The following is a 102,911-nucleotide window of genomic DNA, read 5'->3' on the forward strand; positions in this document are numbered from 1 at the left end:
TTAATTTTATTAATGGAAGCTGGAAAGAAGCTTTGAATGGAAACACTATTGAAAGTAGAAATCCGGCTGCCCCATTAGAAGCAGTTGGAAACTTTCAAAGCTCTTCAAAAGAAGATCTTTCAGAAGCGATAATAGCTGCAGATCAATCTTTTGAAGCATGGTCTTCTTTATCTTATATAGAGAGAGGCAGCTATTTATACAGAGCAGCTGAAGAAATGGAGAAAATGGTTGAAGAAATTGCCGAGACAGCTACTAAAGAAATGGGTAAAACATTTATTGAAACAAAAGGAGAAGTGAAAAGAAGCATAGCTATTCTGAAATATTATGCCGGAGAAGGCATGCAGCAAATAGGAGAGGTTATTCCATCAGCGGATAGTGAAACTATGCTTTACACGAAAAGAGTTCCTCTAGGAGCGGTAGGAATAATAGCTCCATGGAATTTTCCTATTGCTATACCAATATGGAAAATAGCGCCTGCTTTAATTTATGGAAATACAGTTGTCTTCAAACCGGCTTCGGAATCAGCGATTACTGGATTAAAAATTGTGGAAGTGTTCGAAAAAGCAGGCCTGCCAGCTGGTGTATTAAATGCTGTAACAGGAAAAGGCTCCATTATAGGAGAGGGTTTAGTCGAAAACGATCATATCAAGGGAATTTCTTTTACAGGATCTAATCCAACAGGGAAAAGAATTGCGATAGGAGCAGTTGAAAGAGGAATTAAATATCAACTGGAAATGGGCGGGAAAAACCCCTCAGTTATATTGGAAGATGCTGATTTAGATCAAGCTTCAAAAATGACAGTAGATGCAGCGATGAAACATACAGGTCAAAAATGCACTGCCACTAGTCGTGTGTATATTCAAGAATCAATTTATGAAAAAACAAAAGAAAAAATAATTAAACACATTGAAGCGATAAAAGTAGGAAATGGAATGGATGAGGACACATACATGGGTCCGGTCGCTACAAAAAGTCAATATGATTCCGTTCTTGCCTATATTGAAAAAGGAAAAAAAGAAGGGGCGAAATTAATATATGAAGGAAAATCTTTAACTAATGAATTACGAGAAGAAGGATTTTATATCGAGCCAACTTTTTGAAGATGGAAAAGAAGGTATGGCAATTGTTGAAGAGGAGATTTTTGGACCGGTAATTGTACTAATGAAAACATCTGGATTACAAGACGCAATCACTAAGGCTAAAGTTCACGATTTGGATTGAGTGCAGCAGTGTTTACAAATAATATTAAAAATTCAGTTATTTTTTCTGATAAAGTAGATGCTGGAATGATAAAAGTAAATGGTGAAACAACAGGATCTGAACCTCATGTTCCGTTTGGAGGAATGAAAGACTCCAGTTCCCATTCAAGAGAGCAGGGGAAAGCAGCGAAAGAATTTTTTACTTCAATTAAAACTATTTCTACTACAATATAACTAGAAATTAATTGCTGAATTTGCTGAATAATGTGATAAACTTGTCATACAACATGACAAGTTTATTTCATTTTAAAAGAAAGGAAGGTACCCAATGGATTCCATTATCGATCGCAAAAAGGTATCCAGCCAAGTGCTGGAGCGGATTAAAGACAACATCAAAAGCGGAGAATTTCCGGCAGGGGAAAAGCTGCCGTCCGAAATGGAGCTTGCCCGCCAATTCGGTGTGAGCCGGGCGCCGATCCGGGAGGCTCTAAGTATTTTGTCAGCAAGCGGTATTGTCGAATCAAGACAGGGCGGCGGGAGCCGCGTGAATGCCGTGCCGCTCGTTGATATGCTTGAGCAGATTCCGTATGACGTCGTAAAAGTTGAAGAAGTCCATGATCTTCTGGAAATGCGGAGCGTCATTGAAGTGGAGGCAGCGGCTTTTGCTGCTGTCCGCCACACGTCGGCAGAAGAAGAAGAGCTGAAAGAGGCGCTTGAGGAATTTTCCAAAACGGTAGCCGATCAGAAGGAAGTAGGAGCACAGGCCGACTTTTCCTTTCACCGCGTGATCTTAAAAGCGGCCCGCAATCCGTTTTTGGAACAGACGATGAACAACGTCAGCGGCCTTCTGCAGAAGGCGCTCGACTATTCGCTTTCGCAGAACGTTGGCAGGCAGGAGAAACGCGAGGAAGTATACGAAGAGCATCAGGTTATTTATGAGGCGTTCTGCAGGCGCGATCCGGAAGCGGCCCGCACGGCGATGCGGACCCATCTTGAGAATGCCCGGCGCAAACTGGGAGACACGAGAGTAGACCATTAAAGGAGGAAACAGTATGGCAGATTATATTATTATCGGCGGAGGCATTGTCGGATTATCGACCGCCTACGCGTTAACGAAGCAGAAACCGGAAGCCTCGATCATTATTTTGGAAAAGGAGCAGCAGGTCGCCTCGCACCAGACCGGAAATAACAGCGGGGTGATTCACTCCGGCATCTACTACAAGCCGGGCAGTTTAAAAGCAAGGCTCGCTAAATCGGGTAATGAATCGATGCGTATCTTCGCTGAAGAGCACGGTATTGATGTCGATATCTGCGGCAAAGTCATCGTCGCATCGGAAGAAAAGGAGCTGCCGTTCCTAAACGATCTATACGAGCGCGGCCTCGAAAACGGACTGAATATCAGCAGACTTAATAAGGAAGAGCTTCATGAAAAAGAACCCCACGTCAACGGGATTGCCGCCATTCACGTGCCGACCGCCGGTATCATTAACTACAAGCAGGTATCAAACAAGCTTGCGGAACTCGTTCAGGCAGCAGGAGCCGAAGTGAAAAGCGGAACGGCGGTAACGGGAATCAAGGAGCATGATGCAGGCGTTACCGTTGATACTGACAAAGGGCGGGTCGAAGGGAAGTACTTAATCAACTGCGCCGGCCTGCAGAGCGACCGTATGGCTAAGCTTGCGGGCTATCATCTGGATGTGAAAATTGTGCCGTTCCGCGGAGAGTACTACAAGTTTGTGGAATCGAGCCGCCATCTGGTGCGCAATTTGATCTACCCGGTGCCTAATCCGGATTTTCCATTTCTGGGAGCTCACTTTACCCGCATGATTGACGGCAATGTTGATGCCGGACCGAACGCGGTGCTCGGATTTAAGCGTGAGGGCTACAAGAAAAGCGACATTAACTGGAAGGACTTGTCCGAAGTACTGCTCTATAAAGGCTTCTGGAAGCTGGCGCGTCCGTATTTGAAAGAAGGGACCGGAGAAATGATCCGTTCGGTGAACAAGAAGAGATTTGTGAAGAACCTGCAGAAGCTTCTGCCCGAAGTACGGGCCGAGGATTTAGTGCCGGGGCCAAGAGGAGTCCGTGCACAGGCGTTGAGCGTAGACGGAAAAATGGTCGATGATTTCTACATTGTGCCGGGCCGCAACAGTCTGCACGTCTGCAACGCCCCGTCGCCGGCCGCAACCGCAAGTCTGGAAATTGGTAAAGAAATCGTGAGACGACTTGACGAAGAACGAAGGAGGACAGGCTATGGAAGCGCAATGGATCACAGCGCTGCAGCAGCGGATTGATAAGAATCGTGTTCAGACCGGCACGGCCGATCGGCACAGCTACAGCTACGACGGTTCGTTCGGGGAATTTCTGCCGGAGGCGGTCGTACAGGTACGCAGTACCGAAGAAGTAGTCGCGGTTTTGGAGACGGCGAATTCGTATCGTGTCCCGGTCACGCCGCGCGGACAGGGAACGTGTCTGAGCGGCGGGCCGCTTCCGGTAAAGGGAGGCATTGTGCTTGATATGAGCCAGTGGCCGTCTTCTGTCGAAGTGACACCTGGCGACCTAACGGCCCGTGTCTCGCCGGGAACCCTTACCTCGGCTATTCATGCGGCAGCTGAAAAACACGGGCTGATGTATCCCCCTGATCCAAGCAGTGCGCATGTCTCCACGATCGGCGGCAACCTGGCCGAGAATTCAGGAGGTCCGCGCGGCTTGAAGTACGGGGTAACAAAAGATTATGTTATTGGGCTCGAAGTCGTGACCCCGGAAGGGAAAGTCATGCAGACCGGCGGCAGTACGATCAAAAATGTCACCGGTTTTGACCTGACTAAGCTGATTGTCGGATCGGAAGGTCTGCTCGGGGTGATTACAGCAGCAACGCTTAAGCTGATTCCAAAGCCGCCGGCCGTACAGACAATTATGGCATCGTTTGCCTCAATGGAAACGGCCGGAGAAGCGATCTCCAAAACGCTCACCTCCGGCATTCTGCCTGCAAAAATGGAATTTATCGATCAGGCCTGTGCGCAGGCGGTGGAAGCCTATCAGCCGTCCGGTCTGCCGACAGATGCAGCGGCGATTGTCATGATTGAGCTGGACGGAAATGAGCCTTCTATTCAGGTGGAAGCCAGGCAGGTGAGTGCGATTATGAAAGAGCTTGATGCCCTGCAGGTGATTGAGCCGGAAACTCCGGCCGCTGCGGCCGCCATCTGGAAAGCAAGAAAAATGGTGTCGCCGGCGATTGCCAAAATTAAGCCGACGAAAGTATCGGAGGATGCAACGGTCCCAAGAAGCCGGATCCCCGAAATGACCGCGCGTCTTGCCGAAATCAAGGAGAAATATAACGTGTCGCTCGTCGTCTTCGGTCATGCCGGTGACGGCAACCTGCATCCGAATATTCTCTGTGATAAACGTGATCAGGAAGAAATGAAGCGGGTGGAGCAGGCGGTCGGGGAGATTTTCGAAGCGGCGATAGCTCTCGGGGGGACGCTCTCCGGGGAGCATGGCATCGGCACGATGAAATCTTCGTTTATGGAACAAGAGCTCGGGGCGGTCGGTGTTGACATGATGCGGCGCATTAAAGACGCCTGGGATCCGAACGGGATTATGAATCCGGGCAAAATATTCGCCGAACCCGGGCAGAGGCTGGTGTTAACGGATGAGTAACCCAGGTACGCTGAAAGAGAGAATGAACTACGAGAAGTCCTTTGACTGCGTGCAGTGCGGCTACTGCCTGCCTGCGTGTCCGACGTACGAAACGATGGAAACGGAAAAGCATTCGCCGCGCGGCCGGATCCAGCTCATGAAGCTGGCGGCAGAAGGGAAGATCGGTCTCGAGGAGCTCGAGGAACCGGTCGGCAAGTGCCTCGGCTGTATGGCGTGCATGCCCGTCTGCCCGACCAACGTGCAGTATGACCAGATGCTGGAAGGCGCAAAACGGGTGATTGAAGACAATAAACAAAAGCCCGTGCTGCAGCGGACACTGGAGCATTCTCTGCTCGATACGCTGATCCCTTCAACAGGCGGAATGAATACAGTTGGCAACCTGACCTGGCTGTACCAGAAAACCGGTCTGCAGAAGGCAGCGCAGAAGCTGCGGCTCTCCACGCTGGCGCCGCTTGCGATGGGAGAATTTGAAAAGGTACTGCCGCCCCAGCCGTCTCCGAAAGAGCGCAGCGCGCGTCCGGTTTACCGTCCGGCGCAGCAGCCCGAAAAAGCACGGGTTGCGTTTTTTACCGGCTGTGTAATGGACAGCATGTTCTTTACCATCAACGAGCAGTCGATGGAGCTGCTGGCGATAGCCGGAGCCGGTGTTGTCGTGCCGGAAGAGCAGACGTGCTGCGGTGCGCTCCATGCGCATTCAGGCAGGCATGATAAAGCGGTGGAACTGGCGAAACAGAACATTCAAATGCTTGAGGAGCTGGAGGTAGATTACATTGTAAACAACGCCGGCGGCTGCGGCGCACAGATGGTCCGCTACGATCATCTCTTTGAAGAGGGAACCGTATGGCATGAACGTGCCACAGCATTCAAGGAAAAGGTAAAAGACATTACCCAGGTGCTGGCGGAGCTCGACAGCCTTCGTTTTACGAAACCGGTAGAAGAACGTGTGACCTACCAGCCGTCCTGCCATATGACGAACGTGCAGCGTGTCACCGCCGCGCCGCGTTCGCTCATGCAGGCGATTCCCGGCGTTGAGCTGGAGGAGATGAACGATCCCAACTTCTGCTGCGGATCGGCAGGTGTCTATAATCTTGTGCAGCATGAATCATCCATGAAGATTCTTGACATGAAAATGAAAGATGCCGGCAGCACAAAGACGTCCACGATTGTCACGACCAATCCCGGCTGCCTGCTGCAGATGAAGTACGGAGCCGAGCGGGCAGGCACGACAGCGGGCTGTGCATTTAGTGGAACTTCTCATGGAAGCCGGACCGGTGCCAAAAGACGCCTAATGGCTGGATTGGATCCAATGTGTGATTTAAAAAAGAAAGAGTATTCAAATTCAATTGACATGTAAAGCTGTATTGACTATCATTATAACTATTAAAGATGATTATGGATTGTTAAGTTTCGACTCGCTTCTTTTGCCGGAAGTGAATCTCGGATCCAAACGCCAGTCCGCTCTGTCTTCCTGCACGATTTTTCTGCATGGAGTAACCAGGAGAGGACCGGCGTTTTCTTTTTACCTAAAATATGTAAGCGCTTTACTAATACGATTACGGGGAGCGATTTGATGGATTTTAACTACTCAGACGAACAGGTAATGGTAAACATGCTTCGGGATATTTTGTCTATATCCAGCAGTGGGATGAAAAAGGGGAATTCCAGCCGGCAATTCTGGAAAAGCTTTCCGGACTCGGGATGATGGGCATCTGCATCCCGGAAAAATACGGCGGCAGCGGCATGGACTACAATACGCTTGCCATTGCCTGTGAAGAGCTGGAACGCGGAGATACCGCCTATCGGACCGCTGTTTCTGTGCATACCGGATTAAACAGCATGACCCTTCTCCAATGGGGAACAGAAGAACAAAAGGAACGAATACTTACACCGCAGGCCAAAGGCGAAAAAATCGCAGCATTCGGCTTAACGGAACCCAATGCCGGCTCAGACGTAGCGGCGATGAACTCCACTGCCGTGAAAGACGGCGATTCCTACATTTTAAACGGATCGAAAACATGGATTTCTTTATGTGATTACGCCGATCATTTTCTCGTATTTGCCTACACGGATAAGAGCGCCGGCCACAAAGGATTATCGGCATTTGTTATCGATCGGAACATGGATGGTTTTTCTTCCAAAGCGATTAAAGGAAAGCTCGGTATCCGTGCCGGAAACACCGGTGAAATATTCTTTGAGGATATTAAAGTACCGAAAGAAAACCTGATCGGAGAAGAAGGCGAAGGATTCAAAATAGCGATGAGCGCTCTCGACAACGGCCGATTCACTGTAGCGGCAGGTGCATGCGGTCTTCTTATGGCGTCACTTGAAGCAAGCGTAAACTACTGCCATGAACGAAAAACGTTCGGCAAAGAAATCGGAAAACATCAGCTCGTTCAGCAGATGATTGCGAATATGGAAGCCGGCCTGCAGATGAGCCGCGCACTCGTATTTAAAGCAGGCAGCCTGAAAAACGAAGGGAAGCGGAATACAAGGGAAACCTCGATGGCCAAATGGCAGTCCTGTAATTTTGCCAACGAAGCCGCAAATGACGCGGTTCAGATTTTCGGAGCCTACGGCTATTCCAACGAATATCCGGTGGAGCGGTACCTGCGGAATTCCAAAGCTCCTGTGATTTATGAAGGTACACGGGAAATTCATACAGTGATGCAGGCACGCTACGCCTTAGGGTACAACGAAGACAAACCGTTACGTAAAACACTGCCCGCATGGCCGTTCGAATAAAATAAATCACAATCGAAAGGGGGACATGAACATGAGTGATAAAAGTACAGCAGCAATGGAAGAGGAGCAGCATAAGCAGAAGGAAATTCTGGATGAAGAAGGCAAGATGAGAAGCTATACCGGCTTTATGAAGTGGGTGATTACCGCCATTTGTATCGCCTGGGCATTCATGCTCGTATATTTCAACAGCTTCGGAGCCATGGAGGCTCTTATTCTTAGAGCCTATACGCTTGGCTTTCTTTTCCTAATGGCTTTTCTGCTGTTTCCCGCCTCAAAGAAAAGCAGGGGAGCGCGAAGGCTGCCCACGGTCTGGGACTTCATTTGTATTATTGGTTCTGTAACCGCCGTCATTTATTTCGTCTCTATTTATGAAACGTTTGCCAGAGAATGGGGAGGCTTCCACCGGACAGACTGGAACTTTATTATGGGAGCCGTTGGAACACTGTTTCTATTCGAAGCCAGCAGACGTGTTGTTGGAAACACGCTCTCCATCATCGCAGCGGTTTTCCTCACATATATCTTCGCAGGACCGTACATGCCGGGGACATTCAGCCACGGCGGCTTTACGATCACAAGAACAATTGACACCATGTTCTGGGGCGCCCAGGGAATCTTCGGTATTGCACTCGGCGTGTTCACCACCTTTGTGTTTATGTTCGTACTGTTTGGAGCCTTTTTGAAAAACAGCGGCTTTACCGATTTCGTTAACAATCTGGCCCTTACTATAGCGGGGAGTACCGCCGGCGGCCCGGCAAAAGTAGCCGTCCTCGGAAGCGGTCTGATGGGCATGGTAAACGGAAGTGCGATTGGAAACGTCGTAACGACCGGTACCGTCACCATTCCGCTGATGAAAAAAACAGGCTACAAAAAACATTTCGCCGGCGCGGTGGAAGCTGTTGCTTCCACCGGTGGATTGTTCGCACCGCCTGTTATGGGGGCAGCCGGCTTTATTATGGCAGAGTTTATTGGTGTACCTTATACAACGATTATGCTCGCCGCTGTCATTCCGGCCCTGCTGTATTTCGTCACCGTATTTATGGTCGTTCACTTTGAAGCGAAAAACCTGGGATTGTCCGGGATAAGCAAAGAAAATATTCCTTCCGCCATAGGCGTATTGAAAAGCAAAGGACACTTAATTGTACCGCTGGCTGTTTTAGTCTACTTACTGGTTATTGGTACAACGCCAACGTATGCCGCGGTATTTGCACTGTTTGCCACTGTTCTGGTCAGTGCGTTTAGAAAATCGACCAGAATGAGTTTTAAATTAATTATCCAATCGATTGAAGATGGCTGTAAGGCGGCTGTAGCAGTAGGTGTCGCAACGGCGATTGTTGGTATTATTGTAGGAACGGTAACTCTTACAAGTCTCGGCCTGGTGGTTGGAAATAACATACTGAATCTCGCAGGAGACAGCCTGTTGATCGCCGGTATTTTCACGATGGTGATCAGCATTATTATGGGAATGGGCGTGCCCGCCACAGCGGCGTACATTATCGTAGCGACCGTGTCAGCACCGCTTCTTGTGGAACTGGGTGCTTCGGTACTTGTTGCGCATATGTTTGCTTTCTTCTTCGCAGCATTATCAAATATCACACCGCCTGTGGCGCTTGCTTCCTATGCGGCTGCAGGTATAGCCAACGCTTCACCGAACAAAGTATCGCTCACGGCAGTCAGAATCGGAATAACCGGCTTTATCATTCCGTTCTTCTTCCTATTCAATCCGGTGCTGCTGTTTGACGGCGCCAGCTACTCGGCAAGTATTCTCGCCGCAGTTACAGCAACGATTGGTGTTATCGCTTTGGCGGCAGGCCTGCAGGGCTGGTTGCTGACCAGAGCTGGTGTCATACAGCGTCTCATTCTTTTTGTCAGCGCTTTCCTTCTTGTGGAGCCAACGTTTATATGGGACCTGGTAGGTATTGCCCTGCTTATTGGTATTATGGTTTGGCAGAAAGTGAAGCCGATCCAGGCGAAACAGCCGAAAGAGTCAGCAGATCCTGTGTCAGGCAGTGAAAGAGTAAATCTTTAAGTTTCACAACATTATAAAGAAAAAGGGGAGTTTTATGATGAAAAAGATGTCTACGAAGAGAGTATTTCCAGCAGTAACCATGGCAGTAGGACTGGCGTTAATAGCAGGCTGCGGAGGCGGCGGAGGAGAAGAGTCCGGCAACGGCGGCGGGGAAGAAGAAGCGGGCGGAAACGACGCGTCCGGTGAAGGCGGTCTCGATGGCGGAGACGGGGAAGCAAACAATGAAGGCGAAGAAGGAGATACGCACATCAACCTGGCGACAGCCAGTGAGACCGGTCTGTATTACCCGCTTGGAGCAACGCTTGCTAATTTCTGGTCCAATGAAGTGGACGGCGTATCCTCATCGTCACAGTCTTCCAATGGAAGCGTGCAGAATATGATTTTTATGGCGCAGGGGGAAGCAGATGCCGGATTTGTAATGGGTAACATCCTCCAGGATGCCTATGAGGGCGAAAATGGATTTGAAGGAGAGCAGTACGAAGATGTACGCATTCTTGCCGGTGTCTACCCGAACTACAATCATGTCGTAATGCGTGAAAATGCAGGGATTGAATCGATCGCTGATATTGAAGGCGAAAACTTTGCACCGGGAGCAACAGGCAGTGGAACGGAAATTGCGTCCCAGCATATTCTCGGGGCGTATGATCTGACGTTTGATGATATTAATGCCAACTTCGGTGCGTTCCCGGAAGCCACGGATTTGATGAGAAACAATCAGGTGGTCGGGGCTAACATTAACGGTGGTGTGCCGACTTCGGCTGTAAGCGAAATGATCAGCACAGCTAACGGTGTGTTGACAAGCATTGACGATGAACAGCGTCAGGAAATGCTGGATGAGTATGACTTCTATATTGATGAAACCATTCCAGCCGGAACCTATGAAGGCCAGGAAGAAGACGTGCATACCACAGCGATGCAGAACTTTATTGTAGCGGATGCTTCCATGTCCGATGAAGTAGCCTACGATATTACGAAAGCTATGTGGGAAAACATTGAAGACCTGCATTCCAGCCACGAGACGTTCCAGCAGTTTGAAATAGAAAATTTTGACGAAGGATCCGGGGACATTCCATTCCATCCGGGTGCAGAACAATATTATGAGGAAGAAGGTCTTCTTGACTAATACAGGACATTTGTTCCAATGAAGTGAAGGCTGTTGCTGCTGACAGCCTTTTCCTTTTTTTATACGGCAGAAAGGATGAAGCTCGTCATGTATTGGGAAGATTTTCTGAACGTACCCTCAACAATAGTTGAAAATAAGGTGTCTAATGAAAAAGTAGAACAATTTAAGCAGGCCCTTGGTTTTTACGACAAAGCAGCAGGTCATGTCCCGCCGACATTTGTGCGTTCGTTTTTCATTTGGGGAAATTCAGGGGCTGACCTGGCCGGATGCCGGCATGATTCACGCCGAGCAGGAATACGAATACCGCAGGCCGCTCGCAGTGGACGAAATACTGCAGTGTTCGCAGCAAATAGAAAAGGTCGTCCGTAAAAATGGAAAAAGCGGGAAAATGGCATTCATTTACCTGACACAGATCGGGAAAGACAGCGCCGCTGATACCGTGTTTATTTCAAAACGTGTCCTCGTCTGGAAAACAGCCGGGCGTCACGTGGAAGGAGTGCCGGAATGAATAGTACGAGCATCGATGAGCATTGTATGAAAGTGCCCGGCTTTACTAAGAAACAGGTACAGGCCTATGCCCGGGCTTCCGGTGATTTAAATGGAATCCACATAGATGAGGAGCAGGCCAGAGCAAACGGCCTGCCCGGCGTCATCGTGCATGGTCTCCTGACGATGGCGTGCACGTCTATTCCTTTTATTCCGCTCCTGGAGAACGGCTGGCACGTGTCGTATTTTCAAACGCGGTTCACCGGCAAAGTATTCCTTGAGGAAGCATTATTTATAGAATGGATGCCGGCAGAAACAGAAGAAGAGAAATTATTTACGTTGAAAGTATCGAAGGAAGACGGAACGAAGGTAACCGAAGGAATCATCGAGCTGTCACGCAGCAAGTCAATGTAACAGAGAGGATGCACGCTTATGGCAAAAGACAGAAAACAAACCGCTTCATATGGAGATGAAGGATTCAGCGTATTTCTAAGGCAGGCGTTCGCCCGCCATATGGGCCATACGAAAAAAGACTGGGAAAAGCCGACGATCGGCATCTGCAACACACAGAGCGAGGTGAATCGATGCCATACCCATTTTGGTCCCATTATCGAAGCCGTAAAGCGGGGAGTATTGATGGGCGGCGGCATTCCGCTGGAGTTTCCAACGATCTCGCTTGGCGAGAGCTTTACGAGTCCGACTACGATGATGTTTCGGAACCTGGCTGCGATGGACACAGAGGAAATGATCAGCGCCCAGCCGTTGGACGGTGTCATATTAATCGGAGGCTGCGACAAAATGACGCCCGCCCAGCTGATGGGAGCGGCAAGTGCTGATATCCCTTCCATTATGATTACCGGCGGCGGAATGGATAACGGAGAATACGAAGGAAAGACGCTCGGCGCCTGTTCGGACTGCCGTTATTTCTGGCAGGAGTATCGAAGCGGAAGCGTCTCGGAAGAAGAGCTCGATGACATTAATCAGGCACTGGCTCCTTCCGCCGGTCACTGTATGGTAATGGGAAGTGCGAGTACGATGGCAGTCGTCTCCGAAGCGCTCGGCATGATGCTGCCCGGCGGCGCGGCGACGCTTGCAACCGACAATAGAAAGCTGGCGGAGGCGCAGGAAGCGGGTAAGCAGATCGTGAAACTGGTAGAAGAGGATATTGTCCCATCCGACATTATGACGGAAAAAGCGTTCGACAACGCAATTCGGATGATTATGGCCGTCGGCGGGTCGACAAATGCAGTGATCCATCTGACTGCGATTGCCGGCAGGCTCGGCATCAAACTGCCGCTCTCCCGGTTTGATACACTTGGAAAAGATACGCCGTTTATCGCGAACCTCCGTCCGGCAGGCGAATACCAGATGAAGGAATTCAGCCACGCCGGCGGTGCCCGGGCGGTGATGAAAGAGCTGGAAACCTATCTGCATACGGATGTGCTCACGGTTACCGGCCGGACGCTGAAGGAAAACCTTGCAGATATAACGGTATCTCCGAATTACCGCCACGTAATAAGCCCGCTCTCCGATCCTCTTCATGAAGGAGATGGAATCGCTGTGCTGACGGGAAATATTGCCCCTAACGGCGCGCTGATCAAGCCCAAAGCCGCTTCGGCATCGCTTTTCAAGCATGAAGGCCGGGCGGTTGTATTTGAATCGACGGCGGATATGGAACAGAAAGTAAATGATCCAGATCTGGATGTTGAAGCAGAAGATATTCTCGTATTGAAAAATACCGGTCCGCGCGGAGCCCCGGGCATGCCGGAAGCGGGCATGCTGCCAATTCCGAAAAAGCTGCTTGAGCAGGGCGTGCGGGACATGGTCCGCATCTCGGACTGCCGGATGAGCGGAACTGCCTTTGGAACGATTGTACTGCATGTGTCACCGGAATCAGCCGTCGGCGGTCCATTTGCGCTCGTAGAAAACGGTGATACGATCCGGCTTGATGTGGAAGCGCGCGAGCTTGAGCTTCTCGTAGACGAAGCCGAGCTGAGCCGGAGACGTGAGCAGTTCGTCCCTCCGCAGGTCGGGGCAGAGCGGGGCTACAAAAAGCTGTTTCAGGAGCACGTGCTCCAGGCCGATCAAGGCTGCGACTTTGATTTTTTAATGCCTCCGGCCCTGCGTTCCACGGCTGAAACCGAGAATGGCAGAGTCATACAGGAGGAGAAAACGAGGGGAGGCTGATGGAAACAGTAAACAAGTGGCCGGCACGGGTATCGATTTCCAGAGGATATCTGCTGCTGACGCTGACTATACTTTTTATTGTTTTCAGCTTCACCGGCTGGCCGGGAGAACAGGTGCTGATGATTTTGACCGGAGGGCTGATCCTTTATTCACTGCCCTTTATGGCATTTTTTCCTAAAATCATGACGAGCATTCTGCTTATCACGGGCCACATTGTATTTTTCGCTCAGGATCTCGGATTCACGTACTGGCGGGAATCGCTGATCGAGAATCTGCCGTTGGTGGCGCTGTTTGTATCTGTGCCTTTATTTGCCTATCCGTTAAAAAACGGCGGCTATGTAGAATACATTTCGCTTATCGTTCATCGGTTTTTAAAAACGCCGGTGAAAATATTTTCGAACATTGTTATTTTAACAAGCGTGCTTTCCTCTTTTATGAATCTGGGCTCGGTGCGTATCTCCTTCGAATTGTTTCACAGTGAAATTGAAAAGGATCCTAAATTTTATACAAAAGCGGTATCGCAGGGATTTACGCTTGCGATGTGCTGGTCGCCTTACTTTGCCGGCGTGGCCATCGTGCTGAGCATGCTCGGGCTGCCTATCTTTCCCTTTATTTTCTGGGGGCTGCTGCTTGTATTCATTGGTACCGCCGTTTCGATTTTGATGATTATCAAACAGCCGCCGAAACCGGAAGAAACGGCGGCAGCGGTGGACAAAGAACTCGAAGCCAAGGCCTATCCGGTTACCGCCGGTAAAGGGCTGGAGCTTTTAGTTGTATTCGCCGGAATGTTTGCCGGTATTTTCATTCTCGAGCGGCTGCTGGATATTAATCTGGTCGTTTTGATCAGCGTGATTGCGATTGCGTACCCGATCATGTGGTCTATATGCATTAACAGAGTAAAAGCATTCGGCCATTCGCTGCAGCATTATAAAAACACGATACTTCCGAATATTCATAATGAAGCGGTGCTCTTCATCGCGGCGGCTTTTTTCGCCAAAATGGTGGAAACCACGCCGGTCTCGCCGTTTATCGCATCATTTTTTGCGTCACTCAACCAGCTGTCTCCGCTGCTCGTCATTGTCGTGACGATTGGAGTGATTGTGCTGCTCGGTGCGGGCGGTATTCACCAGATTCTGACCGTTTCCTTAATCGGAGCCAGCGTGTCGACGGCTGATCTGATGATAAGCGTAGAAGCCTTTGCGCTCGCTTTAATGGCCGGCTGGTCATTATCAACCGTTGTATCGCCGGTGGCAGCGCTGAATTTAACGCTTGGCACGCTGCTGCACCGCTCACCGTTCAAAGTCGGGATGTGGAACGCGCCTTATGTACTCGTCACCGGCGCACTCGTCTCCGTTGTTATTTATGGAATCAGCTATCTGACTATGTAACCGAAAGGGGGGTGCCCCATGAAAGTCGTATGCGTGCATGCGCTGAAATCGTCGCTGCAGCCTATTGAAGACGCCTTTCAGGCAGTGCCGGAGGAAGTGGAGCTTCATCATATGATGGATACAACATTGTTATCACTGTTAAAAAAACAGCAGACGCTCTCTTCTTCTATTTTGTTCCGGTTTGTGGAGTTCTGCCGCCGCGCGGAAGAAGAAGAGGCGGATGTGATTCTGCTGACGTGCTCGGCGTTTAACGAAGCACGCGACCTGATTCAGCCGCTTACTACGGTTCCGGTGCTGCGCTCTGATGAGGGCGTCATGAAACAGGCGGCAGCGTACCCGCGGGTAGGATTAATTTCCACCGTCGCAGAAACACCGCCGCCGCTGGAACGTTACTTAAAAAGCCTCGCTCCGGACGTGGTGATTCACACAAAGCTTGATACCGAAGCGATGGACTGTCTCGCCCGCGGAGACAAGGCAGGACATGACGCGCGCATTTATCAAATGGTGCAGGATGTGCAGGGAGAGGTCGATGTGATCGTTCTTTCTCAATACAGCATGACGCATACTGCCCGGCACATACCTGCCGGAAATACGCCGGTGCTGACGGCAGCGGATGCGAGCGTTCAGCATATTCTCGGGCTGCAGGCAGAAAGGGAGGCGGCAGGCTATGGAACTAATTGAAATCACCCAGCAGTTTCCGGAGCAGCGCCTCGAGGATATCGAAGCAGCTGTAAAAGAAGAAGTCGGCGTTCACCTGCAGGAACAGCAGTTTCCGGCCGGAAGCCGGATTGCTATTACGGCGGGAAGCCGGGGGATATATGGAATCGACCGAATGCTGGCGTACACGGTTGAAACAGTAAAGCAGTTTGGCTGTGTGCCGTTTCTGGTGCCGGCGATGGGAAGCCACGGCGGCGCCACCGCGGAAGGGCAGCGGAGCGTGCTCGAGCATTTAGGCATCACCGAAGAAACGTCCGGCGCGGAGATTCTCTCTTCAATGGAAGTGGCACATGTGGCGGATACCGCAAACGGCATTCCCGCCTATATGGACAAAAACGCCTATCAGGCTGATGGCATTATTGCTATCAACCGAATTAAGGCCCACACCGCGTTCCGCGGCAGCGTGGAAAGCGGACTAAGCAAAATGGTGGCCATCGGCCTGGGGAAAATAAAAGGGGCTGCCTTTATCCACAGCCACGGCTCTCTGCAGATGGAAGGAAATATAAAAGATATCTGCCGGACATGCCTGGAGAAGGCGCCGCCGATCATGGGCATCGGCATTGTGGAAAATGCGTTTGACCAGACAGCCATCATTGAAGCGGTGCGAAAGGAACAGTGGTTTGAGGAAGAAGCGGAGCTGCTGAAACTGTCGAAACAGCTGATGCCTTCGCTTCCGGTCAAAGAGCTGGACGTGCTGATCGTGGAGGAAATGGGCAAAAACTACAGCGGTACCGGAATGGATCCCAATATTATCGGACGCTGGCGGATTGATGGAGTACCGGAACCGGTATCGCCTGTTATCAGGCGGATCGCCGCGCTCGAGCTTTCAAAGGAATCCTTCGGCAACGCCCAGGGCGTCGGACTCGTCGATTTTATTACTCAGGCGCTGTTTGACACGATCGACCGGCACACCACCTACACGAACGCATTGACGAGCACCTATCTGCGCCGGGCGATGATTCCATTTATTTATGAGACGGAACAGAAAGCCGTTGAAACCGCCCTGAACAGCCTGAGCGCAGAAGATACCGATACACTAAAATACATTCAAGTCCCGAATACGCTTCACCTGCACCGGCTGTATGTCAGCCCGGCCGTGCTTCAGGAAATGGAGAGCCAGCGGTTAAGCTTTGATACAGGAGAGCACTTTACGCTTAGTTTTACAGACGAAGGCAGGCTCTCCCGCCGCCTGCTTCGGCCATAAGGAAATGAGAAAGGACGTGACCGCTGTAATGAGAACCGCTTCGATTCGCGAAAATGATACCGACAAAGGCGTTATCGTATTAAAAGAAGGCAAGCAGGTCAAAATAGAGGACATTAACGAGACACACCAGACGTTCTTTCCAACCAGGGTGGAAGATCTGATTGTTTCCGAAAAAATGACGGAACTCCGCGACTGGGTGCAGTCGAATCCACAGGAGCTGGAGGCATTAGCGCAGCCGGCGTCCGATACGTACAGCCCGCTGCTCCGAACACCCGGTAAAATCTGGGGCATTGGCCTGAACTATCAGGACCACGCCGCGGATTTAAAAGAAAAAGCCCCGAGCACGGAGCCGGCAAGCTTTATGAAGCCGATCACCTCAATTATCGGTCCGGGCGACACGATAGAAATCCCGCATCAGTCCGAACGGACGACCGCGGAATCAGAGCTCGGCATCGTTATAGGAAAGACGTGCAAAGACGTATCCGAAGCCGAGGCGATCGATTACGTAGCCGGCTATACGATGATTATTGATATGACGGCAGAAGACATTCTGGAGAAAAACCCGCGCTACTTAACCCGCTCCAAAAGCTTTGATACGTTTTTCAGCGTTGGACCGGAGCTGGTGACGGTCGATGAAGTGGACAACGTCGACGACCTGAAAGTAGCAACCGTTATTAACGGCAGCGTTCACCGTGAGAACGTCGTCTCCAACATGACGTTTACCCCCTGGAATCTGGTGTCATTTCATTCCAAAGTCATGACACTCAAGCCGGGCGACATTATTTCCACCGGTACACCCGGAGCGATTCATATTCAGGACGGCGATGAAGTGGAGTGCCGGATCGAAGGATTTACGTCGCTTACGAATAAAGTTAAAGATTTAAAAAAACAGTAATCATCATACTAGAGGAGAGATGTTTCTATGGATCTGCATTTACAAAACAAATCAGTTGTTGTTACCGCTTCAAGCAAAGGGCTCGGCAAAGCATCGGCATTGGAATTCGCGCGCGAAGGCGCAAACGTACTGATATCAAGCCGGAATGAAGAACAGCTTCAGAAAGCGGTCGAAGAAATCAAAAAGGAAACAAATAACCAGAACGTTCATTATCAGGTGTGCGATATTACCGATGCCGCTTCGATTAAAGCACTCGTAGAAAAAGCAGTGGAGCTGCATGGCACGGTGGACGTACTTGTGAACAATGCAGGCGGGCCGCCGGCCGGCACGTTTGAAGCATTCGAAGATGAGGCGTGGGAGGCGGCTTTTCATTTAAATCTGCTGAGCTTTGTCCGCCTGATCCGCGAAGTACTGCCGCATATGCGCAGCCAGAAGAGCGGCCGGATTATTAATTTTGCCTCCTCCTCCATTAAACAGACGCTCGACAATCTCGTTCTCTCCAACACGTTCCGCGCCGGTATTGTCGGTCTGGCGAAGAGCCTGTCTCAGGAAGTAGCGGACGATAATATTCTCATTAATACCATCGGTCCGGGACGTATCGACACTGAGCGCGTAGCGCAGCTTGATACTATCCGTGCGGACAAGCAGGGAAAAACGTACGATGACGTACGCAAAGCGACGGAAAAGTCGATTCCGATCGGACGCTACGGGCAGCCGGAAGAATTCGCCAAGCAGGTGGTCTTCCTCTGCTCCGGCGCGAATACGTATGTTACCGGCCAGACCTTCGTCGTCGATGGCGGACTCGTAAAGGCACTATAGTCTATTTTAGTGGAGTGATGCGGAAATGAATAAGCCATTGAAAGGTATAAAAGTTCTCGATTTATCGAGGGTGCTGGCAGGTCCTTTAGGTTCCATGCAGCTTGCTGACCTGGGTGCGGAAGTCATTCGGGTCGAAGCACCGAACGGGTCGGATGACATCAGGCACTGGTGGCCGTTTATCGAAGAGGAAAGCACGTATTATCTGGCGGCCAACCGTAATAAGAAATCAATGACGATTGATTTAAAAAATACAGAAGGCGTCGCGCTTTTCAAGCAGCTCGTGAAAGAGTCGGACGTCGTAATCGAGAATTTCAAAACGGGGACGCTCGAGCGCCTCGGCCTCGACTACGAAACGCTGAAAAGCGTGAAAGAGGATATTATACTATGCTCGGTCACCGGCTACGGCCAGACGGGCCCTTATAAGGATCTGCCCGGCTATGATCCGGTCATTCAGGCCGTCGGTGGTTTAATGGATATCACCGGGCATCCCGGCGCAGAGGCAACGAGAGTCGGAACGCCGGTCGTAGATATTATGACGTCCCACTATGTAGCGATCGGGGTGCTGGCTGCGCTCCGCCACCGCGATAACGAAGGAGAAGGCGAGCACATTGATCTGTCTCTGCTGGACGTACAGGTAAGCTCGCTCGGCAACATTGCAAGCAGCTATCTGTTGAATGAACACGTCTCCGAGCGGGTCGGCAACGCGCACGGTAACATTACTCCGTACGAAACGTTCCCATGCAAAGACAAGCCAATTATGGTAGCGGCGGGCAATGACCGTCTGTTTTACCGGATGGCTGACGCAATGGGACATCCGGAATGGAAAGACAATGCCAAATTTGCCACTAACGGGGACCGGGTTGCCAACCGGGCAGAGCTCCGCGGCCTTCTCGAAGATGTATTTACCGAAAAGGGAGCGGACGAATGGGAGGAGCTGTTGTCCTCGCATGCGATTCCCTGCGGCCCGGTAAATAACGTCGAGCAGGTCTTTGACCATCCGCAGGTAAAGGCCCGGGAAATGACGCAGGAAGCGGATCATCCTGTTGTCGGGCGGATGAAGGTCGTCCGCAACCCGATTAAATACAAGAACATTAATGTGAAGATGGAAACCGCACCGCCGCAGCTGGGAGAGCACACCTCGGAAGTGCTGCAGGATTATGGACTCTCAGAAAAGGAAATTACGGCACTGCGTGACATAGGAGCCATTTAACAAAATTTACGCTGAAGAGGGATACAATGACAAACGTGAAAAATATTTACTGCGTCGGACGCAATTATACCGAGCACGTGTCCGAATTAAATAATGCAATGCCGGAAGCACCAATGCTTTTCCTGAAGCCGACGCATTCCTGGGTGGAAGCGGACGGCCGGGAGATTCAGCTGCCGGGAAACCAAGGAGCCGTGCATTTTGAAGCGGAGCTGGTGATTCGCATCGGCAGAACCTACGAAAAAGGTATGAGTGCCGACGAGCTGATTGACGGACTTGGGCTCGGGCTCGACTTTACGCTGCGCGACGTCCAGTCCACCTTGAAAGAAAAGGCCATCCGTGGCTGCGGGCGAAAGGATTTCCTGCGTCCGCTCCCGTGACTCCTTTTATTGACTTTCCCGGAGTAGAAGCATTGAAAGATATGGAATTTACGCTGATTAAAAATGGGACGGAAGTCCAGCGCGGCAGCAGCCGGCAGATGATATTTGATCTGCAGCATATTATCGACTACACGGCAGCTTCCTTCGGACTCGGAGAAGGAGATTTGATTTTTACAGGCACGCCAAAAGGCGTTGGTCCTGTCGCTGACGGGGATACATTTTCCCTGCGTCTCGCAGACGAGGTGCTGGGCGGCTGCCGCACCATATTGAAATAAAACAGAACGAAAAGAGGAGGAGTAAAGATGGCGGATTTTACACTGCAGGGGGTTATTCCTCCGGTTATTACCCCGTTTAAAGAAAACGGAGACGTGGATCTGGAAAGCTACCGGGAGAATATTCAAAAATGGAACGAAGACAATCTGTCCGGGTACCTGGCACTCGGCTCCAACAGTGAAACGATTTATCTGACGGAAGACGAAAAGCTGGCGCTCATTAAAGAAACCGTCGAGCACGCCAAACCGGGACGTACGGTATTGGCCGGCACCGGTATGGAATCCACGCGCGAGACGATCGCGCTTACGAACAAAGCCGCGAAAATCGGTGCCCACGCCGCGCTGATCCTGACACCGTTCTACTATGGAAAAGCAATGTCAGACGAAGCGCTGGCCGCCTATTTCACCGAAGTAGCCGACCAAAGCGAGATTCCGATTCTCGTGTACAACGTACCGAAGTTTACGCATATAAACGTCAGCGTGTCGCTGCTGAAGCGATTAAGCAGTCATCCGAACATTATCGGCATGAAAGACAGCAGCGGGAATGTGCCGCAGTTAGCCACGTTCAAGCGCGAGCTGCCGGAGGATTTCACGATCATGGTCGGCACCGCCTCTGCTTTGTTTCCAGCGCTTGCGCTTGGCATTGATACAGCCATAATGGCGCTTGCGAACAGCCATCCGAACGAATGCACGCGGATCATTACTTTATTTAAAGAAGGACGGGTGGAGGAAGCGCGCGACCTGTACCAGGCCGTATTCCCAATCAATACAGCGGTAACGGACACGTATGGAATTGCGGGACTGAAGCATACAACCACCCTGCAGGGCTACAAAGGCGGATATGTACGCAGGCCGCTCCTCGACAGCACGAAGCAGCAGAAGCAGGAAATCGAGGATCTGTTGAAGAAGCAGAGTCTGCCGGTGCATTAACGCAGGCAGAGAGGCTTATCTCGAGGGAAAAAACATAACCGGTCGTACGCTTTCGGCAGGCCATGCCTGAGTCAACGTCCGGTTATTTTCATGCCTTCATCCGTACTCTGTACTAAAAATAACCTCGTCTGTTTTGTACAAAACAGACGAGGTTATTTATTGCTTTTATAAAAGTAAAACAAGATGATGTGATTGGAGCGCAGGGCAGCGACTCTAGTGGGAATAGCGTCAGTTGAAGATCACAGGGTGATTTCCCCTGGGAGCTGAGGCGGCGCCCACAGAAAGCGCCTGCCCGAAGCGAATATTGAGAACAGCCCCGGACAGCTGAGCTTAGACGCTGGTGCTCATGGCGTGCTCGATCGTTGCTTCATCCACGAGATATTCACGGATCGCTTCTTCGTTCCATTCGATGCCAAGGCCGTCGCCTTCCGGCGGTACGAGCGTGCCGTGCGGCGTCACTTCTCTCGGGTTGTTAATAATGAGGTCGAAGTTTTTCACGTTCGTGCCGATAAACTTCTCGAGAATCGTTACTTCTCTAGTTGCGCAGGCGAGATGAATGTGAATATCCCAGTGATAGTGGGGCGCAATCGATGCGCCCTGTGCGCCGGCGAGAGCTGCAATTTTCAGCCATTCCGATACGCCGCCGCACTGGGTGGCATCCGGCTGTACATAATCAAGCGTCCCGCGGCGCATGAACTCCTGGAACTCCCAGCGGGTGGCGCCGACTTCGCCGGAGGCGAGCGGAATTGAGGTCTGGCGCTTTAAGCGGGCAAAGCCTTCCATCATATCGATCGGAAGCGGTTCTTCAAAGAAAGCAATGTCGTACTGCTCCACCTTGCGGCAGAAGCTCAGGCATTCATTCACATCAAGAAACGAGGCGTTGGCGTCAATCATCAGCTTTACGTCCGGACCGATAATGTTACGGACGACCTTCACCCGTTCGGCTTCTTCCTCAGAGGAGAGACGGCCGACTTTCATTTTCATCGCTTTAAATCCCTGCTTCACGTAGCCGCGGACTTCCTCTTCGAGCTTAGAGAAGACCTCAAGCCCATCGTAGTAGTAGCCGCCGGAAGCATAGCACGGCACTTCTTCGCGGTAGGCCCCAAGCAGCTTGTACAGCGGCATGCCGGCAAGCTTGGCCTGGTGATCCCAGAGCGCAATGTCTACAGCTGACAGGGCATGCATGAGGCTGCCCCGTCGTCCGGCGCGCACCGTCTGCCAGTACAGCTTTTCCCAGATTTTAGCGATATCACGGGGATCCTCGCCGATAATCATTGGTGCCAGCAGCTCATCAACCGCGGCTTTGGCGGCTTTTCCGCTTACATCCTGCAGGCAGAAACCGATTCCCTCCACGCCGGCATCGGAATGAACGCGGACGAGCAGGTGGTCGCGGTGCGTCAGCGTTTTGATGGAAAAGCCTACCGGACGTTCGAGTGGAATTTGTACCCATTGTGTCACGACTTTTGTTATTTTCATTTGTTCTCTCCTTTTTGATAGCGCTATCATTTTTAAGTAAAAAAATAGGGATTTCGGATCGGACGCTGCTTTTCATTCACCTCCTGGATTTAATCAAGTGGTTCGACACCAAGTTCTAGTGCCAGTTCTTTCAGCTCGTCAGCGAGAGCGGGAGAAAGCTCAACGCCTTCTGCTCTATGTCTCTGCAGCTTGGCGTACTCGAGTTCGCCGGGGAGAAGCACGCGCTCAATGCCTTCCTGAGTGGAAACGTTCTGGACTTCGGAAGCGAGCTGGTCCATGCGGGCGTGGAACACGTCCATATCCTCAAAAAGGTCGGGACGGAACGCCAGAAAGAAGTGGCCGTTGTTCTGTTTTTTCTCAAAATCATGGTACAGGTCGCCCATATGCGGGCCGGTGGCAGCACCGCTCAGCGCCGTAGAGAGCATCTCCACAAGAAACGCGATGCCGTATCCTTTCGGGCCTCCAACCGGAAGCAGCAGTCCGTCCAGCGCTTCGGAAGGATCCGTAGTCGGTTCTCCGTCTTTTGCGATCGCCCAGCCGAGCGGGATGGATTCGCCGTTGTTTTTGGCAGCGATAATTTTGCCCTTGGCTACTGCGCTTGTGGCCATATCAAAGACAATGTTCGGTTTGTCTTTACGGGGGACGGCATAGGAAAATGGATTGGTGCCGAAATATTTCTCCAGCCCGCCCCACGGCGCAACGGCGGAAGGGGAGTTTGTAAAGGCAAGAGCAATAGAGCCCTGATCGGCGGCGTAGTTCGTATAATCTGCCAGCATCCCGCAGTGATTGGAGTTTGTGACAGCTACCATGCCGACGCCGGACTGCTTCGCTTTTTGTACGGCAAGTTCAATGCTTGCAGAGGCAATAGGAATGCCTAAGCCGTTTTCTCCGTTCACGGTGGCGCTCACGGGTGTTTCCCTTTCTATCGTAAATCCGGCTTTTTTCTCGACGACGCCCTCAAGTAAGCGCTTAATATAAATGCCGGTGCGAATCACACCATGGGACGTAACGCCCCGCATCTGTGCGGTAACCAAATGACGGGATACGAGGGATGCAGATTCTGCCTCAACCCCGGCAGAAGTGAACAGCTGCTGCAGAAATGGCTGGAGCTGCTGCTCGGTATAGCGGACCTGTACGGTTTCCAATATGATCGGCTCCTTCCTGATTTACAGCTGGATGTTGGCAATAAGGTCATTCTTATTTCGTTCAATATGGTACTCTACTATTTTTTTGAGAAGCGTAACTTCACCGGAACGGGCGGCGGCCAGAATCTGGCGGTGTTCCATCTTTGCTTTGTCGGTGTAGCGGGTCAAAATCATCGGACTTTTGATGGCCAGGTAGTGATTCCGCAGTATTTCCGTGTTGTGCAGCACCCGCTTCCACGGGCATTTCTCCATCAGCTTCTTGTGAAACAGCTGGTTGAGGGAAGAATAATGATCAAACGACTCTTTTGTTAAAGCCATGTCCTCCATTTCCGTAAGAATATCCTCCATAGCATCGAAGTCCTCATCTGTCAGATAAGGAAGGGCTTTTTCCACCGCCAGGCTCTCATTCATCGAGCGCAGAGCGTAAATCTCTTCAATGTCGTTAATGGAGATAGGATACACGATCGCACCGCGCCGGGGTTCGTTTTTGACGAGCCCTTCAAACTCGAGACGCTTTAATGCTTCGCGGATCGGCATCCGGCTTACCTGCAGACGGTTGGCCCAGTCTTCCTGAACGATCCGGTCGCCGCGCTGAAATTCCCCGTCCAGAATTGCAGCACGAAGTGTTTCGGTTACCAGATCTTCACTCGTCTTGTTCGCATTTTTCATGTCAGTTCGTTCCATAGCTTCCTCTTCTTTCTCTAAAAAATCTGTAAATAGGATCCAATATATGATTGTATAATATCACAAAATAATCCAATTAGTAAGTATAATATTGATAAATAAAGTATTTTTTCTGTTTTGCATGAATGAACTTTGTTATAATTTGTTTGTATTGGATCCAAAATAACGAAAGAGCTCGATTTTTGAAAAAATACATTGCCCTGCCGCTGGAATAGACATACGATAAAAAAGAACACCTTAGACTGGCACAGCCAGCCTAAATAACAGCTGGAAGGATGAAACATATGAACGGACAAAACATTATCTTTATCGCAGGACACTCCAGACTTCCGGAGGGAATGGCCGCCCAGAGCATGTTCCAGACGCTGACCGTTACCGCTGAAATTGACAGGCAGTACGGCGTGATTCTGCAGTGCTCCTGCACGCTTGCCACCGAGCACGGAAGAGCGTTTATTAACCAGCTGTTCCGGGGCTACAGCTTAAAGAACGGGATCGAAGAGCCGATTAAAGCCATTCAGTACAGCTATTCGGGCAAAGCCAAAAATGCGATTATCGCTGCGTTAAAAGATTTATATACCCAGTTCAATGAGTTTCAGAAAAGAGAAGCCAAGTAACGATCAACGACACCGAGTTGACAGAAAACCAAATATCATATATATTATTGGTAACGCTTACCTTGCTTCGGAGCAATCCTCTGCAAATCGTAAGTGCACGATGAAAACCAATAATGCTGTTTAATAAGGCGTGGACTCCTCCTTTAAGGGAAGAGCCGGTCCGCCTGTTAGAGCCAGCCGTTCACATGAGCTTCTTTACGTGTGCACCGGCTGGCTTTTTGTGTGTTTTGGAACATGTCAGGCTTGTATCACCCAATTTAAAGGAGGAATTTATAATGAGTATTACCGAAAAGAACGTTGTCGATTTTTCACAGGAAACGAAGCACCTGAGTATTAAGAAGCATCCCCAGAATGACCGGATGTATCATATTGATATTAAAGAAGAAGCCCTGGATGCGTTCTTTGATAAAGTGAAGCAGGTGGAAGTGCAGGAGCTCGAATACGTACCTTACATGCGTTTCATCGCTGCCAATGCTCTGCAGGAAGTGCTCGGCGAAGCGTTCACGAAAACGGTGCAGTCGATTCTGATGGATCGCAGAACGGGTGGATTTACAATCGGATTGAACGAAGAACGTAAGAATACGGATGAGTTTGTACTGTTCTCGACAGCGCTCACGCATCTGGTCGGAGAGTGCAACTTCGATGCGATGTCCGGTAAATACTATGCCCGCTTCACCGTGAAGCATACCGATGCGAGTGACTCCTATCTGCGTCAAGCCTACCGCCTGTTTACCATGCATACGGACGGCACGTTTGTCGGAGATCAGACCGACTGGCTGCTGATGATGAAGATGCATGAAGAAAATGCCGTCGGCGGCGAATCCCGTCTGCTTCACCTCGACGACTGGGCAGAGCTGGATCATTACGCGAATCACCCGTTCGCTCAAAAAGAGATTCTCTACAAATCACCAGCCAGCAAAAACGTGAGCGAGGAAATTAACCGCAAGACGTTCTTCCTGCATAACGGCGAGCCGTGCATCTGCTTTATTGATCAGTTTGCCAATCCGGCTTCGATCGCAGAAGCCCAATATCTGCGCGACATGTCTGCTTCCCTTGAAGCGGATAAAAGCGTAACCGAGCTGAACCTGCCGGTCGGCCATCTGGTGATGGTGAACAACCTGTTCTGGCTGCATGGACGCGCCGCGTTTGAAGAAAACAAAGACCTTGACCGTGAGCTTCTCCGCCAGAGAGGAAGATTTCAGGAGTAACAGCTGTCGGAGTCGCCGTCTGATAGTTTATTAAAATGGAATCACAAACGCAAAAAGCCGTTCCCAAGGGAGCGGCTTTTGTGTTGTTCGATTATCTGTACACTGCCGGCACCTCGTCCGGCATCTGATAATGCTGGACAGCATCTTTGAGTGCATCAGCGGGTAAAGGGCGGGAGAAATAATAACCCTGGTAATACGTGCAGTTGAGCTCTTTAAGTATGTGTACCTGCTCGAGCGTTTCGACTCCCTCTGCGAGCACCTCAAGGCCCGTCTGGTCGGCCAGGTAAATAATCGTATTAACGATGTTAAGGGCAGAAGGGCTGACGGCAATATCATCAATAAATGACTTATCGATTTTCAGGCGGTCAAGCGGCAGAGAGTACAGCCGGCTTAAAGAGGAATAGCCGGTGCCGAAATCATCAAGGGCAATAGTGACACCGATTTTCTGCAGCTTCTTCAGCACACCGGCAAGGCGGTGGCTTTCCTGCATAACGGATTCGGTGAGCTCAAGCTCAAGGCAGCCTGCATCCACTTGATACTGATGCAGAAGAGCTTTGAGATGATCCGGGAAATCCGTATGCTTCAGCTGAACAAGCGAAACGTTCACTGCAATCAGCTGGAGAGGCGTTCCTGCTTGCTTGAGTTCATTGAACTGCCGGAGAACTTCCTCAATCACCCACCAGCCAATCGGCACAATGGCTTCTGATTCTTCTGCAATAGGGATGAACTCGATCGGTGATACCGGTCCAAGTGTGGGATGATTCCAGCGGAGAAGAGCCTCCGCACTGACAATTTTCCGATCTGTCAGATTGATCTGCGGCTGATAATGGATTTCCAGTTCCTTTTTCTTCATAGCGAGAGGCAGGTCGGCCTCCAATTTAAATAACCGTTCAATCTGACTCATCATCGTTGCGTCGAAATAGGATACGGATGTGTCTTTTATCCGCTGTGCCTGGCGCTTTGCTACATAGGCATGCTGTAGAAGCGTTCCCGTGCTTTCGCCATCCGCCGGGGAGAAACAGACCCCGATAGAAAGGGGCGCGAAGAGCTGCAGGCCCTGCAGCGAAAAAGGCTGCTGCAGCTTTCGTCGCAGCTGGTCCCAAATGCTGGATAGATTCGTATCCTGTTCCGGCAGAACCAAAATAAAATCACAGTCGTTCCAGCGTGCAAGAAAGCCGCCGGCTGGGATGACGGTCAGAAGGCGGTTCATCATATCAACAAGAAGCGTTTCGGACGGTTTCTGCCCGAGCGCTGCGGTAAGGCGGGGAAACGAATCGATCGATAGATAAGAAACAGAAAAAGAGAAGCCGGCAGCTGTCTGCTTTTCAAGGTAAGTAAGAAGTGCGGTTCGATTGGGCAGACCGGTAAGGGCATCTTTATCTTCCGGCTGGACTACTGTTGTGGAAATCGATGCCGTGTGATCCTGCCGGAGGATAACGGTATAGAAATGCTCCCGCGGCTGAAGGGAAATGAGTATATCAATCAGGCGGCCGTCCTTGTGCCTGGCCTGCAGAGGAAGCAGCGTCTCCTGTTTAAATGCTGTTAAAGCATTCGAAATAACGCGCCGGTTCCCGGGGACAATTAAAGCGGCATTCTGATGAAGCGCTTCTTCTTTAGAATATCCAAAAAGCGCTTCCGCAGCCCGGTTCCACGTAATAATCGTACCATTTCGATTAAGTACTGCGGCCGCATCCGACGTCCAGTCCAGTGACTGTTCGTACAGATCGTGAAACGACACCAGCCATTTTTTATGGCGTTCCTGAAACCATTCCCGGCTGAGCAGGATGGTCATGGTAATGATTAAAGCAGTCAGGAAGAGTACAACTGCAAGAGACAGCCATGGTCGCGTCAGCACCTGCTGCATCATTCCTGTTCCTGTAGAATACACCCATTCCATTGTCATATGCTTCGCCCCATATCCTATACGTCAAATAAATCTTATTTAATTATATCGACAAAAATGATCGGAATTCTAGTCTGGATAATTATTCCTTTTGTTATAAAAAGAGGAGTCTACATATTTCCAAACTAGTTTCTTCTATTATATAGCGCGTTATTTTAGAAAGCGCTCTCTTGCCGGGTGCCCTATTCGTCCAGTATAGTACAGGGGGAAATAGGGGAGGGAGCTCATGAAACGAACGATAGAACGCACGCTTATTATTATAGCTATAGTTCTGCACGGACTGGCCGTGCTTTCCTTAGGCTTTCAATGGATGCTGGCGGAGGTGGAGGCAGACCTTCCGGAGGAGCTTACGTTTGGCCCGCAGATGATAGTGGCGCTTGCCGCCAACATTGTCGCCATACTGCTGGCAGTGATGGTGCTTACCATGCTCGGTTCCGGTGCAAAAAAATCCGGTTACTGGCTCATCGGTATGGCTGCTGGGCTTCTGCTCGCTACATTAGGCGGATCAATCATTGCCTCCGTGCTTTATGTAATAGCCGGAATCATGTGTCTTAAACGCCGTCCCGACGCTTAACAGAGGGCTCATTCGGGTACTGATACAAAAACAGGAAAAAAGGAGAATGCCATTTATGCAGACCATGGAAACAAACGATGTTCAGGCGATTCTGGATGCGCAGCAGGCTTACTTTTACACAGGGGAAACGAAAAGCACCGCGTTCCGCCTGAAGCAGCTTAATCGTCTCGAACAGGCGATCCACGCCTATGAGGACCAGATCATTGAGGCAATGAAAGCAGATCTTGGCAAGCCTGCATTTGAGGCATACCTGACCGAAATCGGCGTGCTGTTGATGAGCTTAAAAGACATGAAGAAGAAAATGCCAAAATGGGCGGAGCCAAAAAAGGTAAAGGGGACGATTATGCAGACCGGCTCGAAAAGCATGATCTATCCGGAGCCGTACGGTACCGTACTCGTGATTGGTCCGTTTAACTATCCATTTCAGCTGCTGATCGAGCCTCTTCTCGGCGCGATGGCCGCCGGCAACACTGCCGTGCTGAAGCCGTCTGAGTTTACGCCGCACGTAGCCGAAGTTGTTAGAAAGATGATCGCCGAATATTTCGACCCGGCGTACATTACCGTGGTGGAAGGCGAGAAAGAGACGACCTCTGCGCTGATCCACGCGCCGTTTGACTATATGTTCTTTACCGGAAGCACCCCGGTCGGCAAAATTATCATGGAAGCCGCTGCAAAAAATCTCACGCCGGTAACACTTGAGCTCGGCGGCAAGAGTCCGGCCATTGTCGATGAAGACGCGGACTTAAATAAAGCAGCCGAGAAAATTATCTGGGGCAAATGCATGAACAACGGTCAGACGTGTATCGCGCCGGACTACGTTCTCGTCTCCGAAGAGATGCAGACCGCGCTCGTTGCCCGTCTTAAATCGAAGATCCGCGATTTCTATGGAGAGAACCCGCAGGCAAGCCCGGACCTGGGACGTGTCGTTAATGACAAGCACTGGCAGCGCCTCGAGAAGCTGCTGGATCCAGAGAAGGTCGTGTACGGCGGACGCAGCGATCAAACGGATCTATATATCGAGCCGACGCTCATGACCGGCGTAACAATGGATGACGCGGTCATGCAGGAGGAAGTGTTCGGTCCGATTTTGCCGATCATCACATACCGCAACCTTCATGACGCGGTGAATATTGTCCGCTCCTTCGATAAGCCGCTTGCGCTGTATTTGTTTACGAACAATCCGACCGTAGAGGAGCATATTCTACACACGCTCTCCTTTGGCGGCGGCAGCGTAAACGATACGATTCTGCACCTGGCGAATCCTAACCTCCCGTTCGGGGGCGTAGGAAACTCCGGCATCGGTGCCTACCACGGCAAAGCAAGCTTTGATACGTTTACCCACTATAAGAGCATACTGAAAAACAAAAGCTCGTTTTCTCCTTCGGTCATGTACCCGCCTTATAAAGAAAGTAGACTGAATGCCGTAAGGAAATGGTTTTCGAAATAAGAGTTCCACCGCCTTTTTAAAAGGCGGTTTTTCTTATCCAATAATCCTTATCCATCGGGACATAGGGCACTTCATTTCTGAATATTCTATTATATTTGTGAAAAAAAAGAAGGTATTAAGTAACTGGTATTCGTGATAAAAAGTTACTGGATAGTGCAAGAGACACTTCAAAATAGGTAAAAAGTAGACTATAGTGAATAGTAAGCATTTTTCATGCATATTATAAAACATAGATACAGAACGTAATCGGACACGATCATCATGACATAGCACATCTATACTATACTTTAGAGGGGGTCATACGCATGATTGATATTCACACACACGTACTGGCCGGGCTGGATAATGGACCGGAGACGATCGAAGAGAGTGTGGCACTGATTCAGCAGGCAGAAGCGTCAGGTATTCATACAATCATAGCGACCCCTCACCACAACGACGGAAGAAGCTACCATACTGGCGACGAAATTAAACAGCAGGTGAAAGAGCTGAACCGGCGCCTGAAGCAGGAGAATATTCACGTGGACGTTAAAGCCGGCCATGAAATCCGTCTAAACGGAGACACGATGGCGGAACTGTCGGAAAGCAACGCTATTCCGTTATGCGATAGCCGCTATGTGCTTTTGGAATTTCCGGAGCATTCCGTACCGCTGCTTAGTAAAAATGTGTTCTATGACCTGCAGGTGAAGGGATTTCGTCCAATCATTGCCAATCCGGAGAAAGTCGTGGAGTTTATCAGCGATCCGGAACAGCTGTACACGCTTGCGACCAAGGGAGCGCTCATTCAGCTGAATGCAGGGTCCGTTACAGGTGAACATGGGAAAGTCGTCCAGCAGTTCTGCTTTTCATTACTGCAGGCAAACCTGGTCCACTTCATTGCGACAAGTGCGAGCCACATCCAAAACAATCCATTCGTGCTTAAAGAAGCATATGATATGATAGAAGAAGAATTCGGCCGCAGTGCGGTAGATACGTTTAAAGCTAACGCCGGAGCCGTGATTGAAAACGAAACGGTTCTTGTTGATAAGCCGGAACACGTCGGCAGGAAGAAGCGCAGAAGATTCGGCCTGATTTAATAAAAAGACGCAGCCTGGACAGGAGAACAGTTCGTTCTATCCTGACCGGGTTGTCTCTGCGTGAAAAAGTCCAGCCTATTTTCATATACGTCTTGAATAAATAGGAAGTAAATGGGACAATAGCTTGGTGTTTAGATACAATAAAAGGAAAATAATAGAAGTATGATAGAAGGTAAAAATACTTACATAAAATCACCAAGGAGTGGGATACCCCGATGTACGTTAAAATAAAAAGGCTGATTGATGTCAGCCTCTCTTTCTGTGCGCTGGCCGTGCTGTGGCCATATATAGTACTGCTTGCCGTTATGATTAAGAAAGATTCCAAAGGACCTGTGTTTTTTAAACAAAAGCGGGTCGGCCTCCACAAAGAGCACTTCTACATACTCAAATTCAGAACGATGCGTTCAGACACCCCTAAAGACATGCCAACCCATATGCTCCAGGACCCGGAAGCGTTCATTACGAAGAGCGGGAAATTTCTCCGTAAAACAAGCCTGGACGAACTCCCGCAGATCATTAACATCCTCAAAGGCGACATGAGTATCATCGGTCCCCGCCCGGCGCTCTGGAATCAGTATGACCTAATTGAAGAGCGGGATAAATACGGTGCCAACGATGTACCGCCGGGACTGACCGGCTGGGCACAGATCAACGGACGCGATGAGTTGCCGATTGATATTAAAGCCGGCCTGGACGGCGAATATGTGAAGAAAATGGGGCCTTTCATGGACATTCGCTGTTTTCTGGGGACGATTAACAGCGTATTAAAAAGTGACGGTGTTGTCGAAGGCAAAGTGAAAGTATCGGAAGAAGAAAACACGAGTAAGGAGAGCCTGACAAAATGAAGAATATTCTCATAACAGGGTCCAACAGCTATATAGGAAACAGCCTGAAAGAATGGCTCGCGAAATATCCGGATGATTATAAAGTAGAAGCCATAAGTGTTAGAGGCGAGCAGTGGAAGAATGAAGATTTTTCTAAGTATGATGTTGTTTTTCATGCGGCAGGAATTGCGCATCAAAAAGAAACAGATAGAAACGCCGGCGCGTATTACCTTGTAAATCGGGACATAGCTTATAACGTCGCAAAGAAAGCAATAGCAGAGAAGGTAGGACAGTTTATCTTCTTAAGCTCCATGAGTGTATATGGCATGGATACAGGAGTGATTGATGAAACTACAAAACCCAATCCGAAAAGCCATTACGGGAAATCAAAGCTGGAAGCAGAACAGTTAATTCAGCCTTTAGAAGATAAAGATTTTAAAGTAGCCGTTATTCGACCGCCGATGATTTACGGAAAAGGCTGTAAAGGGAATTATCAAAGCTTATCCAAATTAGCTAAAATTACGCCTATCTTTCCCAAAGTAGAAAATCAAAGAAGTATGATTTATATAGACAACTTAAGTGAATTTGTTAGATTGCTTATTGATAATAAAGAGACAGGAACGTTCCATCCTCAGAATGAAGAATATGTATGTACTTCTAATATAGTAAATCAAATAGCTGAAAGTCGTAATGAAAAAATGTTATTGACAAAATTATTTAATTTTGGAATCGATAAAATGAACTTTAATCTTACTAATAAGCTTTTTGGTAACTTGATTTATAAAAAGAACATATCTTCACTTGAAAGAAAATATAATGAATTTAATTTTGTTACTTCAATTAAAAATACCGAAACTGACTAGGGAATGAGGTTAATTAAATGCAAACTAAGAAAAAGGTATGGATATTTCACCATTACGCTACTCCGCCATCAATGGGTGGATTAACAAGACCATTTGATTTTGCAAAAAATTTCGACTCTGAGAAGTTTACTTTTACAATATTTTCATCATCTCATTTACATTATTCCGGGATTAATATAATAAAAGAGGGAAATACATATTACAAAGAAGTACTAGAGTCTGAAATACCATTTATATTTGTCAAAACAACTAATTATAATAAAAGTAAAGTACTTCGATTAAAAAATATGATTGATTTTTATAAAAATTTATTTAAAGTTACTAGCTATTATGCGAAAGAAAAAGGAGAGCCTGATGTAATCATTGCTTCAAGTGCCCACCCTTTAACAGTTATAGCAGGTCAAAAAATAGCCAAAAAGTTCAAAGTTCCATCTATTTGTGAAGTAAGAGATCTATGGCCAGAGAGTTTTGTAGCATACGATATTATAGACTATAAAAATCCTCTTTTGAAATTTCTGTATATGGGTGAGAAGTGGATGTATAAAAATTCTGATAAAATAATATTCACTATGGAAGGAGGAAAAGATTATATAATAGATAAAAAATGGAATAAAGAGAACAATGGACCAATAGATGTTGATAATGTTTATCATATTAACAATGGAGTAGACTTAGAGTTTTTGAATACAATAAAAAAAATCACTCTATAGAAGATATAGATTTAAATAATGATCAAACATTTAAAGTGATATATACAGGTTCTATTAGACTTGCTAATAATATAAAAAGCATAGTTGATGCTGCTTTTTTTATACAGCGAGATTACAACAGCTCAATTGAATTTTTAATATATGGAGACGGTAACGATAGAAAGACTTTAGAACATTACTGCGAGATTCATAATATAAAAAATGTTAAATTTAAAGGTTTTGTAGAAAAGAAAAAAATACCTTACGTTTTAAGTAAATCTAATTTGAATATTTTGCATTTTGAACAAAACAATTTAAAGAAATATGGTGCTAGTTTGAATAAAATGTTTGAATACTTTGCTAGCGGAAAACCAACTTTATCAGACTGTGAATTCAGTTACGATTTAATAAAGAAGTACAAATGTGGAATTGTAGTGGATAAAGCAGAAGCAGAACAATTAGCAGAAGCGGTCATACAATTTTATAATATGCCTTTAGAAGAATATCAATTATATTCAAAAAATGCAAAAAAAGCAGCAAAAGAGTATAGTTTTAAAGTATTATCAGAAAAGCTAGAAAAATTAATTTAGAATTATAAATGAGGAGAAAACAATTATGAGTATAAAAGAAAAATTGGCAAATAAAACCGCGACTTTAGGGGTCGTTGGCTTAGGATACGTAGGTCTTCCTTTAGCTGTAGAGAAGGCTAAAGCTGGTTATAAAACAATAGGTTTTGATGTACAAGATTCGAAAGTTGACATGGTTAATAGAGGAGAAAATTACATAGGGGATGTAGTTAATGAAGATTTAGAATCTATAGTGAAGTCAGGGCTGTTAGGAGCTACAAATGATTTTTCACAAGTTGCAAAAGCTGATTGTATAGGGATATGTGTTCCTACTCCTTTAGATGAGCATCAACAACCAGATACTAAATATATAGAAGAGTCTGCTAGAAGCATTGTTCCATATATGCATAAAGACATGCTAATAGTTTTAGAATCTACAACTTATCCTGGAACTACTGAAGAACTTTTAAAACCAATTCTAGAAACTTCAGGTTTAAAGTGTGGTGTGGATTTTTTTCTTGCCTTTTCACCTGAACGGGTTGATCCAGGTAATTTAATTTATAAAACTAAAAATACTCCTAAAGTTGTTGGAGGCATTACAGAACAATGTACTGAAGTAGCATCAGCACTATATGAAAATATTCTTGAAGCATCCATTCACAAAGTATCTTCTCCTGCAATTGCAGAAATGGAGAAAATTTTAGAAAACACTTATAGAAATATTAATATTGGTCTAGTAAATGAATTAGCAATTCTAAGCAATAAAATGGGCATAAATTTGTGGGAAGTAATTGATGCTGCAAAATCAAAACCCTATGGTTTTCAAGCATTTTATCCAGGACCAGGATTGGGAGGTCATTGCATTCCTTTAGATCCTTACTATTTATCTTGGAAAGCGAGAGAATATGGATTTCATACTTCAATGATAGAGGCATCAATGATGATTAACGATAGGATGCCGGAATATTGCGCAGAAAGAGCAAGTAAAATATTAAATAAATATAAAAAATCTGTTAATGGCTCTAAAGTCTTAATTTTAGGAGTAACTTATAAGCAAGATATGAGTGATTATAGGGAAAGTCCGGCAATAAAGGTAATTAATGAGTTAGAGCATGAAGGTGCTAATGTGGTTTATTATGATTCATTTGTCCCTGAGTATACTGTTGGGGGTAAAACAAAGAAAGGTGAAGAATCATTAACAGCCTCTTTGGTTGAAAATGTCGATTTGGTTATCATAACTACAGCGCATAAAGATGTAGATTATTCATTCGTTCAACAAAATGCAAAATTTATATTTGATACTAAAAATGCAACAAAAGATGTTATATCTAAAGAAAATATCGAATTATTATAAGGAGTGGGATTATGACTTTAAAATATGCATTGATAGGTTGTGGAAGGATTTCGCCAAATCATATAGCAGCAGCACTTAAAAATGATTTAAAAATCGTAGGAATATGTGATGTTGATGCAGAAAAAATGAATAAGTTAACAATTGATTTTAATATAGAAAATACGGCAACTAAATACAATGATTATGAGAAAATGATAAATGAACAAGCACCAGATTTAATAGCTATTTGTACCGAAAGTGGGAATCACGGTAAGATTGCTATTCGATGTATTGAGCTTGGGTGTAACCTCATTATAGAAAAACCTATTTCTTTATCATTAAAAGAAGCAGATGAAATTATAAAAAAAAGCAAAGAATATAATGTGAAAGTAAGTGCTTGTCACCAAAATCGCTTTAATAAATCTGTAAAAAAAATTCGAGAAGCGGTAGTGCAAGGCAGATTTGGGAAATTGCTCCATGGAACCGCGCATATTCGTTGGAATAGAGATGAAAGTTATTATACACAAGCTCCTTGGCGTGGGACATGGGAACACGATGGTGGTGCATTGATGAATCAGTGTATCCATAATATTGATTTACTTCGTTGGATGATGGGCAGTGAAATTGAAGAAGTGGTAGGTATGACAGATAATCTGATGCACGACTTTATAGAAGCAGAAGACTTTGGAATGGCACTTATTAAATTTAAAAACGGCAGTTATGGACTTATAGAAGGAAGTAATAACGTTTACCCTAAAAACTTAGAAGAAACGCTATATATCTTTGGATCTTCCGGTACAGTTAAAGCTGGTGGGAAATCCGTCAATTTAATTGAGGAATGGCTTTTTGCTGATAATTTAGACGATCCAGATGAAGTAAAAGAGGAATATAGAGAAGATCCACCGACCGTCTATGGATTTGGACATACACCTCTTTATTCGGATGTAATAGAAGCGATTGTTAACGATCGTGCCCCATATGTAACTGCTGAAGATGGTAGGGAAGCACTTGAACTAATTCTCGCTATTTATAAATCTTCTGCAGAGAATAAAAGTATTAAACTCCCTATGAAAGAGTGCAATTCGTCAGATTTTATGGGGAGGTTTAATGATGGGATTTTATCTACACGAAAGTAGTTATGTTGATACTAATGTAAAAATTGGAGAAGGAACTAAGATTTGGTTTTTTAGTCATATTCAAAATGGTGCAGAATTAGGAAATAATTGTTCTATCGGACAAAATGTTAATATTGGACAAAATGTAAAAATTGGAAATGGAGTAAAGGTTCAAATAATGTTTCCATATATGAGGGAGTTATATTGGAAGATTATGTTTTTTGTGGGCCTTCTATGGTATTTACAAATGACTTAACTCCTAGAAGTAAATTCCCAAAAGAAAAAAAAGCTATAAAAAAACAATTGTTGGATATGGGGCTTCTATTGGTGCAAATGCTACGATAGTTTGTGGAAACCATATAGGGAAATGGGCGATGATTGGATCAGGTGCTGTAGTTACTAAAAATGTTCCTAATTATGCTGTAATGTTAGGGGTTCCGGCTAAGCATAGAGGATGGGCCTGTGAATGTGGAGAAATTCTTAATGAGAACCTTGTATGTAGTAATTGTTTTAATGAATTTAAATTAATATCTAATGATAGTTTAGAAATTATAGAACGTAATGGTAGGAGGTAATCTATATGGAATTTAGAGACTTGAAAACTCAATATAAAACATATGAATCCGAAATTAACAATGCTATTCAAACGGTTATTAATAAAACCAATTTTATTGGAGGCGAAGAAGTAAAAGACCTTGAGATAGAGTTAAGTAAGTTTGTGGGAGTAGAACATTGTATAACATGTGCTAACGGTACAGAAGCTATGACACTATTAATGATGGCTTGGGAAATACAGCCGGGAGATGCGATCTTCATTCCGATTTTACGTTCTTTTCCACTGGAGAAATAGTTTCTTTTAGAGGAGCCACACCTATATTTGTCGATGTCGACGAGAGTACATTCAATATTGATACTGTAAAACTTGAAAAGGCAATAAAAAATGTAATTAAAGAAGGATTATTGACCCCAAAATTAATCATTCCAGTAGACCTTTTTGGACTTCCAGCTGATCATGAAAAGATAGAAAAAATAGCAGAAAAATACAATCTTTACGTATTAGAAGATGGTGCTCAAGGGTTTGGAGGGGAAATAAAAGGTAGAAAAGCTTGTAGTTTCGGTCAAGCAGCAACTACGTCTTTTTTTCCAGCGAAACCCTTAGGTGCATATGGCGATGGGGAGCTATCTTTACTAATGATAGCAAATTAGCTGAGTTGTTGAATTCATTAAAAATACATGGAAAAGGTCAAAGTAAATATGACAACGTTAGAATAGGTTTAAATTCAAGATTAGATACAATTCAAGCAGCATTATTAAAAATAAAATTGGCAGCTTTCAAAAATTATGAATTAAAAAATATTAATAAAGTAGCAAGTATGTATAACGAAAAACTTAATAATTTAGTCGAAAAACCGCAAATTCCAAAAGGTTTTTATTCTAGTTATGCTCAATATACTATTAAACTAAAAAATAAAAGAGATAGAGAAGCGTTAAACAACTGTTAAGTGAAAACAACATTCCAAGTATGATTTATATATGCTAAGCCATGCATGCTCAAGATGCATTTAATTATTTGGAATCAAATAATGATAATTTAGAAGTTACATCATCTTTATGTGATAGAGTTTTGTCATTACCCATTGATCCTTACAAAACAGAAAGCGAATAAACTTAGTAAGTAATATTATTAATAGTTATACAGAAAAAGTGACTGATAAATGAGAGTTTTACATATAAACTCATATTATGGCGGCGGTATGTTATACAAAAATCTATACGATAAACAACTAGCAAGCGGATTAAATATTACCGTGTATTTACCGACATCTGAACCAGAGAAACTTCAAAATTTAAACTTGGGTGATTACACTAAGTTAGTGTGAATCATAACAAATATGATAGGTTTATTTTTCATTTAAAACATCACAAAATTAGTAATGACTTGATAAAAAAATTATGATCTAGATAATTTTAACATTGTTCATGCTCATTCATTATTTTCAAATGGTTATATTGCTATGAAATTTAAAAAATGTATAAAATTCCCTATATAGTCGCAGTAAGAGATACTGATGTTAATGTGTTTTTTAAAAGAATGGTTCATTTAAGAAGTTTAGGAGTCGATATCTTAAAAAGAAGCAGAATAATATTTTTATCAATTTCATATAGAGATTTAATATTAGAAAAGTACGTTCCTGAAGATTTAAAAGAAAAAGTTTTTAGTAAGTCAAGAATTATCCCAATGGTATTGATGATTTTTGGTAAATAATAAAGGTACACCAAAAGTTCTTAACAATAGTAAGGAATTAAATATAATATGTGTAGGCTTAATATGTAAGCGTAAGAATCAATTAACACTCATAAAAGCTTTAAATATTTAAGAAGTAAAGGATATAATATTAAATTAACTTTGATTGGTAAAGTTATAGATAAAAAATTTTTAATATAATTCAAAAGACTCCTTTGTTAACTATATGGAGCAAATAACCAAAGAACAAATTAAGAAGATATATAAAAAAAACGATATATTTATAATGCCCTCAATTACTGAGACATTGGTTTAGTTTACGCAGAGGCTATGAGCCAAGGTCTACAGTTATTTATTCAAAAGGACAAGGATTTGATAAACAATTTAATGAAGGAGATGTAGGCTATCATATTGACTCTAATAGTCCGCAAGATATATCAAAAAAAAATATTAAAAAATACTAAATAATTACGAACAAATATCTAAAACGTGTATAGATTCGAGTACCAAGTTTGATTGGAATATAATAAATAATGAATATATTAATATTTATAATAAAGTGCAATTGCATTGAAATGAATGATAGGCCTACAAAGAGAGGATTCCAATGTTAATTAGACCGGAGAATAAAACTTTTAATGTAGAAAAAGATGATTTAAAAATCAGTTTGGCTTTGATGGGATCATTTGTAATTCTTACAATACAGTTTTTTGTGTTGATTTACTTTGATCTTTTAGATACACCTAGAGCTGAAAATATACAATTAATTTCGAAAATATTAGTTGGCTTGGCCTTTTTATATGCTTTTCCATCAGTTGTAAGAAGGAATAAAATTTTGCTATTAGCAGTTTATTTTATTTCAATATTACTCTTTATTATTCATTATTTTATTTTTCCACAAAATCAAGTATATATAATAGGGTTGATTTTTCCATTTTTTTTCACTTGTCTACCTGCTTTCTTGTATAGTTTTAGTATTTATAATTGGCGTATTTTAGAGAAGTTATGAATAAATCAAGTTTCTTAGTATTCATAATTGGAGCGATATTAGGAATATTAATTATCACTGGAAACTTAACTGCTGATGAATATAGTATGGCATTATCTTATTATATGTTACTACCAGCAATAATATATTTTGATAAATTTTTTGATAAATATTCATTGATAAATAGCTTATTCGTAATAATATCACTAATAGTTATACTTGCCCTTGGTTCAAGAGGAGCAATTTTATGCTTTTTAATTTTTGCTATATTAAAAATTGTAAGAAACGATAATTTTTTGACATATAAGAAAGCTTTTAGTTATTTATTTTTTTAATGATAGTGTTGATTATATATTTTTCATTAGATAAATTACTCGAACAATTATACAACTTTTTATTAGGTTTTGGGATACAAAGTAGGAGTATTAATTTGTTATTAAGAGACGAAATTCAATTAAGTGGTAGAGAAAACATTTACCAACAAGTTATTAATAAAATAGTTGAAAATCCTATGTTAGGAATTGGAATTGGGGGGATAGAGTAACAGGTAATGGATATGTTCATAATATTTTTTTTAGAAATACTAGCTAATTTTGGAATAATAGGTGGAGGTTTTACACTTATAATATTACTGATTTTAATAGTAAGAGGACTATTAAATAAAATATTTTGGTATACAATATGCTGATTATTTGGATTAGTTTAGGTTTTATTCATCTAATAGTAAGTGGCTCTTATTTGATCGATATAAAGTTTTGGATACTAATGGGGCTGATTTTAAATTTATCATTTGTTAACAAAACTAATTTTCAATAAAATTCCCGTAAAGAATAACAGATTGTCAAAATAATAAAGCAAAGAAAGGAGTAAATTATGAAAAACATAGCCGTTGTATCTTTAAAATATCCTCCAATATATTCTGGTTATGGTAACCAAGCAAAAATGGTTCTCGATGAAATATCAAATAATTATAATGAATTTAATTTCATTATATTAACTGGGAAATTTCCAAAATCAAAAAAAAAAGCAAATTGCATACAATAAAAGTATTGGGATCTAAAAAACTTTTTGAGCTAAATTTAAAAATAGGATCTATTTTTTATGGAATTCATTGTTTTTATTGGTTAATTATAAATTCAAAAAAATATGAAATGATTCATTGTATAAGTGGTCATGCGCCAACTGCTTTACCGTCTACACTTGCAGGAATCTTAATAAATAAAAAGGTTATCATTAAAATTACTCAAGCTGAATTTCGTTCAAATAACAAAAGCATAAAAGGTATTCATAAATTAATAAGGTATATTCGAAAAAAAATAATTTTTAAAGCAGATTATTTTATTGCGATAAGCGAGCAAATTAAAGAGGAGTTAGTTGATTTTGGCATTCATGAAAAAAAAATAGTTAATATACCAAATGGAGTAGACAGTTCTATTTATCATCCAATTTCCTTGAAAGAAAAAAATGCGTTGAAAAAATCGATGGATCTTTCTTTAAATTCTTTAGTTTTATTGTATGCTGGTTCTTTAAGTTCGAGAAAAGGTATTCATGACTTATTAAAAGTTTTAGAAGAATTAAAAAATAGAAATGATAAAGAAATTTTTGTTTATTTATGTGGTCCTGACTATGAGAATGTTTATGAGAATAATATAAAAAATATGAAATTCGACGTAATGTTATAGTAAAAGATAATGTGAGGATTTACATAATTATTATAAAATTGCTGACGTATTTGTTTTTCCTTCATATTCTGAAGGGCTTCCAAATGTTTTATTAGAAGCTTCGATGAGTGGCGTTCCTTCTATTGTATCGGATATTGGAGGTAATAGAGATATAGTACATGAAGGTTATTCGGGGTTTTTATTTACTGCAGGCAATAAAAAAGAATTTAAAGAGAAAACCATGAAAATTTTAAACAATGATTCTTTACGATTGGAATTTTCTAAAAATGCCATTGATTTTTCTAAGAAAAATTATTCTCAATTTAGTTTCACAAAAATATGTGGATTTATATAAGGAATTTCAAAAATAATTTTTTATCAACTTTGGAGGGATTATTATATTAGTTTCCATAATTACGGTTTACCATAATAGAGAAAATTTTGTAATAAACTCTTTAAATAGCTTAATAAATCAAACATATAAGGAAATAGAAATTATTGTTATAAATGATGGATCAACAGATAATACATTAGAGCAAATAAACAAGCTGCAAGATGACAGAATAAAAATAATTGATCATAATAATATGGGCTTTGTGGCTTCTGTAAAAAAAGGTATTGAAATATCTAAAGGAGAAAAAATAGCAATTCATGGATCTGGTGACTATTCAAGTACTCGTAGAATTGAAAAACAAATAGAATATTTGAAGAAGAATCCGTCAATAGGTGTAGTTGGATGTTACGTTAAAAAAAAAGATATTACTAATAATAGAGAATCCTATCATAAACCTTTTATACCTAAAAATAATTTAATTGAGTACCTAAAAAATAGAAACCCTTTTCTTCATGGAGAAGTTATGTTTGATAAAAACTTATATAATCAAGTGGGTGGTTATAGAGTATTTTTCAAATACGCTCAAGATAGAGACTTATGGATGAGGATGGCGAGTATTACTAAGTTCGGATGTGTGCCAGAATTTTTGTACACTAGATATAATCTTCCAGAAAGTGTAAGTAAATCTCCAGAAAAAGTAGTAATGCAAAAAGTATTTAATGAAATAAGCAGACAGTGTTTAGAATCAAAAGATAAGGGTGAAAAAGATTTAATTGAAAAATATGGTCAGTATGCTCCCTTTTTCTTAAATAATAATAAGCGTTTATCTAAAGAAATATTAAAAAAATCTATTGATGAATATCATATGAACAATTTAGTTAATGCTTATAAAATTAATGAAATAAACATTCAAAAAAAAAGAACAACACTAAACACTTTATTTAAAATTTTTATTACTTTTTCTTTAAAAAGTAAAACTTTTAAAGATGTATTTGAAAAAATAATAAAATTCTCAAAATTCTTTTCTAATAAAAAATAAATGGAGGTATTCAAAAACTATGAAGGAAGCACTTTTAAATAAAAAAACATCTAATGAATATATTATTAATGGAGGGAAAAAACTATTTGGGGAAGTGAAATTATCAGGTGCAAAAAATGCTGCATTACCTATGATTGTAGCAGCATGTTTAGGTGACAACTATACAAAATTAAATAATGTACCTATGGCTTTAAAAGATGTAAATACACTGATTGGAATATTAAAAGAGTTGGGTGCAGAGATATTCAAGTAAATGGTAATACCGTTTCTTGTAAAAAGGTATATTTCCTAATAGAAAAATCGCTCCTCAAAGAGCTAGTGAAATTAGGTATTCATTACTATTGTTAGGTTTAACAGCAGCTTTTCGAGAAGAATTGGAGTTACCTCTTCCAGGGGGTGTAAAATTGGCGATAGAAAATATGATTTACATATTTTGGGTATGAAGAAGTTAGGTTCTGAAATTATAGAAAATGAAAATGGTTTGTATTTAAGCTCAAAGAAATTAATTGGAAATAATATTGAATTTTATCTTCCAACTACTTCAGGTACTGAAAATGTAATGATAGCTGCATCATTAGCAGAGGGAAATACAACATTATTAAATGCTAATACCAGACCTGAAATATTACAATTGTCAGAATTAATCAATGCAATGGGAGGAGAAGTTCATTGTGCGAACAGAGTAGTATCAATAAAAGGTAAAAAAGTTATCCCCGGAGGGGTAGAGGTATCAATTATGCCAGGTTGGGATGAAGCGGTAACTTATGCAATTGCTGCCGGAGTTACTGGAGGCGAAATTTGCATACCTAATTTCAACACTTCTTTTATAAAAGAAGATATTAGGTATTTGAATTTAGCTGGAGTACATGCTTTTGAGTGGGGAAATTCGTTATATATAACTGGCAAACATGCAAAGAATACTTTTGATTTATTTACTGCACCCTATCCAGGGATAAACTCTGATATGCAACCATTGTTTGCGGCTTTAGCGCTTACTGCACAGGGCACTAGCACAATAGCGGATTTAAGGTTCACTGATAGATTTCAATATGTGAATGAAATTAAAAAATTCGGTGCGGACATCTCCACTTTCGGCAATACAGCTATTATTAATGGAGGGAAAAAATTAAATGGCGCTAATGTAGTAGCTACAGATTTACGAGGTGGAGCAGCTTGTATTTTAACTGGTTTGTTTGCTGAGGGAGAAACTATAATAAGTAACATCGAGCAAATAAATAGAGGATATGAAAATATTGATAGAAAATTAACTGATTTAGGTGCGGATATTTATGTTAGATAATATAGAAGGGGAGGTGATATTAGAAACTAGTGTTGCACCTTTTACTTCTTGGAAAGTGGGGGGAGAATGTAAAGCTATAACATTCCCTGAAAATATAGAAGATATTTTAAATGTTATAAAATATTGCAATAGTAATAAATTACCTTATGTAGTTATTGGAAAAGGTTCCAATATATTAAAGAGTGATCAATATTTCAATGGAGTTATAATAAATATTTCTAGAACCTTCAATGAAATTTCATTAAAAGAAAATAAAATTGTTGTAGGGGCTGGGTGTATGCTGCCGAAACTTGCCTTCAAACTTGCTAGAAATGGAATTGCTAATTTTGATTTCTATGCTGGAATACCTGGAACTGTAGGTGGGGCAATTGTAATGAACGCAGGATCAGATGGAAAAGAAACTAAGGATATATTAATCTCAGTTACTTACATCGATGAGAATGGGAAAATAGTAAAAGATAATACGAATGATGTTGAATTTGGTTTTAGAAAAAGTAAATTTCAAGAAAAAAATACTATAATAATATCAGCCGAATTTAAAAAAGAATCTTTAGAAAAAGAGATTGCTTTGGAAAAGACTAAAAAAATAGCTGACAGAAGAAAACAAAAGTTCCCTTTAAATGTTGCTACTGCTGGTAGTACATTTAAAAGCCCAATAAATGGTCCCTTTCCAGGTGAGATTATAGAAAAATTTAGGATTGAAAGGGTTAGAAATTGGAGGAGCGAAAATTAGTAATATTCATGCAAATTGGATAGAAAACAATGGAAGAGCAACAGCAAAAGATATTGTAGAGTTAATTAATTACGTAAAAAAAGAAGTTGAAAATAAAACGGGATATAAATTAGTAACCGAGGTAATATATATCAAATAAATAAATTTTAGGAGATTTTTGTGAATAAAAATAGTACGATATTTCAAATTTTTACATCGGTAGGAACTAAATTTGTTGTATTATTTGGAAGTTTTATTATGTCAATTGTACTAGCTCGTTATTTAGGGCCAGAAGGAAAAGGAATAGTCACTGCAATATTTGTTATACCTAATTTGCTTATTAGTATAGCAGATTTAGGGGTCAGGCAAGCAACAGCATATTATGTAGGTAAAAAATATACGATAAAAATATTGTATTTACTTCTATAATGAAAATATGGGTAATTTCGACTTTAATATCTTTAGTAATTGCAACAATATACTATTCAACCGGTTCTGATGATATGTATGGATGGAACCTTCTATTGATACCACTAGTGACTATTCCTTTTATGCTTATGAATAAATATACAGAAGGCATGTTATTAGGTTTACAAGATATTTTAACGATAAATTTTAAGCAGATCATTGGATTCATAGCTAATCTGCTCTTCCTAATAATCTTTGTTATTATATTAGACTGGGGCATTTTTGGAGCAGCAATAATTACATTACTATCAGCAGTTGTTGTATTAATTTATTCATTCATAATACTTAATAAATCGGTTAAAATCACTAAGGAGAAACAACATAATGTTACTTCATCTTTGATAAAAAAAGGATTTATATATGCAGTTGCACTATTTATTTTAAGTTTGAATTATAAAATAGATATTTTGTTTTTGGAACGGCTTTCTGATTCTGTAGAAGTGGGAATATATTCAGTAGGTGTTAATTTAACAGAGTTAATTTGGCAAGTTCCTGCCGCAATGGATGGTTTTATTTTCTAAAAGTGCAAATACAAAACTAGATAGCGACTCAATAGCTAGAGCTACAAGACTTTTAAGGATTTCATGGCCTCCCATTTTAGTATTTACTTTACTTTTGTGGCTAATTGCACCAATATTAATTCCTATTATATACGGAAATGATTTCTCTCAATCTTCGGAAGTTATTAGGTTATTATTACCAGGTGTTGTAGCTATGGTGCTTTTTAAAACTCTAAATGCTGATCTGCGGGAAGGGGTTACCCACTATTTGCATTAAGAGTTTATATTTTTGCATTAATTATAAACATTGTAGCTAACTACTTATTAATTCCAAATTATGGTGCTAATGGCGCTGCTATTGCTTTCAACTATAAGCTACACTGTAGGAGCTATTATGTTTAGTTACACTTACTTTAAAAAATCAAAAATAGACTACCGTAGCATGTTTTTATTAAATCAATCAGATATAGAATTAATAAAGATGAATTTAAAAAAAATAGTTTTTAAAAATAAAAAAGGAGAGAAAAAATGAAAATTAAAGAAATAATAAATCAAGAAATAAATGATGGTAAAAAGCAAAACTTTCTAAAGTCTATTTATATTCTTTATTTCTCTCCTAAAAAAAGAGCAGTTTTTATATTTAGAATTGCTCAAGAACTGTATAAAAGAGGCTTCAAAAAAATATCTAGGTTAACAATTAATAGATTAGTTACATTATTTGGTACTCACATAAGTCTCACTGCTGAAATTGGTACCAATATAGAGTTTCGTCATATAAATGGAGTAGTAATAGGTGATGGAGTCAAAATTGGTAACAATGTTATAATATACCAACAAGTAACATTAGGAGGTAAGAATGTTGGTGATAAACTAACAGGAAATTATCCAATTATAGAAGACAATGTAATAATATTTTCGGGTGCGAAGATAATTGGGAATGTAAATATTGGTAAAAATTCAATTGTTGGTACAAATAGTGTTGTTATAAAAGATGTGCCCCCCAACTCAACAGTAGCAGGTATTCCGGCTACTATAATTAAATCTAACATTTAAATATAGAATTAAAAATAAAGGAGATAAAACTTATGGGAGTTTTAGTTACTGGAGCAGCAGGGTTCATTGGTATGCATTTATCTAAGCAACTTTTAGAAGAAGGGTACAATGTAATTGGTTTTGATAATATCAATAATTATTACGATATTAATTTGAAGAATAGTAGAATAAAAAATATTGAGTAATTACAACAATTTTAAGTTCTATAAAGCAGATATAGTAGATACAAATTCGGTGAATAGTTGCTTTTCAAAAGAAAATATAGATGTGGTGATTAATCTGGCTGCTCAAGCCGGGGTAAGGTATAGTTTAGAAAATCCTCATGCATACATTGAATCGAATATTCAAGGATTTTTAAATATATTAGAGGCTTCCAAAAATAATAATATTAAACATTTAATATATGCCTCTTCGAGCTCAGTATATGGAGCCAATACTAAAATGCCCTTTTTCCACAAACGATGAAGTTAATCATCCAGTAAGTTTATATGCAGCTACTAAAAAATCTAATGAATTGATGGCCCATACTTATAGCCATTTATATGATTTACCAACTACTGGATTGCGCTTTTTTACTGTTTACGGTACTTATGGTCGCCCTGATATGGCTTATTTCTCTTTCACAAAAGATATAATAGAAGGCAAAAAATTAAAATTTTTAACGAGGGCAAAATGATGAGAGACTTTACTTATATAGATGATATTGTCGCCGGTATAGTAAAATTAATTGGAAAGCCACCTGAACCTAATATAAATTGGGATAAAGAAAATCCTGTACCAAGTTCTAGTTATTCACCATATAGACTTTATAATATAGGTAATAATAAACCAGTACAGTTAATGGAATTTATTCAAACGCTCGAAAAGCATATTGGAATTGAAGCTAAAAAAGAATTTTTACCAATGCAAGCCGGAGATGTAGAAGCTACATATGCTGATATTAAAGATTTACAAAAGAAACTAATTTCATGCCTCATACTTCAATTGAGGAAGGATTAGGCTCGTTTGTAAAATGGTATAAAGAATACTATTCTATAAAATAAAAAAATAACAGTGCAGCATACAATTGAAAAATGGAGGTTATTATGGAAGGTACAATAGATATACAACATATTATTAAGATTTTGAAAAAAAGGATGAAATTAATAGTAGTTATTACAATAGGTATAGTTTTATTAAGTGCTACATACACTTTTTTTGTTGTTACTCCGCAATATCAAGCTTCTGCTCAAATTTTGGTAAATCAAACACAAAACAATGACCAACCTGTTACGGCAACTGAGTTACAGTCTAGTAGAGAAATAATTGATACCTATAATGTGATTATTACAAGTCCAATTATTTTAGATAAGGTTCTTCAGGAGAATAATTATGATCTTACTCCAAGTGAATTACAATCTAAAATTACGGTATCTACTCAAGAAGAATCACAAGTTGTTATTCTCTCTGTTGAAGATGAGGATCCTTATTTAGCAATTGACTTAACGAATTCGGTTGCTCAAGTATTTGAACAAGAAATATCTAGTATTATGAATATAGATAACGTAAGCATACTATCAGAAGCAAGTGAAGAGGGCAATATGAACCGATAACCCCCCAACCCACTTTAAACATGGCAATTGCTATTGTAGTTGGTTTAATGAGTGGAATTGGAATTGCTTTTATTTTAGAATATCTAGATCAAACGATTAAAACAGAAAAAGATATTGAAAATATATTGAATTTACCAGTATTAGGAAGTATACCGCTTATTCAGCAAGATTCGATCAATGATGAGAGTGAAATAAATAATTCAAAAAAAACACGAAGTCATAAAACTTCATAAAAATTTTAAAGAATATTTTATTACTTGCATTAGGAGTATTTTAACCTCCATTATTAATATCAAATATAGGGGGAAGGTGTTGTAATGAATTATGCTAAAAGACTTTTATTACTAATGTCTATAGACACTTTAATAGTAATGTTTTCTATTTTTATTAGTACTTACTTGCTCTATAATAATGACTATATAAACTCATCAATAATTATAATGAGTTCTATCATTTTAATTATTAGTCATCATATATTTGCTCATTTTTTTAAATTGTATAAAAAAGTATGGCAGTATGCTAGTGTAAACGAATTAACTGAGATTTTTAAAGCTGTCACTTTTTCAATATTTATAGTTGCCATAATGCAAGTTATATTATTTAGTGCCCTTCACACTAGAACGTTGATAGTAACATGGATGTTACATATTTTATTATTAGGAGCTTCTCGTTTTGCATGGAGGATATTTAGAGACAATTACATGATGCCTCAAAAATCAGATGACAAAAAAGAACTCTCTTAATAGGTGCAGGAAGCGCAGGTAGAATGGTAGTTCGCCAAATTACTATGAGCGGATCTGAGAGTGAGTTACAACCTATAGCTTTTGTTGATGATGATATAAAAAAAATGAATTTGGAAATATTAGACGTACCAGTAGTGGGACAAGTTAAAGATATAGAGAAAATTGTACTGGAGTATGAAATCGAACATATTGTCATAGCTATCCCTTCTCTACAGCGCGGTGAAGTTCAAAAAATTTATCAAGAATGCCAAAAAACAAAAGTGCATACGCAAATTATGCCAATGATGGAGGATATCTTAAACGGTAGGGTGTCTGTCAGCCAATTTCGAGAGGTGCAGATTGAGGATTTATTGGGTCGTGAAACGGTAGAACTTGATACTTCCAGTGTTTCCAGCTATGTTGCTTACAAAACGATTATGGTGACAGGAGCCGGTGGCTCGATCGGTTCGGAAATATGCAGGCAGGTCGTTAAATTTCATCCAGAAAAAGTTATCCTGCTTGGCCATGGAGAAAACAGCATTTATGATGTTGAAATGGATTTACGCCAGCGGGATCTTTCCTGTGAAATCATTACGGAAATTTCTGATATTAAAGATAAAGTAAAAATCGATGTGATTATGAAGCGTCATCAGCCGGATGTCATTTTTCACGCGGCGGCTCATAAGCACGTGCCATTAATGGAGCGTAACCCGGAAGAAGCTGTTAAGAATAATATAGTAGGCACTAAAAATGTGGCGGAAGTGGCCTCTGATAATCATGTTAAGACATTTGTCATGATATCCAGTGATAAAGCCGTTAACCCTACAAGCGTGATGGGGGCGACGAAGCGTGTGGCCGAAATGGTCGTGCAGCACATGGATACGATCAGTGAGACGAACTTTGTTTCGGTTCGTTTTGGTAATGTACTCGGCAGTCGTGGCAGCGTTGTCCCTCTTTTCAAAAAGCAGATTCAGCAGGGCGGACCGGTTACCGTAACCGATCCTAAAATGACGCGCTACTTTATGACGATTCCGGAAGCCTCCCGCCTTGTTATTCAGGCAGGCGCTCTGGCTAGAGGCGGCGAAATCTTCGTGCTGGATATGGGAAAACCCGTTAATATTACGGATCTGGCAAAGAACGTGATTGAGCTCTCCGGCCATACCGTAGAAGAAATTGGCATTAAATATACCGGCATGCGTCCGGGGGAAAAAATGTATGAAGAGCTTCTCGGCGACGAAGAAGTTCACAATGAGCAGGTGTATCCGCAAATTTATGTTGGAAAAACGCTCCCAGTCGATGTAAACTTAATTACAGAGCTGATTGGCAATGTGAATTCTCATGATAAAGAAACATTAAAAGCTCATATTTTTGATACAGCCGATTTACGAAGACGCACGGTAACGAAAGTAAACTTTAACCAGTAGAGCATGAGGAAGGGAGCTGTTGCTTTCCTTCTTTTTTACTTACTAGCTGAAAAAAATAAAGGGGTTATTTTGTAATGAATATATCTGTTATTGGTACCGGCTATGTCGGTCTTGTGTCCGGTGTGGCACTTTCTGAAGTCGGTCATCACGTTACCTGCCTGGATATTAACGAAGAGAAAGTTGCTCAGCTTCTGCGCGGCGAATCTCCTATTTATGAGCCGGGTATTGAAGAAATGATGAAACGCAATATCAAAAGCGGACACTTACATTTCACAACAGACTATAAAGAGGCCTGCGACGAAGCAGATGCTTTATATATCGCAGTAGGTACGCCGGAAAAAGAAGATGGCACGGCAGACCTTCGCTTCGTGAAAGCCGTCGTTGACTCCGTCGCAGCAAACCTTACCGATGCGATTACCGTCGTTATTAAGAGTACCGTACCTGTGGGTACGAACGACTGGGTCCAGTCTCTCTTTGACGAACAGGCAGAAGTCGTGGTTAACGTTGTTTCCAATCCGGAATTCCTTAGAGAAGGCTCTGCCATTCATGACACGTTCTATGGCGACCGTATTATTATAGGTGCTGATAACCAGGAAGCGGGCGATGTTGTCGCAGCGATTAACAAATCCTTTGATATTCCGATCTTTCGGACTGACCGTCGCAGCGCGGAAATGATTAAATATGCGGCTAACGCTTTCTTAGCAACAAAAATTAGTTATATTAATGAAATTTCTAACATGTGCGATATTATGAATGCCAATGTTGAAGACGTCGCAAAAGGTATGGGTATGGATAAACGGATCGGCTCCGGCTTCTTGAATGCCGGTATCGGTTACGGCGGCTCCTGCTTCCCAAAAGACACATCAGCCTTGTTGAAGCAGGCAGAAGCGCAGGGGATGCCATTCCCGCTTATGCGTGCAGTCATTGATACAAACGCTGACCAGCAGCTCAAGCTTATTGATAAAGCCGAGGACCGCTTTGGCAGCTTAAAAGGCAAGAAAATTGCTGTGCTTGGCCTTTCCTTTAAGCCAAATACAGATGACATGCGCGCAGCACCATCGATTCCGGTTACCAGCCGTCTTATATTGGACGGGGCAGAAGTAACAGCTTATGATCCTATTGCGATGAACGCTGCTAAAAACGTGCTTCCTAAGGCGATTACGTATGCTGAAAGTGTAAAAGAGTGTATTCAGGATGCGGAAGTAATCTTTATTCTAACCGAATGGAAAGAAATTCTTTCCGATTTGCTTTCGCTTATCCAGGATAACAACAAAAAAGTTGTTTTATTCGATGGCAGAAACAGCTACGGATATCAGGAATTAAAGGACATCTCTCTTGTAGAGTATTACTCTATTGGCCGTCCGCTTTTGACCAACCAGTTGGAAAAGGTAAGCTATTAAATAAGAGAAAGACCTGACGAGACTGCTCGTCAGGTCTTTTTTTCAGCTGATATGTTGATTTTTGTACTTGAACGAAAAGTATTGCTCATTATGGTAGAAGGCTTTCCGGTGATAATGGGCTCTTTCGTTCACAGTTTTGCTTTTATTCGCCAGATGGAGGAAATGGTTGCTGGAATAGTTGTGGTATTTGATGTATGCGTTATCTTTTATTTTGGTGAACATAGCGCACCTCTTTCTTATAAAGAATTATATGTTCGTTAATAAGAATTACTGTTAGTATACACTGATTTTGACGAAGTGAAACGTTTGTTGACTCAAATAATATTACTTTTTTACTTCCCACTTTAGCACGTTGTAAACGATAAACTAGAGAGAGCAATTTATCACAATTAAGACAGAGCAGGTTTCCATGTCAGAGCCGGTGATAAAATCCCCAATATAGCCGGAATAAAATTCCCCACGTAAAATACAAATCATAGCCACTAGAAAGGAGTGCTGTGATTTGTGAAAACGAGAGGGGAATTTTTTATGATTAAAGACTTAAGAAATCAAGGCATGTCGATCAGTGATATAGCCAGAGAATTACAGATGGATCGAAAAACGATACGAAAGTACATTGAAGCGCCTTCGGCCCCACGGCCCGCTAAACGAAAAAAGACAAAAAGTAAATTGGATCCGTTTAAAGACTATCTCCATCAACGGATGATCGAAGATCAGGTCTGGAATGCCGTAAAGTTATTGGAAGAGATTAAAGCCAAAGGGTATGACGGAGGAAAAACCATTTTAAAGGATTACATAAAACCCTATCGAGAAGCTGGAAAAAAGAAATATACCGTGAGGTATGAAACAGCTCCAGGAGAACAAATTGTAACCGTCAAGTAGGATAGATCAATTTTTCATAAATAAGATAGATTGTAACCGTCAAGTAGGATAGATCAATTTTTCATAAATAAGATAGATCAACTTTCACCAATTAAGATAGACCACTTGTTTCGGGAAACAATGTTTTTCGATATTTCATGCGAATGCTGTCCATTTCTTCGCCAAACGTAATGATTTCACTGCGGTGAAGGAGGCGATCTAAGATCGCCGTGGTCAGGGTAGGGTCACCTAAGAACTTTCCCCATTCATTCGGTCCTTTATTTGACGTTAAGATGAAGGCAGCCTTTCCATAGAGGTCATAAATAAATTGGAAGAAAAGATGCGCTTCATGCATTTCGTACGTCATATACATGACATCATCGATGATGATGAGATCCGATCCAATGATCCGTTTATACCGGGTGTTGGATTTTTTGATGTGCTCTCGTGTTTTTAAGATATACATCAGATTGGCCATCGAAATAAAAGAGACTTGAAACCCTCGTTCGACGGCATGCACGCCTAATGCGACGGACAGGTGTGTTTTGCCTGCACCTGTCGGTCCCATCAAAATGAGCGTGAAATCATCTTCCACCCAATGAAGATCTTTCAAGACATTGAATTGCTTTTCTCCTAATGCATTTTGTTCTTTTAAATCATACGCAGCTAGTGTTTTTATTTCTGGAAACTCTGCCCACTTCATGAGTCGTTCGATGGTTTTTTGTTCCCGACACTGGAGCTCGTACGTCAAAAGTTCATGGGTGAACTCATGATACGTCCACCCTTTAGCTTCTGCTTTACGGAGAAGAGTCGGCAGCTCTTTGGCTGTTTCAGCCAACCGTAGGGTTCGGCATTGCTGTTGTAACAACTCAAAAGGATGGCTCATGACCCTCGCCCTCCCTTCAATACGTTCAAGTATGTATCGCTTGATCGTTCAGGCGCTTTCCATTCCATGTATTTTGGGTTGAGTGAAACGTCAGGAGAAGAAGAGAGCTGGACCTGCCGGTCCAGGGAATAAGCCATATCGCGAAAATCGTTGCCACTGATTAATTGGAGCTTTTGAATATCTTTTAGAGCTGCTTCTATGCTGTTTGGATGGGCTCGAATGGTTTGTTGAATCACCTTCAATTGATCGATCAAATGCCGTGGGTATTTTTCTGTTAATGCTTCGATAAACCACTGAATACCTGCTTTGTTAGAAAAAGCGTCCGACAGTTCATGAATTAACAGACTGCGCTTGGATTCGCTTTTCACTCGATGCCGCGGGTCTGAAATAACGATCCCTTTTTTCTCGGAAAGAGGGTGTGTTGCTAACACAGGGCCCGTTGGTTTTAAGCGAATCAAAAGGGTACGCCCCTCTATGATCTGGAGGTATGCTTTATTTGATGCCTGTTCTCGATACGTGCCTGAGGGCACGCTATATCGATTCTGCAGGTAACGAATGACATTGTCCTTATGAATCGTTCTTGGTATACTGGAGGAAAGATGATGTTCAAATAGGTAAGTAGTAGAGACTTTTTGTAAGTGTTGCTTTTCCAGGGCGTGCACTTCGAAAGGTCTCTTTTTTATGTTGTGATGCACTTTCCTATTGCCGGTCCGCTTTAACCAGGCCAAGCAGGCTTCATTCCACGTCGCTAATTGATCGAACACTCGGTTTTTGCTGAAGTTGTATTTCACAAACTTCACGACCTGTTCGATTTTCCCTTTTGATTCTGGATCACTTTTCCGGCAAAGGTACACGTTAAAGCCTCGTGCTGTTTGGTATTTGGTAAATTCGGCTGTTAAAATGAGATCTCCGGCGTTCTCACTGACGGCGAGCAGCGCATCTTGATCATAAACCATCTCCGCCGGCATTCCTTCGTAATAGGCAAACGCATTTTCATGACATCTTACGACGTCAGCCGTGCGGAAGGGACGATCCAGCCACTCGACATACTTATAGCGAGAATGGGACAGGACAAAAGCAATGAAGTAAAGGCGTTTGTGTCCTCCCGTTTTCTTTTTCACGACGGTTTGTCCAAAATCGACTTGCCCCTGCTGCCCCGGAAAACTTTCAGGAGTGGCCGAATAGTTTCGGTGCTGTATTTTTTTGGGAATATGGTACATCTCGCGCAGCTCATTCACATAATTACGGACTGTATTTTCCGTAGCACCTCGAAAACTCATCCGTTCTTCCAACCAGTCATGGACCTGGGCCCCAGTCAAATCCGGGTGCTCCTGCAGCCAGTGGAGAATCGGATCCCGGAAGGGATCCAGCTTCTTTGACCGGTGGCGCAGGGAAATGAGAAAATCCTCAAATTCCTCCGGGGCCATCCCCATATAATCTTTTACCGTATTCCTCGACATATTTAGTTTTTTTGCAATCGAGTTAATGGAAAACCCTTCGGCATGTAACTGCCGGATCTCTGCATATTTCATAAATCGCTTCACTCCAATTTCCTCACTTTCAATAAACTAGCCTCACCTATTAAAAGTGTCATATTTGTAGGGAAATTGGTCAATCTTATTTGTGGAAACCTGCTCTGTCTTAATTGTGATAAATTGCTCTCTCTAGTTTATCGTTTACAACAAATGCAGATGGATTGGAAAGAGGTAGGCTTTGTAACCATCGATGGGAAATGACTACAGCCTTAAGTTAGAACCAACGTTGCCATCTTTTAGATCCAAATCGGACATCAAACAGGTCCGCTTTTGCCATCCAGAGACCCAGGAGGCTTAAAAGAAACATCAAAAGGAAACAGGCAGGGAGTCCAGCCTGTTTCCTTTTGATTGATTGTCTGTTTTATAGCCGATATTCTTTTTATTGATGCGCAATCCCATGGCGTTCCCGCATGGACTGATGGCCATCAATGAGAATGGAATAGGAGTCATGAACGATGCGATCCAGTATGGCATCAGCTAAGGTCCCTTCTCCAATTTTTTCATGCCATCCCCGCGGATCAAATTGCGAACAAAAAATAGTGGATCCGTTTTGATGCCTCGACTCCACAATTTCTAACAGGTCTCTTGCTTCACTGTCTTTCAGCGAGGTAAGCAGCCATTCATCCAGGATCAGAAGATCCTGTTTAGTGTATTTTTTCATTACCTTGCGGTAGGTGCCCTCTCCGCGGGCAATCGCCAATTCATCCAATAAGTCAGGCAATCTTGTATACTGCACATGATAAAATTGACGACAGGCTGCGATGCCAAATGCACACCCTAAATAAGTCTTTCCGTTGCCGGAGGCGCCTTTTACAATAATGTTATGTTTCTCTTTGATATAATTCCCTGTCGCTAAGCGAAGGATTTGAGTTTTATCCAGTTTACGATCGGCATGGTACTCGATCCCTTCAATCGATGCCTGCGTATCGCGAAAGCCGGCATTCTTCATCAGCCGATCCAGCTTGTTATTCTGGCGGCGGCTCCATTCCCTATCAACGAGTAGAGAAAATCGGTCCTCGAAAGACAGGTCCTGGTACTGGGGGTTTCGCAGTTGATCCATGTATGTTTCTGCCATGGCGGTCATTCGCATATCATTCAACTTAGAAAGCGTATTTTCATTTGTCATGTGGTTTTTCCTCCATAATAGTCAGCTCCGCGCGTGAATCCATACGGGTTTGTCGTTGATTGCTTTGATTCTTTTTCAATCGGTGCTTCCGGTGGACGTTTATCAGATCCTGTTTTAAGAATGGTTTGCACACTTTTCAGCGTAGGTCTCGGCGTGTACATTAATACGCGTTGACAGGCGTTTTCTACCCGGTCGATTGAATAGGTATCCGCCAGCTTAATCAAGCCCAGGCAAGCTTTTAACGCCTGCTTTTCGACCTGATAGGAAGCTAAAATACGCTGCACCGTAGTGTAACTGCTCGGGCCCGCTTTCTGTCCCCATTCCAATACATAGTTGGCATCAAAGGTCATGTACTTTTTGTGATCCGATGGCATATGATCCATGATAGTAACGACTTGGCCCGTCGGGCCTGTCTGTTTCTTATGAGAGGCAATACGAAAATGATGATAAAACACTTCAACGATCGTGGAAGTGACGCGCACATCGACCTGACACTTCATATAATCGTAAGGCACCGAGTAGTACATGTGGTCGACCAGGATGTGATAATCATATTGAACCGTGGCTTTTTTCCACGTCGCTATTTCATAAGGGAAAGCAGGAAGAGGAACAAGGGCGAATTGTTCTTCTTCCAGGAAAGCCGTATACCTGCTTCCTTTCTTTTTTTGAAAAAGCTTGGTGTTAAAAGCGGTTCGTTTTTCCTGGATCGCTTCATTAAGCTCCTGCAGGGAAAAAAACGTCTGATTTCGCAGCGACGCAATAATCCAAGTGGAGATATGGCCCACCGTGCTTTCCGCACTTGGTTTGTCTTTAGGATGGCGAACACGTGCGGGAATAACGGTCGTCTGATAGTGTTCTGCCATTTCCTGATAGACGGCATGGATGACTGGTTCGTACCGGGAGGTTTTGGTCACTCCTGTTTTTAAATTATCCGGCACGATAATGCGGGGTGTTCCTCCAAAAAAATGAAATGCACGCACATGAGCCGCTACCCATTGCGAGGTCTCCATGGACAAGCAGCCTTCTACGTAGGCATATTGAGAACACGGCAGGGCTGCCACAAAGATATAAACCGGGACCTCTTCTCCCGTCAAACGATCGTTTACGGTCATCGTTTGTCCTGCCCAATCCACTTCCAATAGTTCTCCCGGCTTTCGTTTAATTCGCATCGTTGCTTTGGTTTTGCGTGCATAGGTATGATAAAAACGGCAAAATTGCCGGTAACTATAGGGAATGGCATTTTCTGACCGGCAGGTCAGGGCGTATTCATCCCATAATAGCGCCAGATTGACACCGGGCCTGGCCAATTCTTTATGAATCCATTCGCAGTCCGGTTTTCTTCGAAAATCGGAGGAAGCATGCTTTTCTGGAAATAATAGTTCCTGTAGATCATGATCGGTCCAAGAAGACTCAAAAGGCCATGAGATGTTCTTCTCCTGTGCCCGTTTCAAGACTTCTCTGATGGTATTTCTTGAAGTCGAACAACTGGAAGCAATCCCCCGTTGACTCACATTTTGAGCATGAAGCCGCAGTATGTCACGATACTTAACCATAAAAAAACCTCCTATAGAAAATGAATGGTGCACCGCAGGTGCCTCTTCATTATATAGAAGGTGGATCTCTATAGGACCGAACTGGATCTACAATGTGTCATTAATGGGTCTAAAAGATGGCAACTGTGGAACTATTCGATGGCTGTATTCAAATATGATTAGTTCTGAATTTTCCGACAAAAATACTTCCTCTTTGAACGAGCGGCAAAAGCGCTTAAAAGACACTTTATCCCAGCCGTTTTCCGAACAGGCCGTGCATCACTCTGATATAGGATCTATTGTCTATTCCATCACTTTTGATGACCACACGGTGTATGTGAATGAAACGAAATACGCTTATATAGATATCCAGTCTATTCAACGTCTATCTTCTATAAATTCTCTTCTGTATGACTTGGAGCTTGCCGGTTATTCACCAGTTGTTCTCTATCCGGAGCTTACCGATGTATTACTAACGCATGAAACACCATTTTACCGGCTGGTGCGCAAAGGATGCCTGGGTATGATCAGCGCGTCCTCCATACTTGGACGTAATCCAGGGAAATCGCAGCTGATCGCGTTGAATATGATACGAGGCCATTTAGCCCATTTTATTGGATCTCCTGATGATTTATTAAGGGAAAAGGATATAGAAGCCGCTTATACGAAAGTAGAGACTAAGGTGGGCAGGGAAGTTGCGGAAACAATGCGTAACAACCGGGCTCGCGTGATTGCTGATGATCATGTCGAAGTGGACTCTCCAGTGAAGATGGATTATATGAAACGGCCGAAGCGGCGTTTCTTTTAATAATTTTATAAACCGGTAGTCCTTACACAGGGCTGCTGGTTTTTTTAATTTATCGTTTATGTAGTCTATGCCTGCACAAAAAAACTCCCCGTTCTATTAAAGAACAGGGAGGTCGTGGAGAACGAGCACGTAAGGTGAACCATTTATCACGGGGGTGATAGTTAAGCCATTACCTTTTAATGCCAGATTAAAACATCTTTTTTGTACGGATAAAGAATGATGACCTGTTTAATCCGCGTCGGTTACGATCACAATCGTGCTTTTATCATATATGAAATCCCAGTCTACATAAATGTTCTGGACGTTCACATGAAGAATGCTGGAAAACACATCCTGTCTGTAAAACAACTCCTTTTCCACGATGCGTTTGGCTGTCTTCAACGCGTAGCCGTGGCCCATCTCAATCAGCTTTTTCTCAATAGCGACGAGAATGCCTTCCCGGACAATAAGGATCGTACGCTTATCGATGCGAACCGAAGCGACCCGGTCCGGCCGGCGCTCTGCCTCTTCGCTCAAGTCAGCTACCTTTTCTTCGACCTCCCGCTTGTACTCGTACTGCTGCTGGAGGGACTCATTCATTTGATCGGCGCTTTCAAATGCTTCGGGCTTTAATCCGATAAGGACGCCGGAGTGGTCAGAGAGGTTCCAGTCAAAGAAAAACTCATTGTAGACTTCTCCGGTTATGCTCTCGATGTAGCGCCGGACTTCCGGGCTTATTTCTTTCATCATGCTCTCACGCAGGGAATGAACGGCTTCCTCCCCTTCCGCCTGCATAAGGCTCCGTTCCATCGGGGAGAAAAATTCGCGCAGAAAGATGATTGCATGGCTTTCGCCGAGCAGGGCGTAGGACGCCTGCGGTCCTTTGCCGAACGTATCGCGGAGCAGGCGCCCGGTGAAGCTTGCTATCTGTTGTTGCTGTTCTTTTATTATCATAGCAGCCTCCTTGATTCAAACATAAAGCGGGTATGGCAGCGTCCGGGAAAGGAAAATGCCCGTTTCTTTTTCGGTCCGATACTGTAAACAGGTTTGTGCCGGTCCAGCCAGGGGAATAATAGAATAACGATTAAAACGAATGGCACGCTTCCTGTTTCTCTCCTTCGTTAATTCTAACAGAAAAGGATGGATGCAATATGATAGGCTCTGAATCTTCCAACAAACAGGCTGCCTTAACGCAGAGGCAGAAGCGGTTGAATGATACGCTCGAAAAGCCTTTATCCACGGAAGCTGCTTTTCATGCCGGTATTGGTTCGGACGTATACCACGTGTCGTTCGAGGACTATACCGTGTATGTGAACGACAGCCGGTACGCGTATATCGATATTTCCACGACAGAAATGATTTCCGCTATGGAACGGGTGCTGTATGATTTAGAGCTTGCCGGCTACTATCCGGTGATATTGTATCCGGAGCAGGCAGACGTGCTGCTGACCCATGAAGTTCCGTTTTACCGGCTCGTCCGAAAAGGATGTCTCGGCATGGTGAGTGCGGCGTCCATTGTCGGACGCAACCGCAGCAAAACCCAGATGATTGCAATGAATATGATCCGTGGGAATTTAGCCCATTTTATCCATTCTCCCTCGGGCCGGGAAGAAGAGCTCGAAGCGGCCTACGCGAAAGTCGAAAGCAAGATCGGAAAAGAAACAGCTTCTTCGCTGCGGGATAACCACAGACGCGTGCTGGCCGATGACCATGTAGAGGTCGATCTGCCGGATAAGCTCGATTACATGAAAAAGCCGAAATGGCGTTTGTTTGGATAATAGAATGCATAGAAGAGCAGCCACAACGGCTGCTTTTTTAGATAGGGCTTTAGCTTTCTTTCGATGCACGATAGAATGAAAGAAACGTACATAGATTCAGGAGGAGAAATAGATGAAACGAATTGCGATTGATATGGATGAAGTGATGGCTGACCTTATCCCGAAGCATTTACAGCTGTACAATGAAAACTTCGGCGAGGCGCTGACGGTGGAGGACCTGCACGGCCGGAAGCTGCGGGAAGTCCGTCCTCATGCCGTAGAGGAGCTGCGCGGCTACTTGAGCGATCCCGGCTTCTTCCGCGATCTTGAGGTGATGGAAGGCGCCCAGGATGTGATTCAGGAACTGCACGAGGATCACGAGATCTTTATTACAACGGCGGCAATGGAATTTCCGACATCCTTTAATGCGAAGTATGAATGGCTGAAGGAACACTTCTCGTTTTTAAACGATTTGAACTTCGTGTTCTGTGGTGACAAAGGAATCATTAACGCGGATTACCTGATTGACGACAACGCCCGCCACTTCAAGCGCTTCGAAGGCACCGGGCTGCTGTTTACCTCCCCGCATAATATACACGTAACCGGATACGAGCGGGTGGACAGCTGGGGAGATGTGAGGGAGTATTTTTTGAAATGATTTATATTAGTATAAGGAGTAGTAGGCAATGGACAATGAGTGGACTTGGGTAATAAACATTTTAAAAGTTGCACCTCCAGCTTTAGCTTTAGTCATATCATCTATAGTAGCAATGTTTAAAGCATATCAAGCTAATCGACTTGATATGATTTTAAGTACGAATTACGAAAGAATCAAAAATAGAACAATTATAATTCTTTGTACTGCCTTTGTTATTATGATTGCATTAATAATGCTGTCTTATCAGATGAAAGAAATTAACGATGTCATTATGATATTTGGATTGTTTAATTTCATTATTTTTTTAACGACACTTTTAACAGGAATGTTTTTAATAATATTAAAATGGCAAAAATACATCAGTTATAATTTAGTAAAGATATTTGTTGGGGTTAACTATATTTCATTTATTTTCTTTTCTATAGTAATTAATCGAAGTTTAATAGAAAATGCTGAACAGTCTGAAAGAATTCTCATATATTCAACAGAGTATGCTTTCTTGGTACTTGCATTTGTTTTATATTTTTACTTAAGCAATTTGTATCATTCAAAAAGGTATTCGTTAATTACCTATCCAAAACAAGAGGCTGACGTTCATTTAAAAAATATGGAAATTCTATATTCATATTCAAAAGATATCCAAGTATTAAATTCCTTAAATGATGAGGAAAAAATAAATTCTTATGACCTTCCTTTATATTTGTATTTCGTTCAAAGCGAAACTCTTCAAAAAATTAAAGAAATTGATAGTTTGAAAAATAACTTTCGAAAAAAGTTTCAATTAAGCTATAGATTCAAAAAAAGTGATAACTTTAATGAAATAATATGGAACAAACGCCATGAGCTATTTTTTAAATATATAAAAAGCAATTATTACTTTTTAAATTGTCAAATTAAGTTAGACAATATATCAGTCCCCATATACCTCATGAATACTTCCAATGGTGTATGATAATTTAACGATTTTCTTGGGATATGATTTCGTTTGGAAGTTACAGCGGATATGTAGGGTTGCTCCACCTGCTGAAAATCCATTTGTTTAGGTAGTCCGTTTCTTCGAAGCAGACCGTTTGAATGTTCGTTTAACCCACGCTGGGAAGGGGTTCCCGGGTCGGCAAAATAGATAGAGATATCATGCCTATTACTAATCGACCGCCAGTTCGAAAACTCTTTGCCGCAATCAAACGTGATCGATTTAAAAAGGTGCTTTGGAAAGCGGCTGCACCATTGGTGCAGCGTGGTTTCAATATCATCAGCTGTACGGCCTGCCGGCTTAAGAGTAATAATGACTTTTGACAGACGCTCGACCAGTGTAATAATGGCACTTTTGTGGTGACGGCCTACAATAGTATCTCCTTCTAAGTGGCCAAACTCCTGGGAAAAGGCCGGATAATCGTGTTCTCTTTCCGAAAGGGTCCGTCGAAACGCCTGTTTTCCCCGGCGCTCCTGATGTCCATTCGGTTTTCGTTTCCCTTTCATCGGCAGAGTGCTTCGGTCCAACACCCGGCGCTCGAACATGCGGTACAGCGTGCGACTAGAACAGGGAAGCGGGTGTTCTTGTCGTCCAGCGATGACGTCCGGGGTCCACCCGTCTCCTACTTTTTCGATTACGTAGGTGCGATCGGTGTCGGATAAGAACGTGGGTCTTCGGCCACAGCGCTGTTTATTGACCTGATACCGCTGCATATAATCGAGGACGTTATGCCCGTCCCGTAAATACGAGACCACGTTGTGTATCGTTTGACGGGCCCGCCCCAGGTGTTTGGCGATCCTGGAAACTGGGATCTCGTTGTGCATATACGCTTCTATGAGAACGACTTCATTCGTGCTAAGATGGGTGTAGGTCACTCGTGATCACTCCTATGATTTCTTTGGTCGGAAGTTCATATGGAGTGTACCACGAGTGCCTTTTTTTCATTGTCTAGCTTAATTTTACAATCGGCGCTTAGAAAAAGTAAAAGATGTTGAAGAGTTCCAACATTTAAAAAATAAATTAAAGCAATTGGATATTATTACTTTAAAACAGGCAAAGGTAAGAGGTATGTCGGCAAAGGTAATTATGCAGCCGGCTTTAATAATTACTTTGTTGGCTTTTGTATTTTCTTTCATGACCTTTGTGTTTTCCCCTTCGTATTTAATGGTGGCACTAATTGTATTGTTTACAGTGATTTCAATAGTTAGAGGAAGAAAAGATTACTTAATCGCTTTGCACTTTACAGATCTTGTTAAAGAATGTATTAAAGAGAAAGAAAGAGAGAACATTCAAGATTGAATAGATATTAAAATCAAAAAAGCAGAGGCTGTTTTACTAAGCCTCTGCTTTTGACTATATATTATTTGGTTCTAAAGCTTTCTGTCCCGCTTTCAATACTTCAATAATGCGATCTGTATCGTATACGCTGCCTCTCCAAGTTCCGCCACTAACGCCTTGTAAAGCTGCCCAAAGCTTTGTATCATCCGGAAGTGATGGATCAGGAGCCATAGTTGGATGGGGATCTCTGTTGTTTAATACAGCAGAGCCTTCAACGAAAGACAATTCCTCGTTTGTTGTTCCAACAAAATGAAGGTGGCCCTCCAGATTTCTCGTATCAATACGAACGTCTAAAATATCACCATCGCGAAGCTTGCCAATAGGGCCTCCAGCTAAACCTTCAGGTCCAACATGACCAATGCAGGCACCGGTGGAAACCCCGGAAAAGCGTGCATCCGTTAATAAGGTTATATACTTTCCGTAAGATAAATGTTTTAGTGCAGAGGTTAATTGATACGTTTCTTCCATTCCAGTTCCCAATGGCCCTCTACCAATAACGGCCATTAAATCACCTTTATTAATATCCCCATTCTTTATAGCTTTTATTGCATCTTTTTCCGTCGTAAATACTTTAACTGCTCCCCGGTGATGATAGATGCCGTTATCATCAAGCCTGCTTGGGTCAATTGATGTTGATTTCATTACAGCCCCTTCAGGAGCAATATTTCCAATCGGGAAAGTAACGGTAGAAGTCAATCCTCTTTCGGCTGCTCTCTCCAGAGTCATGATAACGTCATCGCCATCAATGTTGTCTTCTTCCCATAAGCGTTTTTTCATCTCTATCCGTCGTTCAGACTGTTCCCACCAATCTAATACATCTTTTAGTGTTTCACCAGTAACCGTAAGAACAGATTCATCAAGAATGTTTAATGGACGCAGACGAAGCATCGCTTCAGGTACCCCGCCTGCTAGAAAAGCCCGAACAGTAGGGTGATGCTCTGGGCCGTTAGGTAGTACACTGACAATTCGAGGAACTTTTTTATTTACCTCATTCCAATCTTCTACAGTAGGAACATCTAATCCCGCTGCATAAGCAATAGCTGGTATATGAAGAAGTAAGTTAGTGGATCCTCCAAATGCTGCGTGCACAATCATCGCATTTCGGATGGAAGCATTTGTAAGTATATCTTTTGTCGTTATTTTCTTTTCTTCTAAAGCCATCGCTGCTTTTGCAGATTGACGCGCCATTTCTTTCCAAATAGGTTGGCCAGATGGAGCAAGAGCTGAATGAGGTACAGATAATCCCATTGCTTCTCCAACAACTTGGGCAGTAGCGGCAGTACCCAGAAACTGACATCCTCCTCCAGGTGTTGCACAAGCTCTGCACCCAAGGTCAGCAGCTTCTTGTAAAGTGATTTCTTCCTGAGCAAAACGGGCACCTATAGATTGAATCTTACCTGCGTCCTCACCTCGTTCCGGTGGCAGTGTAACCCCTCCGGGAATCGCTACAGTGGGCAGGTCGTGCATGGAAGCTAAAGCTATAAGAATAGCCGGTAGTCCTTTATCACAGGTCCCAATACCAATTACTGCTTTTCTTGTAGGTAGAGAACGGATTAGTCTTCGATAAACCAGAGCGGCATCGTTTCTATAAGGAAAGGAATCAAACATACCGGTAGTCCCTTGAGATCTGCCATCACACGGATCACTGACATAAGCTGCAAAAGGAATACCTCCATAATGACTTATTTCTTCAGCAGCTTCTTTCATCAACAAACTTACTTCCCAATGTCCCGTATGATAACCTAGCGCAATAGGTTCACCGTTTTCTCCCCGCATACCGCCTTGAGTGCTTAATAGAAGTATCTGTTTTCCATTCAATTTACCGGGTTCCCATCCCATTCCAACATTCTGGGACAGCCCGAATAAATCACCGCTGGGCGAATTCAGCAGCATGTTTTCACTCAAAGGCAGTGAGCCCTCTGGTCCTTTAGCCTTTGTTTCGATTTTGAACACTTCTTTGCTTGAGTTTTTCATTAATATATTAATTTGTGACAATGTTATCCCTCCAATTTTATAAAATTCAAAAAACAGATTGTATTATTAAGCGCTTTCATATAGAATACAATTTAATCGTATAAGTAATTCATCTTCTTGTCAATTTAATAAAATAGAGTTTTATAATATAAAACAAAAAATTTTTTACTTATTTACGAAAACTCTGTTTTATAATACAAAACTAGGAGGAATGTAATGAAGTATAAAGTAGTGATTACAGATTATGAATTTTCGACATTAGCTCCAGAAGAAAAAGTATTGGAGCTGGCAGATGTAGCATTTATAAAAGCGCAATGTACCACGGAAGACGAAGTAATTGAAGCGTGTAGAGATGCCGATGGTATTCTTAATCAATATGCCCCTATAACTAGAAAAGTGATAGAAAATCTTGAGAATTGTAAAGTTATTTCAAGGTATGGAGTTGGTGTTAATACAATCGATTTAGAAGCTGCTACAGAAAAAGGAATTATTGTAGCTAATGTGACGGACTATTGCATGGATGAGGTTTCTGATCATGCTTTCTCATTACTATTGGCTTGTGCCAGAAAAGTACCGCAACTTAATAAAGCAGTGAAAGCAAAAAATTGGGACTACAAAATAGCAGTTCCTATTTTTCGACTGCGTGGCAGAACACTTGGACTTGTTGGCTTTGGGAAAATTCCACAGACTCTGGCAAGAAAGGCTCAAGCGTTCGGTCTTAAAGTTATAGCAGCAGATCCTTTCGTATCAAATGAAATTGCTGAAAAATATGAGACTGAAATTGTAGAACTGGAAGAACTGTGCAGGCGTTCTGATTTTATTTCTGTCCATGCTCCGTTAGTGGAAAATACCAGAGGGATGATCAGTGAAAAAGAATTTAAATTGATGAAAAAAGAAGCGTTTATTATAAATACTGCTAGAGGTCCAGTCATTGATGAGAAGGCTTTAATTGCAGCGCTCCAAAATGAAGAAATAGCAGGAGCGGGACTTGATGTAGTGGAGACGGAACCTATATCAACTGAAAATCCGCTGCTTGAGTTGGAGCAGGTGATCATTAATCCTCATGTTTCCTGGTATTCGGAAGAGTCTCAAGACGAATTAAAAAGAAAAACTGCTCAAAATGTTGCAGATGTACTAAGTGGTTCATTTCCGCAATATCTTGTTAATGAGAAAGTGAAAGAGAAAGAAACAGTATTTATAAAATAATAAAAGGTTGGTGAGAGCATGTCAGGTCATGATTTGAAAGGTATTATTCCTCCTGTGGTAACTCTTATAAATAAAGACCATTCAATTGATAAGAAAGGAATGACTGAACATATAAATGATCTTATCAGCAGTGGAGTTAATGGTTTGTTTTTCATGGGTACCGGAGGAGAATTCGCTCATATGAGTATGAAGACAAGAAAGGAAGTTACAGAACTCGCTGTTAAAGTGGTCGGTGGCCGAGTGCCGGTCTTAATAGGGACAGGGACAGCGGGACTTGAGGAGACAAAAGAATTATCTGTTCATGCTGAAGAGTCTGGGGCAGATGGATTAGTTATTATTAATCCTTATTATTCTTACGTAGAAGAAACCCATTTGTTTGCCTATTTTGAAACTCTGTCAAAAGAAACGAACCTGCCTATCATTTTATATAATTTTTCCTGGAACGACAGGTCAGGATCTTAACCCGGACTTTGTAGCTCGACTTGCTGAAAAAATCCCATCAATTATAGGAGTAAAAGAAACAGTGGATGAAGCTGGACACATTCGAGAGATGATAATCAAAACGAAAGCTGTGAGACCTGAATTTAAAGTTTTTTCGGGTTACGATGATCATTTATTAAATACTTTGACTCTAGGAGGGGACGGGGCTATCTCTGTTGGTGTTAACTTTGCACCAGAACTACAGGTAGGCATTTATAAAGCATATCAAGATAAGAAATTTGAAGAAGCAATCATACTGCATCGTCGTTTAGCGTATATACCACTTTTATATAAATTAGATACTCCATTCATCAATATAGTAAAGGAAACCATGATCATGCTGGGTAAACAGATACAGCCAGATGTTTTCCCGCCTGGCTCTGCTGTCACGGAGCAGCAGAGAGTGCAAATAAAAGAAATATTGAAACAAGCAGGGCTTCAACCTGTCTCACTCAAAAAGTAGCAGCAGATGCTAAGTAAAAAAGAGATAAAATAAAAACCATTTATAGAAAGAGGGGGAAGAATGAAAATAGTAATAAAAATACTTAACGGAATACTTCATTGGACTATTACTGTTTTTTTCTTAACAATGGTTTTTCTTGTTTTTTTCAATGTTGTACTACGCTACGGTTTTAGTTCAGGAATTACCTGGTCCGAAGAAATGAGCAGGTATTTATTCGTTTGGATTGTCTTTCTAGGAGCTATTGTAGCTTATAAAGAAAAGGCTCATTTGGCGGTTGATGTACTTATTGGAGCTTTGCCAAGAAAGCTGCAGAAAGTGTTATATACAATTAATAATCTTATTGTTATTACGGTTTTAGCGCTTTTTATAGATGGTGGACTTCAAATGTTTGAAAGCGCTTCGAATAGTTATGGACCTGCTACGGGCGTGCCTCTATCTTTTTTATATTTAGCAGGATTAATATCTGCTTTTACTATGGCTGCATTGGCAGTGATCCAAACAATAGAATTTGTCTTTTTCAATAAAAGTGACCCTCCTTGGGCTAAGCCAATAAAAGGAGGCGAAGAAAACATATGATTTGGATATTTTTAGGTGTGCTATTCTTTTTCCTTTTCCTTGGTGTTCCCGTCGCTTTTTCATTGCTGTTAAGCGGCATAGCAATGACAATGGTGCTGGGAATATTCGATACTCAAATTATTGCGCAAAATTTGGTGAATGGGGCGAACAACTTTCCTTTAATGGCCATTCCTTTCTTTATTTTAGCAGGAGAAATAATGAATGCTGGAGGAATTTCGAAAAGAGTGGTTCATTTTGCTTCTACATTAGTAGGACATATAAGAGGGGGCTTGGATATGTAACTATTCTTGCTGGATGTATGTTTGCAGGTCTTTCAGGCTCGGCAGTGGCAGATGCAGCCGCACTTGGAGCTATACTTATTCCTATGATGGCTGCCAGAGGATATGATGTAAGACAAGCCTCTGGACTAGTGGGTTCATCTGGTATTATTGCTACGGTTATTCCACCAAGTATTCCTTTGATTATGTTTGGTGTTATTGGTGGTGTTTCGATTACCCAATTATTTATGGCTGGTATAGTGCCTGGTCTGCTTATGGGAATAGGCTTGATGATAGCGTGGTATTTTGTATCACGAAAAGGCAGTTACGAGGTAATGGAAAAAGCTACAGGTAAAGAAAGATTTAAAGCTTTTTTTCAAGCCATCTGGGCTCTTTTGTTACCTGTGATAATTATTGTTGGATTAAGAGGGGGAATATTCACTCCAACTGAAGCTGCGGTTGTAGTAGGGGTTTACGCATTTGTACTAAGTTTTACCGTTTACCGAGGGGAATTGTCGCTTAAAGATGTCCCCAATATAATAGTCAGTTCTGCAAAGACAACAGGTATTGTAATGTTTCTTGCGGCTTGCGCGCTTGTCACTTCCTGGGTTATTACAGTAGCACAGGTTCCGACAGAAGTAGCACTCTTTATCACTGGTATCACAGATAATCCGACATACTTATTATTGATTATTGTGGGATTACTTCTACTAGTAGGATTTGTAATGGATCTCACACCTGCTGTACTTATCTTTACTCCGGTGCTTCTTCCTGTAGTAGAGCTAGTGGGAATTGATCCAGTCTTTTTCGGAATTATTATGGTAATTACTTTATCCATCGGTTTAATTACACCGCCGGTTGGTACTGTGTTATTTGTAGTAAGTGGTATAGGTAAAATCAGCTTAGTCGAAGTAACGAAAGGAATCTGGCCGTTCTTGCTTGTTCATACGATTGTCTTAATACTACTGATTTTGTTCCCGGCTCTTGTTACTATTCCATTGGAATTTTTCTATGGTGATTAAAAAGAACTTACATTTAAAAGGGGGAAGAAAAATGTTAAAGAAAAAATGGTTATGGGGAACGCTTATTACGACGGCAGTAATCACAAGTGCATGTGGAGGCGGGGATGATGAATCTGGAGATAACGGAGAAGCTGGAGGGGAAGAACAGGAACATAATATTCGAGTGGCAAACTATTTTGCCCAGGATCACCCGCAAAATGTGGCATTAGAAGAAAGATTCAAGCAGCTTGTGGAAGAAAATTCAGGAGGTAGTTTATCTGTTGAAATTTATCCTGACAGCCAACTTGGTGCAGAAGAAGAGTTTTATGAAGGAGTAAGATCAGGAACAATAGAAATGGAATACCAGGTATGATCATGCAGGATTCTGTTGAAAAATTGGGAGTTCCAGAATGGCCATTTCTCTTCGAAGACTATGATCATGTGCAAGCTGTATTAAATGGAGAAATAGGGGAAGAGTTAACTGAAGATTTAGAAGAAACACACGGGGTCAAAGCTCTATCCTGGAGTGCAAATGGTTTTAGAATGATCTCTGCAAACCGTACTATCGAGAGTATGGAGGATTTTAATGGATTTCGTCTTCGGACGCCAAATATCCCCAACTATATTGAACTGGCAGAGCGTCTGGGAACTAACGTATCTCCGCTTCCAATTGACGAAATATTTACAGGTCTTGAGCAAGGTGTAATAGATGGACAGGAAAATCCAGTAGCTACTGTCCGTGCATCCGGTTGGTATGAAGTTCAGTCTGACGTATTGGAGTCAGAGCATATGTTTAGTCCTAACATGTATGTTATTAATTCTGATTTCTGGAATGATTTGAGTGAGGATCAGCAGCAGGTGGAAGAGGCAGCTATCGAATCAGCTGAATATGAATTTCAATTAATGGAAGACAGCTACGAAGAAGATAAAGCCTTTTTGGAAGAGGAAGGAGTAAACTTTACAACTCCAACAGATGAGTTTAGAGAAGAAATGAGCGATGCTGCCGAGCCTATGTATGATCAGTTTTATGAAGAATACGAGTGGGCAGAAGATTTAATACAACGAATTGAAGAAGAAGCTGAATAATAGAAGAAGTATACTGGAGAAACGCGACGTTTCTCCTTTTCTTTATTTGATTTTTTACATGAAATAATTAAAGGAGAAAGGAAATAATAAAATGTCTATTATTGAAGAGTTATTAGAACCGATTTCTATTCCTAAAATGATTAAAATACGCCAGCATTTCGATGTTAAAGAGATCTCTGACACTGCATTAGAAGTACAAAAAGTACTGCAGGAGTCAGATGCAATGAAGAAAATTAAGCCGGGTGACAAAGTAGCCATAGCAGCGGGAAGCAGAGGCGTAGCCGATTTACCTATTTTTAGTGAGGGAAACAGTCAGGGAGATAAAAAAATTAGGCGGTGTCCCTTTTGTTGTTCCAGCTATGGGCAGTCACGGTGGAGCGACCGGAGAAGGTCAAAAAGAGGTGCTGCAAGAGCTTGGAGTAAGTGAAGAAAATATAGAAGCACCTATTCATTCAAGTATGGATGTCGTTTCCGTCGGACAGCTTCCAATAGGACTGCCCATTTATACAGATAGAAATGCTTTTGAATCTGATCATATTATTATCATAAATAGAATTAAACCACACACGGCTTTTCGTGGAAGAGTGGAAAGTGGTTAATGAAAATGGTGACAATTGGTCTTGGGAAACAAAAAGGAGCTGAAGCAGCCCACCTTTATGGTTTTAACACATATGGCCGAACATGTTCCGGAAATGGCAAAGATTGTATGCAGAGAAGCTCCAGTGTTATTAGGATTAGGTACACTGGAAAATGCGTACGATAGGCCGGCTAAAATTGTGGCCGTAGCGGCAGAAAGTTTATATGCAGAAGAACCTTTACTGCTGGAAGAAGCAAAATCGTTTATGCCTGGAATCATGCTTAACCCTATTGATGTGCTAATTGTGGATGAAGTCGGAAAAGATATTTCCGGGGATGAATGGATCCAAATATTACCGGGAGATTTGCTACGCCTTACGCTCAAGGAGGGGCTGATGCTTCTAAAGTAGTGGTTTTAAGGCTAACTGATAAAACACATGGAAATGCAAATGGTTTAGGATTAGCCGATGTTACGACAAAAAAAGCATTTGAGCAAATAGAATGGCACAAAGGATATGCTAACGCACTAACAAGTACAGTACTGGGCACGGTAAAAATTCCGATGTTTCTAGACAATGAAGAACTTGCAGTTAAAGCAGGAATCAAAACATGTAATACATTAGAAGTTGATAAAGTGAGAATTGTGCGTATTGAGAACACTTTAGAACTAAAAGATATGTATATTCAGAAGGTCTATTGGATGAAGCAAAAAGTAATCCCAATATAGAAATATTGTCGGAACTCCAGCCATTATCTTTAGACAAATAACTGGTGGTTAAAGAAGCCCTTTTAAGAAGAGGGCTTCTTTCTCAATTTGTTATATACGCTTATTTTTTCTGTATTCATGAGGAGTAATAGAGGTTTTTCTTTTAAAAGTACGATAAAAGTGGGGCATGCTGTTATAACCACATTTTTCAGCAATATTTTCAATGTTGTCAGTAGTTGAGGTTAACATTTTTTCGAGAGTTCAATTCTTTTATTCATTATATAATCACTTAATGACAAGCCTATTGTACTTTTAAACGAACGACTTAAATAAGTTGGCGAAATGGATACATAAGAAGCCATTTCATGTAAACTCAATTCATTTGTAATGTTCTCTTCAATATAAATAAGCAGCGGTCTTATCCAATTTGGTTCAGTGCCGGTTGACGCATTAAACTGAATCCATGCCGTTTTACAAATAACAGAAGCCAGTGAAGGTGAATAGTCAAAAAGTACAGTGGTGTTCTTTTACTTCTAAATATTCTCTATTCATTATTTCGAGATGAGATTCTAAGTTCAATAGATAGTTCATATTTATACAATATTTATATTCCTTTTCTTGCGGGAATGTTCATAGAGAGAAAAAAAGACTGATTGCGAAGCAGACATCACGTTTCCTAAAGCATACTTGGAAAAAAATATAGCAGTAGTAACAATTTTATTATTGGCTTCTAATATCATACGGTGAATTGTATTGGGGGGTACTAAAATTAAATCTCCCGGACCAATGTTGTAAAAGTTTTGGTCTATAAAAAACCTGGCATTGCCTTCATGAATATAAATGAATTCATACCAATCATGAAGGTGGTCTGGAAGTTCTTCCTGACTTCCTTTTTTTCTCGGTACAATAAAGATAAAGGCATATCGGCGTACTTCGGTTCTTTTTGAACTACTTTCATTTATAGCAACCTCCTTCCTTAGAGCAAAATAAGTTATAAATCAACTAACATACGCAATATTTATACCTTATATTTCATGCTATTCTTATCTTAACACATTTAAGAAAGCGCTATCATTCACTTGTGCAATAGTCATCTAATGAATGTAGGAGGGATATCATGAAAAAATATTTTTTAATTTGCAGTACCGCTTGTTTATTTTTATAGCGGGATGTGAAGTATCTGCAGAAACTACTGCTGATAAGGAGAATATGTTGTAAATATAGCTTATGGAAACCAACCTGACGAACCAATTGGCCTGCAGGCTCAAAATGGAAAGAATTAGCAGAAGAGAAAAGCAATGGACAATTGCAGTTGAATTTATATCCAAGCTCCCAGCTTGGAGATGAAGGAGACATGATCGAGCTGGCTATTAATGGAAAAACGTTGTAGTTTTCACTGCTTATGATTTTCTAATGGACTATGTTCCGGATTTTGGAATAATGAACGCGCCTTATATTGCAGATAGTGAAGAAGATCTTTTTTATCTCACTCAAACGGACTGGTTTGGAGGTTTGGAACAGGACTTAAAAGATGAGGTAGGTTTAGAAATTGTAGCCACACGAATACTCTATACGGAGACAGACACCTGATGACCCAAACTCCTGTAAATACTCCGGATGATTTAGCTGGAATGAGAATAAGAGTTCCTGACAATAACTTATTTATTCGTTCATTTTCAACATTAGGAGCATCACCGACACCACTTCCTTTAGGCGATCTTTATGCTTCTCTTCAACAAGGAGTGATTGATGGTGCGGAAAATCCTCTTCCAGTACTGGCTGGATCGAGAACACATGAAGTAACTAATTATTTAAATCTAACAGGACATATGACTGTTTATAAATCCTTGGGTGACTGGAGAAGGTTTAATAGAAGAAATGCCAGAAGATTTAAGGGCCATTTTTATGGAAACTGCAGAAGAGGCGGGTAACTATGGACAAGAAAAAAACAAAAGAAGCTGAAAAGGAAACTATAAAAATGTTTGAAGAAGAAGGATTATTATGAATGAAGTAGATCAAGATTTATTCAAAAAAGAAGCTGAAGAACTTTACGAATCTATGCCAGGCTGGAGCGAAGGTTTGCATGAAGAAATTTCAAAACATCCTGGATAATCGCTAGTTTAATAGAGAAAGCAGGAGATAAAGATGAAAAATAAAAATAATAACTGCTGTAGATAAACTAGATGAGATCATAAGTATCTTTGCGCTTACGGGAATCATCATTGTAGTTAGTGCTAATGTATTTTTTCGATTTATACTAAATGCTCCTATACCGTGGGCAGAGGAAATAAGTCTGGGACTTTTCGTCTGGCTTACTTTTGTGGGTGCAAGTGTCGTTATGAAAACAAATGATCATATAAGTGTCGATTACTTTGTGAGAAAGCTGCCTGTAAGGTTTTTTATTCTTTCTCAGAAACTCCGAATAGGACTTTTGTTTTTCATTACTTTGGTAGTTTTTATTATTTGGGGACTTACATTAGCTCTTCAATCTACCTGGAGCATCACACCAGTATTAGGAATTAATTATTTATGGGGTATATTTGGCGGCACCAGTAGGAGGTACCTTGTGTCTTTGGCATTTAGTTAAAATAGGAATGGATAAAAATCATACCGTACTGTTAAAAGAGGAGGAGATTGAATAGTGTTATTACTAATTGTCGTTAGTGTTATCTTAATACTTCTCTCTTAAAACGTCCTGTGGCTTACGCCATGTTATTGGGATCTGCTATATATTTTATAACAAGCGATAGTTTCACTAGTGAAACTTTAACTCAAAGGACGATAAGCGGAGTTGAATCTTTCCCTCTGCTCGGAATCGTGTTTTTCATTACTGCCGGCATTTTAATGAATTATACCGGAATTACTTCTAGAATAATAAGATTTGCACGTGTAGTTACAGGGCATTTAACCGGCGGGCTTGGAAAAGTAAATGTATTACTAAGTATGCTGATGGGAGGACTCTCAGGCTCTAACGTAGCAGACGCGGCGATGCAGTCAAAAGTTTTAGTGCCTGAAATGGAAAAAAGGGGTATGACCGTGGATTTGCAGCAGCTATTACGGCTTCAAGTTCATTAATCACGCCTATTATTCCACCGGGAATTGCATTAATTCTCTATGGGTATATCGGTAATGTATCAATAGGTGATCTATTCATAGCTGGAATTGTGCCGGGTATCTTATTGTGTATTATGTTATTGTTGTTCGTTCATTTTAAATCGCAAAGTAGAGGGTTCGAAACAGAACCTATACCAAAGGCTTCATTTAAAGAAGTAATAATTGCTTCTAAAGATGCGCTATTAGCAATATGTCTGCCAATTATTATAATCGGGGGATTCGTATAGGCGTTTTTAGCCCTACAGAAGCTGGGGCAGTCGCCGTTTTATACGCCCTTATTTTAGGCTTTATAGTATATAGAGAAATGAAATGGAGAGATTTAATAAATGCTTTCAAGGAATCTATCCATATAATCGCAATGGTTATGATAATTATAGCTGCCGGTACTGCATTTGGATGGATTTTAACACTAGAACAAATACCCCAAATGCTTACTAGTGGGGCAACTTCTTTTGTTGAAAACCCATACTTATTTTTACTTATAGTTATGGCTTTTCTATTAGCTATTGGTATGTTTGTAGAAGGGAACGTTCTTCTAATTATTTTAACCCCTATCTTTATTCCAATGCTCAGCGTCTACAATATAGATCCGGTCCATTTCGGTATTTTCTTTATTCTTTGTATGAGTGTTGGAACGATAACTCCCCCAATTGGCACTATTATGTTTACAGTTTGTGCCATAACAAAAGTAAAAGTTGAACACTTTATTAAAGAAATATGGCCATTATGGATAATACTGGTATTAGCAATTCTTTTAATAGCATATATTCCATTATTGTCCTTGCTGCTCCCATCAGTCCTGGCAGGCAGTTGATCACCAGAAGTACTTTAAAAAAGGAGGAAACAAAAATTGTCTTATACATTTAAAGGATTTCCAAGAGAAGATGGATCGGTTGGCACTAGAAATTATATAGGAGTAGTTTCTTCAGTAATATGCTCTAGTACAGTAGTCAGAGATATAGCGGAAAAAATACCTTCCGCTGTTCCTTTCATTCACGGAAATGGCTGTGCCCAAATAGGGGATGATTTTCAATTAACAAAAAACGTATTAATGGGAGTGACAAAAAATCCAAATTTGTATTCCTCCTACTGGTAGGTTTAGGTTGTGAAACGAATCAAGTATCAGGAATGATGACTTCTCTTCCTAAAACAAAGCCGCTCAAAGGTATAACTATTCAAGGATTGGCTGGAGGGGAAAACACAATTAACCAAGGGATAGATACCGTAGAAAAATGGGCAGAACAAGCTTCCTTCCAAAGCAGGGAAACGATGCCGCTTTCTGCTTTGAATTTGGGTGTATTATGTATTGACTTGGATAAGAAAGATTTAAATCAATTCCGGTCTTTAATCGGGAAATTAATCGATAAATTAATTGATGCTGATGTCACAATCACTTATGGATTCTCCAAAACCCTTGAACCTGCAGGAAAAGATTAGCAGAAAGAGCTAAAAACACTGAAGATAAAAAAAACCTTCATGGTGTTTCAGAAGGCATGAAAAGAGAACGATGGAAAAAAATAAAAAATGAAGGGGAAAGTATTAATCAATGGACAAAAGAGGAGGCGAAGCAGCAGCAAAAGAAGCAGAGCTTACTGGTACTAAACCTATAAATAGTGTATTAAGCTATGGTGATTACCCAAAAGAGAACGGCTTACATTTATTGCATGTGCCAGACAATATATGGAGGCACTATCTGGAATGGCATCTGCAGGGTGTGGAGCAGCACTAGTCATCAGCAGTCGAGGTATATTTACGGGTTCGGTAGCTATGCCAAGTATTATGATTGCTCCGTCAAGTGAAGGAGGTATGTATGATGAATTGATAGATTACAAAATTTCTTCAAAAAATGTTGAAACACAAATGGAAGATATTACAGAAACTATAATTAATGTTTGTTCCGGGCAAAAATCAAGCATAGAAAATTTAGATCTGGGTGAATTTTCAATTTCCCACTCGGGTACGCCATTCTAAAAAGAGGGAGATAGTATGATCAAAAAAAACAAACGCTCTTATTTTAAATGCGGAGGACAATGTAGCAGTAGCACTCACTGATTTAAAGTCAGGAACTGAAGTGATTATAAATAACAGCAACAGGAAATGGATTGTTACAGATAATATTCCGTATGGGCATAAGCTTGCTGTAACAGATATTTTAAAAGATGAAAAAATTTTTAAAGTATGGTGAATGGATGGGGGTAGCTACTACTTCTATTTCAAACAGGGGGTCATGTTCACGTTAAAAATGTTAGAGGTCTGAATGAAAAAGAACGGGAAAAAGTTCATATTATAAGTGAAGAGGAGGCATCAAATGAATAAATTTTTGGGATATAGGCGTAGCGACGGTACTATAGGTGTACGGAATCATGTAATTGTAATAAACACCCATGGAGAACTAGCAGGCATTTCTAAAAAAATCGCCTCGCTTGTTCCACATGTTATCCCCGTAACTCATCAAACAGGTCACGCTCAATATCCGGAGGATATTGAACAATCAGTAAGAACTTTAAAAGGAACGGCTGCCAATCCAAATGTGAGCGCAGCATTGATAATAGGCATGGGAATAGACGATCCTGCCTATGGAATGGCAGAAGAACTACAAGCACAAGGGAGAATGGTTCATGCTATTACTATGAATGAAAATAGGTCTATATCTGACGTATTTAAAAGAAGCGAAAGAGTGGTTAACAAAAGCCGTAGTATACAGTGAAAGTCTGGAAAGAGTAGAAGCAGAGGCTAAAGAGTTAACAATTGGGTTAGAATGCGGCGGTTCAGATGCTTGGTCTGGAGTTACAGCAAATCCAGCTATTGGGGTATGTTCAGATAAAATCGTTGAAGTTGGAGGCACCAGTATATTAGGTGAGACAACAGAAGCAATTGGAGCAGAACATCTTCTTGCAAAAAACGCCGTGAACAGAGAAGTGGGGAAGCAATTTTTAACAATAGTGAAAGATTATGAAGAGAGAATAAAAGCAGTTGGTGAAGATATACGGTCAGCAAATCCTGCTCCTGGAAATATAGTAGGCGGACTTACTACTTTAGAAGAAAAGTCGCTAGGGTGTATTAAAAAAGGTGGAAGTTCTCCATTAAATGAAGTTGTTCAATATGCTGACAAACCGAAAGAAAAAGGTTTTGTTTTTATGGATACACCTGGATATGATGTAGAATCAGTGGCTGGATTTGCGGCCGGTGGAGCTCAAATTGTACTGTTTTCTACAGGGAAAGGTTCTCCTACTGGTTCTCCAATAGTGCCAGTTATTAAAGTAGGAAACTAACCCAAAAACTTTATGACAATATGCCTGATCATATTGATGTGAATGCAGGTAAAATTTTAGAAGGAACAACTACAATTCAAGATATAGGCGATGAAATATTCAATAAAATATTTAGTGTTGCTGAAGGAGAAACTACAGCTTCGGAAAAGAACAAGCATCAAGAGTTCAGTATTTGGAGACTTGCTGAAACAATGTAAACAGAATTAATCTATAAAAGAATATTAAAATACTCAATGTTCTTTTATAGAAATATTTTATTTTTCACACTAATAAATTTTAAAATTCAGAAAAAAACTAAAATCATTTGACTGGATAATGAAGATATAATACAATTCAGTTATAAATATAAAACTGAGTTTTATAATATAAAACAATAATTTCCGGAGGTGAGTCAATGGACGTTATAACAATTGGAGAAACAATGGCTTTGTTTTCTCCGAATACTCCTGGCCGCATGAGATACGCATCTAGTTTTGATAGGAAATTTGGCGGTGCTGAATCTAATCTGGCTATAGGTCTTGCTAGGTTAGGACATGAAGCAGGGTGGATTAGTCAGATTGGTAATGATGAACTGGGAAAGGCAATGCTTTCTTTTTATTAGAGGAGAAGGGGTTGATGTAAGTAATGTAAAAATTCACAGCGAAAACCCTACAGGTATTTACTTTAAAGAGTTTAGAAGAGCAGGAGAAATTAAAGTACAGTATTACAGAAAAGATTCAGCAGCAAGTCAAATGAGTATAGATGATATAAATTTTAATTACATCGAAAAAGCAAAATTTCTCCATGTGACTGGAATTACCCGGCTTTAAGTAATACTTGTAAACATATGATTTTTGAAGTAGTAAAATTTGCTAAACAGAAAAATGTAACCGTTATCTTTGATCCTAATGTAAGAAAGTCTTTATGGGGTGAAGCAGAAGCTAGAACTACGCTTATTGAATTATCTGCGTTAGCTGATGTTGTTTTACCAGGGTTAGAAGAAGGTGAATTTCTATTCGGCACCAATGATCCCGAGAGAATAGGAAATATGTTTTTAGAAAATGGAGCTAAAAAAGTTATTTTAAAGTCTGGCAAAGATGGTACATATTTTTTTGACAAAACTAGCAGCGACTATATCCCTGCATTTAAATTAGAACAAGTGATAGATCCCGTGGGAGCAGGTGATGGTTTTGCTGCAGGGTATTTGTCAGGAAAGCTTGATGGATTAGAAGATATTGAATCCATTAAACGTGGAAACGCGGTAGGAGCTCTCGTCACACAAGCATTAGGAGATGTAGAGGGTCTTCCCGAAAAAGAGGAAATACAGGAATTTATCGAACAATTAAACAGTGATATTACTAGATAGGAGGGCATAATGGGGACAACCATTGAAGCTATTAAAGAAAATCAAATTACAGCAATTATAAGGGGCGCAAAAACTGAATCCATTGAAGATATAGCATCTGCTCTACATAAAGGCGGTGTAAAAACACTCGAAATAACTATGGAAACTCCTAACGTATTGAAAGTTATAGAAAATCTTCGAATGAAATATGGCAATGAATTAACTATTGGAGCTGGTACCGTATTAGATGCAGAAACAGCTAGAGCAGCTATTATGGCTGGAGCTCAGTTATATTTTCTCCCACTGTAAACATTGAGACAATTAAAATGTCAAAAAGATATGGAGTAATCAGTATTCCTGGCGCATTGACTCCTTCAGAGATAATTACCGCTTATGAGAGTGGGGCTGACATTATTAAAGTATTTCCTGCCGATTCTATGGCCCTGAGTATTTAAAAAATATAGCAGGACCGTTTCCATATATTCCCCTAATGCCTACAGGAGGAATTACATTGGATAACATAAAAACATATAAAGAATACGGAGCTGTAGCATTTGGTGTTGGAAGCGCGTTGGTGGACATGAAAAGCCTTGGACGGAAGATGAATCAACCAATTTAATTAAGCGTGCAAAAGCTTTTAAAGAGGCGGTTGATGGGTAGTTTCCCTTGTACCATCATTTCCGATAGAAAGCGGGGAAAAGTATGAAGGTTTTGCGATATTTAGACGAGCATCTTGAAGAAGTGCTGTTAGTAATCTTCACTCTAACAATGGTCATAGTTATTGGACTGCAGGTGTTTATGAGATTTGTACTCAGTAGTTCTTTAGGATGGTCTGAAGAACTAGCGAGATATTGTTTTATCTGGCTTGTTTACATTGGAATAAGCTACGGTGTGAAAAACAACGCCACATAAAAGTAGATGTAATGCTCCTTTTACTAAAAGAAAGAGGCAAACTTATATTACATATGGTTGCCAATCTTTTTTTCTTGCTTTTGCAATCGTTATCATAATATATGGTTACGATGTTATGTCAAGACTTATGCAGACCGGCCAGACTTCTGCTGCTTTAAGTATCCCAATAAGTTTTGTCTATGCAGCCCACCGATCGGTATGGGACTAACTGCTATTAGAATAATACAACAAATCATTAAACAAATAAGAACTCTTCTAGGCAAAGACACATTTTACGTAAAAACAGAGATGGACGATGTGTTGGAAAGAGGCGACGTAGGTGGGGTTATTAAAGAGGATGCTAAAAGACCAAGAACGTAACTAGTTAGGGATGAAGGAGGGAACAATGTATGACAATTGCCGTATTATTTGGTAGCTTTGCAATATTTTTGCTTCTTACTATACCTATTGGTATTTCTCTTGGTCTTGCGACGTTGCTTACCATTTTTATACAGGATCTCTACCGGTTCAGTTTTTAGCGCAAGGGCTGGTTACCTCGGTGGATTCTTTTCCATTAATGGCTGTGCCATTTTTTATTCTTGCTGGAGAAATTATGGTAAGGGAGGAGTATCTGAAAGACTTTTTAACGTTGCCAATTCTATAGTTGGAAATAGAACGGGTGGTTTTGCAATAGCTACAATTATTACATGTATGTTCTTTGCAGCTATCTCAGGATCGGCACCGGCGACGGTGGCAGCTATCGGAGGCATAATGATCCCGGCTATGGTAAAGCAGGGGTACGACAAACGCTTTGCCACAGCTACCGTAGCAGCCGCAGGATCGCTAGGTGTAATTATACCTCCAAGTATTCCCATGGTTATTTATGGGGTGACTGGCGGAACGTCTATTGGAGATTTATTTATAGCTGGAATTATTCCTGGTTTGCTAGTAGGTGGTGCTTTAATCTTTTACGCTTACATTTATTCGAAGAAAATGAATTACAAAGGATTAGATGAGAAAGCCACTCTCGCTGGATTTGGAAAAGCAGTTTGGGAAGCTAAATGGGCATTATTAATCCCGGTCATTATCTTAGGAGGTATTTACGGAGGGGTTTTCACCCCAACTGAAGCAGCAGTAGTAGCAGTAATATATGGTTTGCTGGCTGGAGTGGTTTTTTATAGAGAATTAAAAATTCGTCATTTACCGAAAGTGTTCGCTGATGCTGCATTAACAACAGCAACTATATTAATAATTGTAGGAACGGCAACAGCTTTTGGAAGATTATTGACAATGGAACAAATACCTAATCAGGTCGCAGAAGGAATGCTGTCTATCTCAGAAAATCCAATCGTTATTATCTTATTAATTACTGTGCTTTTACTAATTATTGGATGTTTTATGGATACGTTAGCTTCGATTATTTTTAACCCGATCTTACTTCCAATAGCAGTAACTTTGGGATACGATCCAGTCCACTTTGGAATTATTATGATCGTTAACTTAGCTATAGGATTTATTACTCCTCCCCTAGGAGTTAATTTATTTGTAGGAGCAGGAATATCCGGCTTATCTATTGAGGCTTTGTCTAAAGCAGTTTTCCCATACTTCATTGCAATGTTATTAACGCTGATTATTTTGATTTTCATTCCTGGTCTTTCTATGTATTTACCGTCCTTAATTGATTGATAAAAATTTAAAAGGAGTTGAATTATGAAAATTACTAATCTGGAATGTTTTATCGTTCCACCTAGAGGTGCTTTTTAAAAATCTCCACAGATGAAGGAATAAGCGGTTGGGGGGAACCTGTAATAGAAGGGAGAGCAGCCACTGTAAAACAAGCGGTAGAGGAAGTATCGGAGCTATTAATTGATCAGAATCCATTGAATATAGAAGATATTTGGAATCAATTATATAGGAGTGGATTTTACCGGGGAGGTCCCATTTTAATGAGTGCTATTTCCGGCATAGATCAGGCTCTTTGGGACATTAAAGGTAAATACCACAACGCACCGGTATACGATTTAATGGGGGGTCCCTGTAGAAAGTCAATTAAAGTCTATTCTTGGATCGGTGGAGATAGGCCAAATGACGTAGCAGCAGCAGCTAGTAAGGTAGTAGAGTCTGGATTTGAAGCGTTGAAAATGAATGCTACCGAAGAAATGCAATATGTAGACTCGTATTCTAAAGTCGATGAGGTATTAGAAAGGGTAGATGCCATTAGATCAAAAGTAGGTCCTTATATAGGTATTGGAATTGACTTCCATGGACGCGTTCATAAACCGATGGCAAAAATACTCGCAAAAGAGTTAGAAGCGTTCAGACCAATGTTTATTGAAGAGCCGGTACTGCCTGAAAACAATGAGGGACTTCGAGAGATTTCAAAACACACTTCTATACCTATTGCTACTGGTTGAAAGAATGTACAGTAGATGGGATTTCAAGCCGTTATTAAACAGTGGTTATGTAGACATTATTCAGCCTGATCTTTCGCATGCAGGAGGGATTACAGAATGTAAAAAAATAGCATCAATGGCTGAAGCATATGATATTGCATTAGCTCCTCATTGCCCCTTAGGTCCTATCGCGTTAGCTTCTTCTCTGCAAGTGGATGCCACTTCTCATAATGCTTTTATTCAAGAACAGAGTCTAGGCATCCATTATAACCGAGGCAATGATATTTTGGATTATTTAGTAGATAAGAGTGTATTTGAATATGAAAATGGTTCTGTCAGCCTTCCGAAAGGCCCTGGTTTAGGCATAGAAATTGATGAAAAATACGTAAGAGAAAAAGCATTAGAAGGGCATGCGTGGAAAAACCCTGTATGGAGACATAACGATGGAACCATAGCGGAATGGTAAATAAATAGTAAAGGAGTGATTGTATGAGTCTCTTTCCTCTTATTAACAAGGGTACGAATCCTTACGAGAAAATGTGCAGGGTAAAGCAAATGAACCTATTACTGTAGCTGGTTTACTAGATCGCTCAAAGCAAACATTGGGCAACACTTACGAAGGTGGAGTCCCAGATTGGTCTTTAGATGAAATTTATAGACGCCTGGAAAAGAATGCACCAAGAATTGCTATTATTGGTGGATCTTCAGATCATCCTGCGCATATTATGGATTTTCAAACTTCTTCTCGAGCAGCTATTAGAATTTGGCAGAATGGTGGAGTACCTTTTTATTTTTCGACACCGGTAATGTGTGATGGGACGGCTCAAAACAATCAGGGAATGAGCTATTCATTACAAAGCAGAAATGCTGTAGCTCAAATGATTGTTAATCAGTTAGAAGCGCATAGTTATCATGGGGCATTCGTTATTCAAGGATGCGATAAACAACCTTTAGGAGTAGTAAGCGGACTTGCTCATTTGGATCGTCTTCGTCAGGAACAGGGAGAAGCTCCCTTTTTTGCAACATTTGCCCCCGCACACGTATTACAAGGAGGCACTATTCCGGAATATCTTGCAAAGGAATTAAAAGAAGTATGTGACAAAGCTGTCATCAAGGAGATCCGGATATAGCAGATGATTTGTATGATGCTATGGATTATATTTTGCAATGTTCTTCTAATACAGCTTTCCAAGGCGTTCTCGAAAGAGCGGTGGAAAGAGAAATTATTTCAAAAGAAGAACATAAGTACTTTGAACAGGCGTTAGCAGTGAATACATGTGATGGAGCCGGCGGTGTGTGTGCCTTTAATGGTACAGGAAACAGTTCACGTCACATTGTAGCAGGTTTTGGTTTGGTTCATCCTGCAGTAGAATTACTCACAGCAGCTCCTGAACAAAGTCAGATAAACCAGTCAATCGATAGTATGGCAGCATTATTAATAAAGAAGAGTATGGGGTTTCAAGGCTGGCAGCCGCTAATATACGTAATGCTATACGTATTCATAGCGCATCGGGAGGATCAACAAATCTTATGATGCATATTGTTTCCGCTATGGTATATGGTGGATACCGTTTCAGCCTTTGGGATCTAGATAAGCTTCATCATGAGTATCGAATTCCGGATCTATTTAATTACAGTTTTGACTGAAGGTCGGGATATTTTCCAATTAGCCATGCAGTGCTGTGACAGTGATAGTCGGAATGGAAAGTTTATTTTATGAACTTATGCAAAATGATATTCCGATGGATGTTAATGCATTGACTGTGACGGGAGAAACTGGGGTGAAAGGTTAAAAGATAAAAGTAATCTTTCAGCTGATAATGTAAAAGATAATCCTATTATATTATCTAAACCCCGCAGAGCTTTTAGTGGAGTGGATGTACTTCAAGGTAATTTTTTTGAAAGCGCTGTAGTGAAGATTAGTGGTATGCCAACCCTGCAGCTCGATCAGTTTGATAAGAAAACTTCCCAAGTTCTTTATTTGAAAACGAAAAGCAGGCTAATGATAACTTGTTAAACTCAAATTTGTTAGATGAATTAAAAGAGGCTCAAATATTTAAAAAGAATTTATTGCATGCTCAACTTCATTACAATGAACCAGAATCAGCAAATGCCTACAAGGATTCCGATTACAACACATTATTTGAGTATATGGTAGGAAGCGGATCATTAAAAATCGCAGTAATTATAGCGGGACAAGGACCGGAAGCTTTCGGTATGCCTGAAATGTTTACTCCTATGCAGCAATATAAATGCAAATAAAAGGCTGAAAAAATTAGCTACTATTATTAGTGATGGAAGATACTCTGGTGTTACTTTCGGAGCAGCTATAGGACACATGACTCCTGAAGCGGAAAGGGACGGGGGTATTTTATATCTTGAAAATGGAGATATTCTTTATCTTGGATTAAGAGAAAGAAGGATAGAATTTGTAGAAGCTGAATCTTTCTTGAATAATACACTTAAAATTCTCTTTTGAAGGTATTCGAAAAAAACGTCAAGAAATAGCTTCTAAACGAGCGAAAACTTTTAAGAAAAGACAAAAACCATTGCTGCCAGTAATAGAATGACAGGCCATACGGATGCAGCTAATGGAGTTGTACCATTTCCAGTTTGGGATGAAGCAACAGAAGATTATATGCCAACTTTAAAGAAATCAGAACCAATTCAGAAAATTAATAAATAGGAGGATAAAATGGAAAAAACTAGAGATTTTATTGAGCAATTGGGTTTTCCGAGAGGGGATTGCAATGACCTTCCAACTTCGAGTAAAAGGTTCCCAGATGGCGCTCAATATAGAGTAGAAATACCTAGCGTAGAAGGTCCAAAAGCACTTCAAGCTGTAATAGAAATGAGTGAAAAATATGAAATAGATATACATCGAGTATCTCAAGGTAGTGGAATTATGCTGCAGACAGATGAAGAAATTAAAGAAATGGTTGAGTTAGGTGAAAAAGAAAAAATGGAAGTAAGCTTGTTTGTAGGACCAAGAGGATCATTTGACATCTCAGCTATGCAAAAGGCAAGTTCTGGTGGAGTAGCAGGCATACGATCTCAAGGAGTAGACCAGCTTGTTTATGCATTAGAGGATGTAAAAAGAGCCTGCGATTTAGGAATCAGAAGCATTCTTGTGGGAGATGAAGGCGTTCTGTGGTTGTGTAATGAAGCAAAAAAAGCTGGTGAACTACCAAAGAGTTAATTATTAAAGTCTCTGTACAAATATCTCATCCTAATCCTGTATCTGTGAAATTGATGGAAGATATAGGAGCGGATACGTATAATGTTCCAACTGATTTAACATTAGCCAGACTAGCTACTATTCGTCAGGCAATTGACATTCCTATTGATATCTATATTGAGGCCCCAGATGATATTGGAGGATTTATAGACATTATGATATACCGGAAATAATTAGAGTAGCTTCACCGGTATATATTAAATTTGGTCTCCGTAACGCCCCTAATATTTATCCATCAGGAACTCATCTTGAAGATTTGGCGGTGAAATTAACTAAAGAGCGGATGCGCCGGGCAAAAATTGGCCTCTCACATTTGAAAAGATATGGAGGAGAAAATTTTATCACTTCTGAAAAAGGGGCAAAAGGGCTCGGACTCCCAGTCACTGTAAAACAGACTCATAATTAAGCTAATTATTATTTATGATTATTAAAAGACTAATTTTATGTATTTAGTTCCCCTTTATTTTTAATTTTTCTCATGCTTCGTGATATGATATACGCACATGTTTACCACAATAAAGGGGGAAGTTTTAAATGCCCATTATACAATCTGTTGATAGAGCTTTAAAAATATTAGATCTTTTTGATGAATTTGATTCAGAATTAAAAATAACTGATATTAGTGATCGTCTATTGCTTCACAAAAGTACAGTGCATTCGCTATTAAAGACGCTAAAAAAACATAATTACATCGAGCAAAATACAGAAAATGGAAAATACAGACTTGGAATGAAAATATTCGAACGAGGAAATTTTGTTATTCATAGTCGGGATATTAGGTCAGTAGCTAGAGAGTATTTATTTTCGCTTTCTAAGGAAACAAATCAAACAGTTCATTTGGTTATTCAAGATGGTAAAGAAGGCGTGTATATAGATAAAGTGGAAAGTTCTGCAGCTACAGTACTTTATTCGAGAATTGGCAGAAGGATTCCGCTTCACTGTAGGGTTGGAAGGCGCTTATTGCTTTTCAGTCTGATAGAGAAATTGAAAATATCCTCAAAGACTATGAGTTTATTAAACGTACAGAAAATACTATTACGAATAAAGAGGATTTTCTTATTGAAATCGAGAATATTAGAATAAATGGTTATGCTGAAGATAATCAAGAAAACGAGCCAGGCATCAGATGTGTAGCTATTCCTATTCGGGACCATTCCGGTGAAGTTATAGCCGCTATTAGTATCTCAACACCGCCAATGAGAGCTACAGAAGAAGATATTCAGTATTTTGTTTCTCTTTTAAAACAAGCAAGCACAGACCTTTCGCAAAAATTGGGTTATGGATATCAACTTTAAAAAGTTAAAAGTGATTAGTTTGTAATCTATTTTATATTATATTTTAAAAACTTAATTTTATATTATAAAACAACGGAGGTAATTATGAGAGTAATTCGTTATAAAGAAGTAGATGGGTCACAAAAAGTAGGTGCGTTAACTACAGAAGAAAAATTTATAATCTCCCATTTGAAAGCGTTCTAGATTTATTTGAATCAGCATCTACACATAATATCAATGCCACTGAACTAATAGAAAATTTAATACAGGAAAAACAGCCATTAGAGAAAAAAATTGATGATCTCGATCTTCAAGTGCCTATAGAAATAACGGAAGTTTGGGCTTCTGGAGTAACTTACCAAAAAAGTAAAGAGGCAAGAAATTATGAAGCTACCGGCGGTAAGGATGATGCAGCTACCTTTTATGATAAAGTGTACGATGCCGAACGACCTGAGATATTTTTTAAGTCTACAGGACCCAGAGTAGTTGGTCCTAACACAGATGTATATTTACGAACAGATTCTAATTGGCAGATACCAGAGCCTGAACTAGGCCTGGTCCTCAATAAAGAAGGAGAAATTATAGGTTATACAATTGGTAACGATATGAGCTCAAGAGATATTGAAGGGGAAAACCCTTTATATCTTCCTCAAGCAAAAGTGTGGAAGCACTCTTGTTCCATAGGTCCCAGTATTCGTCTTGTAGATTCAGTTAAGGATCCATATGAATTTCAGATTATTTGCAGAATATATAGAAAGGAGGAAAAAGTATTTGAAGGAGACGCTATGGTGAATCAATTGAAGCGCTCTCTTGACGAGTTGGTTGAATATTTAGTAAGAGATAATCAAATGTTTGATGGAATGGTACTGCTAACTGGTACATGCATTGTTCCTCCAAATGAATTCACATTAAATGATGGCGATTATATTGAAATTGAAATACCTGGAATCGGCACTTTGAAGAACCCTGTAAAACAGCAAAGCATTAGTAGAATTGCTACTTCATAATAGGAGCTTAAGAGATAACTATTAGTCTTAAAAGACTGGGTGGGCGGCAGGCGGATTAGGGAGAAGTATTTTACATTCTATTCTTAGGAAGGAAGATGAAAATGACAGTAAGCACAGATAGTAAAACGTATTTGAATTTCATTAATGGAGAATGGGTAAAGGGGTCAGAAGAGAGCACTGCAGAAATTGTAAATCCGGCAACTGGAGAAGTTATTGCCAATATCCAAAAGTCTACAAAAGAAGATGTTGAAAAGGCAGTAGATGCAGCTGATAAGGCTAAAAAAGTCCTGGAGAAAACTTTCTGCTCCTGAAAGAGGCAATTATCTTTATAAGGCTGCCGATATTTTGGAATCAAGAGTAGAGGATATAGCAAAAACAATGACAATGGAGATGGGGAAAACTTTACCAGAAGCAAAAGGGGAAACTTCAAGAGGAGTAGCAATTCTTCGTTATTATGCAGGCGAAGGTATGCGTAAAGTAGGAGACGTTATTCCTTCTACAGATAAAGATGCTTTAATGTTTACTACTAGAACACCACTTGGAGCAGTTGGGGTTATTACACCTTGGAATTTTCCAGTAGCTATTCCTATCTGGAAAATGGCTCCTGCTTTAGCGTATGGAAATACTGTCGTGTTAAAACCGGCAAGTGAAGCAGCAGTTACAGCAGCTAAAATAATAGAATGCTTTGAAGAAGCTGGATTTCCAGAAGGGATTGTCAATTTTGTTACAGGATCTGGTTCTGTTATAGGCCAGGGTCTTGTAGAAAACCCTAAAATAGCAGGAATAACATTTACAGGATCCGATGTAGTAGGGAAACAAATTGGTCAAGGGGCTTTAGCAAGAGGGGCTAAATATCAACTTGAAATGGGAGGGAAAAATCCAGTTATTGTTGCTAATGATGCTGATATTGATATGGCAGTAGATGCAACCATCAGCGGAGGATTGAAGTCGACTGGACAAAAGTGTACAGCGACCAGCAGAGTAATTGTACAAAGCGATGTGTATGATTTATTTAAGGAAAAATTGATTTCTAAAGTGAAAGAAATAAAAGTAGGCGATGGATTGGAAGAAGGAGTATGGATGGGACCATGCTCAAGTAAATCGCAAATGAATACAGTGCTTGAATATATTGAAAAAGGTAAAGGCGAAGGGGCATCGTTAATTCAAGGTGGCAACAGGTTAACGGAAAATGGAATGGATAAAGGATATTTCGTTGAGCCTACTGTATTTGAACAAGTAGATAGCAAAATGACTATTGCTCAGGAAGAAATATTTGGGCCAGTACTTGCACTAATGAAAGTAGATAGCTTGGAAGAAGGTATTGAACTAGCAAATGATGTCGAATTTGGACTTAGTGCTTCTGTATTTACGACGAATATTCAGAGCATGTTGAATTTTGTTGGGACATGGAGGCTGGATTAGTAAGAGTGAACGCAGAAAGTGCCGGTGTTGAGCTTCAAGCTCCATTTGGAGGTATGAAAAAATCCAGTTCTCACTCTAGAGAACAAGGGGAAGCAGCCATTGAGTTCTATACTTCTATAAAAACAGTATTCGTTAAAGGATAAATATAGTGAATAAATTAGAGGACAGTTGGTTCTGTCCTCTCTTATTCTATGAGAAAGGATAAAGATAATGAAAATCGTACAATTTTATAAAAGTGGATATATCCATCTAGGTATAAAAAAGAACAATCGTTTTTTTGATATTACTTCCGCTAATCGTTCTGGCCGTGCTATGTCTATAGCAAACTCCACACTCGAATTAGTAAAAGGCGGAAAGCAGGAGATTAAAAAAATAGAAAGCATTTATGAGAAATATAAAGACATGGATGGATTCTATATTGAAGAAAATGAAATAGTATACGCACCATGTATCTCTTCTCCGGAAAAAGTAATATGTATAGGTTTGAATTATGCAAAACACGCAAAAGAGAGTGGAATGGAAAAACCGCAAGAACCAATAGTTTTTAGCAAGTTTGCTAATACGCTTGCTGGCCATCAGGAAAACATTAAAATACCTATAGAAGCTAAGAAAGTTGATTATGAAGCTGAACTTGCAATAGTAATTGGAGAAAAAGCTAGAAATATAGATGAAAATGATGCATCGGAATATATATATGGCTATTGCGTCTCAAAACGATGTCTCTGCAAGAGATTTACAATTCAAATCCAGTCAGTGGCTTTTAGGAAAAAATTGCGACGGCTTTGCTCCAATAGGGCCTTTGTTGATTACTAAAGATGAAATTGAAAACGTAAACAACTTAAATATTAGAACATATGTTAACGATGAAGTCCGCCAAAAATCGAATACAGCTGACATGATTTTCAGCTGTGAAAAGATAGTAAGTTACCTTTCAAAATATATGACTCTACACCCTGGTGATGTAATTATGACAGGAACTCCTGAAGGAGTTATTATGGGCTTAAGTGAAGAACAGCAGATATGGTTGAAAAGTGGAGATAACGTTAAAGTTGAAATAGAAGGAATAGGTATTCTTGAAAACAATTTTATAAATGAATCAAAATGATATTGTGAGAATTTTCAATAAAATATTGCATTTCTAGATGAATTAGACTATTCTTAGGAAAGAATAAGCTTTCAATGTAAATTGAAAGCGCTTAACTTGTTTTATAATGTAAACTTAGTTTTATATTATAAAACAAAAAGATTACAAAAGGGGGCTTTTTGTTTGAAAAGAAAATGGAGCTTTATGATAATGGTTTTTATACTTATTTTAGTTATGGCAGCATGTGGCGGCGGAGATGATGAAGGTGGAGAAACAGAAGGGTCCGAGGGTAATGAAGCTTCAGGAGATCAGCAGAATTTAAGAATAAGCATTGGTGTAAATGATAGTCATCCTGAGTATGAAGGTGCTGTACGTTTTAAAGAACTTGTAGAAGAACAAACAGATGATTTTAACGTAGAAGTATATCATTCAGGCCAAATAGCCGATGATAGGGCTGCAGTTGAAATGCTTCAGCTTGGTACTCTAGAGATAACTATCCCTTCAACTTCTCCAATGGTAAACTTTATCCCTGAATACGGAGTATTCGATTTGCCATTTACCATTCCTAACGAAGAAGTTGCCGATCAAGTACTTGATGGTGAATTTGGTGATGAAATGTTAGATATGCTTGAAGATCAGGGTTTAGTAGGACTAGCCTGGTGGGAAAACGGATTTCGTAACTTAACAAATGATACTCGTCCTGTTGAATCTGTAGACGATTTAAACGGTTTGAATGTTAGAACAATGGAAAATGATATTCATATGGATGCATGGTCTGCCATGGGTGCTAATCCAACTCCAATGGCATTTACTGAACTTTTCACAGCCATGCAGCAGGGAACTATTGACGGTCAGGAAAACCCGTATCCAACTATTGAAACTAGTAATTACGATGAAGTACAACAATATCTATCAGGTACAAATCATGTGTATACTCCTTTCGTTTTCTTAATGGACAAAGAATTATGGGATGGGTTTACAGAAGAACAGCAGACAATTATTGAAGAAGCTGCATTAGAGGCGGGAGAATACAACCGTGAAAGAAACCGTGAAGTAGCTGAAGAGAGTTTGGAAACTCTTCAAGAAAATATGGAGTACAGTGAAATTTCTGAAGAAGAATTAGAACGCTTCCGTGAATCTGTAGAACCTGTAATTGAAAATAGTAGAACGGATTTAGGAGACGAAGTTGTAGACAGGTATTTGGAAGAAATTGAAAAACACGAATAGATAGGGTTTACCTTCTAGAGCATTTAATGTTCTAGAAGTTTTTTTATTTTAACTAAGTTTACTCATAAATAAAGATTGTTATTGGTGATTGACACAACTATACTGGAAGTAATGAAACAGAGCTTACATAAATAACCTGGTTTATATAGAAGGGTTTTATTAATGGTATTTTAGTAAGCGCTCTCTAAAAGTTGTAGAAAGCATAGGAGGGAGATCGTCTGCGTTGATCCGGAAAAATCGGGCATATCTGCCTGGAAAGAAACTATCTCTTTTTCTTATTACCTGGCCTATATTTATTGAAGTGTTTCTGCAGATTGCAATGCAGTTTGTGGATGTGTTATGATCAGCTTTATTTCGGATGATGCCGTCGCTTCCATTGGTGTCGTAAATCAGATTTTCATGCTCACGTTTGTTCTGTTTAATTTTACAGCCATGGGTGCAGGGGTCGTGATTTCGCAGTACACGGGTGCGCACAAAACAAAGGACATCAGTAAAATTGTATCGCACGCGGTGGTATTGAATCTGGCGTTTGGCCTTTTGATTAGTGCGATGATTGTTGTGTTCCGCCTGCCTCTGCTGCAGCTGTTTAATTTGGCACCGGAGCTTGTTACATATGCGGATACGTTCATGCTTATTGTCGGCGGGACGCTTTTTACCCAGGCGATGGTAATGACGCTCTCCGCTTTACTGCAGGGAAAAGGGTATACAAAAGATGTGATGTACGTTGTGCTGGGATGAATGTGCTCAATGTATTTGGAAACTATGTATTTATTTTCGGAGCTTTCGGTTTTCCGGAATGGGGAGTGGCCGGAGTGGCGCTGTCCACGGTAGTGTCGAGGGTACTGGCTATGATTATCCTGGCTGTGCTTCTTTATTTTCGTTTGGAAGTGTCTCTGCGCTTGGAGCGATTTTTACAAGCTGGAACGGAGGCATACGGGGAAAATTCTTCATATCGGTATTCCCTCCGCAGGGGAGCAGCTCTCCTATAACGGAAGCCAGCTCGCGATAACAATATTTATTACCACGCTCGGAGCCGCTGCGCTGTCGACGAGAGTCTATACGTTGAACTTAATGGCTCTCATGATGATATTTTCACTGTCTGTTGCCAAAGGCATGCAGATCTATGTAGGGCAGCTGATTGGAGCTGGAGAAAAAGAAGTGGCGTATCATCAAATGTTCCGGGGGCTTAAAATATCTTGGCCATAGCGCTCCTGGTCGGCGCGGTTCTTGCTTTTCAGGGGAAGCGCTGTTTCAAGTGTTTACCTCTAATAATGAAATTATCGCGATGGGCACGATCCTTCTTTTTATAGGGATCATACTGGAGCCGGGAAAAACCTGTAATCTCATCATTATCAGCGCGCTCCGGGCTACCGGCGATGCGCGTTTACCCGGTAGTCATTGGGATGCTGTTTATGTGGGGAGTCCACGTACCGCTTGCCTACGTGCTCGGTATTCACCTGGAGTTTGGATTGATCGGCATTTGGATTGCGATGACCATAGATGAATGGGAAGAGCCAGTCTGAGGTATATGCGCTGGCGAAGCAGGAAGTGGGAAAGCAAAGCATTGGTGGAAGCATATAAAGATACGGCAGCGGTGCCGTAGTATATTCTCTAAAACGATTGTTCTTTCGCAAAATATAGGTACAATAAAAGTAACGAAATACAAGGAGTGATAGGATGTCTGTTATTACTTATCATGAGGTCCGTAAAAACTTTAAAAGTATTATGAAGCGAGTGAGTGAGGATAAAGAGACATTGACTATTGCCGGAGAAAATGGGAATGCGGTACTGCTGGCAGAAAGTGAATATAACAGTTTACTGGAAACACTCTATTTGCTGCAAAGCCCGGAGAACGCTGAGAGGTTATTAAAATCTATTAAACAACTGGAATATAATGAATAAAAAGCTGCCGGGAAAGAAAATCTCCCCGGCAGCTTTTCTTCTTATAAGTGAATGTTAGTATTCGTTAAAGTATTCTTGTATCTGCTCCTGATCATCTGTTTCTGTAAGAGCAAGCGTCAACAGGATTCTTGCTTTTACCGGATTTAACGTGTCAGCGGTCATAAATTCACTGTCGTCTTCCGGCGTGACAATGCCGCTTCCGGTACGGGAGGATCTTACAACATCTATGCCGCTGGCAGCGACTGTTTCAGCACCCTCTCTAGCATTGGTGGAAAGGCCGCCGTTCCCGGCTCCGGCTATCACAATGCCGTCTATATCAGCTTCGACTACTGCATCATACAAGTACGAGCTGTCACTTTGGTGCGTATAGAGAATATCTACCTGAGGCAGTTCCTCTAAATCAGAAACGTCAAACACAGAATCGGTCGTATGTTTTTTTGTCGTTTCTGTGTAAAACCTTGGCTCTCCATCAATGATGCTCCCCAGGTTACCCATTTCCTCTGACTCAAATGTATCAATATGCATCGTGCTTGTTTTCGTTACATCGCGGGCGGAGCCGATGCGGTCATTCTGGGAGATCATGACGCCTCTGTCTTTTGCTTCTTCGTGTCCAGCTAAGAGGACAGCGTTATACAGATTAAGCTCTCCGTCTGCCCCCATCGCCGTATCCGGCCTCATTGCGCCGACCATAACGACCGGCTTTTCGCTGTCAACGACGAGATTAAGAAAATAAGCCGTTTCCTCCAGCGTATTCGTACCGTGCGTAATGACCACGCCGTCGGTGTCATCGGAAGCAAGCTGTTCATTTACTTCCTGAGCCAGGCCAAGGAGGATGTCATTATCGATGTCGTTACTGCTGACACCAGTAAAATCCTGGCCGGTTACATTGGCAATATCGTTAAGTTCAGGTACTTTTTCGATTAACTCGTTTATTTCTATTTCGCCTGCAGTGTAGTCTGCCAGGTCCGTTCTTTCGTCTCCTACAGCCGCAATCGTGCCTCCAGTTGCGATGATTTCAATATTCGGTTTGCTTTCTTCAGCTGCCTCAGGTGCCTCAGCCGTTTCGTTATTTTCTTCGACCGCAGAATCAGCTTCTACCAACCCCACAGGTTCGCCGGTATACACCGCCCATGCACTTAATCCTAATACCGATGCCAGAGCTACTGGCATTACTGCCGCCTTATGTTTCTTCCTCATAACTGATCGCTCCCTTGTATGTAGTTGTTTCAAGTGTAGCGGATTTTGAGGGAAACATGACAAATTGTGTGACATTTTATAACAATTAATCTTTGCGACAGTAAGTCAAAATGGATGTTGATAGTATCGATTACTACTATCATTTTGTATGAAAGTGTAACAATATGGAAATAAGAAAAGAGCATCTAAGTATAAAAAAGTGGAGGAGATACGTATGGCATCATACAAAGAATTAGTACAAAAGCTGAGTCTTGCAGAGAAAGCAAGCCTGTGTTCCGGACAGAATTTCTGGAACACGCAGAACATAGATGAGCATCAGATTCCCGGATTTATGGTAACTGACGGTCCGCACGGTCTTCGCAAGCAGGGGGGCAGTGCTGATCACCTGGGACTGTCCGACAGCGTGCCGGCTACGTGCTTTCCAACAGCGGCAGGACTGGCGAGCAGCTGGGATAGAGAGTTGATGGAAGGGGTTGGACGCCGTCTGGCGCATGAAGCAGGAGCCGAAGATGTAGCGGTGCTGCTCGGGCCGGGGATTAACATCAAACGTTCTCCGTTATGCGGGCGTAATTTTGAATATTTTTCAGAGGATCCCTACGTGTCCTCCGAAATGGCATCCGCCTATATTAACGCCGTGCAGCAGGAAGGAATTGGTACGTCTTTGAAGCACTTTGCGGTGAATAATCAGGAATACCACCGTCTGACCGTTGATGCCCGGGTGGATGAGCGCACGCTTCATGAGATTTATCTGGCTGCATTTGAAGCAACTGTCAAAAACAGCCAGCCCTGGTCAGTAATGTGCTCCTACAATAAAGTAAACGGTGTTTTTGCTTCAGAAAACCATAAGCTGCTGACGGAACTGCTTCGCGACGACTGGGGATTTGAAGGATTTGTCATCTCCGACTGGGGCGCTGTCAACGAACGGGTGCCGGGCCTCAAAGCCGGAATGGACCTGGAAATGCCGTCCAGCGGCGGCGTGGGAGATAAAGCAATTCAGGACGCTGTTGAAGATGGAACGCTGGATGAAGCCGTGCTTGACCGCACCGTAGAGCGGATGCTTGCTTTTGCAGACAAAGCGGAAAAAGGCCTATCCCAAAAGCGGAGCGTGGATAAAAAGGAGCATCATGATTTTGCGGTGCAGACGGCCGCGTGAATCCGTCCGGCAAGCTGGCAGAAACCTTCCCGGTGACGCTGCAGCAGAATCCATCCTATCTGCATTTCCCAGGCAATAAAGACAGCGTGACCTACGGCGAAGGATTGTATGTCGGTTACCGCTACTACGATGCCAAAGGAGAGACGCCGCTGTTTCCATTCGGCTACGGGCTGAGCTATACGACCTTCTCCTACAGCAGCCTTCGGGTTGACCAGAAGGAATCCGGAAGTACCGATCTTACAGCAACATGCACGATCACCAATACCGGATCCAGGGCAGGAAAAGAAGTGGCCCAGCTGTATGTAACGGATCAGGAAAGCATGCTGGAACGGCCGGAGCGGGAGCTGAAAGGCTTCACGAAAGTGTATCTGGAGCCCGGTGAATCCAAAGACGTAACATTCGAATTGAATGAGCGCAGTTTTTCTTATTATCATGATGGCTTTGCCCGGTGGATTGTGGAACCCGGCACGTTTACTTTATCTATAGGCGCGTCTTCCCGTGACCTTCTCCTCCAGACGGAGGTGGAGATCTCAGAAGATACCCGTCCGATGACCGAGATACACCGTAACTCCACGATGGGGGAAGTGGCGGCTCATCCTGACCTCAAGCCGGTACTTGAGGAGCATCTGTCCTCTCTGGCCTCTAATAACCTATTTGCGCAGCAGATGGTAGAAGACGGCGAAGCAGCCGATCCGATGATGGAAGCCATGATGAAGGAAATGCCGCTCCGCGGATTGATTAATTTCAGCAGCGGCCATTTTACCGAGCAGAACCTAAGAGACCTCATAGAAGCATGCAACGCTAAAATAGATTAACAACGAGAAGAATCCGCAGCGAGGCGGGTTCTTCTTTTTTAATAGACACAAGAAAGACAAAAATGAAATTGAAAGCGATTTCCCATAGTGGTAAAATAGAGATAGGTTAAACTAGTCATCAGATGACCTGATCTTATGAATTAGATTTCCTATTATGTGCTTTACATATAGGTGAAATTTTTTATAGGGGTTAATCTGATTCCTAAAAATGAAAGCGCATTTTTATCCGCTGAAGGAGATACCGTTATGCTAATGCTGACCGCTTTAAGCGCCGTTATTTTTCCGTTTCTTTTTCTTGTTCTGCTGCGCATGCCTGCGATTAAGGGAATGTCGCTGAGCGCCGCTATTGTTATTGTTCTGGCGGTGCTGTTCTGGGGCATGGAAAGCCGGGTTATTTTGTCTTCGATTCTGCAGGGAGCCCATAAGACGCTGACGATCCTGCTGATCTTATTTGGCGCACTTGTTCTGCTGAATACGCTGCGGAAAAACGGCGCGGTGGACCGAATTAACCAGGGATTTCAGAGCATATCGGCGGACATGAGGGTGCAGCTGGTTATTGTAGCCTTTTTGTTCGGATCGCTCATTGAAGGAGTGGCTGGATTTGGAACGCCCGCGATGATTACGGCACCGCTGATGGTGGCGCTTGGATTCAAGCCGCTTGCGGCTGTCGCAACGGCTCTTATTGCGGACAGCTCGGCTGTTGCATTTGGTGCAGTGGGAACGCCGGTCATTGTCGGCCTGAGTACGCTTGACGAAGCCGGAACTGCCTTTTTTCAGGAGGTTGGGGTGACCGTGACGTTAATTGATTTGTTCGGCGGCACCTTTGTACCTTCCATTTTGGTTTTTGTGCTCGTGCTGTTTTTCGGTAAGGGAAAAGGGGTCAAAGAAGTATGGCCTTTGCTGCCATGGACACTGATGATCGGTGCGGTGTATACGAGCTCTGCGCTTTTGTACGCATCTCTGTTCGGTCCGGAATTTGTAGCGATTCTTGGTTCTCTTACTGGTCTTACGGTCGCAGCAATCACCGCCAGAAAAGGCTGGCTGCTTCCAAAAGAAACGTGGACGGATGCGCTGCAGGATGACTTTACGATCGATACGGAAAAATCAGACATGAGCCTGCTTACCGCCTGGTCGCCGTATGTGATTGTCGTCATATTGCTGCTGCTTACGAGAGTCGTACCGCCGCTCGAGGAATTTACGACCAGCGCGATTAACTTATCATGGATGAACATATTAGGCGTGGAGGGAGTGAACTCGGAGTGGGAGCTGTTGTACTCTCCCGGTGCTATCCTGACGGTAACTGCAATTCTCGCTGTACTGATCCACCGCCGCTCGTTCCGCAATTTTACCGCGTCGGCGAAAGACGCGTTATCGACCATTAAGATAACCGGGATTACGCTGTTTGCGACCCTTGCGATGGTGCATGTGTTCAGCAACTCCGGCATGAACGCTAATAATATTATCAGCATGCCTGAGTATATTGCCGAAAGCATGGCCGCGGCCTTCGGACCGATGTGGATCTTCGCGGCCCCGTTTCTTGGCATGCTCGGCTCGTTTATTACCGGCAGTGCCACCGTGTCCACGCTCACATTTTCTCCGATTCAATACAGCATTGCTGCCTCCACCGGCGTGGACGTCAATACAGTATTGGGCGCACAGCTCGTCGGCTCCGGCGCGGGGAATATGATCTGTATTCATAATGTGGTAGCGGCCAGTGCGGTTGTCGGCATGGAAGGAAGAGAGGGCAGTGTCATCCGCAAAACACTCGCACCTGCCATGATTTACGGCGTGCTCGCAGGCATCGGCGGCTTCATCGTGATGAATGTGTTTTGACGGTTGGCTTTGAAAGCGCTCCAGGGAAATGAAAAGATTATGTAATTCACGTCGCGAATAAATATTCTAAAATATCAAAACAAGAGATGGCAAAATGCCATCTCTTGTTCGATAATTATATTTCTTCTCTATGTTTTTTTGCTTCTTTTACTGAAATGTCTCCACGTAGTACTTGTAAATCTAATAAGGATTTTTGTAAATTGTTGGAGGTGTTTCCTTCTTTAAATTCCTGAATAGTTATATTAGTTTCCTCTATAAAATAAAGAATCCTCTCAATATGGTCTTTTGTTAAACCATACTGTTTTTTAGATAGTTGTTCCTTAGTAAAGAAGCGCCAATTCACTTTATCGAACTGAGCTGTCATCATTTTTCTTGCCCATTCCAAATCGGCAGGTGCTCCGGTGTTGACCGCATTAGTCAGTCTATCTATAATGATATCTTCCATTCCAATCATTTTGATTGTATAACCATTATAAAATACTTCAATTACATGATTCTTATCCCCTTTAAACTCACCAGAAGGAAATTCAACATAAATGGCTAAAGAAGAATGGACAAAGTGTCGGTCTACTTTTTCAAAACCAAGAGCTTTCATAATTTCTACAATCTTAGCTTCTTCATCAGAAAAAATATCCAAGTCTCTTGTTGTGTATTGGCCATCAGAGTAAAGTTCAACAGAAGTTCCTCCTACTACAATAGCTTCGATGTTATGAATGGTAAATTGTTCATTTAAAATACCAGCAACAGTTAGAAGAATGTCTCTAATAGATTCATTAGGATTCTCTAACTCGTTTTGATATTGAACCAATTTTTCCAATGCTCGGCGGGAAGATAAAAAATTTATGCTGTCAGTCACTATTTCAAGTTTCTTTCAGATTCGAATTTTTTGAGATAGTAAGCTTCCTCAGGGTCTCTTGGCCTGGTGCGCTTCATTTCTTCTTCTGGGTAAAAGGAAGCACGTGAAACAGCTTTTATCAAAGCTTGATTTTTAGAAGTCGATTCATCTATTTGCTTTACTGTAAATGAACGCATGATGTATGCTCCCTTCTAATTTCTTTCTATTATTATAACATGCAGCAGAAGAATGGTCTGGAAAATACAATGGAATAGACAGCTTCTTTTTATATATATTAGAGATTTTGACTTTCCGATTTTCTCTCTATATAATAAGCAGTACTGAAGGAAAAGGAGGGTTGTTAAAAATGACTGCAGCTATTAGATTGCGCCTTACCGCTTTGAACAAGTAATTTTATACGTTCAAGGGCTCTGCATTTTTCAGCAGAGTAAACGGGAGCAGTCTGCACATTTTTAATAACCTTCACCGGGCATAAGAGTATCCAGGGAAGAAGGGCAGATTTTTCTGCTTTTCTTTCTTTTTTTTATGACTAAAACCAGCAGGATTTGTTCTTTTGTTTGCTCTGAAGTGTATTTATACAAAAAAGGGGAAGTGAAAATAATGAATAAACAGCAAGTAAAGCAGCTTGCCGCACAAAATGGACTGGATGTAATAGAAGACACGCTGCAGGCAAATGAATCAGGTCTGGATTTTCAGGTGTTTCACGCCGAGGACAAAGCGGGAGAAAAGTGGATTCTGCGTATTCCACGCAGAAGCGATTCGATGGCAAAAGCGAAGCAGGAAAAAGCCGTGCTCAATGCGGTAAACTGCTATACATCGATTGAAGCGCCCGACTGGCAGGTTTTCACAGATGAACTGGTTGCGTATAAACAGCTCGGCGGCGTGCCTGCCGGGACGATTGATCCAGCTATCCAAAACTATGTGTGGCAGTTTGATATCGAAAACAGTCCGGACGCTTATCATACCTCATTAGGACGACTGCTTGCGGATCTGCACCGTATGCCTGCGGCACACGTGAAAGAGGCAGGTATCGTTATGCATGACCACATTGAAGCGAGACAATCAATGGCGGCGAGAATGGAAAAGGTCAAGCAGACTTTTGGTGTGAGCCGGGAGCTGTGGGAGCGCTGGCAGAAATGGCTTGCTGATGATGTTCTCTGGCCGGACCATACCGGGCTGACGCACGGCGATGTGCACCCGGGCCATATTCTCATTAATCCGCAGGCGGAAGCGACCGGATTGATTGACTGGACCGAAGCGGCGGTAACCGATGTGTCTCGTGATTTCGCAGCGCATTACCTTATTTTTGGGGAAGCTGGTCTGAATAAAGTAATCGATGCCTATGAGAAGGCGGGCGGCCGTACGTGGCCTCGCTTGGTAGAGCATATTACGGAACTAAGAGCGGCTGAGGCGGTCGTTGTCGCAGAATTTGCCCAGTCTTCCGGCCTGAAAGAGATGGAAGACATGGCCAGGCAGATGCTGGGAGTGGCGGATCCGCAGTAGAATTACGAAAAATAGAGAACGCCGTCCGTTTCGCTTTCTAAGCGTTATGGGCGGCTTTTTATCATCGGATAGCTGAATTGAAGTATTTCCATTCCGTTTTTCTGGAGAAAATACGTTATAATAGGCTTTGATTCACCTATTTTAAAATACAGCAGTTAAATAAAACGATAAATCGTTATACATATTTCGTAAGAACCCGGAGCAGGACAGAAAGCGGGTGAGAGAGATGAATAAATTGGCAGACATCCGTTCTTACGATATCGATACACTCAAAAAAGACAGCCTTGCCAGCCTGACGCTGCTGGTGATGATTATTCCGCAGGGAATGGCATACGCACTGCTTGCCGGCGTGCCACCGGAGATGGGGCTTTACGCGGCCACGATTCCCATGCTCGTCTATGCACTGCTTGGCTCTTCCCGGCATTTGTCTGTCGGCCCGGTGGCAATCACGTCACTGCTCGTGTTTACCGCTGTTTCCGCTTATGCACCGGCGAATTCCGGTGAATATATTCAGTATGTAATTGTCTTAGCCGCCATGGTTGGGCTTATCCAACTGTTGCTGGGGATTGGTAAAGCCGGATTTATTGTGAAATTTATTCCTCATTCGGTGTTCAGCGCCTATACGTCCGCTGTGGCGATTATTATTGGATTGAGTCAGCTGAATCATCTACTCGGGGTAAACTCGGAAGGAAACCTGCGCGCGCATGCGATTCTTTACGATCTGGGCAGCCAGTGGAACAGCATTAACGGCTATACCGTGCTGCTGGGTACCCTGAGCCTCCTGCTGATATTGTGGCTGAAAAACAAATGGCCGCGGCTTCCGGCGCCTTTGCTGGCGATTGTTCTAGCGATCGGAGCGGTCATATTTCTCGGCCTGCAGGATGCCGGCGTTGCGATTGTCGGACAGATTCCGGCAGGACTTCCTATATTCGCTCTGCCGGGAGTAACTGGAAGCATGGTAATCAACCTTCTCCCAATGGCTGTAGTCATTGCATTAATGGGCTTTATGGAGTCCCTTTCCATAGGACGTGCCATCAGCAAAAAAGAACATTACGCGGTGCGGCCGAACCAGGAGCTTAAGGCGCTCGGAATGTCGAACCTGGTCGGTTCCTTTTTCCAGGCCTTTCCCGTGAACGGAAGCTTTTCACGGACGGCCGTCAATCACGAAGCCGGCGGACAGACGAAAGCGGCATCCGTACTGACTGCCGTCGGTGTGCTGATCGTGCTGTTGTTTTTTACCTCGATGTTTTACTACCTGCCCAATGCCGTGCTTGCCGCGATTATTATTTCAGCAGTATACAAACTGGTCGATGTGCATCAGGCGAAGCACCTGTTTGACGTTCGGCCGCTGGAAGGCTGGGTCTGGGTGCTGACGTTTTTTGCAACGCTGGTTGTCGGTATTCAGTGGGGCATTATTATTGGAGCAGTGTTTACGCTG

99 protein-coding genes and 21 pseudogenes are annotated in these 102,911 nt (G+C 41.9%); 102 read left to right on the forward strand and 18 right to left on the reverse strand.

Translation table 11 applies throughout. The features are described from left to right. Positions 1–32: 32 nt before the first annotated feature. The 20 genes and pseudogenes from MMY81_RS19220 to MMY81_RS19310 all read left to right on the forward strand — a co-directional run bounded on the left by MMY81_RS19220 (position 33) and on the right by MMY81_RS19310 (position 21,235). Positions 33–1,221, forward strand: a pseudogene (locus MMY81_RS19220) (aldehyde dehydrogenase family protein). Further along, positions 1,218–1,433 carry an aldehyde dehydrogenase family protein gene (locus MMY81_RS35530; RefSeq protein WP_374562360.1) on the forward strand — a complete coding sequence of 72 codons (216 nt, stop codon included), beginning with the start codon at positions 1,218–1,220 and terminating at the stop codon, positions 1,431–1,433. Before MMY81_RS19220 ends, MMY81_RS35530 begins: the two are co-directional and overlap by 4 nt. Positions 1,434–1,527: 94 nt before the next feature. Next, on the forward strand, positions 1,528–2,238 hold the full coding sequence (locus MMY81_RS19225; RefSeq protein ID WP_252314112.1) for a FadR/GntR family transcriptional regulator: 711 nt from the start codon (positions 1,528–1,530) through the stop codon (positions 2,236–2,238). A gap of 13 nt (positions 2,239–2,251) precedes the next feature. Further along, positions 2,252–3,493 carry an L-2-hydroxyglutarate oxidase gene (gene lhgO / locus MMY81_RS19230; protein ID WP_252314113.1) on the forward strand — a complete coding sequence of 414 codons (1,242 nt, stop codon included), beginning with the start codon at positions 2,252–2,254 and terminating at the stop codon, positions 3,491–3,493. Next, positions 3,453–4,859: an FAD-binding oxidoreductase gene (locus MMY81_RS19235; RefSeq protein ID WP_252314114.1), complete on the forward strand. Its 1,407-nt coding sequence runs from the start codon at positions 3,453–3,455 to the stop codon at positions 4,857–4,859. Before lhgO ends, MMY81_RS19235 begins: the two co-directional genes overlap by 41 nt. Beyond that, a complete protein-coding gene (locus MMY81_RS19240) occupies positions 4,852–6,213 on the forward strand; it encodes a (Fe-S)-binding protein (protein ID WP_308215404.1) in 1,362 nt (453 codons plus the stop codon). Before MMY81_RS19235 ends, MMY81_RS19240 begins: the two co-directional genes overlap by 8 nt. A gap of 216 nt (positions 6,214–6,429) precedes the next feature. Further along, positions 6,430–7,601, forward strand: a pseudogene (locus tag MMY81_RS19245) (acyl-CoA dehydrogenase family protein). Between the two features lie 31 nt (positions 7,602–7,632). Beyond that, on the forward strand, positions 7,633–9,627 hold the full coding sequence (locus MMY81_RS19250) for a TRAP transporter permease (protein ID WP_252314115.1): 1,995 nt from the start codon (positions 7,633–7,635) through the stop codon (positions 9,625–9,627). A 34-nt stretch (positions 9,628–9,661) separates the two neighbouring features. Then, positions 9,662–10,750, forward strand: a complete 1,089-nt coding sequence (locus MMY81_RS19255) for a TAXI family TRAP transporter solute-binding subunit (protein ID WP_252314116.1) — start codon at positions 9,662–9,664, stop codon at positions 10,748–10,750. A 202-nt stretch (positions 10,751–10,952) separates the two neighbouring features. After that, positions 10,953–11,258, forward strand: a complete 306-nt coding sequence (locus MMY81_RS19260; protein WP_252314117.1) for an FAS1-like dehydratase domain-containing protein — start codon at positions 10,953–10,955, stop codon at positions 11,256–11,258. Beyond that, on the forward strand, positions 11,255–11,650 hold the full coding sequence (locus tag MMY81_RS19265) for a MaoC/PaaZ C-terminal domain-containing protein (protein WP_252314118.1): 396 nt from the start codon (positions 11,255–11,257) through the stop codon (positions 11,648–11,650). The genes MMY81_RS19260 and MMY81_RS19265 overlap by 4 nt, the downstream gene beginning before the upstream one ends. 18 nt (positions 11,651–11,668) lie before the next feature. After that, positions 11,669–13,423 (forward strand): dihydroxy-acid dehydratase, encoded by a 1,755-nt coding sequence (locus tag MMY81_RS19270; protein ID WP_252314119.1) that lies wholly within the window; start codon positions 11,669–11,671, stop codon positions 13,421–13,423. Then, complete coding sequence (locus tag MMY81_RS19275) at positions 13,423–14,811, forward strand: hypothetical protein (protein ID WP_252314120.1); 1,389 nt, start codon at positions 13,423–13,425, stop codon at positions 14,809–14,811. The genes MMY81_RS19270 and MMY81_RS19275 overlap by 1 nt, the downstream gene beginning before the upstream one ends. Before the next feature lie 18 nt (positions 14,812–14,829). Beyond that, entirely contained in the window at positions 14,830–15,492 is a 663-nt protein-coding gene (locus tag MMY81_RS19280) for an aspartate/glutamate racemase family protein (protein WP_252314121.1), read from the forward strand. Further along, positions 15,479–16,732 (forward strand): nickel pincer cofactor-dependent isomerase, group 22, encoded by a 1,254-nt coding sequence (locus MMY81_RS19285; RefSeq protein WP_252314122.1) that lies wholly within the window; start codon positions 15,479–15,481, stop codon positions 16,730–16,732. The genes MMY81_RS19280 and MMY81_RS19285 overlap by 14 nt, the downstream gene beginning before the upstream one ends. A gap of 16 nt (positions 16,733–16,748) precedes the next feature. Next, positions 16,749–17,627, forward strand: a complete 879-nt coding sequence (locus MMY81_RS19290; RefSeq protein ID WP_252314123.1) for a fumarylacetoacetate hydrolase family protein — start codon at positions 16,749–16,751, stop codon at positions 17,625–17,627. Positions 17,628–17,654: 27 nt separating this feature from the next. Further along, a complete protein-coding gene (locus tag MMY81_RS19295) occupies positions 17,655–18,446 on the forward strand; it encodes an SDR family oxidoreductase (RefSeq protein WP_252314124.1) in 792 nt (263 codons plus the stop codon). A 25-nt stretch (positions 18,447–18,471) separates the two neighbouring features. Next, positions 18,472–19,656 (forward strand): CaiB/BaiF CoA transferase family protein, encoded by a 1,185-nt coding sequence (locus MMY81_RS19300; protein ID WP_252314125.1) that lies wholly within the window; start codon positions 18,472–18,474, stop codon positions 19,654–19,656. A 26-nt stretch (positions 19,657–19,682) separates the two neighbouring features. Further along, a pseudogene (locus MMY81_RS19305) lies at positions 19,683–20,308 on the forward strand (fumarylacetoacetate hydrolase family protein). 27 nt (positions 20,309–20,335) lie between these two features. Then, a complete protein-coding gene (locus tag MMY81_RS19310; protein ID WP_252314126.1) occupies positions 20,336–21,235 on the forward strand; it encodes a dihydrodipicolinate synthase family protein in 900 nt (299 codons plus the stop codon). Between the two features lie 330 nt (positions 21,236–21,565). Here the strand turns inward: MMY81_RS19310 and MMY81_RS19315 are convergent, their stop codons facing one another. The 3 genes from MMY81_RS19315 to MMY81_RS19325 all read right to left on the reverse strand — a co-directional run bounded on the left by MMY81_RS19315 (position 21,566) and on the right by MMY81_RS19325 (position 24,540). After that, complete coding sequence (locus MMY81_RS19315; RefSeq protein WP_252314127.1) at positions 21,566–22,711, reverse strand: mandelate racemase/muconate lactonizing enzyme family protein; 1,146 nt, start codon at positions 22,709–22,711, stop codon at positions 21,566–21,568. Between the two features lie 89 nt (positions 22,712–22,800). After that, positions 22,801–23,856: an Ldh family oxidoreductase gene (locus MMY81_RS19320; RefSeq protein WP_252314128.1), complete on the reverse strand. Its 1,056-nt coding sequence runs from the start codon at positions 23,854–23,856 to the stop codon at positions 22,801–22,803. Between the two features lie 21 nt (positions 23,857–23,877). Further along, complete coding sequence (locus MMY81_RS19325) at positions 23,878–24,540, reverse strand: GntR family transcriptional regulator (protein ID WP_252314129.1); 663 nt, start codon at positions 24,538–24,540, stop codon at positions 23,878–23,880. A gap of 284 nt (positions 24,541–24,824) precedes the next feature. Here MMY81_RS19325 and MMY81_RS19330 point away from each other — a divergent pair, with 284 nt between their 5' ends. Beyond that, the gene (locus MMY81_RS19330; protein WP_252314130.1) at positions 24,825–25,154 is read left to right on the forward strand and encodes a DUF3870 domain-containing protein; all 330 of its coding nucleotides are present in this window, start codon (positions 24,825–24,827) and stop codon (positions 25,152–25,154) included. A gap of 272 nt (positions 25,155–25,426) precedes the next feature. Continuing rightward, positions 25,427–26,362, forward strand: a complete 936-nt coding sequence (gene glaH, locus MMY81_RS19335; protein ID WP_252314196.1) for a glutarate dioxygenase GlaH — start codon at positions 25,427–25,429, stop codon at positions 26,360–26,362. Positions 26,363–26,453: 91 nt separating this feature from the next. Here the strand turns inward: glaH and MMY81_RS19340 are convergent, their stop codons facing one another. Further along, entirely contained in the window at positions 26,454–28,265 is a 1,812-nt protein-coding gene (locus MMY81_RS19340; protein ID WP_252314131.1) for a putative bifunctional diguanylate cyclase/phosphodiesterase, read from the reverse strand. Between the two features lie 226 nt (positions 28,266–28,491). Here MMY81_RS19340 and MMY81_RS19345 point away from each other — a divergent pair, with 226 nt between their 5' ends. The 31 genes and pseudogenes from MMY81_RS19345 to MMY81_RS19490 all read left to right on the forward strand — a co-directional run. Continuing rightward, positions 28,492–28,839 carry a hypothetical protein gene (locus MMY81_RS19345; protein ID WP_252314132.1) on the forward strand — a complete coding sequence of 116 codons (348 nt, stop codon included), beginning with the start codon at positions 28,492–28,494 and terminating at the stop codon, positions 28,837–28,839. Between the two features lie 55 nt (positions 28,840–28,894). After that, on the forward strand, positions 28,895–30,286 hold the full coding sequence (locus MMY81_RS19350) for an aldehyde dehydrogenase (protein WP_252314133.1): 1,392 nt from the start codon (positions 28,895–28,897) through the stop codon (positions 30,284–30,286). A gap of 305 nt (positions 30,287–30,591) precedes the next feature. Next, positions 30,592–31,362, forward strand: coding sequence for a tyrosine-protein phosphatase (locus MMY81_RS19355; RefSeq protein ID WP_252314134.1), 771 nt, complete (start codon positions 30,592–30,594; stop codon positions 31,360–31,362). A 215-nt stretch (positions 31,363–31,577) separates the two neighbouring features. Next, complete coding sequence (locus MMY81_RS19360; protein ID WP_252314135.1) at positions 31,578–32,207, forward strand: sugar transferase; 630 nt, start codon at positions 31,578–31,580, stop codon at positions 32,205–32,207. Further along, a complete protein-coding gene (locus MMY81_RS19365) occupies positions 32,204–33,049 on the forward strand; it encodes an NAD-dependent epimerase/dehydratase family protein (protein ID WP_252314136.1) in 846 nt (281 codons plus the stop codon). Before MMY81_RS19360 ends, MMY81_RS19365 begins: the two co-directional genes overlap by 4 nt. Before the next feature lie 17 nt (positions 33,050–33,066). After that, positions 33,067–33,759 carry a glycosyltransferase gene (locus MMY81_RS19370; protein WP_252314137.1) on the forward strand — a complete coding sequence of 231 codons (693 nt, stop codon included), beginning with the start codon at positions 33,067–33,069 and terminating at the stop codon, positions 33,757–33,759. A 35-nt stretch (positions 33,760–33,794) separates the two neighbouring features. After that, a complete protein-coding gene (locus tag MMY81_RS19375) occupies positions 33,795–34,328 on the forward strand; it encodes a glycosyltransferase (RefSeq protein WP_252314138.1) in 534 nt (177 codons plus the stop codon). Between the two features lie 25 nt (positions 34,329–34,353). Further along, positions 34,354–35,658 carry a nucleotide sugar dehydrogenase gene (locus MMY81_RS19380; RefSeq protein ID WP_252314139.1) on the forward strand — a complete coding sequence of 435 codons (1,305 nt, stop codon included), beginning with the start codon at positions 34,354–34,356 and terminating at the stop codon, positions 35,656–35,658. Between the two features lie 11 nt (positions 35,659–35,669). After that, on the forward strand, positions 35,670–36,773 hold the full coding sequence (locus MMY81_RS19385; protein WP_252314140.1) for a Gfo/Idh/MocA family protein: 1,104 nt from the start codon (positions 35,670–35,672) through the stop codon (positions 36,771–36,773). After that, on the forward strand, positions 36,745–37,008 hold the full coding sequence (locus MMY81_RS19390; RefSeq protein ID WP_252314141.1) for a hypothetical protein: 264 nt from the start codon (positions 36,745–36,747) through the stop codon (positions 37,006–37,008). Before MMY81_RS19385 ends, MMY81_RS19390 begins: the two co-directional genes overlap by 29 nt. A 118-nt stretch (positions 37,009–37,126) precedes the next feature. Continuing rightward, positions 37,127–37,327, forward strand: a complete 201-nt coding sequence (locus MMY81_RS19395) for a hypothetical protein (RefSeq protein ID WP_252314142.1) — start codon at positions 37,127–37,129, stop codon at positions 37,325–37,327. A gap of 5 nt (positions 37,328–37,332) precedes the next feature. Beyond that, positions 37,333–38,254 (forward strand): annotated as a pseudogene (locus MMY81_RS19400) (DegT/DnrJ/EryC1/StrS family aminotransferase). Positions 38,255–39,604: 1,350 nt separating this feature from the next. Further along, positions 39,605–40,006, forward strand: coding sequence for a hypothetical protein (locus MMY81_RS19405; protein ID WP_252314143.1), 402 nt, complete (start codon positions 39,605–39,607; stop codon positions 40,004–40,006). Further along, positions 40,003–40,320, forward strand: a complete 318-nt coding sequence (locus MMY81_RS19410) for a hypothetical protein (RefSeq protein ID WP_252314144.1) — start codon at positions 40,003–40,005, stop codon at positions 40,318–40,320. Before MMY81_RS19405 ends, MMY81_RS19410 begins: the two co-directional genes overlap by 4 nt. Before the next feature lie 538 nt (positions 40,321–40,858). Then, positions 40,859–41,029 (forward strand): hypothetical protein, encoded by a 171-nt coding sequence (locus MMY81_RS19415; protein ID WP_252314145.1) that lies wholly within the window; start codon positions 40,859–40,861, stop codon positions 41,027–41,029. Between the two features lie 5 nt (positions 41,030–41,034). Continuing rightward, positions 41,035–41,667, forward strand: coding sequence for a glycosyltransferase (locus tag MMY81_RS19420; RefSeq protein ID WP_252314146.1), 633 nt, complete (start codon positions 41,035–41,037; stop codon positions 41,665–41,667). A gap of 25 nt (positions 41,668–41,692) precedes the next feature. After that, positions 41,693–42,001 (forward strand): annotated as a pseudogene (locus MMY81_RS19425) (glycosyltransferase); the annotation flags it as partial. A 58-nt stretch (positions 42,002–42,059) separates the two neighbouring features. After that, entirely contained in the window at positions 42,060–43,019 is a 960-nt protein-coding gene (locus tag MMY81_RS19430; protein ID WP_308215410.1) for a glycosyltransferase family 2 protein, read from the forward strand. A gap of 19 nt (positions 43,020–43,038) precedes the next feature. Further along, positions 43,039–43,272, forward strand: coding sequence for a hypothetical protein (locus MMY81_RS19435; protein WP_252314147.1), 234 nt, complete (start codon positions 43,039–43,041; stop codon positions 43,270–43,272). A 150-nt stretch (positions 43,273–43,422) separates the two neighbouring features. Next, positions 43,423–44,319 (forward strand): UDP-N-acetylglucosamine 1-carboxyvinyltransferase, encoded by an 897-nt coding sequence (locus MMY81_RS19440; protein WP_308215411.1) that lies wholly within the window; start codon positions 43,423–43,425, stop codon positions 44,317–44,319. After that, positions 44,309–45,052 (forward strand): UDP-N-acetylmuramate dehydrogenase, encoded by a 744-nt coding sequence (murB, locus tag MMY81_RS19445; RefSeq protein ID WP_252314149.1) that lies wholly within the window; start codon positions 44,309–44,311, stop codon positions 45,050–45,052. Before MMY81_RS19440 ends, murB begins: the two co-directional genes overlap by 11 nt. Continuing rightward, positions 45,018–45,191 (forward strand): hypothetical protein, encoded by a 174-nt coding sequence (locus tag MMY81_RS35535; RefSeq protein ID WP_374562377.1) that lies wholly within the window; start codon positions 45,018–45,020, stop codon positions 45,189–45,191. Before murB ends, MMY81_RS35535 begins: the two co-directional genes overlap by 35 nt. A gap of 20 nt (positions 45,192–45,211) precedes the next feature. Further along, entirely contained in the window at positions 45,212–45,460 is a 249-nt protein-coding gene (locus tag MMY81_RS19450) for a hypothetical protein (RefSeq protein WP_252314150.1), read from the forward strand. Then, positions 45,460–46,020: an oligosaccharide flippase family protein gene (locus MMY81_RS19455; protein ID WP_252314151.1), complete on the forward strand. Its 561-nt coding sequence runs from the start codon at positions 45,460–45,462 to the stop codon at positions 46,018–46,020. Before MMY81_RS19450 ends, MMY81_RS19455 begins: the two co-directional genes overlap by 1 nt. Before the next feature lie 507 nt (positions 46,021–46,527). Beyond that, complete coding sequence (locus MMY81_RS19460; RefSeq protein WP_252314152.1) at positions 46,528–47,052, forward strand: serine O-acetyltransferase; 525 nt, start codon at positions 46,528–46,530, stop codon at positions 47,050–47,052. A 32-nt stretch (positions 47,053–47,084) separates the two neighbouring features. Further along, a pseudogene (locus MMY81_RS19465) lies at positions 47,085–48,095 on the forward strand (NAD-dependent epimerase). A 42-nt stretch (positions 48,096–48,137) separates the two neighbouring features. Continuing rightward, the gene (locus tag MMY81_RS19470) at positions 48,138–48,644 is read left to right on the forward strand and encodes a YveK family protein (RefSeq protein WP_252314153.1); all 507 of its coding nucleotides are present in this window, start codon (positions 48,138–48,140) and stop codon (positions 48,642–48,644) included. A gap of 20 nt (positions 48,645–48,664) precedes the next feature. Next, positions 48,665–48,877, forward strand: coding sequence for a hypothetical protein (locus MMY81_RS19475; protein WP_252314154.1), 213 nt, complete (start codon positions 48,665–48,667; stop codon positions 48,875–48,877). 84 nt (positions 48,878–48,961) lie between these two features. Then, positions 48,962–50,790: pseudogene (locus tag MMY81_RS19480) on the forward strand (polysaccharide biosynthesis protein). A 74-nt stretch (positions 50,791–50,864) separates the two neighbouring features. After that, positions 50,865–52,190, forward strand: a complete 1,326-nt coding sequence (locus MMY81_RS19485; RefSeq protein WP_252314155.1) for a UDP-glucose dehydrogenase family protein — start codon at positions 50,865–50,867, stop codon at positions 52,188–52,190. Positions 52,191–52,694: 504 nt separating this feature from the next. Beyond that, positions 52,695–53,057, forward strand: a pseudogene (locus MMY81_RS19490) (IS21-like element IS5376 family transposase); the annotation flags it as partial. Between the two features lie 106 nt (positions 53,058–53,163). On the opposite strand, the gene istB (MMY81_RS19495) reads toward MMY81_RS19490, so the two are convergent. The 4 genes from istB (MMY81_RS19495) to istA (MMY81_RS19510) form a co-directional block, all read right to left on the reverse strand. Then, complete coding sequence (gene istB / locus MMY81_RS19495; protein WP_252311436.1) at positions 53,164–53,937, reverse strand: IS21-like element helper ATPase IstB; 774 nt, start codon at positions 53,935–53,937, stop codon at positions 53,164–53,166. Beyond that, on the reverse strand, positions 53,934–55,481 hold the full coding sequence (gene istA, locus MMY81_RS19500; protein WP_252314156.1) for an IS21 family transposase: 1,548 nt from the start codon (positions 55,479–55,481) through the stop codon (positions 53,934–53,936). The genes istB (MMY81_RS19495) and istA (MMY81_RS19500) overlap by 4 nt, the downstream gene beginning before the upstream one ends. Positions 55,482–55,851: 370 nt before the next feature. Next, on the reverse strand, positions 55,852–56,598 hold the full coding sequence (istB, locus tag MMY81_RS19505; protein ID WP_252314157.1) for an IS21-like element helper ATPase IstB: 747 nt from the start codon (positions 56,596–56,598) through the stop codon (positions 55,852–55,854). Then, the gene (istA, locus tag MMY81_RS19510) at positions 56,595–58,151 is read right to left on the reverse strand and encodes an IS21 family transposase (RefSeq protein WP_252314158.1); all 1,557 of its coding nucleotides are present in this window, start codon (positions 58,149–58,151) and stop codon (positions 56,595–56,597) included. Before istA (MMY81_RS19510) ends, istB (MMY81_RS19505) begins: the two co-directional genes overlap by 4 nt. Here istA (MMY81_RS19510) and MMY81_RS19515 point away from each other — a divergent pair. After that, on the forward strand, positions 58,132–58,938 hold the full coding sequence (locus tag MMY81_RS19515) for a CpsB/CapC family capsule biosynthesis tyrosine phosphatase (RefSeq protein ID WP_252314159.1): 807 nt from the start codon (positions 58,132–58,134) through the stop codon (positions 58,936–58,938). The two genes, istA (MMY81_RS19510) and MMY81_RS19515, sit on opposite strands and share 20 nt — an antisense overlap. A gap of 228 nt (positions 58,939–59,166) precedes the next feature. Here the strand turns inward: MMY81_RS19515 and MMY81_RS19520 are convergent, their stop codons facing one another. Next, positions 59,167–59,871 (reverse strand): Na-translocating system protein MpsC family protein, encoded by a 705-nt coding sequence (locus tag MMY81_RS19520; protein WP_252314160.1) that lies wholly within the window; start codon positions 59,869–59,871, stop codon positions 59,167–59,169. A 197-nt stretch (positions 59,872–60,068) separates the two neighbouring features. On the opposite strand from MMY81_RS19520, the gene MMY81_RS19525 reads away from it, so the two are divergent. From MMY81_RS19525 to MMY81_RS19535, 3 genes are all read left to right on the forward strand, one after another. Further along, entirely contained in the window at positions 60,069–60,695 is a 627-nt protein-coding gene (locus MMY81_RS19525; RefSeq protein ID WP_252314161.1) for a CpsB/CapC family capsule biosynthesis tyrosine phosphatase, read from the forward strand. A gap of 112 nt (positions 60,696–60,807) precedes the next feature. Then, the gene (locus MMY81_RS19530) at positions 60,808–61,332 is read left to right on the forward strand and encodes a 5' nucleotidase, NT5C type (RefSeq protein ID WP_252314162.1); all 525 of its coding nucleotides are present in this window, start codon (positions 60,808–60,810) and stop codon (positions 61,330–61,332) included. A gap of 28 nt (positions 61,333–61,360) precedes the next feature. Continuing rightward, complete coding sequence (locus tag MMY81_RS19535; protein WP_252314163.1) at positions 61,361–62,284, forward strand: hypothetical protein; 924 nt, start codon at positions 61,361–61,363, stop codon at positions 62,282–62,284. Here MMY81_RS19535 and MMY81_RS19540 read toward each other — a convergent pair. Then, positions 62,221–63,180 (reverse strand): IS30 family transposase, encoded by a 960-nt coding sequence (locus MMY81_RS19540; RefSeq protein ID WP_252314164.1) that lies wholly within the window; start codon positions 63,178–63,180, stop codon positions 62,221–62,223. The genes MMY81_RS19535 and MMY81_RS19540 overlap by 64 nt on opposite strands. Before the next feature lie 193 nt (positions 63,181–63,373). On the opposite strand from MMY81_RS19540, the gene MMY81_RS19545 reads away from it, so the two are divergent. Beyond that, positions 63,374–63,604: a hypothetical protein gene (locus MMY81_RS19545; RefSeq protein WP_252314165.1), complete on the forward strand. Its 231-nt coding sequence runs from the start codon at positions 63,374–63,376 to the stop codon at positions 63,602–63,604. Between the two features lie 54 nt (positions 63,605–63,658). On the opposite strand, the gene MMY81_RS19550 is transcribed toward MMY81_RS19545, so the two are convergent. Then, a complete protein-coding gene (locus MMY81_RS19550; protein ID WP_252314199.1) occupies positions 63,659–65,617 on the reverse strand; it encodes a YjhG/YagF family D-xylonate dehydratase in 1,959 nt (652 codons plus the stop codon). Positions 65,618–65,833: 216 nt separating this feature from the next. Between MMY81_RS19550 and MMY81_RS19555 the strand changes: the two genes are divergently transcribed. The 8 genes and pseudogenes from MMY81_RS19555 (at position 65,834) to MMY81_RS19590 (ending at position 72,030) form a co-directional block, all read left to right on the forward strand. After that, the gene (locus tag MMY81_RS19555; protein WP_252314166.1) at positions 65,834–66,823 is read left to right on the forward strand and encodes a C-terminal binding protein; all 990 of its coding nucleotides are present in this window, start codon (positions 65,834–65,836) and stop codon (positions 66,821–66,823) included. 18 nt (positions 66,824–66,841) lie between these two features. Next, a complete protein-coding gene (locus MMY81_RS19560; RefSeq protein ID WP_252314167.1) occupies positions 66,842–67,285 on the forward strand; it encodes a dihydrodipicolinate synthase family protein in 444 nt (147 codons plus the stop codon). Continuing rightward, complete coding sequence (locus tag MMY81_RS19565) at positions 67,209–67,766, forward strand: dihydrodipicolinate synthase family protein (protein WP_252314200.1); 558 nt, start codon at positions 67,209–67,211, stop codon at positions 67,764–67,766. The genes MMY81_RS19560 and MMY81_RS19565 overlap by 77 nt, the downstream gene beginning before the upstream one ends. A gap of 60 nt (positions 67,767–67,826) precedes the next feature. Continuing rightward, on the forward strand, positions 67,827–68,342 hold the full coding sequence (locus MMY81_RS19570; RefSeq protein WP_252314168.1) for a TRAP transporter small permease: 516 nt from the start codon (positions 67,827–67,829) through the stop codon (positions 68,340–68,342). Continuing rightward, positions 68,339–69,621 (forward strand): annotated as a pseudogene (locus MMY81_RS19575) (TRAP transporter large permease). Before MMY81_RS19570 ends, MMY81_RS19575 begins: the two are co-directional and overlap by 4 nt. Before the next feature lie 31 nt (positions 69,622–69,652). Beyond that, positions 69,653–69,973, forward strand: coding sequence for a type 2 periplasmic-binding domain-containing protein (locus MMY81_RS19580; protein ID WP_252314169.1), 321 nt, complete (start codon positions 69,653–69,655; stop codon positions 69,971–69,973). Between the two features lie 2 nt (positions 69,974–69,975). Further along, positions 69,976–70,686, forward strand: a complete 711-nt coding sequence (locus MMY81_RS19585; protein ID WP_252314170.1) for a TRAP transporter substrate-binding protein — start codon at positions 69,976–69,978, stop codon at positions 70,684–70,686. A 91-nt stretch (positions 70,687–70,777) separates the two neighbouring features. Next, a pseudogene (locus MMY81_RS19590) lies at positions 70,778–72,030 on the forward strand (nickel pincer cofactor-dependent isomerase, group 22). 49 nt (positions 72,031–72,079) lie between these two features. Here MMY81_RS19590 and MMY81_RS35545 read toward each other — a convergent pair. The 4 genes from MMY81_RS35545 to MMY81_RS19595 all read right to left on the reverse strand — a co-directional run bounded on the left by MMY81_RS35545 (position 72,080) and on the right by MMY81_RS19595 (position 72,926). Next, a complete protein-coding gene (locus MMY81_RS35545) occupies positions 72,080–72,217 on the reverse strand; it encodes a helix-turn-helix domain-containing protein (protein ID WP_374562387.1) in 138 nt (45 codons plus the stop codon). After that, on the reverse strand, positions 72,211–72,459 hold the full coding sequence (locus tag MMY81_RS35550) for a helix-turn-helix domain-containing protein (RefSeq protein WP_374562402.1): 249 nt from the start codon (positions 72,457–72,459) through the stop codon (positions 72,211–72,213). The genes MMY81_RS35545 and MMY81_RS35550 overlap by 7 nt, the downstream gene beginning before the upstream one ends. Positions 72,460–72,561: 102 nt before the next feature. After that, entirely contained in the window at positions 72,562–72,810 is a 249-nt protein-coding gene (locus tag MMY81_RS35555; protein ID WP_374562404.1) for an AraC family ligand binding domain-containing protein, read from the reverse strand. After that, entirely contained in the window at positions 72,774–72,926 is a 153-nt protein-coding gene (locus MMY81_RS19595; RefSeq protein ID WP_252314171.1) for a hypothetical protein, read from the reverse strand. The genes MMY81_RS35555 and MMY81_RS19595 overlap by 37 nt, the downstream gene beginning before the upstream one ends. A gap of 354 nt (positions 72,927–73,280) precedes the next feature. On the opposite strand from MMY81_RS19595, the gene MMY81_RS19600 reads away from it, so the two are divergent. From MMY81_RS19600 to MMY81_RS19755, 32 genes and pseudogenes are all read left to right on the forward strand, one after another. After that, positions 73,281–73,358 (forward strand): hypothetical protein, encoded by a 78-nt coding sequence (locus MMY81_RS19600; RefSeq protein WP_252314201.1) that lies wholly within the window; start codon positions 73,281–73,283, stop codon positions 73,356–73,358. A 50-nt stretch (positions 73,359–73,408) separates the two neighbouring features. Beyond that, the gene (locus MMY81_RS19605; protein WP_252314172.1) at positions 73,409–73,558 is read left to right on the forward strand and encodes a hypothetical protein; all 150 of its coding nucleotides are present in this window, start codon (positions 73,409–73,411) and stop codon (positions 73,556–73,558) included. After that, complete coding sequence (dctP, locus tag MMY81_RS19610) at positions 73,558–73,899, forward strand: TRAP transporter substrate-binding protein DctP (protein ID WP_252314173.1); 342 nt, start codon at positions 73,558–73,560, stop codon at positions 73,897–73,899. Before MMY81_RS19605 ends, dctP begins: the two co-directional genes overlap by 1 nt. Before the next feature lie 338 nt (positions 73,900–74,237). Further along, complete coding sequence (locus MMY81_RS35560) at positions 74,238–74,555, forward strand: TRAP transporter small permease (RefSeq protein ID WP_374562407.1); 318 nt, start codon at positions 74,238–74,240, stop codon at positions 74,553–74,555. Between the two features lie 122 nt (positions 74,556–74,677). Next, positions 74,678–75,896 (forward strand): annotated as a pseudogene (locus MMY81_RS19615) (TRAP transporter large permease). Between the two features lie 36 nt (positions 75,897–75,932). Then, positions 75,933–76,178 carry a UxaA family hydrolase gene (locus MMY81_RS36335; protein WP_483882494.1) on the forward strand — a complete coding sequence of 82 codons (246 nt, stop codon included), beginning with the start codon at positions 75,933–75,935 and terminating at the stop codon, positions 76,176–76,178. 32 nt (positions 76,179–76,210) lie between these two features. Continuing rightward, positions 76,211–76,519, forward strand: coding sequence for a hypothetical protein (locus tag MMY81_RS36340; RefSeq protein WP_483882495.1), 309 nt, complete (start codon positions 76,211–76,213; stop codon positions 76,517–76,519). A gap of 109 nt (positions 76,520–76,628) precedes the next feature. Further along, a complete protein-coding gene (locus tag MMY81_RS19625; RefSeq protein ID WP_252314174.1) occupies positions 76,629–76,811 on the forward strand; it encodes a hypothetical protein in 183 nt (60 codons plus the stop codon). Continuing rightward, the gene (locus tag MMY81_RS19630; protein ID WP_252314175.1) at positions 76,781–77,053 is read left to right on the forward strand and encodes a UxaA family hydrolase; all 273 of its coding nucleotides are present in this window, start codon (positions 76,781–76,783) and stop codon (positions 77,051–77,053) included. Before MMY81_RS19625 ends, MMY81_RS19630 begins: the two co-directional genes overlap by 31 nt. 337 nt (positions 77,054–77,390) lie before the next feature. After that, a complete protein-coding gene (locus tag MMY81_RS19635) occupies positions 77,391–77,789 on the forward strand; it encodes a UxaA family hydrolase (RefSeq protein WP_252314176.1) in 399 nt (132 codons plus the stop codon). Further along, the gene (locus tag MMY81_RS19640) at positions 77,716–78,354 is read left to right on the forward strand and encodes a UxaA family hydrolase (RefSeq protein ID WP_252314177.1); all 639 of its coding nucleotides are present in this window, start codon (positions 77,716–77,718) and stop codon (positions 78,352–78,354) included. The genes MMY81_RS19635 and MMY81_RS19640 overlap by 74 nt, the downstream gene beginning before the upstream one ends. Before the next feature lie 14 nt (positions 78,355–78,368). Continuing rightward, positions 78,369–78,551 (forward strand): annotated as a pseudogene (locus tag MMY81_RS19645) (UxaA family hydrolase); the annotation flags it as partial. Between the two features lie 197 nt (positions 78,552–78,748). Next, entirely contained in the window at positions 78,749–78,955 is a 207-nt protein-coding gene (locus tag MMY81_RS34330; RefSeq protein ID WP_308215406.1) for a PfkB family carbohydrate kinase, read from the forward strand. Beyond that, complete coding sequence (locus MMY81_RS34335; protein WP_308215407.1) at positions 78,918–79,163, forward strand: PfkB family carbohydrate kinase; 246 nt, start codon at positions 78,918–78,920, stop codon at positions 79,161–79,163. Before MMY81_RS34330 ends, MMY81_RS34335 begins: the two co-directional genes overlap by 38 nt. Positions 79,164–79,180: 17 nt before the next feature. Beyond that, complete coding sequence (locus MMY81_RS34340; RefSeq protein WP_308215408.1) at positions 79,181–79,699, forward strand: carbohydrate kinase family protein; 519 nt, start codon at positions 79,181–79,183, stop codon at positions 79,697–79,699. A 9-nt stretch (positions 79,700–79,708) separates the two neighbouring features. After that, positions 79,709–80,338, forward strand: a pseudogene (locus MMY81_RS19655) (bifunctional 4-hydroxy-2-oxoglutarate aldolase/2-dehydro-3-deoxy-phosphogluconate aldolase). Between the two features lie 42 nt (positions 80,339–80,380). After that, positions 80,381–80,590, forward strand: a complete 210-nt coding sequence (locus MMY81_RS34345; protein ID WP_308215409.1) for a TRAP transporter small permease — start codon at positions 80,381–80,383, stop codon at positions 80,588–80,590. 389 nt (positions 80,591–80,979) lie between these two features. Next, positions 80,980–82,255, forward strand: a pseudogene (locus tag MMY81_RS19665) (TRAP transporter large permease). A 24-nt stretch (positions 82,256–82,279) separates the two neighbouring features. Continuing rightward, positions 82,280–83,428: pseudogene (dgoD, locus tag MMY81_RS19670) on the forward strand (galactonate dehydratase). 23 nt (positions 83,429–83,451) lie between these two features. Continuing rightward, a pseudogene (locus MMY81_RS35565) lies at positions 83,452–85,648 on the forward strand (dihydroxy-acid dehydratase domain-containing protein). A 9-nt stretch (positions 85,649–85,657) separates the two neighbouring features. Further along, positions 85,658–86,606, forward strand: a pseudogene (locus MMY81_RS19700) (U32 family peptidase). 128 nt (positions 86,607–86,734) lie between these two features. Further along, positions 86,735–87,495 (forward strand): annotated as a pseudogene (locus MMY81_RS19705) (IclR family transcriptional regulator). Positions 87,496–87,579: 84 nt separating this feature from the next. Continuing rightward, a pseudogene (locus tag MMY81_RS19710) lies at positions 87,580–88,481 on the forward strand (fumarylacetoacetate hydrolase family protein). A gap of 101 nt (positions 88,482–88,582) precedes the next feature. Continuing rightward, a pseudogene (gucD, locus tag MMY81_RS19715) lies at positions 88,583–90,046 on the forward strand (alpha-ketoglutaric semialdehyde dehydrogenase GucD). A gap of 67 nt (positions 90,047–90,113) precedes the next feature. Further along, complete coding sequence (locus tag MMY81_RS19720) at positions 90,114–90,716, forward strand: fumarylacetoacetate hydrolase family protein (protein WP_252314183.1); 603 nt, start codon at positions 90,114–90,116, stop codon at positions 90,714–90,716. After that, positions 90,598–91,008 carry a fumarylacetoacetate hydrolase family protein gene (locus tag MMY81_RS19725; RefSeq protein ID WP_252314184.1) on the forward strand — a complete coding sequence of 137 codons (411 nt, stop codon included), beginning with the start codon at positions 90,598–90,600 and terminating at the stop codon, positions 91,006–91,008. Before MMY81_RS19720 ends, MMY81_RS19725 begins: the two co-directional genes overlap by 119 nt. A 162-nt stretch (positions 91,009–91,170) precedes the next feature. Continuing rightward, positions 91,171–92,214, forward strand: coding sequence for a TRAP transporter substrate-binding protein (locus tag MMY81_RS19730; RefSeq protein ID WP_252314185.1), 1,044 nt, complete (start codon positions 91,171–91,173; stop codon positions 92,212–92,214). A gap of 339 nt (positions 92,215–92,553) precedes the next feature. Further along, positions 92,554–92,952, forward strand: coding sequence for an MATE family efflux transporter (locus tag MMY81_RS19735; RefSeq protein ID WP_252314186.1), 399 nt, complete (start codon positions 92,554–92,556; stop codon positions 92,950–92,952). 2 nt (positions 92,953–92,954) lie between these two features. Further along, a complete protein-coding gene (locus MMY81_RS19740) occupies positions 92,955–93,203 on the forward strand; it encodes a hypothetical protein (RefSeq protein WP_252314187.1) in 249 nt (82 codons plus the stop codon). Positions 93,204–93,231: 28 nt separating this feature from the next. Further along, a complete protein-coding gene (locus MMY81_RS19745) occupies positions 93,232–93,420 on the forward strand; it encodes an MATE family efflux transporter (protein WP_252314203.1) in 189 nt (62 codons plus the stop codon). A gap of 170 nt (positions 93,421–93,590) precedes the next feature. Then, a complete protein-coding gene (locus MMY81_RS19750) occupies positions 93,591–93,737 on the forward strand; it encodes a hypothetical protein (RefSeq protein WP_252314188.1) in 147 nt (48 codons plus the stop codon). 154 nt (positions 93,738–93,891) lie between these two features. Continuing rightward, on the forward strand, positions 93,892–94,116 hold the full coding sequence (locus MMY81_RS19755) for a type II toxin-antitoxin system Phd/YefM family antitoxin (protein ID WP_252314189.1): 225 nt from the start codon (positions 93,892–93,894) through the stop codon (positions 94,114–94,116). Positions 94,117–94,170: 54 nt separating this feature from the next. Here MMY81_RS19755 and MMY81_RS19760 read toward each other — a convergent pair whose 3' ends face one another. After that, positions 94,171–95,286 (reverse strand): type II asparaginase, encoded by a 1,116-nt coding sequence (locus MMY81_RS19760; RefSeq protein WP_252314190.1) that lies wholly within the window; start codon positions 95,284–95,286, stop codon positions 94,171–94,173. A 241-nt stretch (positions 95,287–95,527) separates the two neighbouring features. Here MMY81_RS19760 and MMY81_RS19765 point away from each other — a divergent pair. Beyond that, positions 95,528–97,281: pseudogene (locus tag MMY81_RS19765) on the forward strand (glycoside hydrolase family 3 N-terminal domain-containing protein). 246 nt (positions 97,282–97,527) lie between these two features. Next, complete coding sequence (locus tag MMY81_RS19770) at positions 97,528–99,114, forward strand: L-lactate permease (protein ID WP_252314191.1); 1,587 nt, start codon at positions 97,528–97,530, stop codon at positions 99,112–99,114. Between the two features lie 115 nt (positions 99,115–99,229). Here the strand turns inward: MMY81_RS19770 and MMY81_RS19775 are convergent, their stop codons facing one another. Together MMY81_RS19775 and MMY81_RS19780 are read right to left on the reverse strand one after the other, a co-directional pair. Beyond that, complete coding sequence (locus tag MMY81_RS19775; protein WP_252314192.1) at positions 99,230–99,970, reverse strand: nucleotidyltransferase; 741 nt, start codon at positions 99,968–99,970, stop codon at positions 99,230–99,232. After that, entirely contained in the window at positions 99,970–100,146 is a 177-nt protein-coding gene (locus MMY81_RS19780; RefSeq protein WP_252314193.1) for a hypothetical protein, read from the reverse strand. Before MMY81_RS19780 ends, MMY81_RS19775 begins: the two co-directional genes overlap by 1 nt. Positions 100,147–100,570: 424 nt before the next feature. Between MMY81_RS19780 and MMY81_RS19785 the strand changes: the two genes are divergently transcribed. Together MMY81_RS19785 and MMY81_RS19790 are read left to right on the forward strand one after the other, a co-directional pair. Further along, entirely contained in the window at positions 100,571–101,473 is a 903-nt protein-coding gene (locus tag MMY81_RS19785) for a macrolide 2'-phosphotransferase (RefSeq protein WP_252314194.1), read from the forward strand. Between the two features lie 226 nt (positions 101,474–101,699). Then, positions 101,700–102,911: SulP family inorganic anion transporter (locus MMY81_RS19790; RefSeq protein ID WP_252314195.1), on the forward strand; the 1,212-nt coding region annotated here is incomplete at its 3' end.

It is taken from the genome of Sinobaca sp. H24 (assembly GCF_023845525.1).

What these genes read in the sequence shown, in the direction of transcription:
- MMY81_RS19750 (WP_252314188.1), top strand. Translation starts at nt 93,591, where the DNA reads ATGCGCGTTTACCCGGTAGTCATTGGGATGCTGTTTATGTGGGGAGTC.
- MMY81_RS19455 (WP_252314151.1), top strand. Translation starts at nt 45,460, where the DNA reads ATGAAAATATGGGTAATTTCGACTTTAATATCTTTAGTAATTGCAACA.
- MMY81_RS19780 (WP_252314193.1), bottom strand. Translation starts at nt 100,146, where the DNA reads ATGCGTTCATTTACAGTAAAGCAAATAGATGAATCGACTTCTAAAAAT.
- MMY81_RS19365 (WP_252314136.1), top strand. Translation starts at nt 32,204, where the DNA reads ATGAAGAATATTCTCATAACAGGGTCCAACAGCTATATAGGAAACAGC.
- MMY81_RS19395 (WP_252314142.1), top strand. Translation starts at nt 37,127, where the DNA reads ATGATTGGATCAGGTGCTGTAGTTACTAAAAATGTTCCTAATTATGCT.
- MMY81_RS19350 (WP_252314133.1), top strand. Translation starts at nt 28,895, where the DNA reads ATGCAGACCATGGAAACAAACGATGTTCAGGCGATTCTGGATGCGCAG.
- MMY81_RS19405 (WP_252314143.1), top strand. Translation starts at nt 39,605, where the DNA reads ATGTTAATTAGACCGGAGAATAAAACTTTTAATGTAGAAAAAGATGAT.
- MMY81_RS19260 (WP_252314117.1), top strand. Translation starts at nt 10,953, where the DNA reads ATGTCCCGCCGACATTTGTGCGTTCGTTTTTCATTTGGGGAAATTCAG.
- MMY81_RS19625 (WP_252314174.1), top strand. Translation starts at nt 76,629, where the DNA reads ATGGACAAAAGAGGAGGCGAAGCAGCAGCAAAAGAAGCAGAGCTTACT.
- MMY81_RS19530 (WP_252314162.1), top strand. Translation starts at nt 60,808, where the DNA reads ATGAAACGAATTGCGATTGATATGGATGAAGTGATGGCTGACCTTATC.
- MMY81_RS19325 (WP_252314129.1), bottom strand. Translation starts at nt 24,540, where the DNA reads ATGGAACGAACTGACATGAAAAATGCGAACAAGACGAGTGAAGATCTG.
- MMY81_RS19560 (WP_252314167.1), top strand. Translation starts at nt 66,842, where the DNA reads ATGTCAGGTCATGATTTGAAAGGTATTATTCCTCCTGTGGTAACTCTT.
- MMY81_RS19595 (WP_252314171.1), bottom strand. Translation starts at nt 72,926, where the DNA reads ATGAAAGTAGTTCAAAAAGAACCGAAGTACGCCGATATGCCTTTATCT.
- MMY81_RS34345 (WP_308215409.1), top strand. Translation starts at nt 80,381, where the DNA reads ATGAAGGTTTTGCGATATTTAGACGAGCATCTTGAAGAAGTGCTGTTA.
- MMY81_RS19725 (WP_252314184.1), top strand. Translation starts at nt 90,598, where the DNA reads ATGGCTATTGCGTCTCAAAACGATGTCTCTGCAAGAGATTTACAATTC.
- MMY81_RS19295 (WP_252314124.1), top strand. Translation starts at nt 17,655, where the DNA reads ATGGATCTGCATTTACAAAACAAATCAGTTGTTGTTACCGCTTCAAGC.
- murB (WP_252314149.1), top strand. Translation starts at nt 44,309, where the DNA reads ATGTTAGATAATATAGAAGGGGAGGTGATATTAGAAACTAGTGTTGCA.
- MMY81_RS19435 (WP_252314147.1), top strand. Translation starts at nt 43,039, where the DNA reads ATGAAGGAAGCACTTTTAAATAAAAAAACATCTAATGAATATATTATT.
- istB (WP_252314157.1), bottom strand. Translation starts at nt 56,598, where the DNA reads ATGACAAATGAAAATACGCTTTCTAAGTTGAATGATATGCGAATGACC.
- MMY81_RS19535 (WP_252314163.1), top strand. Translation starts at nt 61,361, where the DNA reads ATGGACAATGAGTGGACTTGGGTAATAAACATTTTAAAAGTTGCACCT.
- MMY81_RS19415 (WP_252314145.1), top strand. Translation starts at nt 40,859, where the DNA reads ATGAAAAACATAGCCGTTGTATCTTTAAAATATCCTCCAATATATTCT.
- dctP (WP_252314173.1), top strand. Translation starts at nt 73,558, where the DNA reads ATGACCCAAACTCCTGTAAATACTCCGGATGATTTAGCTGGAATGAGA.
- MMY81_RS19755 (WP_252314189.1), top strand. Translation starts at nt 93,892, where the DNA reads ATGTCTGTTATTACTTATCATGAGGTCCGTAAAAACTTTAAAAGTATT.
- MMY81_RS19330 (WP_252314130.1), top strand. Translation starts at nt 24,825, where the DNA reads ATGAACGGACAAAACATTATCTTTATCGCAGGACACTCCAGACTTCCG.
- MMY81_RS19310 (WP_252314126.1), top strand. Translation starts at nt 20,336, where the DNA reads ATGGCGGATTTTACACTGCAGGGGGTTATTCCTCCGGTTATTACCCCG.
- istB (WP_252311436.1), bottom strand. Translation starts at nt 53,937, where the DNA reads ATGAGCCATCCTTTTGAGTTGTTACAACAGCAATGCCGAACCCTACGG.
- MMY81_RS19570 (WP_252314168.1), top strand. Translation starts at nt 67,827, where the DNA reads ATGAAAATAGTAATAAAAATACTTAACGGAATACTTCATTGGACTATT.
- MMY81_RS19720 (WP_252314183.1), top strand. Translation starts at nt 90,114, where the DNA reads ATGAAAATCGTACAATTTTATAAAAGTGGATATATCCATCTAGGTATA.
- MMY81_RS19380 (WP_252314139.1), top strand. Translation starts at nt 34,354, where the DNA reads ATGAGTATAAAAGAAAAATTGGCAAATAAAACCGCGACTTTAGGGGTC.
- MMY81_RS19555 (WP_252314166.1), top strand. Translation starts at nt 65,834, where the DNA reads ATGAAGTATAAAGTAGTGATTACAGATTATGAATTTTCGACATTAGCT.
- MMY81_RS19345 (WP_252314132.1), top strand. Translation starts at nt 28,492, where the DNA reads ATGAAACGAACGATAGAACGCACGCTTATTATTATAGCTATAGTTCTG.
- MMY81_RS19580 (WP_252314169.1), top strand. Translation starts at nt 69,653, where the DNA reads ATGTTAAAGAAAAAATGGTTATGGGGAACGCTTATTACGACGGCAGTA.
- MMY81_RS19370 (WP_252314137.1), top strand. Translation starts at nt 33,067, where the DNA reads ATGCAAACTAAGAAAAAGGTATGGATATTTCACCATTACGCTACTCCG.
- MMY81_RS34340 (WP_308215408.1), top strand. Translation starts at nt 79,181, where the DNA reads ATGATTTTTGAAGTAGTAAAATTTGCTAAACAGAAAAATGTAACCGTT.
- MMY81_RS19470 (WP_252314153.1), top strand. Translation starts at nt 48,138, where the DNA reads ATGGAAGGTACAATAGATATACAACATATTATTAAGATTTTGAAAAAA.
- MMY81_RS34330 (WP_308215406.1), top strand. Translation starts at nt 78,749, where the DNA reads ATGGACGTTATAACAATTGGAGAAACAATGGCTTTGTTTTCTCCGAAT.
- MMY81_RS19735 (WP_252314186.1), top strand. Translation starts at nt 92,554, where the DNA reads ATGATCAGCTTTATTTCGGATGATGCCGTCGCTTCCATTGGTGTCGTA.
- MMY81_RS19240 (WP_308215404.1), top strand. Translation starts at nt 4,852, where the DNA reads ATGAGTAACCCAGGTACGCTGAAAGAGAGAATGAACTACGAGAAGTCC.
- MMY81_RS19235 (WP_252314114.1), top strand. Translation starts at nt 3,453, where the DNA reads ATGGAAGCGCAATGGATCACAGCGCTGCAGCAGCGGATTGATAAGAAT.
- MMY81_RS19460 (WP_252314152.1), top strand. Translation starts at nt 46,528, where the DNA reads ATGAAAATTAAAGAAATAATAAATCAAGAAATAAATGATGGTAAAAAG.
- MMY81_RS19355 (WP_252314134.1), top strand. Translation starts at nt 30,592, where the DNA reads ATGATTGATATTCACACACACGTACTGGCCGGGCTGGATAATGGACCG.
- MMY81_RS19225 (WP_252314112.1), top strand. Translation starts at nt 1,528, where the DNA reads ATGGATTCCATTATCGATCGCAAAAAGGTATCCAGCCAAGTGCTGGAG.
- MMY81_RS19385 (WP_252314140.1), top strand. Translation starts at nt 35,670, where the DNA reads ATGACTTTAAAATATGCATTGATAGGTTGTGGAAGGATTTCGCCAAAT.
- MMY81_RS19760 (WP_252314190.1), bottom strand. Translation starts at nt 95,286, where the DNA reads ATGCCAGTAGCTCTGGCATCGGTATTAGGATTAAGTGCATGGGCGGTG.
- MMY81_RS36340 (WP_483882495.1), top strand. Translation starts at nt 76,211, where the DNA reads ATGATGACTTCTCTTCCTAAAACAAAGCCGCTCAAAGGTATAACTATT.
- MMY81_RS19550 (WP_252314199.1), bottom strand. Translation starts at nt 65,617, where the DNA reads ATGAAAAACTCAAGCAAAGAAGTGTTCAAAATCGAAACAAAGGCTAAA.
- MMY81_RS19785 (WP_252314194.1), top strand. Translation starts at nt 100,571, where the DNA reads ATGAATAAACAGCAAGTAAAGCAGCTTGCCGCACAAAATGGACTGGAT.
- MMY81_RS19265 (WP_252314118.1), top strand. Translation starts at nt 11,255, where the DNA reads ATGAATAGTACGAGCATCGATGAGCATTGTATGAAAGTGCCCGGCTTT.
- MMY81_RS19360 (WP_252314135.1), top strand. Translation starts at nt 31,578, where the DNA reads ATGTACGTTAAAATAAAAAGGCTGATTGATGTCAGCCTCTCTTTCTGT.
- MMY81_RS19640 (WP_252314177.1), top strand. Translation starts at nt 77,716, where the DNA reads ATGAAAATAGGTCTATATCTGACGTATTTAAAAGAAGCGAAAGAGTGG.
- MMY81_RS19485 (WP_252314155.1), top strand. Translation starts at nt 50,865, where the DNA reads ATGAATATATCTGTTATTGGTACCGGCTATGTCGGTCTTGTGTCCGGT.
- MMY81_RS19605 (WP_252314172.1), top strand. Translation starts at nt 73,409, where the DNA reads ATGAACGCGCCTTATATTGCAGATAGTGAAGAAGATCTTTTTTATCTC.
- lhgO (WP_252314113.1), top strand. Translation starts at nt 2,252, where the DNA reads ATGGCAGATTATATTATTATCGGCGGAGGCATTGTCGGATTATCGACC.
- MMY81_RS19520 (WP_252314160.1), bottom strand. Translation starts at nt 59,871, where the DNA reads ATGATAATAAAAGAACAGCAACAACAGATAGCAAGCTTCACCGGGCGC.
- MMY81_RS19635 (WP_252314176.1), top strand. Translation starts at nt 77,391, where the DNA reads ATGAATAAATTTTTGGGATATAGGCGTAGCGACGGTACTATAGGTGTA.
- MMY81_RS19300 (WP_252314125.1), top strand. Translation starts at nt 18,472, where the DNA reads ATGAATAAGCCATTGAAAGGTATAAAAGTTCTCGATTTATCGAGGGTG.
- MMY81_RS19525 (WP_252314161.1), top strand. Translation starts at nt 60,069, where the DNA reads ATGATAGGCTCTGAATCTTCCAACAAACAGGCTGCCTTAACGCAGAGG.
- MMY81_RS19410 (WP_252314144.1), top strand. Translation starts at nt 40,003, where the DNA reads ATGAATAAATCAAGTTTCTTAGTATTCATAATTGGAGCGATATTAGGA.
- MMY81_RS19285 (WP_252314122.1), top strand. Translation starts at nt 15,479, where the DNA reads ATGGAACTAATTGAAATCACCCAGCAGTTTCCGGAGCAGCGCCTCGAG.
- MMY81_RS35545 (WP_374562387.1), bottom strand. Translation starts at nt 72,217, where the DNA reads ATGTTAACCTCAACTACTGACAACATTGAAAATATTGCTGAAAAATGT.
- istA (WP_252314158.1), bottom strand. Translation starts at nt 58,151, where the DNA reads ATGGTTAAGTATCGTGACATACTGCGGCTTCATGCTCAAAATGTGAGT.
- MMY81_RS19250 (WP_252314115.1), top strand. Translation starts at nt 7,633, where the DNA reads ATGAGTGATAAAAGTACAGCAGCAATGGAAGAGGAGCAGCATAAGCAG.
- MMY81_RS19585 (WP_252314170.1), top strand. Translation starts at nt 69,976, where the DNA reads ATGCAGGATTCTGTTGAAAAATTGGGAGTTCCAGAATGGCCATTTCTC.
- MMY81_RS34335 (WP_308215407.1), top strand. Translation starts at nt 78,918, where the DNA reads ATGATGAACTGGGAAAGGCAATGCTTTCTTTTTATTAGAGGAGAAGGG.
- MMY81_RS19545 (WP_252314165.1), top strand. Translation starts at nt 63,374, where the DNA reads ATGTCGGCAAAGGTAATTATGCAGCCGGCTTTAATAATTACTTTGTTG.
- MMY81_RS19390 (WP_252314141.1), top strand. Translation starts at nt 36,745, where the DNA reads ATGATGGGATTTTATCTACACGAAAGTAGTTATGTTGATACTAATGTA.
- MMY81_RS19475 (WP_252314154.1), top strand. Translation starts at nt 48,665, where the DNA reads ATGGCAATTGCTATTGTAGTTGGTTTAATGAGTGGAATTGGAATTGCT.
- MMY81_RS19340 (WP_252314131.1), bottom strand. Translation starts at nt 28,265, where the DNA reads ATGACAATGGAATGGGTGTATTCTACAGGAACAGGAATGATGCAGCAG.
- MMY81_RS19275 (WP_252314120.1), top strand. Translation starts at nt 13,423, where the DNA reads ATGGAAACAGTAAACAAGTGGCCGGCACGGGTATCGATTTCCAGAGGA.
- MMY81_RS19270 (WP_252314119.1), top strand. Translation starts at nt 11,669, where the DNA reads ATGGCAAAAGACAGAAAACAAACCGCTTCATATGGAGATGAAGGATTC.
- MMY81_RS19315 (WP_252314127.1), bottom strand. Translation starts at nt 22,711, where the DNA reads ATGAAAATAACAAAAGTCGTGACACAATGGGTACAAATTCCACTCGAA.
- MMY81_RS19515 (WP_252314159.1), top strand. Translation starts at nt 58,132, where the DNA reads ATGTCACGATACTTAACCATAAAAAAACCTCCTATAGAAAATGAATGG.
- MMY81_RS19770 (WP_252314191.1), top strand. Translation starts at nt 97,528, where the DNA reads ATGCTAATGCTGACCGCTTTAAGCGCCGTTATTTTTCCGTTTCTTTTT.
- MMY81_RS19280 (WP_252314121.1), top strand. Translation starts at nt 14,830, where the DNA reads ATGAAAGTCGTATGCGTGCATGCGCTGAAATCGTCGCTGCAGCCTATT.
- MMY81_RS19630 (WP_252314175.1), top strand. Translation starts at nt 76,781, where the DNA reads ATGGCATCTGCAGGGTGTGGAGCAGCACTAGTCATCAGCAGTCGAGGT.
- MMY81_RS19255 (WP_252314116.1), top strand. Translation starts at nt 9,662, where the DNA reads ATGATGAAAAAGATGTCTACGAAGAGAGTATTTCCAGCAGTAACCATG.